This window comes from Streptomyces sp. NBC_00178 (assembly GCF_036206005.1).
Classification (GTDB): domain Bacteria; phylum Actinomycetota; class Actinomycetes; order Streptomycetales; family Streptomycetaceae; genus Streptomyces.
The window spans coordinates 1943172-2058270 of sequence record NZ_CP108143.1; the positions used below are offsets into that span (position 1 = coordinate 1943172).

Sequence of the window (115099 nt, forward strand, 5' to 3'; positions counted from 1 at the left end):
GTCGCGCGGTCCCGCGGCCGCCGGGTCCAGGGCGCCCGTCACCATGAGCAGGGCCGTGCCGCCGGCCGGGTCGGCGGCCCGCAGCAGGTCCCGGCCGACGAGGGCGGACGCCCCGAGTCCGACGACCACGATGCCCGCGCACAGCAGGGCGACCGGGGCCACGGCCCAGACGCCGGCCCGGCGCGCCGTCCGGGCGTCGCGGACCGGGTGGAGCCGCATCATGATGTGGGGCATGCAGGCCGCCCCGAGCACCAGGGTGATCTGGAAGCCGATCAGGTCGAGCCCGCCCGCGAGTCCGTGGCCGAACTGCAGTCCGGGGCGCGCGTAGTCGCCGCCGGCCTTGCTGCCCGCCCGGGCCGCGTCGAAGAGGGCGAACGGGGACCAGCCGAAGCGTGCGAGGACCAGTCCGGCGAGCAGGGTGACCGCGCCGAGGACGACGGCCACCTTGAGGATCTGGATGTAACCGGTGCCGCGCATGCCTCCGAAGGCCGAGTAGCAGACCATGAGCGCCCCACTGGCGACGGTGCAGCCGGTGAGCGCGCCGTCGGGCAGTCCGAACATGGCGGTCATGACGTGCCCGGCGGTGGTGAGCTGCACCAGCAGCAGGGGCGCGAGGACGACGAGGGTGGCAACCCCCAGGGCCCGGCGTACGGAACCGTCGCCGAGCCGGTCGGCGAGGAAGTCACCGAGCGTGAACACGCCTCTGCGGCGCAGGCGTTCGGCGAAGAGCCGCATGACCAGGGCCAGGGAGGCGACCGTCGCCAGGGCGAACAGCAGCCCGTCGAAGCCGGCGAGGGCGACGGAACCCGTGGTGGACAGGAGCGTGGCGGCGGAGACGTAGTCCCCGGCGATGGCCAGTCCCCCGCCGACGGGTCCGAGGGTGGACCCGCCGGCGTAGAAGTGGTCCGGGTCGTCCTGGTCCGCGGCGGCCAGCCCGCACAACAGCAGGGACACCGCGACGAATCCGAGGAAGATGACCACGGCCAGGGACCGCGCGTCGATCGCGCCGCTCACCGGTCTCGCTCCGCCGGCAGGGCTCTGTGTGCAGTGGAGGACATGCGCGCCATGGCAGCAGCCGGGTCACGCCCGGCACAGGGGGCGGGAGCGGGACGCGGCGCGGGTACAGCACCTGCGGTGGGGATCTGTGCGCCGGCACAGCCGGTGCGCGTACGGAACCGCCCTGCCTGCGGGTCGACTTGAGGCGTCACGACCTGGCGGCTCCGGGCGACGTGCCGGACCCGGGCCGCGCCCCGGTGCCGGACAGCGCGGCGGCCGCGCCCCCGTCGGGTGCGGCGCGACCGCCGCCCGCGGCGCCGCCCGGGGCGGGTTCAGTCCGCCAGCAGCCGCCGGGCGGCCAGCGCCAGCGAGACCTCGACCGCGTCCGTGGGCCGTGTCAGGCAACGCCCCGTCAGCTGCTCGAAGCGCCGGAGCCGGTTCAGCACGGTGTTGCGGTGGCAGTACAGCCGGGCACCCGCCCGCTGCGCGGATCCGTCCGCGTCGAGCCACGCCGTCAGCGTCTCGACGAGCACGTCGCGGTCCGCCGGGTCGAGCGCGTCCAGTTGCCCGAAGACGCGGTCGGCCAGGGCGGCTCCCAGGCCGGGGGACGACACGACGAGCGCGGTGGGCAGGTGCTCGTCCAGCAGGACGGTTCCGCCGGAGGCGGGGCAGGCCCGGAGCGCCGTCTCGGCGAGGGCCCGCGCGTCTCCGACGGACGCGAGTCCGTCGACGACGGAGCTTATGCCCACACGGGTTCCCGCGGGGGCCGCCAGTCCGGCGGCCAGCGAGGCGAGTTCGCCGTCGGCGTCGGAACGGGCGCGCACGCCGGGAGCGGCTGCCGGGGCGCAGCCCGCGGCCGCCGCCGCCCGGTCCACGCCGTCCTCGCCGCCCGGTGCGCCGGCGTCCGCGGCGGGCGCGCCCGTGCCGAGCGGGAGGACGGCCAGTTCCACGTCGCCCGCGGTGTGCCAGAGGGCCGGGACACCCTCGGCCAGCGTCAGCGGCGGGCGTCCCGCGCCGTGCGGGGTCCGGCGGGCGCCCGTCGCCGCGAGCACCGCGTACCGTCCCTGCACCGGCAGGCCCAGCATCGCCGCGGCGTCGGGCAGGTCGGCGATCCGGGCGGTGCCGTCCAGCAGGGCCGCCGTCATGAGGCGCTGCCGGTTCTCACGGCGCCAGGCCAGCCGCCGTTCGGCCTGCCGGTACGCCTCGGCGACGACCGCGCAGTGCTCGTCGACGAAGTTCCACACGTCCGCGGCGACATGGACGAGCAGGCGGGTGTCCTCGGGGTGACGCCGGGCGGTGTGGTCGACCAGGTCCTGCCAGACCATCGCTCCGCCCATCCGGAAGGCGTGCATGACCGCGTCGAGGGGTACGCCCTGCTCGGCCCGGCTCTCGCCGATCCACCGGGAGGTGCGGTGGGCGGCCTCCCTGAACTCCCGGGGCTGGACCAGGGAGGCGATGTTGTGGCGCAGTGAGTGGTGGACCTCCTGCCAGATCTCGGCGGGTTCGGTCTCCATCGCGGCGCGGTAGGCGGGCACCTGCTCCCGCAGCGCCTCGACCAGCCGGTCGGTGAGCTCCGGCAGCGCGTCCAGCAGCACGCGGGCCGCCCGGTGGAGCACCGCCACGGCCTCGCGGTCGGCCAGGGACCGGAAGCGGTGCGGCACGGGCGGGGCGGGGGGCGGTCCGTGCAGCGCCCTGATCCGTGAACGTACGACCTGCGGCATGGCGGCCTCCACCGGGAATCGGCCGGCTGCGGTTGGGCCGGCCCCGGTGTGTGCCCGGCCCCGGGCGGGCGGGCGCACACCGATCGATCCTGACGACCGCAGAATGGCATACCGCCCGGTCGGTACCTAGGGGTGTGCGCGGTTCTTCTCATCACGGTCCTGCAACCTCGCCCCGGACCCGCGGTCGAGCAGTCGCGCGAGCTCGGTCCGGGACCGTACCCCGAGCGCCGAGAACACGTTGCGGAGATGGTGGTCGACGGTCCTGGGGCTCACCGAGAGCCGCACGGCCACCTCGCGGTTGGTCGCCCCCTCGGCGACGCAGCGGGCGATCCGCTGCTGCTGCGGGGTCAGTCCGGCCAGCGGGCCCGGCCCGCCGCGGTCCGGGCCGTCCACCGCCTCCCCGGCGGCCCGCAGTTCACCGCTCGCGCGGTCCGCCCAGGCACGGGCCGAGCAGCGCTCGAAGCCCACCAGGGCATCGCGCAGGGGGCCGCGCGCCTCGCGGGTCCGGCGCAGCCGGCGCAGCAGCTGGCCGTGGAGCAGCCGGGTGCGGGCGCGCTCGAAGTCGCCGCCGGCCCGGTCGTGGTGGACCAGCGCCTCCTCGTAGCGCGCCGCGGCCTCCTCGGGGGGCGCCAGCAGGGCGCGGCAGCGCGCCAGCTGCGCCGGAACCTGCGGATCGGTGGTGCGGGCGGTCCACAGCGCGAACTCACCGACCGCCACGTCGAGCTCTCCGGCTCCCTCGTCCGCGCGCCCGGACAGCGCCATCGCTTCGACGTAGCACGGCACCGCGAGCATCCGGGTGGCGAAGTGCCCGGTCCCCGGGCCGGGTCTGACCAGTGGCCCGAGCCGGGCCGCCGCCTCGCCGGGCCGTCCGGCCGCGAGGTCCGCGCGGGCGACCGCCCAGGTGGCGAGCATGGCCGCCTGGGCGAGACCGTGCGGTCCCGCGCCGGCGAGGGCCGCGTCCGCGTGGGCGGCACACGCCTCGGCCGGTCCCTCCACGGAGGCCGCGAGCGCGAGCACGGCGTGCAGGTGGGTCGCGGCGTTGGGCTGCCCGGTGCGCCGGGCGGCGTGCAGCCCTTCCAGCGCGTGCGCCCGTGCCCTCGCGTGCCGGCCCATGCGCAGTTCGGCGTAGGCGAGCTGCTCCAGGGCGTGCGGGAGCAGGGATTCGGGTCCCCGGACGCGTACGGCGGCGAGCGCGCGGGCGCCCGCCCGGCAGGCGGCCTCGACCTCGCCGAGCACCAGCGCCGAGGCCGCGGCGCGCAGGAGTTCACCGGCGTCGTCGGTGCGGTCCGCCGAGTCGAGGCAGCACCGCAGCAGCGCGTGGCCGCGGCCCGGATGGCCGGCCAGCACGGCGCACATGCCGGCGCGGTACTGGGCCATGGGCCGGTCGGCGGCCGCCACGGGGACGCGGTTCATCGCGTCGAGGTAGGCGATGGCGTCCCCCATGGCCCAGGCCGCCTCCGCCGCGCCGAACAGCGCGTCCAGGGTGCGGCGCGGGTCGTGCGGGGCCAGCAGTCCGGCGGCGGTCAGGAGCGCCTCGCGGGCGTCGGCCACCGGTCCGTCGCGCAGGGCGAGCATGCCGCGGACGTACGGCGCGGCGCCCCCGGCCAGGTGCGGGCCGACGCGGGCCAGCATGGCGCGGGCCCGGCCGGTGTCACCGGCCAGCCGCGCCTGCTCGGCGGCGGCGGCGAAGCGCGCCGCGCGCAGGGAGTCGTCGGTGGAGAGCGCGGCGGCGCGGGCGAGCGCGGCGGAGCGTTCACCGTGCGGGTACGGGGCGACCGCGGCCGCCTCCAGCCCCTCCGCGAGAGCCGCGTCGGGGCCGGGTGCCGCACAGGCCCGCTGGACGAGGGCGGGCAGCGGTGGCGAGCCTGGCCGGGTGAGCAGGCCGGCGAGCAGTTCGTGCACCGCGCGGCGACGGGCGGGCGGCGCCCGGTGCAGCACCGCGCGGCGCAGCAGCGGATGACTGAAGTGCACCCGGCTGCCCGCGCGTTGCAGAGGCCCGGCCGTTCCGGCGGGCGCGAACAGCACCCGGTCCAGCTGAGCGGTGGCGAGCCCCGCGCGGGCCCCCGCCCGCAGCAGCAGGGCCGCGTCGGACCCGGCGCCGTCCGGTTCGTGCTCCTCCGCGGCGGCGGCGAGCAGCAGCAGGGTGTGGGTGTCCGCGGAGAGCGCGCCCAGGTGTTCGGCGTGGGCGTCGAGGACGCTCTCGGCGCCGGGCAGCGGATAGGGCAGCGCCGTGCGCCCCGCAAGCTGACCTGGCGTCAGGCGACCGGCGAGACCGGCCAGGAGTCTCGGGTTCCCGGCCGCCTCGCGCAGGAGTTCGCTGCGCACGACGGGGTCCACGTCGCCGGTGCCGGCGGTCAGCGAGTCGAGCAGCGCGGTGGCCGCGTCGTCGTCGAGCGGGGCCAGACGCAGTGCCGGCAGTCCGGCGAAGGCGGTCTCGTCGGCCGAGCCGATCACCACCGCGACGCGGCTGCCCGCGCCGAGTCTGCGGGCGGCGAATCCGAGGGCGGCGCGTGAGTCCGGGTCCCAGGCGTGCGCGTCGTCCACGCAGACCAGCAGGGGCTCCTCGGCCCCCAGGCCGCGCAGCACGGCGAGGAGCCCGCCCGGCGTGACGCCGGAGCGCAGGAGCGTGTCGGGCAGCGGGCGCGGCGCGGAGCACAGCAGGGCGTGCAGTCCGCTGTGGGGCAGCCGTCGCTCGGTGGGGGCGGCGGCCGCGTACAGCACGGTCCCGCCGTGCCGGCCCGCGTGCTCGGCTGCGGCGCGCCTCAGCAGGGCGGTGCGGCCCAGGCCGGGCGGGGAGGTCAGCACGAGCGCTCCGCCGTCACCTGCCCCGAGCCGTCCCAGCAGGGTGTCCAGGATGGCGAGTTCGCCGCTGCGGCCGTACAGCCGGGGCGGACTGTGCACGGTCGTCGATGGGGTCACCTCATCGACGTTACTTCCGCGTAAACAGCGTCGGAAGGTGCGCGTCCGCTCCTGGTTCCCGGGCGGGCCGGTGCGGTGCGGGCTCCCAACACGACGGCCGTGACGCTGTGCGCGGGCACAGGCGCGCGCCGTACCGGGGCGGCGCGCCCGTAGCGTCGCCGCATGACGGATGAACTGCGCACGCACGACGGCCTGACCCTGCGGTACCGGTCCTGGTCACGGGACCCGGACAGCGCCCTGCCCCCGGTCGTGCTGCTCCACGGCTTCGCCGTCCACGCCCGGCTGAACTGGGAGGGCCCCGGGGTCGTGGAGGCGCTGGTGGCACGGGGCCGCCGGGTCTACGCCCCGGACGCGCGCGGGCACGGCGATTCGGACGGGCCGCACACCGACGCGCACTACGGCGAGTCGCTGATGGCCCGTGACGTGCGGCTTCTCATCGACCGGATCGGCGCGGACCGGGTCCATGTTGCGGGGTACTCCATGGGCGCCGTGGTCGCGATCCTCGCCGCGGCACGGGACCCCCGGATCAGCCGTCTCGTCGTGGGCGGGATCGGCGCGGGGGCGGTGGAGGTGGGCGGGCTCGACACCCGGGTGATCCCGCCGGATCTGGTGTCGGCGGCGCTGACGGCCGAGGACGCGGCGGACGCCCCGGAGCGGACACGGGCGTTCCGCGTCCTGGCGGACACGGCGGGCGGCGACCGGCTGGCGCTGGCCGCGCAGATACGCGCCGTGCACCGCGACGCGCTGCCGCTGGACCGGATCACCGTCCCCACGCTGGTGCTGGCCGGTGCGGACGACCCTCTCGCGACCCGGCCCGGCGTGCTGGCCTCGGCGATCGCGGGTGCGGAGCTGACCGTGCTCCCGGGGGACCATCTGACGGCCGTACGCGATCCCGGATTCGCCGCGGGCATCGCGGCGTTCCTCTCCCGCGACGGAGCCTGACCGCGCACGCGGAGGGGCCGGACCGCGGTACGCGCGGTCCGGCCCCGGCCCCCGTGGTCAGGAGGTGTGCGGGCAGGTGCCCCGGTACTCCGCGATGGTCAGGCTCGCGGACGGGAGCGGGCAGAGGAACTGCTCGTAGCGGGTGTCGTTGTCGATGAACCGCTTCAGCCACGAGATGCTGTACTTCGCGATCGTCGTGTTGGAGGAGTTCGGGGTGAAGTGACTCGCCCCGCGCAGCTCCAGGTAGGCCTTGTCGAGCGAGCTCGGCAGCGAGGTGTAGAAGGGCTCCGAGTGCGTCGCCACCGGGGCGACCGTGTCACCGTCCGCGCCGATGACCAGGGTGGGCGTCCGCACCTCGGGCCAGGTCTTGTCCGTGTTCCAGCCGGTCAGCGGGATGGCTGCCTGGAGCGACGGCCGGTCCTTCGCGGCTTCGAGGGTGCCTCCGCCGCCCATGGAGTGGCCCATCACGCCGAGCCGTGACGCGTCGACGCGCGTGCGGACGGAGCTTCTCTGGGTGAGGTAGTCCAGGGCGGCCAGCAACTGGTCGCCCCTGCTGGCCGGCTGGTCCACGGTCGTGTTCGTGTCGATGGTGAAGACCACGAAGCCCTGGGAGGCCAGGCGCGGGCCGAGCCAGGCGATGCTCGACTGGTAGGCGGTGAAGCCGGGCGAGATGACGACCGCGCCGAAGGTGCCGTCCGAGGTCGACGTCGGGTAGTAGACCGTGCCGCCGCCGAACCCGCTGACGCTCAGCGAGGAGACGGTGGTCTGCGAGGTCGCGTAGGAGCCGCGGCTCGCCTCGATGCTGGAGTTGCTCGGGGCCGGGCCGCGCTCGTACGGGTTGTCCGCGGCCTGGGCGCCCGGGATCAGGGCGGTGACCAGGCCGGCGGTGGCCGCGGCGGCGGCCAGGGCGAGCCTGACCGTACGGGAGCGGCTCGGCATCCGGTGGCGCGGGGAGGTGTCGCCGGAGGGGAGGTGCTGCTGCACGAGGGGGGATCCTCTCGGTCGGGGCGGCACCGCACGCACCGGCCCCCGGCCCGTCGTCCGGGGCCCGGAGGGTGCACCGCGTGGGTGGCGCCGTCATTCGCTGACGCCGCCACTCTCGCGGTGCACCCCGGGCCCGGACATCGGCGAGATCGCCGGTCTTCGGCTCCCGGTCCGCTCCCGTTCCGGTCAGCGCACCGGGTGGCCGGCCTCCCGCAGCGCGTCCTTGACCTCGGAGATCCGCAGGTCACCGAAGTGGAAGACGGACGCGGCCAGGACCGCGTCGGCACCCGCGCCGACCGCCGGGGCGAAGTCCGCCAGCCGGCCCGCACCGCCCGAGGCGATGACGGGGACGGTGACGTGCGCCCGCACGGCCTCGATCATCTCGGTGTCGTAGCCGTCCTTCGTGCCGTCCGCGTCCATCGAGTTGAGGAGGATCTCCCCCGCGCCGAGCTCGGCGGCCCGGTGCGCCCACTCGACCGCGTCGATGCCGGTGCCCTTGCGGCCGCCGTGCGTGGTGACCTCGAAGGTGCCCGTGGGGGTGCGGCGGGCGTCGACGGAGAGCACGAGCACCTGCCGTCCGAAGCGCTCCGCGATCTCACGGACGAGGTCGGGGCGGGCGATGGCCGCGGTGTTGACGCCGACCTTGTCGGCCCCGGCCCGCAGGAGCTTGTCGACGTCGTCGGGGGTGCGGACGCCGCCGCCGACGGTCAGCGGGATGAAGACCTGCTCCGCGGTGCGGCGCACCACGTCGTACGTCGTCTCCCGGTCGCCGCTGGACGCCGTGATGTCGAGGAACGTCAGCTCGTCGGCGCCCTCGGCGTCGTACAGCTTGGCCATCTCGACGGGGTCGCCCGCGTCGCGCAGGTTCTGGAAGTTGACGCCCTTGACGACCCGGCCGTTGTCGACGTCCAGGCACGGGATGACGCGTACGGCCAGGCTCATCGCTCACCCGCCCGGTAGGCCTCGACCTCGACCTCGACGACGAGGGAAGGGTCCACCAGACCGGCCACGACGACCATCGAGGCGGCGGGGCGGACGTCGTCGAACAGCTCCTTGTGGGCGCGGCCGACCTCGTCCACGTCCCGGGCGTGCGTGAGGTACATCCGGGTACGGACGATGTCCTCGCGGCCCAGGCCCGCCTGCTTCAGCGCGTCGAAGGCGACCTTGAAGGAGGCGACGGCCTGCTCGTACGGACCGCCCTCGGAGATCTCGCCGTCCGCCACGGATGTGCATCCGGACACGAGGACCAGGCCGCCCGGCAGCTGCACCGCGCGGGAGTAGCCGAACTTCTCCTCCCACGGGGCGTCCGAGGAGAAACGGCGCACGGAGTCCGTCATGCGGAGACCGCCTTCAGTGCCTCCTCCAGCGTGAACGCCTTGGCGTACAGGGCCTTTCCGACGATCGCGCCCTCGACGCCCTCCGGGACGAGCAGGGAGATCGCGCGCAGGTCGGCCAGCGAGGAGACGCCGCCGGAGGCGACGACGGGCCGGTCGGTGGCCGCGCAGACGTCGCGCAGCAGGCCCAGGTTGGGACCCTCCAGCGTGCCGTCCTTGGCGATGTCGGTCACGACGTAGCGGGCGCACCCCTCGGAGTCGAGGCGGGCGAGCGTCTCGTAGAGGTCGCCGCCGTCGCGGGTCCAGCCGCGGCCGCGCAGGGTCGTGCCGCGGACGTCGAGGCCGACGGCGATCTTGTCGCCGTGCTCGGCGATGACCTTGGCGACCCACTCGGGGGTCTCCAGGGCGGCGGTGCCGAGGTTGACGCGGCGGCAGCCGGTGGCGAGCGCCGCCTCGAGCGAGGCGTCGTCGCGGATGCCGCCGGAGAGCTCCACCTTGATGTCCATCGCGCCGGCGACCTCGGCGATCAGGGCGCGGTTGTCACCGGTGCCGAACGCGGCGTCCAGGTCGACGAGGTGGAGCCACTCGGCGCCGGAGCTCTGCCAGGCGAGGGCCGCCTCGAGCGGGGAGCCGTAGGAGGTCTCGGAGCCGGATTCGCCGTGCACGAGGCGGACGGCCTGGCCGTCGCGCACGTCTACGGCGGGGAGCAGTTCAAGCTTCGGCATTACAGCGTCTCGATCCAGTTGGTCAGCAGCTGGGCGCCGGCATCGCCGGACTTCTCGGGGTGGAACTGGGTGGCCCACAGCGCGCCGTTCTCGACGGCCGCCACGAACCGCTCTCCGTGCGTCGCCCAGGTGACCTTGGGGGCACGGATCTTGGCGTTGGTCACTTCGAGGGACCAGTCGTGCGCCGCGTAGGAGTGCACGAAGTAGTAGCGCTCGTCGCGGTCGAGGCCGGCGAAGAGCCGGGAGTCCTCGGGGGCCTCGACGGTGTTCCAGCCCATGTGCGGGACGACGTCGGCCTTCAGCGGGCCGACGGTGCCGGGCCACTCGTCGAGGCCCTCCGTCTCCACGCCGTGCTCGATGCCGCGCTCGAACAGGATCTGCATGCCGACGCAGATGCCCATGACGGGCCGGCCGCCGGACAGCCTGCGTCCGATGATCCAGTCGCCGCGGGCCTCCTTCAGTCCCGCCATGCAGGCCGAGAAGGCGCCGACGCCGGGGACGAGCAGCCCGTCGGCGTTCATGGCGGTGTCGAAGTCGCGGGTGATCTCCACGTCCCCGCCGACGTGGGCGATGGCCCGCTCCGCGGAACGGACGTTGCCGAAGCCGTAGTCGAAGACGACGACCTTCTTCTTGTCGCTCACAGATTCCTCATTCCCGGAGTCACTGGATCCGCAGGAGGCCCGCTGCCAGGCACATCACGGAGCCGATTCCGAGGAGCACGACGACGCCCTTGGGCATGCCCTGCTTCCAGAAGGAGTAGACGCCGCCGGCCAGGAACAGGCCGACGACGATGAGAATGGTGTTGAGGCCGGTCACAGCGCGCCCTTCGTGGAGGGCAGGATGCCGGCGGCGCGCGGGTCGTGCTCGCTGGCGTAGCGGAGCGCGCGGGCCAGCGCCTTGAACTGGCACTCCACGATGTGGTGGGCGTTGCGGCCGTACGGGACGTGGACGTGCAGCGCGATCTGCGCCTGGGCGACGAAGGACTCCAGGATGTGCCGGGTCATCGTCGTGTCGTACTCGCCGATCATCGGCGCCATCTTCTCCGGCTCGGTGTGCACCAGGTAGGGGCGGCCGGAGAGGTCGACGGTGACCTGGGCGAGCGACTCGTCCAGCGGCACGGTGCAGTTGCCGAAGCGGTAGATGCCGACCTTGTCGCCCAGCGCCTGCTTGAAGGCCGCGCCGAGTGCGAGGGCGGTGTCCTCGATGGTGTGGTGCGAGTCGATGTGGAGGTCGCCCTCGGTCTTGACCGTGAGGTCGAAGAGCCCGTGCCGGCCGAGCTGGTCGAGCATGTGGTCGTAGAAGCCGACCCCGGTCGCGACGTCGACCTTGCCGGTGCCGTCGAGGTCGATCTCGACGAGCACGGAGGTCTCCTTGGTGGTCCGCTCCACCCTGCCTACGCGGCTCATGCGTCGTGCTCCTTCTTCAGTTCGCGCACCGCATCGAGGAACGCGTCGTTCTCTGCCGGGGTTCCCGCGGAGACCCGCAGCCACCCCGGCACACCGTTGTCCCGGACCAGGACGCCCCGGTCGAGGATCTCCTGCCAGGCGGCGTGGCTGTCGGCGAAGCGGCCGAACTGGACGAAGTTGGCGTCCGAGTCGGTCACGGCGAAGCCGAGCTCCCGCAGCCCGCCGACCAGCCGGTCGCGCTCGCTCTTGAGCTGCGCGACGTACCCGAGCAGCGTATCGGTGTGCTCCAGGGCCGCGAGCGCGGTGGCCTGGGTGACGGAGGACAGGTGGTACGGCAGGCGCACCAGCTGTACGGCGTCGACGACGGCCGGGGCCGCGGCGAGGTAGCCGAGGCGCAGGCCCGCGGCGCCGAAGGCCTTGGACATGGTGCGCGAGAGCACCAGGTGGGGGCGGCCCTCGATGAGCGGGAGCAGCGAGGGGTGGTGGCTGAACTCGCCGTACGCCTCGTCGACGACGACCATCGAGGGCCGGGCGGCCTGGGCCGCGTCGTACAGCGCGACGACCGTGTCCGCGTCGACGGCGGTGCCGGTGGGGTTGTTGGGCGACGTGATGAAGACGACTTCCGGCCGGTGCTCGGCGATGGCCTTCTTCGCGGCCTCCACGTCGATGGTGAAGTCCTCGTCGCGCGGTCCGGAGATCCAGCCGGTGCCGGTGCCGCGCGCGATGAGGGCGTGCATGGAGTACGAGGGTTCGAAGCCGATCGCGGTGCGCCCGGGCCCGCCGAAGGTCTGCAGGAGCTGCTGGAGGACCTCGTTGGAGCCGTTGGCCGCCCAGACGCCCGCGGTGGTGACCTCGTGACCCGCGGTGCGGGTGAGGTAGCGGGCGAGCTCGGTGCGGAGCTCGACGGCGTCGCGGTCGGGGTAGCGGTTGAGGTCGCGGGCGGCCTCGCGGACCCGTTCGGCGATGCGGTCGACGAGCGCGTCGGGCAGCGGGTAGGGGTTCTCGTTGGTGTTCAGCCGGACGGGGACGTCGAGCTGGGGCGCGCCGTACGGGGACTGCCCGCGGAGTTCGTCGCGGATCGGGAGCGCGTCCCAGGCATTGGTGCTGTTCGTCACGCTTGCGGAACCTTCCAGCCGAACCTGGCCTTGAGCGCGGCGCCGTGGGCGGGGAGGTCCTCCGCCTCGGCCAGGGTCACCACGTGGTGGGTGACCTCGGCGAGGGCGTCGCGGGTGTAGTCGACGATGTGGATGCCGCGCAGGAAGGACTGCACGGACAGGCCCGAGGAGTGGCAGGCGCAGCCGCCGGTGGGCAGGACGTGGTTGGAGCCGGCGCAGTAGTCGCCGAGGGAGACGGGCGACCAGGGTCCGACGAAGACGGCCCCGGCGTTGCGGACCCGGTCGGCGACGGCGGCGGCGTTCTCCGTCTGGATCTCCAGGTGTTCGGCCGCGTAGGCGTCGACGACCCTGAGCCCGTCCTCGATGTCGCGGACGAGGACGATCGCGGACTGGCGGCCGGCGAGCGCGGGTTCGATGCGGTCGGTGACGTGCCGGGTCGCGGCGACCTGGGGCTTCAGCTCGGCCTCGGTGGCGGCGGCGAGTTCCTCGGAGTCGGTGACGAGGACCGCGGCGGCCATCGGGTCGTGCTCGGCCTGGCTGATCAGGTCGGCGGCGACGTGCACGGGGTCGGCGCTCGCGTCGGCGAGGATCGCGATCTCGGTGGGACCGGCCTCGGCGTCGATGCCGACGCGGCCCTTGAGGAGCCGCTTGGCGGCGGCGACGTAGATGTTGCCGGGCCCGGTGACGAGGTTCACCGCGGGGCAGTCCCCGGTGCCGTACGCGAACATCGCGACGGCCTGGGCGCCGCCGGCGGCGTACACCTCGTCGACGTCGAGGAGGGCGCACGCCGCGAGGATCGTGGGGTGCGGCAGGCCGCCGAACTCCTTCTGGGGCGGTGACGCGACGGCGATGCCCTCGACGCCCGCCTCCTGTGCGGGGACCACGTTCATGACGACGGACGAGGGGTAGACCGAGCGGCCGCCGGGGACGTAGAGCCCGACACGCTCGACGGGCACCCACTTCTCGGTGACGGTGCCGCCGGGGACGACCTGGGTGGTGTGCGTGGCGCGGCGCTGCTCGTGGTGGACGAGGCGGGCGCGGCGGATCGACTCCTCCAGTGCGGCGCGCACGGCGGGGTCGAGGGCTTCCAGGGCCGCGACGATGGCCTCGGCGGGGACCCGGACCGAGTCCAGCCGCACGCCGTCGAACTTCTCTCCCCAGTCGATCACTGCCGCCGAGCCACGATGGCGTACGTCCTCGCAGATGGGCCGCACCGTCTCCAGGGCGGCTTCCACGTCGAACTCGGCACGGGGCAGCAGGTCGCGCAGGGCGCCGCCCTCGGGGAGGGCGGTACCGCGCAGATCGATTCGAGAGATCACAGCCCAATTCTCTCAGACCGGTAACGGCGCCCGGTCGCCCGTATCACTGGCTGATACATGCCCCGGCTGTCACTGCTGACCGTTAGCGTTCACGTCGTCACACAGCGGGAAGAACGGCTGCACGAAGCGCGGGCGATCCGCGCGGGCGGGAGGTGGGGCGGTGACCGAGCCGCACGACGGCGAGATCCCGGACGGGCTCAGCGCGGCGGAGCTGGGCATGTGGCAGTCGTTCCGGAACGGCACGACCTACGATCTGCGGTCCCACGACCCGGTGCGCGACGATCCGTTCTCGCCGCACATCTGGGGGCCGGAGCGGAGCGTCGGCGCGAGGACCGTGGCGAGGCTGCTGCTCAGCGGGCCGGCGGCGCGGCCGGGACGGGTGGCCGCGCTGAAGCTCCGGGGCGTGCGCATCACGGGGAAGCTGGACCTGGCGGGCGGCCGCGTCTCGCCGTACGTCGAGTTGACGGGCTGCCGCTTCGAGCAGGAGGTGGTCCTGCCGGAGTGCCATTTCACGACCCTGCGGATGGTGGGCTGCGCGGTGCCGCGCCTGGACGCGGCGCGGCTGCACACGGAGGGCGACCTGCATCTGCCGCGCTGCCGCGTCGAGCGCGGCATCCGGCTGACGGACGCCCAGATCGGTACGGATCTGCTGATCAACCAGTTGTTCGCCGGTCCCGACCGGCGCGGTCGCGCCTTCGTCGGCGACGGTATGTCGGTGGCGCAGGACCTGCAGGCCGAGATGATCGACACGCGCGGGGAGCTGAGCCTGCGCGGGGCGAAGGTCGGCGGTTCGCTGAGCCTGCGCGGCAGCAGGCTGCGCGCCTCGGACGGGCGGCGGGCGCTGAACGCCCCGCAGCTGAGCGTGGAGCGGACGCTGTACATGACGGAGGCGTGGGTCAGCATCGAGACGGGGAACCAGGGCACCACACCGCCGTACGGCATCGCGCGCGGCGGCGGCCCGGCCCGCGGGACACGGGCGCAGGTCTTCACCTGCCGGGGGGCGGTGCGGCTGGACGACGGCCGGTTCGGGGACGCGGTGGACCTGCACAAGGCGCGCTTCGTCCTCACCGGCCGCGAGGAGCTCTCGCTGCGCCGGATCGTCACCCCCGAGCTGCGCTTCAACGCGGAGCGCCCCCGCGAGGGCCGGGTCGTGCTGAACGGCGCGCGGGTGGTGACGCTGATCGACGTGTCGACCAGCTGGCCGGGCCCGGGCGGGCTCGCGATGGGCGGCTTCGTCTACGAGAACCTCGTGCCGTACGGCCACTTCCCGCTGTCGAGGCGCCTGGAGTGGGTGCTGGCCGCGACCCCGGAGTACGTCCCGGAGCCGTACGAGCGCCTCGCGACGGTGCTGCGCAACTGCGGCGAGGACGCCGACGCCCGCGAGGTGCTGCTGGCCAAGCAGCGGCGCAGGCGCGAGACGCTCCCGCTCGCGGGCAGGATCTGGGGCTACCTGCAGGACTGGACGGTGGCCTACGGCTACCGTCCGGGCCGCGCCCTGGTGTGGATGGCCGTGCTGTGGGCCGCGGGGGCGGTGGCCTTCTCGGCGTACAGCCCGGAGTCGATCAAGGGGAGCGAGCATCCGCAGTGGAATCCCGCGCTCTACTCGCTGGACCTGCTGGTCCCGGTGATCGATCTCGGGCAGGACGGCTACTGGCTGCTGGAGGGCGGCTGGCAGTGGACGGCGGCGGCGCTGGTGCTGCTGGGGTGGATACTGGCCACGACGGTGGCGGCGGGGGCCTCCCGGCTCCTGCGGCGCGGCTGACCGCCGGCCCCCTGCCGGACCGGGCGGTTCCCTGTCCGCGCGGGGGTCGAAAGACCTTTCGGCGCCCGGCGGGATGTGCGGTGCGCGACCACCGTACGGTCGGGAACACGCCGAAGTGGAACGTTTCCTTTGCTTTTTCTTGACCTGGCGCGGGGCAACCCTCCCACTCGCCACAGAAGCTTCACAACGGCCCTCTGGCGCCGCCCCGACCTGCGCTTTTCAATGGTCTGCACCATGGTCTCCCTCCGTGCACTGCTGAGTTCCGCGCGCACGTTCCGGCACGGCCCCGGGCACGCGGCCGGGCTGCCCCCCGACGACGCGGTGCTGCTCGACGCCCCCGACGAACAGCTCTCGCCGGCGCTGGTCGCCGCGGCCCTGGGCGACTTCGGCCCCGCGGCCAAGCTCCTGGCCACGACCAGGGACGCCGCCGACTGGGAGACCCGCGACCGCCGCCTGTCCCGGCTCACCGCCTTCGCCCACGGACGTGACGGCTGGCTGACCGGCTGGCTGGCCGCCTCCCCGCGCGACCCGGACGCCCTGCTCGTCAAGGCCGAACTGGCGGTCCGCCGCGCCTGGGCCTCCCCCGCGCACGCCGAGCTGCTGCGCGAGGTCGGTCCGCTGATCACCGCGGCCGCCGAGGCCGACCCCAGGGACCCCGTGCCGTGGCGGCTCGCGCTCGACCACGCCCGCGGCACGCACGCCCCGCACACGGTCTTCGAGTCGCTGTGGGAACAGGCCGTGCGCCGTTCCCCGCACCACTACGGCAGCCATGTCGCGGCCCTGCGCTACCTCTCGGCCGCCTGGTACGGCTCGCACCGCGAGTGCTTCGACTTCGCCGAGCGGGCCGCCGAGGACGCCGCCGCCGACTCCCTGGTGCAGGCGCTCCCGGTGCGGGCCGCGTTCGCGCTGCTGCGGGACGAGAGGGCCGCCGCGCGGGCGACCTCGGTGCAGCGGGACAGGATCGACGCCGCCGCCGACCTCGCGATCGGGCTGTCCGCCGCGTTCCCGGCCGGTGACCCCTGGCCCGCCGAGGTCCGCAACCTCCTCGCGTACGTCCTGGTGGCCCGGGGCCGTACGACGGAGGCCCTGGAGCAGTTCCGGCTGATCGGGCCGTACGCGACGTCGTTCCCCTGGGCCTCGGTGGCCGGCGAGGCGCTCGGCGGGTTCCTCGACGCCCGGGCGGACGTCCGGCTCCGGGCGGCGTCTTCGGGGTACTCGCGGCGCAGGCCGGAACACAGCGGGCGCCGCGGCCATTAGGCTTGCCCGTTGTGACCACCGCTCGCCTGCCACTGTTCCCGCTGAACGCGGTGCTGTTCCCCGGCCTCGTGCTGCCGCTCAACGTCTTCGAGGAGCGTTATCGCGCCATGATGCGCGAACTGCTCGCGATCGACGAGGACGAACCGCGCCGGTTCGTGGTGGTCGCCATCCGCGACGGCCGCGAGATCGCGCCGACGGCCACCGGGATGCCGGACACCGTGTCCGCCGCGCCCCCCGCGGAACGCGCGCCGGCCGACGGTTTCGGACCCGATCCCCTCCAGACCTTCCACCGGGTCGGCTGCGTCGCCGACGCGGCGAAGATCCGCGAGCGCTCCGACGGCAGCTACGAGGTCCTGGCGACCGGCACCACGCGGGTCAGGCTGCTGTCCGTCGACACGAGCGGCCCGTTCCTGACGGCCGAGGTCGAGGAACTGCCCGAGGACCCGGGGCCCGCCGAGGGGGACGACGAGGCCGCGGACGAGGCCGGAGCCCTCGCCGAGGGGGTCCTGCGGGCCTTCCTCAGCTACCAGAAGCGGCTCGCGGGAGCGAGCGAGCGGTCCCTGACGACCGGCGCGGACCTGCCCGACGACCCGTCCGTGGTGTCCTACCTCGTGGCCGCCGCCGCCGTCCTGGACGTGCCGTCGAAGCAGCGGCTCCTCCAGGCGCCGGACACCGCGACCCGGCTGCGCGAGGAGCTGGCGCTGCTGCGCAAGGAGACGGCGGTCATCCGGCACCTGCCGTCGCTGCCCGCGATCGACCTGACCCGCGCCCCCACGCACCCCAACTGACCCGAGGACCGGCCCGGTGGCGAAGAAGTCCAGGAAGCAGCAGTCCGGCGGAACCCCGGCCACGGTCGCCCTGACCTCGGCCGGCACCGCCTTCACGGTCCACTCCTACGACCACGACCCGTCGTCGCCGTCCTACGGCGAGGAGGCGGCCGAGGCCCTCGGGGTCGCGCCCGACCGGGTGTTCAAGACCCTGGTCGCCGACGTGGACGGTGAGCTGGTCGTCGCCGTCGTCCCGGTCGCCGGCTCCCTGGACCTCAAGGCCCTGGCCTCGGCGGTGGGCGGCAAGCGGGCGGCCATGGCCGACCCCGCCGCGGCGGAACGCACGACGGGCTACGTACGGGGCGGGATCTCCCCGCTGGGCCAGCGCAAGCGGCTGCGGACGGTGCTCGACGCGTCGGCCGGGGCGCACCCGACCATCTGCGTCTCGGCGGGCCGCCGAGGCCTGGAGGTCGAGCTGTCGCCGTCGGACCTGGCGGCCCTGACGGGCGCCGCCCTGGCCCCGATCGGCCGCGGCTGACCCGCGCGGACGTCCGTCAGGAGCGCTCGGGCCACTGTCCCGGCGTACCGCCGTGGTCGGGATCGGGGCTCACAGGGCCCGGACCGAAGGCCGACGCGGGCCCGGCGGCGGTCGATGCCGAAGGGTCCTGCGCGGCCGGTGACGGCTCACCGTGGGGCACGCCCCATTCGGGCTCGGGGTCCCTGGGGCCGAACAGTGCCGTCAGCCCGAGGTGCACGATCATCGCCGCGATGGGCCAGGCGAGTACCGCCGCCCCCACCGCGTGCAGTTCGAGGGGAGCGTCGAAGGTGACGCCCTTGCCGACCTCCTTGGCGTGGGCGACCACGTCCGACGTCGGCCCGAACCAGGTGCCGATCCCCCACGCGAGCAGGGAGCCGAGCAGGCCGCCCAGGGCAAGCCCCACCACCAGCGGGATCCCTCCGCGCCGGCGGAAGAGGAAGACGGCGACGGCCGACACCAGGCCGAAGGCCAGGGCCAGCAGGACGAACGTGCCGTCGGCACCGATGGCCTGCTCGCCCTCGCTGTTCTTCAGGAACACCGCCGTCTCGTCGGAGACCAGGGGCACCCGGGGCGCCAGCAGCAGCCACAGCAGCCCGAGGGCGACACCGGCGGCCGTCAGCACCACGGCGATCACGGCCCCCTGCCGCAGCTCGCCGCGCCGCTCGGACGCCTCCGGCTTCTCGCCGGGCACGGCGTGGGACCCCGACGGCGGATCCTGCCACGGGTCGTGGGGCTGGGGCTGGTGCGGCGGCGTCAACGGTGCTGTCACGGTGCCATCGTGCCAGGCCGCCTCGCGTACCGCCTCACCGGACCGGCCGCTGGAAGGTCCCCGCCGCCGCGCGCGGTGCCGCACCCCCGGCGGGCGGGGCGGAACGGGTCAGCGCACGGCCGCCCTGCGGTACGCCCAGGTGGCGACGGCCAGGGACAGCACGCCGACGGCCGCGCACACCGCGAGGTCCAGGCCGACGACGGCCCAGTCGGGGTGGGCGTCGAAGGAGCGGGACAGCGCCTCGACGCCGTACGTCGACGGCAGCAGGTCCCGCGCCCAGCCGACGGGGCCGGGCAGCCGCTCGGCCGGCAGCACGCCCAGCAGCAGCGCGGCGGACATGCCCAGCTGTCCGAGGAGCGTCGCCAGCTCCTGCCTCGGGGCCAGCAGGCCCAGCGCCGCGCCCAGCCCCGAGAGGGCGGCGCCCGAGAGCGGGATGACCAGGACGAGGACCCAGAGGTGGGTCATGGGCAAGCCGAACAGCGCGCTTCCCGCCACCGCCGTGACGATGGTGCCGGGCACCGTGAACGAGGCGTACGCGCCCGCCGCCCCCAGCACGACCGCGGCGGGCGGCACCGGCAGGGTGGCGTAGTGGTCGAGGCCGCCGTCGGCCCGGAGCCGGCCGAAGTACTGGGCGAGCAGGTTCAGCGCGACGAAGGCCACGACCAGGACGCTCGATCCCGCGACCACGGCCCGCGCCTCGGAACCGCCGTCGACGACCCCGCGCATCAGCACCATGATCCCGATGGACTGGAACGTCGCGACGAACAGCAGCGGGATCCGGGCGACCCGCGCCCGCGAGAGCTGCGCGCGGTAGACGGCCGCGAGCGAGGGCAGCAGCCTGGCCCTCGGCGCGAGGGCGGCGGGCGCGGTGCGGGCGGCGCCGCCGGTCCGTACGCCGGGGGTCCGCACCTTCGGCGCCGCCGACGCCGGTCCCTTCGTCTTCGGTCCCGTCGTCTTCGGTCCCGTCGTCTTCGCGGACTCCGTGGGAACGATGCTCGTCACCTGGCGCTGCTCCCGTTCGACTCCGGCTCGTATCCCGACACGCTGACGGTCATGTTCACGCCTTCACCAGTCCCTCGGTGGCCCTGGCCGCGTCGCCGCCGAGCGCCAGATAGACGTCCTCCAGGCTGGGTGTGGCCAGGGTGAAGTCGTCCAGCGAGGAGAACGCGGCCCCGCCGGTCACCGCGGCCACCGCGGCCCGTGCCTCGTCCGGCCCCAGCCTCAGCACCCAGCGGCGCCCGGACTCCTGAGCCGAGGCGCGCAGCGCGGCGACCTCGGGGACCTCCAGCGGCGCGCGCTCGCGCCACACGAGTTCGACCCGGACCTCTCCGGCGACCCGCTCCTTGAGCCCGGCCGGGGTGTCGCAGGCGATGACCTTGCCGCGTTCCATGACGGCGACCCGGTCCAGGACCGTCTCCGCCTCGATGACGTTGTGGGTGACGAGCAGCACCGTCGTGCCGTTCTCCGCCCGGCGCCGGTCCACGGCGGACCAGACGGCGCGACGGGCCACGGGGTCCATCCCGGTCGTCGGCTCGTCCAGCACCAGGACGGGCCGCTCGCCGACCAGCGCCGCGGCGAAGCAGGCGAGCCGCCGCTGGCCGCCGGACAGCTTGTTCAGCGGGCGCCCGGCGAGCGCGGTCAGCCCCAGCTCCTCCAGCACGCCGTCGCGCGCGGCCCGCGCCTCACGCGCCGGAAGGCCCCTGAGCCGCCCCGTGGTCTCGGCGGCGAGCGACACGGTCAGCTCGTCGAGGGCGGTGGACTCCTGTCCGAGGTAGCCGATGAGCCGTGACGCACGCTCGGGGTGGCGCACGAGGTCGTGACCCAGCACCTCGACGCTCCCGGAGTCCGGTCGCATCAGCCCGGTGAGCTGGCGTACGAGCGTGGTCTTGCCCGCGCCGTTGGGCCCGAGCAGGCCGAAGATCTCGCCGCGCCGGACGTCGAGACCGACGCCGTCGGTGGCGCGCACCTCGGGGGTGGCGGCGCGGCCCCGCCGGGCGCGGACGGCGGGATAGGTCTTCACCAGATCACGCACCGCGCACACGGTCCCGGTCCCGGTCTGTGCCTGTGCTGTGCCCGTACTCACGAGGAACGAGCCTACGGGGTCGGATGCCCCGGATTGCGCCCGGGGCCGGGCAGTGCCGCCCTTTCGGCGCCCGGGTCAGTCCGCCGCGGGAGCGTGTTCGGCCGCCGCCCGCACGTCGATCTCCCGCCAGAACCCGGCCCGGATGGCGTAGCGGTCGTGCTCGTCGATCTGGTCGTCCTTGTGCGCGAGGAGCCCGAAGCGTGCCGCGTACCGCAGGAGCTCGCCGTCGATGCGGTGCGGGATGCGCGGGTACATGGTGGAGAGTTTCTGCAGGTGGACCGTCTCCGGGAGGCGTTCCATCCAGCGCCGGGCGAAGACCTGGCCGACCTCGAAGGGGTCCCCGCCGACGGTGGTGATGTCCTCCTCGCGGTCCGCCCAGCGCTGCTCGGCGCTGGTGACCTGGGCCAGGGTCGGCAGGGACGCGGTCTCGGACGGCTCCCCCAGAGGGCCTCCGCGCTCCACCCAGCCCCTGTCCGACGACCAGCGCAGGGTGGCGTTGCCGACGGGCGACTGGACGGAGTGGTGCGTGGCCTGCGGCACGGGCGCGCGCAGGCTCGCGAGGTCCTTGGGGGTCGGGACGCCTTTGTGGCCGGGCGGGGGCTGGGTGTGGGGTGCGGCCGTCCCGTCCGCCGCGGCGGCGCCGTTGCGGGCCGCGGCCTGTGCCTCCGACGCGCGCTCGGCCGAGGCGGCGAGCGCGGCCTCGGGCAGCGGCGCGGAGAGGATCGCCGCGATCTCGGGACGGGGTGCCGGCGGTGGCGCGCAGATTCCGCCCGTCTCCTTGGCGCGTACGGCCTTGGTGATCCAGGCGCGGTCGAGCACCCGCCGCTCGTCGGCCTCCGCGACCAGGTCCTCCGACTGGTTGTAGTCGCCGTCGGCCGCCTGGACGGCCCACAGGTGGACGGCGACACCGTGTTCCTTCGCGGACATGAGCCCCGGCAGCAGGTCTCCGTCGCCGGTCACGAGCACCACGTCGGAGCAGGCGCGGTTTCTGGCCAGCTCGGTGAGCTCGGCGTGCATCGCCGCGTCGACGCCCTTCTGCGCCCATCGTCCGTCACTCCGGGTGAGGGCCCCGAGCCGGACCGTGACCCGGGGCATGACGCGCAGCCGGCGGTGTTCGGGCTGCGGCACGCGGTCGGGGGCGCCGTCGAACCAGTAGATGCGCAGCAGCGGCTGTTCCGTGTCGGCCTCGGCCCGCTCACGCAGGCCCTGGATCAGCGCCGTGTGGTCCACGGTGATGCGGGAACGGGCGGGTTCTCCGGCCAGCAGACTCGCGGCTGCGCCCAGCAGGTAGCCGGCGTCCACCAGGACGACGCAACGGTCCACGCGTTCCACCCTCTTCCGGGAATTCGTGAGCGGATCAGCGTGGCCCGGGTGCGGGGGTCGGTGTGCTCACCCGGGGTTCGCTCACTCAGGGTTTCCTTCGAGTCTGCCCGACGGCGAGGGGGTTGAGGTCCGGAACTCGATCATCGGCGTGGCGGATCGGCAAAACGGCGCATGATACCTCCCGAATCACGTTGAGTGATGATCCAACATGCGGCTTATACGGTGCTATGTGAGTCTGACAGCGGTTCTGGACCCCCCGGATCCCTCTCCCTCACAGGAGGCATCAGCACCATGGCCAAGAACAAGAACCGCAAGCAGGGCAGCCAGCACGACCGCGCGTCCGCCGCCGAACGCGGCGCGGAGGACGCCAAGTCGACGGCGTACGAGTCGCAGACCCAGCCGCAGTCGCAGGCGCAGGGCAGCCCGTCCGACGTCGCCCGCAAGCACCAGAAGCGCTTCGGCCACAACTGACGGCCCGCAGGGCCTGATGGCCGAGAGGGGCGCCCCGCCGGTCGGCGGGGCGCCCCTCTCGCGGGTGTTACGGGACGGCTGTCAGCCGGCCAGGCAGGACGGGCCGAGGAGCACCTTGAGGTCGCCGAAGAGGGCCGGGTCGGGCTTGACCCGGTGCCGGTCGAGCCGGAGCACGGTGGTCTTGCGCGGGCCCTGGAGCCTGATGCGCACCTCGGTGTCGCCCCGGTGGTTGCTGAGGACCTCGCCGAGCCGGCTGACCATGGGCGGGGTGACCCTGACCGTGGGGATGGTCAGCACGACGGGTGCGTTGGACCCGGCGTTGGAGATGTCGGGGACCTGCATCTCCATCGCGACGAGGCGCGGCACGTCCTCGCGCTTGTCCAGGCGGCCCTTGACGAAGACGACGGTGTCCTCGACGAGCTGGGTGGAGACCAGCTGGTAGGTGGCGGGGAAGAACATGCACTCGATGGAGCCCGCGAGGTCCTCGACCGTGGCGATGGCCCAGGCGTTGCCCTGCTTGGTCATCTTGCGCTGGAGGCCGGAGATGATGCCGCCCACGGTGACGATCGCGCCGTCGGAGTGCTCCCCGCCGGTGAGCTGCGAGATCGCCGCGTCCGACTTGTCGGACAGGACGTGCTCCAGCCCGAAGAGCGGGTGGTCGGAGACGTAGAGGCCGAGCATCTCGCGTTCCTGCGCGAGCAGGTAGGACTTCTCCCACTCGATGTCGGAGAACTCGACGTCGAGGCCGAAGCCCGGCTCGTCGCTCGTCTCGTCCCCCATGCCGCCGAAGAGGTCGAACTGCCCCTCGGCCTCCTTGCGCTTGACCTGCACCACGTTGTCGATCATCGGTTCGTGGTGGGCGACGAGCCCCTTGCGGGTGTGCCCCATCTCGTCGAAGGCGCCGGCCTTGATGAGCGACTCGACGGTCCGCTTGTTGCAGACGACCGCCTCGACCTTGTCGAGGAAGTCCGGGAACGTGGAGTACTTCCCCTTCGCCTTGCGGCACCTGATGATCGAGTCCACCACGTTCTGCCCGACGTTGCGGACCGCGGTCAGCCCGAAGAGGATCACGTCGTCACCCTGGGCGGCGAAGTTCGACTCGGACTCGTTGACGTTGGGCGGGAGCACCTTGATGCCCATGCGCCGGCACTCGTTGAGGTAGACCGCCGACTTGTCCTTGTCGTCCTTCACGGACGTGAGCAGGGCCGCCATGTACTCGGCGGGGTAGTTCGCCTTGAGGTAGGCGGTCCAGTAGGTGACCAGGCCGTACGCCGAGGAGTGGGCCTTGTTGAACGCGTATCCGGCGAACGGCACCAGGACGTCCCACAGCGCCTTGATGGCCGCGTCGGAGAAGCCGTTCTTCTTGGCACCGGCCTCGAAGAGGACGAAGTTCTTCGCCAGCTCGTCGGCCTTCTTCTTGCCCATCACGCGGCGCAGGATGTCGGCCTCGCCGAGCGAGTAGCCGGCGACGATCTGGGCGGCCTTCTGCACCTGCTCCTGGTACACGATCAGGCCGTAGGTGAGCCCGAGGACCTCCTTGAGCGGCTCCTCCAGCTCCGGGTGGATCGGGGTGATCTCCTGCCGGGCGTTCTTGCGCTCGGCGTAGTTCGTGTGCGAGTTCATGCCCATCGGGCCCGGCCGGTAGAGGGCCGAGACGGCGGAGATGTCCTCGAAGTTGTCAGGCTGCATCTGGCGCAGCAGCGAGCGCATGGGCCCGCCGTCGAACTGGAACACCCCGAGCGTGTCGCCGCGGCAGAGCAGCTCGTAGGTCTTCGGGTCGTCCAGCGGCAGGGCGAGCATCTCCAGCTCGACGCCCTTGTTGGCCTTCACCATCTTGATGGCGTCGTCCATGATCGTCAGGTTGCGCAGGCCGAGGAAGTCCATCTTCAGCAGGCCGAGCGACTCGCACTGCGGGTAGTCCCACTGCGTGATGGTGACGCCGTCGGTGTGCCGGACCCAGACCGGGGCGTGGTCGACGATCGGCTCGCTGGACATGATCACGCCGGCCGCGTGCACACCCATCTGCCGGACGAGGCCCTCGACGCCCTTGGCGGTGTCGATGACCTTCTGGACGTCCGGCTCGTTCTCGTACATCCCCCGGATCTCGCCCGCCTCGCTGTAGCGCGGGTGCTTCGGGTCGGTGATGCCGCTGAGGTCGATGCCCTTGCCGAGGACGTCGGCGGGCATGGCCTTGGTGAGCCGGTCGCCCATCGCGTACGGGTAGCCGAGGACGCGCGCGGAGTCCTTGATCGCGTTCTTGGCCTTGATCTTGCCGTAGGTGCCGATCATGGCGACCTTGTCGGCGCCGTACTTCTCGGTCACGTAGCGGATGACCTCGACGCGCCTGCGCTCGTCGAAGTCGATGTCGACGTCGGGCATGGACACGCGCTCGGGGTTGAGGAACCGCTCGAAGATCAGTCCGTGCGTGATCGGGTCGAGGTCGGTGATCCCCATGGCGTACGCGACGATCGAGCCGGCGGCGGAGCCTCGGCCGGGGCCGACCGCGATGCCGTTGTTCTTGGCCCACATGATGAAGTCGGCGACGACGAGGAAGTACCCCGGGAACCCCATCTGGATGATGATGTCCATCTCGTACTCGGCCTGCTTCTGCCGGTCCTCGGGGACACCGCCCGGGTAGCGGCGGCCCATGCCGACCCGGACCTCCTCCTGGAACCAGGTGACCTCGGTGAAGCCCTCGGGGATCTCGAACTTCGGCATGAGGTCGCGCTTCTCGAACATGCCCGCGGTGTCGATCTGCTGCGCGACCAGCAGGGTGTTGGCGCAGCCCTCCTGCCAGGCGTCCGAGGAGTCGACGCCGTACATCTCGTCCGTCGTCTTGAGGTAGTAGCCCGTGCCGTCGAAGCGGAAACGGTCCGGGTCGGAGAGGTTCTTGCCGGTCTGGATGCAGAGAAGGGCGTCGTGCGCGGTCGCCTCGTTCGCGTAGGTGTAGTGCGAGTCGTTCGTCACGAGCGGCGGGATGCCGAGCTTCCTGCCGATCTCCAGGAGCCCGTCGCGGACGCGGCGCTCGATCTCGATGCCGTGGTCCATCAGCTCCAGGAAGTACCGGCCCTCGCCGAAGATGTCCTTGTAGTCGGACGCGGCCTGGACCGCCTCGTCGAACTGCCCGAGCCGCAGCCGCGTCTGCACCTCGCCGGAGGGGCACCCCGTGGACGCGATGAGGCCCTCGGACCACTGCGAGATGGTCTCCTTGTCCATGCGGGGCCACTTCTGCAGCCAGCCCTCGGCGTACGCGTCCGAGGAGAGCTTGAAGAGGTTGTGCAGGCCGGTGCTGTTCGCCGCCCAGATCGTCTTGTGGGTGTAGCCGCCGGAACCCGAGACGTCATCGCGCTTCTGGTGCGGCTGGCCCCACTGGATCTTGCGCTTGTGCTTGCGCGACTCGGGCGCGACGTAGGCCTCGATCCCGATGATCGGCGTCACCCCGGCCTTCTTCGCCGAGTGGAAGAAGTCGTACGCCCCGTGGAGATTGCCGTGGTCGGTCATGGCGATGTGCGACATGCCCATGTCGTTGCACGCCTCGAACATGTCCTTGAGCCGCGCGGCACCGTCCAGCAGCGAGTACTGGGTGTGGACGTGCAGGTGCGTGAAGGGCGGCTTGCTCACGGCGCTGTGCCTCCGGAATTCGGGAACGGGTGGGGCGCGGAGCGCCTCTGCGACGAGTGGTGATCGGGCGACGGCCGGGAGATGACGGCTTGGGGGGACAGCGTGGAAGTCTACGTCTCCGAGGTGACAAGCGGCGGGCACTCCGGGGTACGGTCGCGCGTTGGTAGAGCGGGACGCCCGTCCCATTTGTCATGAACGCCATGTACCCAGGAGGCACCCAGCGATGTCGGACACGCAGACCGGCGCAGAGCAGCGCGGGGAGCAGATTCTCGCCGTTTTCGACACCGCTTTCGGCGAGCTCCTCGCCGCCGACCCCGCGGCCTTCCGGGTCAAGTTCCGCAAGATGGCGGGCTCCGCCTTCGCGTTCTACCGGGGCTCGGCCGGCCTGTTCTACTCCGACCTGGACCGCGAGCAGCACGGCGGCCCGTACCTGGACGAGCGGACCAGCCGGGTCTGGATCCACGGCGATCTGCACGCCGAGAACTTCGGCACGTACATGGACGCCAACGGCCGCCTCGTGTTCAACGTCAACGACTTCGACGAGGCCTACGTGGGCCCGTTCACCTGGGACCTCAAGCGCTTCGCCGCCTCCGTCGCCCTGATCGGCTATGCGAAGGCGCTGGGCGACGACCAGATCTCCGAGCTCGTCCGGGTCTTCGCCGCGGCCTACCGCGAGCGGATCCGCGCGCTGGCGACGGGTGCCAAGAACGACGAGGTGCCCCCCTTCACCCTGGACACCGCGGACGGCCCGTTGCTGGGTGCCCTCCGTGTGGCCCGTTCCCTCACCCGGTTCGGGCTGCTGGACTCGATGACGGAGATCCGGGACTTCGAGCGCCGCTTCGGGGCCGGCGGCGGCGCGATCGACCTGGACGCCGCGACGCGCTACAAGGTCCTCGCCGCGTTCGACGGCTACCTGGAGACGCTGCCGGAGTCGAGCCTGACCCGGCCCGACTCCTACCGGGTCAAGGACGTCGTCGGGCGGCGCGGCATCGGCATCGGATCGGCCGGCCTGCCGTCGTACAACATCCTCCTGGAGGGCAACAGCGACGCCCTGGAGAACGACGTGGTGATCTACATCAAGCAGGCGCAGACCCCCGCGGTCTCGCGGCACATCACGGACGCGGCCGTGCGGGAGTACTTCCAGCACGAGGGGCACCGCACGGTGATCTCGCAGCGCGCGCTCCAGGCGCACGCCGACCCGTGGCTGGGCTGGACGGAGCTGGACGGCGCCGGTCAGCTGGTCGCCGAGGTCTCCCCGTACGCGGTGGACCTGGACTGGTCCGACATCGACGAGCCCGAGGAGATCGCCGCGGTGGTCGCCGACCTCGGCCGCGCCACGGCGACGATGCACTCGGCGGCCGACGACGAGAGCGGCCACTCGCTGGTGCCGTTCTCCACCGAGCGCGCCATCGACGCGGCCATCGCGGCGGACGAGGAGGGCTTCGCGGAGCTGCTGGTCGACTTCGCGCACAGCTACGGCGCGCGGGCCCGCGGCGACCACCAGATCTTCGTGGACCTCTTCCGCAACGGCCGCATCCCCGGCCTGTAGGCAGGTCCTTCCGGGTCCTTAGGGCTCGCTTACAGGAACGCATGGCACACTCTCCGGCGATGGACGTATCAGGGACGCAGATCAGAGCGGTACGCGCGGCGCTGTTCACCGCGCTCGTCGTCACGCTCTCCTCCGCGTCCCACGTGCTGCTCTCCCGGGTCCCCCTGCCGGTGACGGCGGTCGCCCTGCTGGCCGCCGCCGTCTTCGCCGCCGCCTTCGCGCTGGCGGGCCGGGAGCGCGGTTTCGGGGCGATCGCCGGACTGCTGGTCCCTCTGGAGCTGGCGGCCGACACGCTCTTCACCACCGGCCAGCACCTCTGCTACGGCGCCGCGGGCGGCCCGATCGCGGGTCCGCTGCGCTCCGTGGGCGTCGACGTCCTCTGCGGCGGCGAGGCGGGGCCGGGCCCCGACGGGCTCTCCGGTGTCGCCTCCGTCGGGACACCGCTGGCCGGGGTGGCCTCCGCCGGCGCGGTCGGTCACACGGCGCTGCTGGCATCGCCCGGTCCGGCCGTGCCATGGCTGCTGCTGGCCGCGCACGTCTCGGTCGGGCTGCTGGCCGCGGCCTGGCTGCGCCGGGGCGAGTCGGCGCTCGCCGCGCTCCTGCGCTCCGCGGCCGACTTCGCCTTCCGGCCGCTGCTGACCGCCACCGGCGCGACCGGCGCGACGGGCCGGCGCACCCGGCCGGGCCTTCCCCGCGCCGCCCGCCCGCACCCGCTCGCCCCGGCCCGCTTCCTCGTGCACTCCGTGGGCCGAAGGGGTCCTCCGCGCCCGGCCGGCACCGTCGCCTGAGTACGCGGAAAGACCCCCTGAGCCACTTCCACACCCACGGAGCACCCCCATGAGCAACCGCAACAGCCACGCCAACAAGTCCGCCGCCCGTGAGCGGCTGCGCGTGGAGCGCGAGCGCCAGGTCAAGAAGGACAAGACCCGCAAGCAGATCCTCGTCGGCGTCTCCGTCGTCGCCGTGCTGGCGGTCGCCGGCGGCGTCAGCTACGGCGTGATGCAGCTGAACAAGCCCTCCGCGTGGGAGGCGGCCGCCGACGCCAAGAACGTCACCGCGCCGAAGAACACCTCGGGCGCCGACGGCACGACCGTCGTCATCGGCAAGTCCAGTGCCAAGAAGACCCTGGAGCTGTACGAGGACTCGCGCTGCCCGATCTGCGCCACGTTCGAGCAGACGGTCGGCAAGACGGTGACCGACGACGTCGACGCCGGCAAATACAAGATCAAGTACGTCGGTGCGACCTTCATCGACAACTCGGACAGCGGCGAGGGTTCGAAGAACGCCCTGAGCGCGCTGGGCGCGGCGCTCGACGTGAGCCCCGAGGCCTTCCTGGAGTACAAGGCGGCGCTCTACTCCGCGAAGTACCACCCCGAGGAGACCAGCGACAAGTTCGCCAAGGACGGCTACCTCATCGAGGTGGCGGACACGGTGGACGCGCTGAAGGGCAACGCGGCGTTCAAGAAGGCCGTCGAGGACGGCACGTACGACGCCTGGGCGATCAAGATGTCCAAGGCGTTCGACAAGAGCGGCGTCCAGGGCACCCCGACCCTGAAGATGGACGGCAAGACGCTCACCGCGGAGGGCAGCAAGAACGCCCCCATGACGGTGGCCGACTTCGACAAGGCGATCACCGCGGCCCTGAAGGCCTGACGGGAGGACCGGCGCCCGCAGGGGGCGGCGGGAACAATTCCAGGCGTCATCCGGCCAACAGGCGGGCGAACTCATCCGGTTCGCCCGCCTGTTCGCTCTACTCGCCAGTAGGGTCATCGTCCGTGACCAGACACCTCTCAGCAGCACCCAGCCGCCGCACGGTCGTCAAGGCCGCAGCCGCCACCGCCGTCGCCGTTCCCGTCCTCACGGCAGCCACCGTCGCACGGGCCGCCGACGGGCCGGCCTTCCTGCACGGCGTCGCCTCCGGGGACCCTCTGCCCGACGGGATACTCGTGTGGACCCGCGTCACCCCCACCCCCGACGCCGTGCCCGGTTCGGGCATCGGCGCCGACACCGCGGTGGACTGGGAGATCGCGGAGGACAGGGAGTTCTCCCGGATCGCCGCCCGGGGCACGACCGTCGCGCGTTCGGGCTCCGACCACACCGTCAAGGCCGACGTCCGCGGTCTGCGCCCGGCCACGGCCTACTGGTTCAGGTTCTCGGCGGGCGGCGCCGGGCGGACGGTCCTCTCCCCCGTCGGGCGCACCCGTACGGCGCCCGCCAGGGACGCGGCCGTCCCCGGAGTCCGCTTCGGCGTCGTGTCCTGCGCCAACTGGGAGGCGGGCTGGTTCTCGCCGTACCGGCACCTGGCGGCCCGTGCGGACCTGGACGCGGTCCTGCACCTCGGCGACTACATCTACGAGTACGCGTCCGGTAGTTATCCGACCCAGGACACCGTCGTGCGCCCGCACGCCCCGGCGCACGAGATCCTCACCCTGGCCGACTACCGCACGCGGCACGCCACGTACAAGACGGACACCGACCTCCAGTCCCTGCACGCCGCCCATCCGGTGATCGCGATATGGGACGACCACGAGTTCGCCAACGACGCCTGGTCGGGCGGGGCGGAGAACCACACCCCCGCCGCCGAGGGCGCGTGGACCGCCCGGGTGGCCGCGGCGAAGCAGGCGTACTTCGAGTGGATGCCGGTCCGCGCCTCCACCGAGGGGACCGTCTACCGGCGCCTGACCTTCGGCAGCCTGGCCGAGCTGCACCTGCTCGACCTGCGCAGCTTCCGGTCCGAACAGGCGTCGGTCGGCAACGGCGCCGTCGACGACCCGGAGCGCTCGATCACCGGGCGCGCGCAACTGGACTGGCTGAAGGCGGGGCTCGCCGGATCGGACGCCCGGTGGAAGCTGGTCGGCACCTCCGTGATGATCTCCCCGGTCGCCTTCGGCGCCCTCCCGGCCCACCTGCTGGCCCCCCTCGCGGAGCTGCTGGGACTGCCGGCGGAGGGTCTGGCCGTCAACGTCGACCAGTGGGACGGCTATACGGACGACCGCAGGGAACTCATCTCCCACCTGCGGGACAACGGGATCCGCGACACGGTCTTCCTGACCGGCGACATCCACATGGCGTGGGCCAACGACGTCCCCGTGAAGGCGGCGACGTATCCGCTGTCCCCCTCGGCGGCGACCGAGTTCGTCGTGACCTCGGTGACCTCGGACAACCTGGACGACATCCTGCGGGTGGCCCCCCAGACCGTGTCGCTCGTCGCGGCGGCGGCCGTGAAGGCGGCCAACCGCCATGTGAAGTGGGTCGATCTGGACTCGCACGGCTACGGCGTCCTCGACGTGACGGCCGAGCGCTCCCAGATGGACTACTACGCCGTGTCCGACAAGACCGCCGAGGACGCGACCTCGTCGTGGCTCAGGTCCTACCGCACGCTCAGCGGCAGCCAGCGGATCGAGCGGGTGAGCGCCCCCGTGCGCTGACCACCGCACTCCGGCCGGTGCCTCCGCACCCAGGCGGGTACCGCCGCGCTCCGGCGGGGGCCGCGCGCCGAGAGGTGCGCGGCCCCCGCAGCCGGGCTACAGCGTGGCGAGGAAGCCGATCGAGACCTTCCAGGTCAGGTCTGCGGCGGCCTGGTCGAAGTCGGGCAGGTCCGGGTCCGTGTAGAGGTGTCCAGCCCCGGGGTAGCGGTAGACCTCGACGTCGGCCCCGGTCCGCTGCATCTGGAGGTACCAGCTGTTCAGCCAGTCCGGCGACTCGAAGGCGTCGGGGTCGGCGACGTGCAGCTGGACGGGCAGCTCGTCGACCGTGGCGTTCTCCGCGATGTCGGACGTCCCGTGGAGCAGCAGCAGGCCGCGGGCCTTCGCGTCACCGAGCGCGAGGGTCTGCGCCACCGACGCCCCGAACGAGAATCCCGCGTACACGAGGCCCTGGTCGGAGTAGGGCGCGGCGGCCAGCACGGCCCGCCTGAGCAGCTCGTCCTTGCCCACCTGCTCCTTGAAGGCCATTCCCTCCTCGACCGTCCCGAAGGTGTGCCCCTCGAAGAGATCGGGCACGCGCACCTCGTGCCCGGCTGCGCGCAGCCGGTCGGCAGACGCGTGCACGGCCGGCCTCAGACCGTAGGTCGAGTGGAAAAGCATGATGTTCATGCGGTCCATGGTGCCAGGCGTGCCCCCGACTCTTGGAGGACGACGGAATGGAGAACGTACTGCGGCCGCTGCTCGTGGTGGGCGGGTCGCTGGTGATCACCCTGCTGGTGGGCTGGCTGGTGGACCTGCTGCTCCGGCGGGCCGACGACCGGCACCACGAGACGCCCGTCTGGGGCCTGCTGAGGCGCTGCAGGCCACCCCTGCAGCTGGTGCTGTGCACAGCGCTGCTCAGGGCCAGCTACGGCCAGATCCGGCTCGAGACCGTGCGGGAGCACCGGCCGGGGATCAGCCAGGTGCTGACCCTCGTGCTGATCGCGGCGTCGGCCTGGCTGGTCGTCCGCGTCGCCGCCACCGTGGTGCAGTCCTCCTACGCGCGCTATGCGACGGGCACCCGCGACCCCGCCCGCGTCCGCCGGGTCCGTACCCAGGTCACGCTGATCCAGCGCGTGGTGACCGCCGTGGTGGCGACGGTGGCCGTCGCGGCGATGCTGCTCACCTTCCCGGCGATGCGCACCGTCGGCACGTCGATGCTGGCGTCCGCCGGTGTCCTCGGCATCGTCGCCGGTGTCGCCGCCCAGTCGACGCTCGGCAACCTCTTCGCGGGGTTCCAGATCGCCTTCGGCGACATGGTGCGGATCGGCGACACCGTGGTGGTGGACGGCGAGTGGGGCACCGTGGAGGAGATCACCCTGACCTTCCTCGCGGTGCGGACCTGGGACGAACGGCGCATCACCATGCCCGTGTCGTACTTCACGAGCAAGCCGTTCGAGAACTGGTCGCGCGGCGGGGCGCAGATGACCGGCACGGTCTTCCTCCAGCTGGACCACTCCGCCCCGGTCTCCGCGATGCGCGACAAGCTCCGCGACATCCTCGGCGAGTGCGCCGCCTGGGACGGCCGCGACTGGTCCCTGGCCGTGACGGACACCACCCCCTCGACGATCCAGGTGCGGGCCGTGGTCACGGCGAAGGACGCGGACGACATCTGGACGGTGCGCTGCGCCGTGCGGGAACAGCTGATCGGCTGGCTGCGCGACCACCACCCGTACGCGCTCCCCCGGATCGTGACGTCGCCCGCGGCTCTTCCGCCCGGGGACCACTGGCGCGAGCTGACCGGCGCCGAGCCGGTCCGCCCGTCGGCCGACGCCTGGTCGGCGGATCTGGACAAGGCGCCCCGCACCGGGCGCGGCTGACGGCGTCAGCGCAGGCTGCGCACGTCCAGGTACCGCAGCACCCGGTCCACGACCTCCGGGTCCGAGCCGGGCTCGCTGCGGGCCGAGAGCACCTCGTGGCGGGCGGCGGAGAGCAGTTCGCGCTGCACCCGGCCCACGGCCCTGATCCGCTCGGTGCGCCGCGCGTAGGTCTCCCGCCGCTCCTCGTCGATCATGTCGGGGCTGATCCGGGCGCCGATGTCGTACGCGACGCGCTGCAGCCGTTCCAGGACCTCGTCGGGGAAGTCCTCGGCGTCCTCGATCTCCTTGAGGCGCCGCTTGGCCGCCTTCGCCGCCCGGATCGCCAGTTCGCGCTCCAGGGCCTGTTCCGCCGTCGTGTCGGCCTTGACGCCGAGCTTGCGCACGAGCCACGGCAGGGTCAGGCCCTGGAAGACGAGGGTGGCGATGATGACGGCGAAGGCGATGAAGACGATCTCGTCCCGGCCGGGGAACGGCTTCCCGTCGTCCGTCTCCAGCGGGATCGCCAGCGCCAGGGCCACCGAGGCCACGCCGCGCATCCCGGCCCACCACATGACGACGGTCTCGCGCCAGCTGGTGGGGATCTCCTCGCTGTAGTCGCGGCGGTTGTGCAGCCGCTTGGCGAGCCAGGTCGCCGGGAGCAGCCACAGGAGGCGTACGCCGATGACGACGGCGACGACCGCAAGCCCCCAGCCGGCGAACTGCGGTTCGCGGCCGTCGGCGGTGCCGAAGACGCTGTGCAGTTCGAGCCCGATGAGGCCGAAGGCGACGCCGGTCACGAGGGTGTCGACGATCTGCCAGAAGGACCGGCCGGCGAGCCTCCCGAGGACGTCGTCGGCGTCGGCGGTGTGCTCGGCGAGATAGAGCGCCGTGGTGAGGACCGCGAGCACACCGGAGCCCATCAGCTCCTCGGCGAGGACATAGCCGGCGAAGGGCACCAGCAGCGTCAGGCCCACCTGGAGGGTGGCGTCGCCCAGCAGCCCCATCAGCCTGATGGTCAGCCAGCCGAGGACGAGGCCGACCACGACGGCGACGACCGCGGAGAGGACGAGGAGCCCGAACGCCTCGGGGAGCGAGAAGGTCCCGCTGACGGCCGCCGCGATCGCCACGTGGTAGAGGACGATGGCCGTGACGTCGTTGAACAGTCCCTCCCCCTCCAGGATCGAGACGAGCCTGCGCGGCAGGCCGACCGAACCGGCCACGGCCGTGGCGGCGACGGGGTCGGGCGGGGCGACGAGCGCGCCCAGGGCCACGGCCGCGGCGATGGGCAGCCCGGGCACGATCGCGTCGGCGACCGCGGCGACGGCCGCCGTCGTGACGAAGACGAGGGCGACGGCCAGCAGGAAGATGGGCCGCCTGTTGGCCGCGAACTGCCGCCAGGACGTGCGCTGGACGGACGCGTAGAGCAGCGGGGGCAGCAGGGCGGGCAGGATGATGTCCGGCGGGATGTCCACGTCGGGGACGAAGCTGACGAAGGCCAGGGCGATCCCGGCGAGCGTCATCAGCACCGGCGCGGGCAGCCGGAGCCGCTCCCCCAGGGGCACCGTGACCACCGCTCCGAGCAGAAGCAGGAGCAGGAGTGCCATCTGGTCCACGTCGCGCCTTCCGCAGGGCCCCGGGCCCCGGGCCCGTCGGTCAGCCGGTCAGGCGCCCAGCCTGTCACGCCGGACCGGTGGACCCGCGGCAGCCCCGGCGGGGCGCGCGGTCAGAGCGGGCGGCGCATCGCCCGGTGCGGCATCCCCGCGTCGTCGAACTCGGGGCCGTACGCGCGGTAGCCGAGCCGCTCGTAGAAACCGAGGGCGTGCGTCTGGGCGTGCAGGTCCACGGAGGCCAGGCCCAGCGCGCGGGCCTCCTCCTCGATGGCGCGGACGAGCGCCGCTCCGACCCCGAGGCCGCGGGCGGCGCGGGTCACCGCGAGCCGGCCGAGCGCCCCGGCCGTGGGGTCGCCGCCGGTGCGGCCGGCCGCGGCCTCGCCGTGCAGCAGCCGTCCCGTGCCGAGGGCGGAACCGTCGGCGGCGACGGCGAGGACGTGCACCGCCGTGGCGTCGTGGGCGTCGTACTCGATGTCCTCGGGCACGTGCTGCTCAGCGACGAAGACTTCCTTGCGCACCTGGAAACAGGCCGCGAGGTCGCTCTCCTCCAGTGCCCTGCGGGTGGTGTACGCGACGGGATCCGAGCTCATTCGCTCTCCGCCGCGATGGTGTCGAGGGCCTGGCGCAGGTCGTCCGGATAGCTGCTGGAGAACTCGACCCAGCTGCCGTCGGCGGGGTGCTCGAAGCCGAGCCGGACCGCGTGCAGCCACTGCCGGGTGAGGCCCAGGCGCTTGGCAAGCGTGGGGTCGGCGCCGTAGGTCAGGTCGCCGACGCAGGGGTGCCGGTGCGCCGACATGTGCACCCGGATCTGGTGGGTGCGCCCGGTCTCCAGCTTGATGTCGAGCAGGCTCGCCGCGCGGTAGGCCTCGATGAGGTCGTAGTGGGTCACGGAGGGCTTGCCCTCGGCGGTGACGGCCCACTTGTAGTCGTGCTGCGGGTGACGGCCGATGGGGGCGTCGATCGTGCCGCTCATCGGGTCGGGGTGTCCCTGGACGAGCGCGTGGTACTTCTTCTCGACGACGCGGTCGCGGAACTGCGCCTTGAGCAGGGTGTACGCCCGCTCGGACTTGGCGACGACCATCAGCCCCGAGGTGCCGACGTCCAGCCGGTGCACGATGCCCTGGCGCTCGGCGGCGCCCGACGTCGAGATCCGGTAGCCGGCCGCCGCGAGGCCGCCGATGACCGTGGTGCCGGTCCAGCCGGGGCTGGGGTGCGCGGCGACGCCGACGGGCTTCATGATGACGACGATGTCGTCGTCGTCGTGGACGATCTCCATGCCCTCGACGGGCTCGGCCACGATCTGGACCGGGGCCGCCGCCTGAGGCATCTCGACCTCCATCCAGGCGCCCCCGTGCACGCGCTCGGACTTCCCGGCCACCGCACCGTCCACCTGCACCTTCCCGGCGGCGGCCAGCTCTGCGGCCTTCGTGCGGGAGAAACCGAACATACGGGAGATGGCGGCGTCGACGCGCTCGCCCTCCAGACCGTCGGGTACGGGCAGGGTGCGGACCTCGGGATACGTACTCACCTGTCGAGTATGCCTTGCGCCCGCTAGTCCTTGTGCACGGTGCCGTCGGGGTCGAGGCCCCTGAAGGAGAGGATCACGATGAGGATGCCACCGCACACGATCGCGGAGTCCGCGAGGTTGAAGACCGCGAAGTGGGCGGGGGCGATGAAGTCGACCACAGCGCCCTTGAAGACCCCCGGCGCACGGAAGATGCGGTCGGTGAGGTTGCCGAGCGCCCCGCCGAGCAGCAGGCCCAGCGCGATCGCCCAGGGCAGGCTGTACAGCTTGCGGGCCAGCCGGATGATGACGACGATCACGACGGCGGCGATGACCGTGAAGATCACGGTGAATGCCTCGCCGATGCCGAAGGCGGCGCCCGCGTTGCGGATCGCGTCGAACTTGAGCCAGTCGCCGAAGATCTCGACGGGCTCCTCGTGCTCGAGCTTCGCGACCACGATCATCTTGCTGATCAGGTCCAGCAGGTAGGCGAGGACCGCCACCCCGAGGAGCGCCAGGATCTTCTTCCTGCCGCGCCCGCCGGCCGTGCCTTCGCTCCCGGCCGCGGCCGGGTCCTCGGTGGGCTTGTGGGGCTTGTGGGGCTTGTGGGGCTCAGCCCCGTCGGCCCCTTCGGCATCGGGGATGTCCGGCGTACCGATGATGCGCTCCGCCTCTGCCACGTGAGTCCCTCAACCTAGGTGCCTGACTGAGGACGAGGGTACGACACACCCGGGCCGTCCGGGGCCTCAGGCCCCGGACGCCGGGCGTCCGGGTCACTGGCCGCGCCGCTCCTGCTTCTGCTTGTCCTCGACGCAGAGCGTGGCCCGGGGGAACGCCTGCATCCGGGCCTTCCCGATGGGGTTGCCGCAGACCTCGCAGAGGCCGTACGTCCCGGCGTCCAGCCGGGCGAGGGCGCGCTCCGTCTGGTCGAGGGTCTCCTGGGCGTGGGCGGCCAGGGACAGTTCGTGCTCCCGGGTGATGTTCTTGGTACCGGTGTCGGCGTCGTCGTCGCCGGCCCCGTCCCCGGAGTCGCGCATCAGGCCCGCCAGGGCCGCTCCCGAGGCCTCCAGTTCGCTGCGCAGCCGCGCGGCCTCGCCGGTCAGCTCCGACCGGGCCGCCTCGACCTCCTCCGGCGTCCAGGGGTCCTCCCCGGGCCGCACCGCGAGTTCCCCGGGAGCCGTCGCGGCGGCGCGTGCCGGGGGCACCGCCGTCGCGGCGCCCTTTCCGACAGCCGTGGTCCGGCCGGCGCTCTTCTTGGCTACCACCGTGTGGGCTCCTGTCTGCTCTGCGGCATGCGCCGCCCCCGTTGCCTTCTCCGAAGCCTTTTCGGCTGCGCTTTTCCTGGCCGTGCTCTTCTTCGCCGTGCTCTTCTTCGCGGTGCTCTTCTTCGCCGGCCCGTGGTGCGCCGCTTCCCCGCCCGGCTCGCCGGACGGACGTTCCGCGGCCTTCTTCGCCGTCCTCCCGACCGCCTTCCCGGCCGTCTTCTTCGCCGGCTTCCTCGCCGGCTTGTCCCGGTCCGCCTCGGGGGCGGTCCTCTCGCCGCTGCCCCCCGGGCCGCTCTCCCCGGCAGCCGCGGCCGTGGATGTCTCGGACGCCGATCTCGATCCGGCGGTCTTCTTCGCCACCATGGCCGCGGCCCCTTCACATAGTGTGATCTTGCACGCGAATCGTGCTGGGACGATAAATCGACCCCAGCTCCGCGGCAACGGGGCACGCCGCCGGTTCGCCCCTCCCCGCGTCCGGGCGGTGACGCACCTCCAAGCGTTGTGCCCAGCTCCCCGCGGGGTAATCCGCCCGGGCCCGCCCTCCCGCGACCGCTTCCGGGCTTCCGCCGTGCCGCCTGGCCATTCGGGTTACGCCCCGCCCCGCGCGTAAACCGGTCGGCCGTCGCCCGTACGGGCCCGTACACTGGCCGCAGCGAGAGGCATGGACGGGACGAGTAGCGTCGTACGCAGCCGGCAGCGACCCGGGGACGGTGGAAGCCCGGGGGCGAGCGCGTCGTGAAGATCACCCCGGAGCCGCCGGAAGAACGCCGCGAGGCAAGTAGAACCGGCATCGCACCCCAATGAGGGGGCCACGGGCGCACGCCCGGGGCCAAGGAGGGTGGTACCGCGGGAGCTGATCCGGCTCTCGTCCCTCCGACGGAAGTGGAAGACGTCCGCCGGAGGAAGCCCGCACATGACATCGCCGCAGTACCGCCAGGTACCCGCCCAGGTCGACCTGCCCGCCCTCGAGCACGCCGTGCTCGACTTCTGGCGCGACGGCAAGGTCTTCGCCAAGAGCCTCGAACGGTCCGAGGGCCGCCCCGAGTGGGTCTTCTACGAGGGCCCGCCGACCGCCAACGGCATGCCCGGCGCCCACCACATCGAGGCCCGCGTCTTCAAGGACGTCTTCCCGCGCTTCCGCACCATGCAGGGCTACCACGTCGGCCGGAAGGCCGGCTGGGACTGCCACGGCCTCCCGGTCGAGCTCGCGGTGGAGAAGGAGCTGGGCTTCAACGGCAAGAAGGACATCGAGGCGTACGGCATCGCCGAGTTCAACGCCAGGTGCCGCGAGTCCGTGACGCGCCACACCGACGCCTTCGCCGAGCTCACGACCCGCATGGGCTACTGGGTCGACCTGGACGACGCGTACCGCACCATGGACCCGGAGTACGTCGACTCCGTGTGGTGGTCGCTGAAGGAGATCTTCAACAAGGACCTGCTGGTCCAGGACCACCGCGTCGCCCCCTGGTGCCCCCGCTGCGGCACCGGCCTCTCCGACCACGAGCTCGCCCAGGGCTACGAGACGGTCGTCGACCCCTCGGTCTTCGTGCGCTTCCCGCTGACGAGCGGACCGCTGGCCGGCGAGGCCGCGCTGCTGGTCTGGACGACGACCCCGTGGACCCTGGTATCCAACACCGCCGTCGCCGCGCACCCGGACGTCACCTACGTCGTCGCGACGGACGGCGCGGAGAAGCTGGTCGTCGCCCAGCCGCTGGTCGAGAAGGCGCTGGGCGAGGGCTGGGAGCTCACCGGGCAGACGTTCACCGGCCGGGAGATGGAGCGCTGGACCTACGAGCGCCCGTTCGAGCTGGTGGAGTTCCCGGCCGAGGCGCACTTCGTCGTCAACGCCGAGTACGTGACGACCGAGGACGGTACGGGTCTGGTCCACCAGTCCCCCGCGTTCGGCGCCGACGACCTCGTCGTCTGCCGCTCGTACGGCCTGCCGGTCGTGAACCCGGTCCGCCCCGACGGCACGTTCGAGGAGGATGTCCCGCTGGTCGGCGGCGTCTTCTTCAAGAAGGCCGACGAGGCGCTCACCGAGGACCTGGCGGCGCGCGGCAAGCTCTTCCGCCACGTCCCGTACGAGCACAGCTACCCGCACTGCTGGCGCTGCCACACGGCCCTGCTCTACTACGCGCAGCCGTCCTGGTACATCCGCACGACCGCGGTCAAGGACCGGCTGCTCCAGGAGAACGAGAAGACCAACTGGTACCCGGACTCCGTCAAGAACGGCCGCTTCGGCGACTGGCTGGACAACAACGTCGACTGGGCGCTGTCGCGCAACCGCTACTGGGGCACGCCGCTGCCGATCTGGCGCTGCGAGGACGACCACCTCACCTGCGTGGGCTCGCGCGCGGAGCTCACCGAGCTGACCGGCACGGACCAGTCGGACCTGGACCCGCACCGCCCGTTCATCGACGAGGTCACGTTCACGTGCACGCACGCGGACTGCCAGTTGGAGGCGTACCGCGTCCCCGAGGTCATCGACGCCTGGTACGACTCGGGTTCGATGCCGTTCGCGCAGTGGGGATACCCGTACAAGAACAAGGAGGTCTTCGAGAGCCGTTACCCGGCGCAGTTCATCTCGGAGGCCATCGACCAGACGCGCGGCTGGTTCTACACGCTGATGGCGGTCGGCACCCTCGTCTTCGACAAGTCGAGTTACGAGAACGTCGTCTGCCTGGGCCACATCCTCGCCGAGGACGGCCGCAAGATGTCCAAGCACCTGGGCAACATCCTCCAGCCGATCCCGCTCATGGACCAGCACGGCGCCGACGCCGTCCGCTGGTTCATGGCGGCCGGCGGCTCCCCCTGGGCCGCGCGCCGGGTGGGCCACGGCACCATCCAGGAGGTCGTCCGCAAGACGCTCCTGACCTACTGGAACACCGTGGCCTTCCAGGCCCTGTACGCCCGTACGTCGAAGTGGGCGCCCTCGGCGGCCGACCCGGCGCCCGCCGACCGCAGCGTCCTGGACCGCTGGCTGCTGAGCGAGCTCGGCACCCTGGTCGACGAGGTCACCAAGGCACTGGAGGCGTACGACACCCAGCGTGCCGGCAAGCTGCTCTCCGCGTTCGTCGACGACCTGTCCAACTGGTACGTCCGCCGCTCGCGCCGCCGCTTCTGGCAGGGCGACAAGGCGGCCCTGCGGACGCTGCACGAGGTCGTGGAGACGGTCACCAGGCTGATGGCCCCGCTGACCCCGTTCATCACGGAGCGGGTCTGGCAGGACCTGATCGTCCCGGTCGCCCCGGACGCCCCGGAGTCGGTGCACCTGTCGACCTGGCCGAAGGCCGACCCGGCCTCGATCGACCCGGTGCTCTCCTCGCAGATGGCCCTCGTACGCCGCCTGGTGGAGCTGGGCCGGGCCACGCGCGCCGAGTCGGGGGTCAAGACCCGGCAGCCGCTGTCGAGGGCTCTCGTCGCGGCCTCGGGCTTCGACGCCCTCACGCCCGAGCTGCGCGCCCAGATCACCGAGGAGCTGAACGTCTCCTCCCTGGCCTCCCTGTCCGAGGTCGGCGGCTCGCTGGTCGACACCACCGCCAAGGCCAACTTCCGCGCGCTGGGCAAGCGCTTCGGCAAGGGCGTACAGGCCGTGGCCAAGGCCGTCGCGAACGCCGACGCCGCGGCGCTGAGCCTGGCCCTGCGCGAGGGAACGGCCTCGGTCGAGGTGGACGGCGAGCGGGTCGCCCTGGCCCCCGACGAGGTCATCATCACGGAGACCCCGCGCGAGGGCTGGTCGGTGGCCTCCGACTCGGGCGCGACGGTCGCCCTGGACCTGGAGATCACCCCGGAGCTGCGGGCCGCCGGACTGGCCCGTGACGCGATCCGGCTGATCCAGGAGGCCCGCAAGAACAGCGGCCTGGACGTGGCCGACCGCATCGCGGTGCGCTGGACCTCCACGTCCGCCGGGACGGCGGAGGCACTGGCCGCCCACGCGACCCTGATCGCCGACGAGGTGCTGGCCGTGGACTACGCGCAGGGCGAGGCGGACGACACGTACGGCACGCCGTTCGAGGACGAGGGCCTGGGGCTGGTCTTCCGCCTCCGCAAGGCCCAGCACTGACCGCACCTCCCGAAGGGGCCCGGCCGGAGGACATCCGGCCGGGCCCCTTCCCGTTGCCCCGCCACCTCACGCCTCCGCGGCCTTGCGGGGAGGGGGACCGGCTCCGGCGGCTCCGGGCGGCCGCACGGCAAAGGGCCGGGCCCCGGGGAAACCCCGGGGCCCGGCCCTTTGCCTGCCGACGGCTACGCGCTCAGCGAGCGCGTACCGCTCAGTTGTCGTCCTCGTCGATGAGGAACCCGCGCATCGGCGACGGGGCCTGCTGCATCGGCTGCGGCGCCTGCGGCCGCACCGGTGCCATCGGCTGCGTCATCGCGGGCGACATCTGCTGCTGGCCGCCCCCGTACGACGGGCCGCCGCCCATCGACTGCTGGCCGCCGCCCATCTGCTGGCTGCCGTGACCGCCGTGGTTGCCGCCCATGGTGTGTCCCATCGCTCCCGCGCCGGCCGGGGCCAGCGAGGGCGACGGCGGCAGGGAGGCGGCGGCGGGCGTACGCGGCGGAGCCAGCGAGTCGTCGGCCTGGGTCTCCAGCTGGCGCAGCTGGCTCTCCAGGTAGGACTTCAGGCGGGTCCGGTACTCGCGCTCGAAGCCGCGCAGGTCCTCGACCTTGCGCTCCAGCGTCGCGCGGGCGGACTCCAGCGAGCCCATCGCCACGCGGTGCTTCTCCTGCGCGTCCCGCTCCAGGGCGTCCGCCTTGGCACGGGCGTCACGCTCGAGGCCCTCGGCACGGCTGCGCGCCTCGCCGACGATCTTGTTGGCCTCGGAGCGGGCCTCCGCGATCGCCTGGTCCGCGGTCTGCTGGGCGAGGGAGAGGACTCGGGCGGCGCTGTCGCCGCCGGGGCCCTGACCGGGCTGCTGCATCTGCTGCTGCTGCTGCATCTGCTGCATCTGCTGCTGCTGGTGACCGCCCATGGGGCCGCCCATCGGGCCACCCATGGGACCGCCCTGCATCGGGCCGGGGCCGTGCGGGCCCTGCGGACCCGGGCCGTGACCGCCCTGGGGGCCGTGGCCGCTGGGACCGGCAGGCAGCTGCGGAGCTCCACCGGGCAGCTGGGGGGGACCCATCTGCGGGGGCTGCTGCTGCTGTACCGGCGGACCAGATATGGCGGCGGGCACGGGTGCGCCGGGCCGCTCCTGCTGCTCCGGGGGTTTGCGCATCCCCTGCTGCTGCTGGTTCTGCTGGTTCTGCGCGGCCGCGCGCGTGGCGGCGGCCAGCTTGGCGCGCAGGTCCTCGTTCTCACGAAGCAGACGGGTCAGCTCCGACTCGACCTCGTCGAGGAAGGCATCGACCTCGTCCTCGTCATAGCCTTCTCGGAGGCGGACGGTCGTGAACTGCTTGTTCCGCACGTCCTCGGGGGTCAGCGGCATCTCTTCTTCACCTCTACGTAGTCGTCGGCAGTCGGCAAGACCGTATCGTTCACACGCTGCTCGCAACCTTGCCCACGATGCTGAGCAGAATGTAGACGATGATCATCAGAACGAAGAAGGACAGGTCAAGTGCCACGCCCCCGAGACGCAACGGCGGTATGACCCGCCGCAGGAGCTTCAGCGGTGGGTCGGTGACAGTGTAAGTGCCCTCGAGAACGACCACCATCGGCTTGCCTGGCTGCCATGACCTTGCGAACTGGAAGACGTAGTCCATGACCAGCCGGAAGATCAGCACGATGAGGAAACACATCAGCGCGATATAGACCACATCCAGTGCGACGCCCATGTCCCGCGGTTCCCTCTCCCCTGGCTCTCGTAGCCCCGGCCATCCGGCCGGTGTGTGTTGCCTGTGTTCTCAGCTCTGGTTGAAGAACCCGCCCTCTGCGATGCGGGCCTTGTCCTCCGCCGTGACATCGACGTTAGCAGGCGACAACAGGAACACCTTCTGCGTCACTCGTTCAATGCTCCCATGGAGACCGAAGACGAGTCCTGCGGCAAAGTCGACAAGTCGCTTCGCGTCCGTGTCGTCCATCTCCGTGAGATTCATGATCACCGGAGTGCCCTCGCGGAAGTGTTCCCCGATGGTACGGGCCTCGTTGTAGGTCCTGGGGTGCAGCGTGGTGATCCGGTAGGGCTCACGCTCGGACACGACCTTGGGCATGATCACCGGTGCGTTCTTCTCCAGGTTCGGGCGTTCAGGTGTGATGGATGCCACGGGTGCGATTCGGGCGGGTCGTCCGCTTTCCGCCGGGAGCTGAACCGGCTCCCGGGGTGCGGGTGGCTGCACCGCTCGTACCGGTTCGTCCCGTTCCCGCTCCACCTGATGCGCGGGCTGGTGCCGCCGCCGGTCCCGCTCGGGCTCCGGCTCGGGTTCGAATTCGTCGTCGGGGTCGAACCCCGGACCGTCGTACCCATCGTCCTCCACGAGGCCGAGGTAGACCGCCATCTTGCGCATCGCGCCGGCCATGCTCCGAGTCCTCCGCTCTGTGGTGGATCGGCATTCGTGTCACCAAGTGCCCGAGATCCACTCCGGCCTGCCCGCCAGGAGCGGGAATGACCATATTTTCTGCTGTGGTCCGACTTGCTTCGCGACGTTACCCGAGCCGGGGTCGGACTCCGAGCACCGCCGTACCGACGCGTACATGTGTCGCTCCGGCCGCGACGGCGTCCTCGAGGTCCGCACTCATACCGGCGGACACCATGTTCGCAGCCGGATGGTTCCCGCGCAGCCTTGATGAGAATTCCATCAGCCGGTCGAACGCGGCCCGTTGCCGGCCCGCGTACGGCCCGGCCAGCGGGGCCACGGTCATCAGGCCGTCGAGCCTGAGACCTCGCGCGGCCTCCACCGCCGCGGCCAACTCCTCGACCCCGTCCGGCGAGACGCCGCCCCGCTCTCCGCGTGCGCCGCTCCCGGCGTCCAGGGCGACCTGGATCAGGCAGCCGAGTTCGCGCCCGTCCCTCCCGGCGGCCGCCGAGAGCGCGGTGACGAGTCTCACCCGGTCCACCGACTGGACGACGTCGGCGTAACCGGCCACGGAACGGACCTTGTTGGTCTGGAGCTGCCCGACGAAATGCCAGGTGAGGTCCAGGTCCGCACACGCGGCCGCCTTCGGTGCCGCGTCCTGGTCACGGTTCTCGGCGACGTGGCGCACGCCGAGCCCGTGGAGGATGCGCACATCGCTCGCGGGGTACGTCTTGGTGACCACGATGAGGGTCACTTCCTCCCGGGCCCGGCCGGCCGAGGCACAGGCGGAGGCAATACGTTCCTCCACCTGCTCCAGGTTCGCCGCGAGTTGGGCCCTGCGATCCGTCACGTCCATCAGTCCAACCAGACATATCCGGCGAGCCGACCCGTGGTGCGGTCGCGGCGGTACGAGAAGTGGTCCCCGGACTCCAGGGTGCAGAACGGCGAGGCGTGCCGGTCGCCGACGCCGAGTCCGTCGAGCTGGGCGTGGACTCCGGCCGTCACGTCGACCGCGGGTGTTCCCCAGCTGGTCGTGGACCACGCCGCCGGGACGCTCCCGGCGACATCGGCGCGCATCTGCTCCGGCACCTCGTAGCACCGCCCGCAGACGGCCGGTCCGGTGTGCGCCACGATGCGGGCCGGTTCCGCGCCGAGCGCGGTCATCGCCTCCACCACGGCCGGGACGACTCCCGCCACGAGGCCGGGCCGTCCCGCGTGGGCGGCCGCGACCACACCGGCCGCGGCGTCGGCGAGCAGGACGGGCGTGCAGTCGGCGGTGAGCACCGCGAGCGCGAGTCCGCGCCGCTTCGTCACCACCGCGTCCACGGCGGGGATCTCCGGGGCGTCGCCCCAGGGGCCGTCGACGACGGCGACGTCCCGCCCGTGCACCTGGTTCATCCAGACGACACCGGCCGGGTCGAGTCCCAGGGAGCGGGCCGCGCGTTCACGGTTCGTGCGGACAGCGGCGGGGTCGTCACCGACCGCGCCGCCGAGGTTGAGCTCCGCGTACGGAGCGGCGCTCACTCCGCCCCACCTGTCGGTGAAGGCGAAATGGGCGCCGCCCGTCGAGGACTCCGCGGTCTGCACCGCGTCGTGCGGACCTATCACTTCAAGAAGTCCGGTACGTCCAGCTCTTCGGCCTGGCTGTCCTGGTAGGGACGGGCCGTGGGCACGTGCGGCGGGGAGGCCGGCGGGACCGAGCTCTCGTTCGCCACCGGTACCGGCTCGACCGGAGCCTTGGGCTCCTCGCGCGGAGGCACCGACCCCAGGCCGCCCGCCGGACGGGCCGGCTCGGCGGTCCGGGCCGGCGGCGCCGGCTCCTCGCGCTTCCCGGCACCCGCGCCGAGCACGGTCTCCCGGCGGGCCGGCGGCTGTCCGCCGTCGAAGCCCGCCGCGATGACGGTGACGCGCACCTCGTCGCCCAGCGCGTCGTCGATGACCGCGCCGAAGATGATGTTCGCCTCCGGGTGTGCCGCCTCGCTCACCAGCTGGGCGGCCTCGTTGATCTCGAAGAGACCGAGGTCGCTGCCGCCGGAGATGGAGAGCAGGACACCGCGGGCGCCGTCGATGGACGCCTCCAGGAGCGGCGAGGAGATCGCCATCTCCGCCGCGGCCACCGCGCGGTCGTCGCCGCGCGCCGATCCGATGCCCATGAGTGCCGATCCGGCCTCGGACATGACCGACTTGACGTCGGCGAAGTCGAGGTTGATCAGACCCGGGGTCGTGATCAGGTCGGTGATGCCCTGGACGCCCGAGAGCAGCACCTGGTCGGCCGACTTGAAGGCGTCGAGCACGCTGACCTGGCGGTCCGAGATGGACAGCAGCCGGTCGTTGGGGATGACGATGAGGGTGTCGACCTCTTCGCGGAGCTCGGCGATGCCGTCCTCCGCCTGGTTCGCGCGCCGCCGGCCCTCGAAGGTGAACGGGCGCGTGACCACGCCGATCGTCAGGGCGCCCAGCGAGCGGGCGATGTTGGCGACGACGGGTGCGCCGCCGGTGCCGGTGCCGCCGCCTTCTCCGGCGGTGACGAAGACCATGTCGGCCCCCTTGAGGACCTCCTCGATCTCCTCACGGTGGTCCTCTGCCGCCTTACGACCGACGGCCGGGTTCGCCCCGGCGCCGAGGCCGCGGGTGAGTTCACGGCCGACGTCGAGCTTGACGTCGGCGTCGCTCATCAACAGTGCTTGCGCATCGGTGTTGATCGCGATGAACTCGACGCCCTTGAGACCGACCTCGATCATTCGGTTGATGGCATTGACACCACCGCCGCCGACACCGATGACCTTGATGACTGCGAGGTAGTTCTGCGGTGCTGCCACGTCGAAGGCCTCTCGCCTCGAGTTACGTGTCGTCGCTTGGCGGTAGTCCCGCCGCGACGACGGATGCCGATTGGGTCGGTCCGAACGCCGACCCAAACCCTAACGCTGAAGTTTAGGGTTACCAGTGTGTCTGCTTCTTGGACTCTTCCGAACAGGACACTAAGTCGACAAGTGGCGCACGTTCAACGAACACGCCGAACCTCCCGTTTTTCTTTTCACCCTATGTGATCACCCGTAGCGCTGACCAACCAGGGGGCTGGCCAGGCCAAACGTGCGTCAACTCTTGGACGCGGCAGGCGCGGTGGGAGCACTCACGTCGAAGTGCCCCGCTTTGGGGGACGCTTTCATGAGAGCGGTGAGCACCCGCGCCTTGGCGGGCCCCTTCTCACTACTGCCCCACATCACCGTGCGTTCACGGGTCAGTTTGAGGACGGCCGAGTCGTACGAGGTGATCGTGACGGACTCGGTCTCCCCGGCCACCCGTTCCGGGATGTGCCCCGCCACGCGCACCGCCTCCCGCAGGAGCCGGCCGGCGCCGAACCGGCGCAGGCCGGCCGAGTCCCCGGGCGCCAGCTCCAGCAGGGGCACGTGCCGGGGCCTCTCGTCCACGGTGGCGAACCGCACGCCCTTCGCGTCCACTTCGATGAACTTCTCGCCCTTTTCCACCAGTAGGACCGGCTTCCGTTCGGTCACTTTAAGGGCAATTCCGTGCGGCCATGACCGCACGACATCCACCGAGTCGATACGGGGCAGCTTCTGGCGCAAGCGGGCCGCGATGGCGCCCGTGTCGACGGAGACCAGGGGGTCCCCGACCGGGGCCCTCGCGGCGGCCTCCACCTCGGCCCGGGTGAGGACCTCGGTTCCGGTGGTCGTCACCCGCTCCAGGCGCAGCCAGGACGATCCGTAGAGGACCCAGAGGGTGCCCGCCGCGGTCAGCAGTACGCCGGCCGCCGCCAGGATCAGTCGCGTACGGCCTGTCAGCCGGCGCCCCTCGGGGCTGATGTGGGGCGGGCGGGCCGGGGTGTCGGCCCGCTCGGCCTCGCCGCGCTGTGCGGTCGTCGGTCCGGCCACGCTCGCTCCTTCGCCGGGCCCGGGGCGCACACCCCGGGCCCGCACCGCCTCACGCCTGGCGGCGTGAGGCAATCGCCTCGTACACCATGCCGACGAGGAGGTCGTCGGCGTCCCGTCGCCCGAACTCCGCGGCCGCACGGGACATCTCGTACAGCCGGTGCGGGTCCGAGAGCACCGGCAGGACGTTGCCCTGCACCCACTCGGGGCTCAGTGCCGCGTCGTCAACCAGCAGACCGCCGCCGGCGTTGACCACCGGCTGGGCGTTGAGCCGCTGCTCGCCGTTGCCGATCGGCAACGGGACGTAGGCGGCCGGCAGCCCGACGGCGGTGAGTTCGGCGACGGTCATCGCGCCCGCGCGGCAGAGCATCATGTCGGCCGCGGCGTACGCGAGATCCATCCGGTCCACGTACGGTACCGGGATGTAGGGCGGCATACCGGGCATGTTGTCGATGCGCGGCAGTTCGTTCTTCGGGCCGACCACGTGCAGGATCTGGATTCCCGACCGCTGGAGCAGGGGCGCGATGCGCTGGACGACCTCGTTGAGGTGGCGCGCGCCCTGGGACCCCCCGGAGACCAGCAGGGTCGGCAGGTTGGGGTCGAGCCCGAAGGCCGCCCGCGCCTCGGGACGTACCCGGGCCCGGTCCAGGGTGGCGATGGTGCGCCGCAGCGGGATGCCGATGTAGCGGGCGGCGCGCAGCTTGCTGTCAGGGGTGGAGACGGCGACGCCGTGGGCGTAGCGGGAACCGATCTTGTTCGCCAGACCCGGCCTGGCGTTCGCCTCGTGGACGACGATCGGGACACCCGCGCGCTTGGCCGCGAGGTACCCGGGCAGGGCCACGTAGCCGCCGAAGCCGACCACGCAGTCGGCCTTGGTGCGCTCCAGGACCTGCTCGGCCGCCTTGATGGTGCCGCGCAGCCGCCCCGGGACGGTGATCAGTTCGGCCGTGGGCTTGCGCGGCAGCGGGACTGCGGGGATCAGTGCCAGGTCGTACCCCCGCTCGGGTACGAGCCTGGTCTCGAGTCCGCGTTCCGTGCCGAGGGCAGTGATTCCCACGGTCGGGTCCTGCCTGCGCAGGGCGTCTGCGAGGGCAAGCGCGGGCTCGATGTGCCCGGCGGTCCCCCCGCCGGCGAGTACGACATGCACCGAAATTCACCGCTCTCCGGACGGACGCTTCGTGACGCGCCGTCTCATCGTCTTCCATCTGACCCCGGGCCTCCGCATGGCCAGGGCCGCTCTCGCCGAGGGATCCTCCCGCGCGAAGGCGATCATGAGCCCCACCGCGAACATGGTCGGCAGCAGGGCCGAGCCCCCGTAGGAGAACAGCGGGAGCGGGACACCGGCGATCGGCAACAGACCGAGCACCGCACCGATGTTGATCACGGCCTGCGCCGTGATCCAGGTGGTCACGCCTCCCGCTGCGTACCTCACGAAGGGGTCCTCCGTGCGTCCGGCCACGCGGATACCCGCATAGCCTAGAGCCGCGAAGAGGGCCAGCACCGACAGCGTCCCCGCCAGACCCAGTTCCTCCCCGGTGATGGCGAAGATGAAGTCGGTGTGGGGTTCGGGGAGTTGCCCCCATTTTTCCACACTCGCGCCGAGCCCCGAACCGAACCATCCGCCGGACGCGAGCGCGTAGATCCCGTGCACCGCCTGCCAGCAGGAGTCCCCGGGGCCGGGCTCGGAGGCGCCGATGCAGCCGAGCCGGGACATGCGGTTCGGGCTGGTCTTGATGAGCACGAAGCCGATGAGCACGGCGAAGGCCAGCACGCCGCCGAAGAGCCGCGTGGGGGCTCCGGCCAGCCAGAGGAGACCGAAGAGGATCGCGGTGAGGATGATCGCGGTCCCCATGTCCCCGCCGAGCATGATCAGCCCGAGGAGCATGAAGGCGACGGGGACGAGCGGCACGAGCATGTGCTTCCACTGCGCCAGCAGCCGCTTGTCCTGCTTGCGGGCGAGCAGGTCGGCCCCCCACAGGATGAGGGCGAGCTTGCCGAACTCGCTGGGCTGGAGCTGGAAGGGACCGCCGAGGTAGATCCAGTTCTGGTTGCCGTTGACCGACATCCCTATCCCCGGCACCTGGACCAGGATCATCAGGAAGACCGTGCCCATGAGCAGCGGATAGGCCAGCGCGCGGTGGAGCTTGACGGGCATCCTGGAGGCCAGCAGCATCAGCCCGGCCCCGATCACGGCGGCGAGGAACTGCTTGCGGAAGAAGTACGTGCTGGGCCTGGACAGCTCCAGCGCCTTGATGCTCGACGCGGAGTAGACCATGACGAGGCCGAGGACGGTGATCAGCATCCCGGCGCCGAGGATGAGGTAGTACGCCGTCAGAGGGCGGTCCCAGGCCCTGCGCGCCCGCTCGAACATCCGCCGCACGCCGTGGTCGCCGCGCGCCCGGGGCGGTGTGGCACCGCCACGCGCCCCGCCACGGGGCGTCGGGGCCCTGCGGGGGCCGGCGGCGGGCCGGCTCCGCAGAGCGACCCCTGGGGGCAGTCCCGGGCCCGCGGGCAGCGGCGCGGCGGCTGCGGGCGGGGTCGGTCCCCGGCCGCTCGCCGCGTTCGTCCGTGAGCGGTCGCCTCGGCGCGCGGCTGGGCTCTCGTCGGCCGGCATAGTCGCTGTCCCCTCCACTGCTCGTGCCCGGGGCCGCGGCCGGGGCGCCCGTGCCCGCCGCCGTGCCGCCCGTGCCCGGGTTCTCCGGGAGGTTACGGCGCGGCGGCCGGGCCCGTCAGGCGCTCTCGTCGGCGAGTTGGCGGACCGCGTCCGCGAACGCCTCGCCCCGCTTGTTGTAGTTGACGAACATGTCCATCGAGGCGCAGGCCGGCGCCAGCAGCACGGTGTCACCCGGCACCGCCAGCCGTGCCGCTTCACGGACCGCCGCGGACATCGCCCCAGTGTCGGTCCGGTCGAGGTCGACCACCGGTACCTCGGGGGCGTGTCGCGCCAGGGCTTCGCGGATCAGCGCCCGGTCGGCGCCCATCAGCACGACGCCCCTCAGCCGCTTGGCCGCCCCGGTGACCAGGTCGTCGAAGGCGGCACCCTTGGCGAGACCGCCGGCGATCCAGACGATCGGTTCGTAGGCGGCGAGGGACGCCTCGGCCGCGTGGGTGTTGGTGGCCTTGGAGTCGTCGACGTACGCGACACCGGCCACGTCGGCCACGTGCTCGATGCGGTGGGCGTCCGGGCGGAAGGCCCGCAGCCCGTCCCGTACGGCGGCGGGTTCCACGCCGAAGGCGCGGGCGAGCGCGGCGGCCGCCAGGGCGTTGGCGATGTTGTGCGGGGCCGGCGGGTTCACGTCGCCGACCTCGGCGAGCTCCTGGGCCTGCTTCTGCCGGTTGGCGACGAAGGCGCGGTCGACGAGGATGCCGTCGACCACACCGAGCTGGGAGGGCCCGGGCGTGCCGAGGGTGAAGCCGATCGCCCGGCAGCCCTCCTCGACGTCGGCCTCGCGCACGAGGTCCTCCGTCGCCGCGTCCTGCACGTTGTAGACGCAGGCGACGGCGTTGCCCTCGTAGACACGGCCCTTGTCCGCGGCGTAGGCCTCCATGGAGCCGTGCCAGTCCAGGTGGTCCGGGGCGAGGTTCAGGACCGCCGCCGAGTGGGCGCGCAGGGAGGGCGCCCAGTGCAGCTGGTAGCTGGAGAGCTCGACGGCGAGTACGTCGTACTCCTCGTCGCCGAGCACCGCGTCCAGCAGCGATACGCCGATGTTGCCGACCGCGGCGGTGCGCAGGCCGGCCGCCTGAAGGATCGAGGCGAGCATCCGCACGGTCGTGGTCTTGCCGTTGGTCCCGGTGACCGCCAGCCACGGCGCGGCGCCGGGGCCGCGCAGCCGCCAGGCGAGCTCGACGTCGCCCCAGACCGGGACGCCCGCGCCGGCGGCCGCCAGGAAGAGCGGCTTGCCCGGCTTCCAGCCGGGGGCCGTGACGACGAGCTCGGTGGACTCGGGCAGGGTGTCGCCGTCCCCGAGGCGCACGGTGATGCCGAGCGTCTCCAGTTCGGCGGCCTGGGCGCGCGAGCGCTCGTCGTCGCCGTCGTTCACGACGGTGACGAGGGCGCCCCGCTCGTGCAGGGCGCGGGCGGCGGGGACACCGCTGACCCCGAGCCCGGCGACCGTGACGCGCTTGCCCCGCCAGTCCACATCGCTCACTTCTTTGCTGCCCATCCCGCGTAGAAGAGGCCGAGTCCGACGATCACGCACATGCCCTGGATGATCCAGAAGCGGACCACCACAAGGACTTCGGACCACCCCTTGAGTTCGAAGTGGTGCTGGAGGGGGGCCATCCGGAAGACGCGCTTGCCGGTCATCTTGAACGAGCCGACCTGGATGACCACGGACATGGTGATCATCACGAAGAGGCCGCCGAGGAGGGCCAGCAGGAACTCCGTGCGGGAGCAGATGGCCAGACCGGCGAGGGCGCCGCCGAGGGCGAGGGAACCGGTGTCACCCATGAAGATCTTGGCGGGCGAGGTGTTCCACCACAGGAAGCCGAAGCAGGCGCCCATCAGGGCCGAGGCGACGACGGCGAGGTCGAGTGGGTCTCTGACCTCGAAACACGCCTGGGGGTTGGTCAGGGTCGTCGCGTTGGCGCAGGACTCCTGGAACTGCCACAGGCCGATGAAGGTGTACGCGCCGAAGACCATCACGGAGGCACCGGTGGCGAGGCCGTCCAGACCGTCCGTCAGGTTCACGCCGTTGGACATCGCGAGGATCATGAACAGGGCCCAGACGCAGAACAGCACCGGGCCGATCGACCAGCCGAAGTCCTCGACGAATGAGAGCCGGGTCGAGGCCGGGGTGTTCCCGCGGGCGTCGGCGAACTGGAGCGAGAGCACCGCGAAGGCGATGCCGACGATCAGCTGGCCGGCCATCTTGGCCTTCGCCCGCAGACCCAGCGAGCGCTGCTTCACGATCTTGATGTAGTCGTCGAGGAAGCCGACGAGGCCCATCCCGGCCATCAGGAACAGCACGAGGACACCGGAGAAGCGCATCTCCTCGCCGGTGATCACCTTCGCCAGGACGTACGCGATGATCGTCGCCAGGATGAAGGCGATGCCACCCATGGTGGGCGTGCCCTTTTTGCTGCCGTGGGTACGCGGGCCGTCGTCCCGGATGAACTGCCCGTAGCCCTTGCGGGCCAGAAGTTTGATCAGCAGCGGTGTGCCGACCAGCGTCAGGAAGAGCCCTATGGCCCCTGCGAAGAGGATCTGTCTCATCGGACGGCGACCTCGCCCTCGGTCGTCTCGAGCAGAGCCATGGCGACCTTCTCCAGGCCGACCGACCGGGACGCCTTCACCAGCACGACGTCTCCCGGGCGCAGTTCACTGCGCAACAGGTCGACGGCCGCCTGTGCGTCGGACACGTGCACCGACTCCTCACCCCACGAACCCTCGTTATATGCGCCCAGTTGCAGCCAGGAGGCTTCTGTCCCCCCGACAGCGACGAGCTTGCTGACGTTGAGCCGGACGGCGAGCCGTCCGACCGCGTCGTGCTCGGCGAGCGACGCGTCACCGAGCTCGGCCATCTGACCGAGCACCGCCCACGTGCGCCCCCCTCCCGCCCGTCGGGCCTTGCCCATGGCGGCCAGCGCACGCAGTGCGGCTTTCATGGATTCGGGGTTCGCGTTGTAGGCGTCATTGACGACCGTCACACCGTCCGGACGCTCGGTGACCTCCATGCGCCAGCGGGAGAGGGTGCCCGCTCCGGAGAGCGCATCGGCGATCTCAGTCACGGACATGCCCAACTCATGGGCGACGGCGGCCGCGGCGAGCGCGTTCGACACGTGGTGCTCACCGTACAGGCGCAAGGTCACGTCGCTGCACCCGGTGGGTGTGTGGAGGGCGAAAGCGGGGCGCCCGTCGTCCGTGAGCCGCACGTTCTCTCCCCGTACGTCCGCTTCCGGGGCCTCTCCGAAGAGGATCACCCGGGCTTTTGTGCGGGAGGCCATGGCCCGTACCAGGGGGTCGTCGGCGTTGAGCACGGCGACGCCGTCCTCCGGGAGGACCTCGACGAGCTCGCCCTTGGCCTGCGCGATCGCCTCGCGACTGCCGAACTCCCCGATGTGGGCGCTGCCCACGTTGAGCACCAGGCCGATCCGGGGTGGCGTCAGAGCGGCGAGGTACTGGATGTGGCCGATGCCCCGCGCGCCCATCTCGAGCACGAGGTGACGCGTCTCGGCGGTCGCGCGCAGAGCGGTGAGCGGCAGGCCGATCTCGTTGTTGAGGGACCCCGGGGTCCACACCGTGGGGGCCTTGCGCTCCAGCAGCTGGGCGATGAGGTCCTTCGTGGACGTCTTGCCCGCCGAACCCGTGAGCGCGACGACGGCGGTGCCCAGACGCTCCACGACGGCGCCGGCGAGCGCGCCCAGCGCCGTCACGACGTCGTCGACGACGATCGCCGGGACACCGACGGGGCGGGCGGCGAGCACGGCTGCCGCACCCGCTTCGACGGCCCGTTGCGCGTAGTCGTGGCCGTCGACGCGCTCGCCGGCGAACGCGGCGAAGAGGGAGCCCTGCCGCACCTCCCGGGAGTCGATGACGACGGGGCCGGTGACGGTGACGGACGGGTCCGGGACGTCGTGCGGCTGCCCGCCGACGATTCCGGCGATCTCGGCGAGGGAGAGGGCGATCACTTGGTCATCCCTGACTGTTGTTCTCGTGGGTGTGTGCGCGGGCTTCAGGGGCGGGCGTGCGCCCCAGGGAACGCTCGATGGCCTCGCGCAGGATCTTGCGGTCGTCGAAGGGGCGTACCACTCCGTGGATGTCCTGGCCCTGCTCGTGGCCCTTTCCGGCCACCAGCACGGTGTCTCCGGGCTCGGCGCGGGCGACCGCCGCGGCGATGGCCGCGGCCCGGTCGGCGTCGACGAGCACGTCGCCGCGCTCGTGGACGGGCACCTCGGCGGCGCCGGAGAGCATCGCGGCGAGGATCGCGAGCGGGTCCTCGGAGCGGGGGTTGTCGGAGGTCAGTACGGCGGTGTCGGCGAGGCGTGCCGCGGCGGCGCCCATCGGGCCCCTCTTGGTCGTGTCCCGGTCACCGCCGCAGCCCAGCACGATGTGCACCCGGCCCTCGGTGACCTTCCGCAGGGAGCGCAGGACGGACTCGACGGCGTCGGTCTTGTGCGCGTAGTCCACGACCGCGAGGTACGGCTGACCGGCGTCGACGCGCTCCAGTCGGCCCGGGACACCCGGGACGGCGGCGACGCCGTCGGCGGCGATCTGCGGGTCGACGCCCGCGGCGGCCAGCGTCACGATCGCGGCCAGGGTGTTGGCCACGTTGAACGGTCCGGGCAGCGGCGCCCTGGCCGTGATGCGCTCGCCCTTGGGGCCGATCACGGTCAAGGTGCTGTCCTGGGGGCCGACTTCGACGTCCTCGGCGCGCCAGTCGGCGTCCGGGTGGCCCTCCGCGGAGAAGGTGACGACCGGGATGGACGCCTCGTCGACCAGCCTGCGGCCGTACTCGTCGTCGAAGTTGACCACACCGAGCCTGCTGCGCTCCGGGGTGAACAGCTGGGCCTTGGCCTGGAAGTAGTCCTCCATGCCGGAGTGGAACTCCATGTGCTCCGGGCTGAGGTTGTTGAACACGGCGACGTCGAAGACGCAGCCGTCGACCCGGCCCAGGACCAGGGCGTGGCTGGAGACCTCCATGGCGACCGCCTCCACGCCTCGTTCGCGCATGACGGCGAAGAGGGCCTGGAGGTCGGTGGCCTCGGGGGTGGTGCGCTCGGACTTGATCCGCTCGTCGCCGATCCGCATCTCCACGGTGCCGATCAGCCCGGTGCTGCGGCCGGCTCCCCGCAGCCCGCCCTCGACGAGGTAGGCCGTGGTGGTCTTGCCGGACGTGCCGGTGATGCCGATCTGGAGCAGTCCGGCCCCGGGCCTCCCGTAGATCTCCGCCGCGAGGTCGCCCATCCGGCCGCGCGGGTTCTCGGTGACGAGGACCGGGAGGCCGGTGGCGGCGGCGCGCTCGGCGCCCGACGGGTCGGTGAGGATCGCGGCCGCTCCGAGGCCCGCGGCCTGGGCCGCGAAGTCGGCGCCGTGGAGGCGGGCACCGGGCAGGGCCGCGTACACGTCCCCCGGGCGGACCGCCCGGGAGTCGTGGGTGATGCCGGTGACCTCTCCGGCGTCCTGCGGTCCGGCACCGAGCCGGGCTGCCAGCTCTCCGAGGGACGTCGGCCGCAGCCGGTCCGGTCGGGGCGCTCCCGGGTAGTTCACAGGCGCGTCCTTCTGAGTGGTTTGGAACTGATCAGCGTGAGGCACGGCGGTGAGCGTACCGGGCGGACCCGGCCTCTCGCGAAGTGAGGGGCCGGGGTTGCGGAACTTCTCGTTCCGGTTCCCGGGATCGGGGGTGATGGTCGTCACTGAGGGTTCCCCCGAGTCACTCGCCGGGATTGAAGGAGACCGGAAGCCGGGCGGGATCGCTGCCGGACGGCGCGGTCTGGAGGGTCTTGAGGGCGAACTCCATGACCTTCTTGTAGATCGGGCCGCAGATCTGGCCGCCGAAGTAGCTGCCCCGGGTGGGGTTCTGGATGGCGCAGTAGACCGCGATCTGCGGGTCGTCGGCGGGGGCGAAGCCCGCGAAGGAGGCGGTGTAACCCTTGTAGACGCCGCGTACGGGATCCACACGGTTGGCCGTGCCCGTCTTGCCCGCGACGCGGTACCCCTGGATGTGCGCCTTGACGCCGGTGCCCTCGCGGTCGTCCACCACGGACTCCAGCATCTTCGCCAGGGTCCTGGCGGTCTTCTCGCTGACCACCCGGGTGCGCTCGGGCGCCTCGGACGCCGTGTAGCGGCCTTCGCCGTCCTTGGTCCCGCGCACCAGCGTCGGCGCGATCCGGACCCCGCCGTTGGCGATGGTCTGGTAGACGGACGCGGCCTGCATGGCGTTGAGCGAGAGGCCCTGGCCGAAGGGGATCGTGAACTGCTGGGACGTCGACCAGTCCTGCGGCTTGGCGAGGATGCCCGGCGACTCGCCCGGGTAGTCGAGGCCCGTGACGCTGCCGATGCCGAATTTGCGCAGGTAGGAGTACAGGACCTTGTTGGCCTCGCCCTGGGTCTTCCCGAGCTGGCCGGTGGCCAGGATGGTGCCGATATTGCTCGATTTCGCCAGTACGCCGTTGAGCGTGAGGTACCAGGTGGGGTGGTCGATGTCGTCCCTGAAGAGCCGGTCGCCCCGGTGCAGCCGGTTGGGCACCGTCACGTGCGTACCGGGTGTGGCGGCTCCCTCCTCCAGCACCGCGGCCATGGACATGACCTTGCTGGTGGAGCCGGGCTCGTAGACGTCCTGGAGTGCCGCGTTGCCCAGGGCCGTGGAGTCGCTCCGGGTGAGGTCGTTCGGGTCGTAGCCGGGGGCGTTGGCCATGGCCAGGACCTCGCCGGTCCTCGTGTTCTGGACGATCACGTAGCCGCGGTCCGCCTTCGACTTCTCGACCTGGTCCGCCATGGCCCGCTGGGCGGCCCACTGGATGTCGCGGTCGATCGTCAGCTCGACGTCGGTGCCCGCGACGGCGGGGATCTCCTTGGATCCCGCGGTCGGTACGGGGCGGCCGCCGGCCTGGGCGTACCGGATCTTGCCGTCCTCGCCCTGGAGACGCCCGTTCAGCTGCGCCTCCAGGCCGCCGCCGCCCTTGCCCTCGGCGTTGACGAAGCCCAGTATCCCGGCGGCGAGGTCCCCGTTCGGGTAGACCCGCCTGGTGGTCGGCTCCTGGAGGACCCCGGCCAGGACGTTCGCGCCGGGACCGCCCTTCGCCAGGTCCTCGGCGGCCTTCTCCGCGAAGGACGCCTTGAGGTCCTTGATCTGCTTCCAGACCTGCGGGGTCTGCCGCCGTGCCAGCACGGTGTAGCGGCTTCGGGGGGTCGACAGCTTCTTCGTCAGCTCCGCCGCGTCCTCGTCGAGGATCGGGGCGAGCAGGGCCGCGGCCTGCTGGGGCGCGTCCGGGGCCTTGCTCTCCTCGGGCGTGAAGAGCTTCGGGTCGGCGGTGATGTCGTGCGCGTCGACGCTGGTGGCCAGGGCGATACCGCTGCGGTCGGTGATCTCGCCGCGCTCGGCGGCGATCGTGTACTCGAGGTAGCGGTTCTTCTCGGCCATGGCCGAGTACGCTCCGGCGTCCACGGCCTGCACCTGGAGCAGCCGCACGACGAACGCCAGCATGACGAGGGTGAGGCAGAGGCTGATCAGGCGCAGCCGGGGCCGCGGGCTGCCGAGGCGGATGGACTGCGGGGAGCCGCCCCGCCGCTTCGTGGCGGCCGGACGCCGCGTGCGCCGCGCCTCGGGCCGGACGGCCGGGCGCGGACGGCCGGATCCGAACGCGTTACGGGAGCGCGCGGGGCCGGGCACGCGACGGCGCGGCGGTTCCTTGGACGGCACTGCGTCACCTGCCGGAGCTGATCGTGGGCGAAGTCGTCGGTGTCTGCGTGGTCGGCGTTGTCGGCGTCTGCGGCGTCGGGACCGCCGCGGGCGGGGTGCCGGCCACGGTCGGCACGGCCGTCGGCGCGGGCTCGCTCCTCGTCGGCGCCGGTGCCGGGACGCTGACGGGCGAGGGGTCCGCTGTGGCCCGCTCGCGCACTCCGCGCACGGTGCCGTCCGGGTTCAGGAAGGCGGGGCTGCCGCCCGGGACCATGCCGAGCTCCCTGGCCCTGCGCTCCAGGGCGTCCGGCTCGGAGTAGCTGTCGACGCCGCGCTGCAGCGCCTGCTGCTCGTCGGTGAGCTCGGTGGTCTCCCGCTTCAGCTTGCTCAGCCTGAACGATCCCTCGTTGAGCGCCGAGTTGAGCAGCAGGAGCGAGATCAGGCCACCGGCGAGCAGCAGCACGACCAGGAGGACGAAGGGGGTGCGGGCGGCGGTGCTCGGCCCCGACGGCATGAGCCGGGCGAGCCGGCCCGCCCGCCCCTTCGCCTGCCCGGCCGTCCTGGTCACCGCTGCGCCACCGGTCCTCCCGGCGCACGGCCCGCCGTACGGGGATCGCTCATCGCTCCTCCTCACGGATCCGCTGGGCGCCTCGCAGCCGGGCGGGGGCGGCGCGCCTGTTCTCGGCGACCTCCTCCTCGGTGGGCAGTTCGGCTCCGCGGGTCAGCAGCTTCAGGCGGGGCTGGTAACGCTCGGGGACGACCGGCAGTCCGGGCGGCGCCGTGTTCGCGGCACCGGCCGCGAAGACCTGCTTCACCAGCCTGTCCTCCAGGGAGTGGTAGGACAGGACGGCGATACGGCCGCCGACGGCGAGGGCGTCGACCGCCGCCGGAACGGCCCGCTCCAGCACGGTGAGTTCGCCGTTGACCTCGATCCGCAGCGCCTGGAAGGTGCGCTTGGCCGGGTTGCCGCCGGTGCGCTTGGCGGCCTGCGGCAGGGAGTCCCGGATCAGCTCCACGAGGCGGGCGCTGTTGGTGAAGGGCTCCCTCCCGCGTTCGCGCACGACTGCCGAGACGATTCTCTTGGCCTGCTTCTCCTCGCCGTACGCGCGCAGGATCCTGACCAGTTCGCCCGGCGGGTAGGTGTTGAGCACCTCGGCCGCGCCGATGCCGGTCGTCTGGTCCATGCGCATGTCGAGCGGGGCGTCCTGCGCGTAGGCGAAACCGCGGTCGGCCTCGTCCAGCTGCATCGAGGAGACGCCCAGGTCGAACAGGACGCCCTGGACCTTGGGGATCCCCAGCCGGTCGAGCACGTCGGGGAGTTCGTCGTAGACGGCGTGCACCAGGGTGGCCCGGTCGCCGTAGGGGGCGAGGCGCTCGCCGGAGAGCCGCAGCGCCTCCTTGTCCCGGTCCAGGGCGATCAGCCGGACGTCCGGGAAGGCGGCGAGCAGCGCTTCGCTGTGCCCGCCGAGTCCGAGGGTGCAGTCCACGACGACCGGGGGCGGCGCTCCCGGGCTCGTCGCCTCCAGAGCCGGGGCCAACAGGTCCAGGCATCGCTGGAGCATCACCGGGACGTGGCGGGTCTGGCTCAAAGCGCCCTCTCAGGCTCTGTCCCGTGACGGCCGCACGTGCGGTCTGGTCCCCGCCCGCTCGGAAGGGGAGGTCCGCCGGCGCCGGGGAAGGTGGCGTCGGCCGACCGCGAGCGGGCAAGGGCCGGGCCGCATGTACGCCGCACATGACGGGAACGCGAAACATGTAAAAATATGCAGAATGTGCAGGCGTGTCGGTAACTTCGCGTCACTTTAGTCCACCCTGCCATTCGATCCATTCCCGATCAACGAACCGCGCAGTGCGTGGCGGCACCGTGACGTGACGGGGAACCTCACCCGGGCGGGTGTGGGGCGTGAGTCCTGTGGGTTACCTCACAACAAACGTCGTTGACGTTCTTTGTCCCGACCCGCAGCACGCAACGAGCGATTGTGACGGCTAACGTCATAGCCATGTCGACTTCTGCGCAGTCTTCCGCCGAGACCGATTCCTCCGCCGCCCGCTCCGGAGGGACGGTGACCGACCGGCTGGTCGAACTGAACGGCCGTTACTCCGAGGCCTTCAGCGACCCGGGCATGGACGCACGGCCGGTTCTGCACGTGGCCGTGGTCGCGTGCATGGACGCCCGTCTCGACCTCCACTCCGCGCTCGGCCTCGAGCTCGGCGACTGCCACACCATCCGCAACGCGGGCGGCGTGGTGACCGACGACGTCATCCGCTCACTGACCATCAGCCAGCGGGCGCTCGGCACCCGCAGCGTCATCCTGATCCACCACACCAACTGCGGTCTCGAATCCCTGACCGAGGGCTTCCGGCAGGAGCTGGAGCTCGAGGTGGGCCAGCGTCCGGTCTGGGCGGTGGAGGCCTACTCCGACGCCGACCAGGACGTACGCCAGTCGATGCAGCGGGTCCGCACGTCGCCGTTCCTCCTGCACACGGATGACATCCGCGGGTTCGTCTTCGACGTCACCACGGGCAAGCTGCGCGAGATCCTCCCCGCCTCCTGACCCGCCCCTCGGCACACCGGCCCCGACATACGGACTACATCCGGCATATCGCTCCCACTTGTCCACAGGCGAGTGACACGAAGCGGTAACGGCAACAAGAATGCGGGTGTGACATCTCTCCGGGTCCTCCGGAGGGTGTCCGTATTTCGGGGCGGGGCCGGGCAGTCCTGTGCCGCCGTCCGTGCACAAGGGCCGAGGAGGGCCGGGTGACGACCTATGACGATCGAGCGAGCCTCACAGATCTGACGACCACCGTGGAGCGGGTGCGCAGGTCGGTCGAAGGTGTGATCGAGGGCAAGCCTGAGGTCGTACGGCTTTCCCTGACCGTGCTGCTGGCCGAGGGACACCTGCTGATCGAGGACGTGCCCGGGGTCGGCAAGACGATGCTGGCCAAGGCGCTCGCCCGGTCCATCGACTGCTCGGTGCGCCGCATCCAGTTCACCCCCGACCTGCTGCCCTCGGACATCACCGGGGTGTCGATCTTCGACCAGCAGCGGCGGGACTTCGAGTTCAAGCCGGGTGCGATCTTCGCCCAGATCGTGATCGGCGACGAGATCAACCGCGCCTCGCCGAAGACGCAGTCCGCCCTCCTGGAGTCGATGGAGGAGCGTCAGGTCACCATCGACGGCCACACCTACGAACTGCCCGACCCCTTCATGGTCGTGGCCACCCAGAACCCGGTGGAGATGGAGGGCACCTATCCGCTGCCCGAGGCCCAGCGCGACCGGTTCATGGCCCGGGTGTCGATGGGCTACCCCAGCGCGGAGGCCGAACTGCGGATGCTGGACGTCCACGGCGGGTCCTCACCGCTGGACGACCTTCAGCCGGTGGCCCACGCGCACGAGATCGTGAAGCTGATCGACGCGGTGCGCACGGTCCACGTCGCGGAGTCCGTCCGGCGGTACGCCGTGCAACTGGTGGCGGCCACGCGGCAGCACGCGGACCTCAGACTCGGGGCATCGCCGCGAGCCACCCTGCACCTGCTGCGCGCGGCCAAGGCCTCGGCCGCCCTGGCCGGGCGGGACTACGCCCTGCCGGACGACGTCCAGGCGCTCGCCGTCGCCGTACTGGCCCACCGTCTGCTGCCCACGGCGCAGGCCCAGCTCAACCGCCGTACCGCCGAGCAGGTCGTCCTGGACATCCTGCAGCGCACACCGGTGCCGACGTCGGGCGGCGTGGCCGCGCCGGCACAGCCGCAGCACGGGCCCGGCGGCCCGGTGTTCGGCGGGCAGCCCGGCGCGCGGCGGCTGTGATGGCGGCCGGGATTCCCGGTCCGGTGGAGAACGGCGACGCCAAGGGCGGCCTGCGAGCGTCCCTGGGCGGACTGACGACCCGGGGCCGGTCCTTCCTGGCAGCCGGTGTGGCGGCGGCCGTCTGCGCCTACGCGCTGGGCCAGGGCGACCTGCTGCGGGTCGGCCTGCTGCTGGCCGTGCTGCCGCTGATCTGCGTCACGGTGCTCCACCGCACCCGGTACCAGGTGTCGGGCAGCCGGTGGCTGTCCCCGTCCCGGGTGCCGGTCGGCTCGGAGGCACGGGTCCATCTGCGGATGGACAACGTGTCACGGCTGCCGACCGACCTGCTGATGCTCCAGGACAGCGTTCCGTACGTCCTCGGCCCCCGGCCCCGGTTCGTGCTGGACCGGGTGGAGGCGGGCGGCGTGCGCGAGGTGTCCTACCGGGTCCGGTCCGACCTGCGCGGGCGCTACCCGCTGGGTCCGCTGCAGCTGCGGCTGAGCGACCCGTTCGGGATGTGCGAACTGACCCGTTCCTTCAGCGCGTACGACACCCTAGTGGTCATCCCCCGCACCGTGCCCCTCCCCCCGCTCCGGCTGACCGGGGAGGCCTCCGGCTACGGCGACGGGAGGCAGAGGTCGTTGGCGCTGGCGGGCGAGGACGACATCATCCCGCGGGGCTACCGGCACGGGGACGACCTGCGCCGGGTCCACTGGCGTTCCACCGCGCGCTACGGCGAGCTGATGGTGCGTCGCGAGGAGCAGCCGCAGCGTGCCAGGTGCACGGTGCTGCTGGACACCCGGCGGATCGCCTACCAGGACGCCGGTCCGGACTCCGCCTTCGAGTGGGCGGTGTCCGGGGCCGCGTCCGCGCTGGTGCACATGCTGGAGCGCGGCTTCGCCGTGCGTCTGCTGACCGACGAGGGGAACGCGGTGCCGGACGGGAGCGCCGAGGGCTTCGCCGGACCGACGCAGGAATCCGCCGACTCCGCGGGCCTGATGATGGACACCCTCGCGGTCGTCGACCACTCCGACGGGGGCGGGCTCTCCCGGGCGCACGACGTGCTGCGGGGCACGAACGAGGGACTTCTGGTGGCGTTCTTCGGTGATCTCGACGAGGAGCAGGCGGCCGTGGCGGCCAGGATGCGTCAACGCAGCCGCGGTGCCGTCGCCTTCGTCCTGGACAGCGACGGCTGGGCGCACGGCCGGCCTCCCGTCCCCCACGCCTCGGACTCCGGCCGCCTGCGGCTGCTGCGTGAGGCGGGATGGACGGTGGTGCCGGTGCCGCCCGGGGCCGAGATCGCCCGGCTGTGGCAGCAGGCGGGCCGGGAGCGCTCCGACGCGCACCCGGCAGCCGCCGGTCCGGCGGCGGGCTTCCAGGGGGGCCGGTCATGAGCGGGCGCACCCGCCTGGCGCTGTGCGCCTTCGCGGCGACGATGATGGCGGCGGGGGCCCTGCAGCCCCTGGTCGAGCCCTCGAAGTGGATCCTGCAGGCCGCTTTCCTGCTGGCGCTACAGAGCGGCGTGGGCGCGCTCGCCCGCCGGGTGCCGCTCGCCCGGATCCTGACGGTCTCGCTCCAGGTGCTCGTCACCCTGGTGTCGCTCACCGTGGCCTTCGCGCGGGACCATGCCCTGTTCGGTGTGCTGCCCGGCCCCGAGGCGGTCCGCCGGCTCGCCGAACTGCTGACCGCGGGCGGGGACGACGTCGGCCGGTACGCGATTCCCGCCCCGGCGACGGACGGCATCCGGCTGATGCTGATCGGCGGGGTGCTGCTGATCGGCCTGGCCGTGGACGTCCTCGCGGTGACCTTCCGTTCCGCCGCCCCGGCCGGACTGCCGCTGCTCGCGCTCTACTCGGTCGCGGCGGGGCTGTCCGACGGCGGGGCGGGGTGGCTCTGGTTCCTGCTGGCCGCGTGCGGCTATCTGCTCCTCCTGCTCGCCGAGGGCCGGGACCGGCTGTCCCGGTGGGGGCGCGTCTTCGGTGGTGTGTCCCGTACGTCCGGGGGCCTGGCCGCGGGTCTGGAGGGACCGGGAAGGGCCATGGCCCCGGTCCGGACCGGCCGGCGCATCGGCGCCGTGGCCCTGGGGGTCGCGCTGGCCGTGCCCGCGGCGCTGCCTGCACTGGACGGCGGTCTTCTGAGCGGCACGGGCGGGGCGTCGGGACGGGGCAGCGGCGGCGGCACGATCTCCGCGGTCAACCCTCTGGTGTCCCTGCAGAACAACCTGAACCAGCCGGAGAACCGGGAGGTGATCTCCTATCGGTCCAACGCGGCCGATCCGCAGGACTTCTACCTCCGCATCCTGGCTCTGGACCAGTTCAGCGGGGGCGAGTGGCGGCCGTCGACCCGCAGGCTGAAGGACGTCCCCGACCGGCTTCCGCAGCCGGCCGGGCTGGCGCAGGACGTCACGGTCACCGAGGTCAGGACCAACCTGGCCGCGTCCCGGTCCTACGCGCAGACGTATCTGCCGCTCCCCTACCCGGCGAGCGAGGTGGACGTCCGGGGCCGCTGGAGGTTCGAACCGGAGGGGCGCACCCTCGTCGGTGACGACGGCCAGACGACGCGCGGCGCCCGGTACGAGGTGAGCAGCCTGGTCGTCGAGCCGACGGCCGCGCAGCTCGCCGGTGCCCTGGCGCCGCCCTCGGAGCTGCTGGGCGAGTACACCCGGGTGCCCCGTTCACTGCCGGACGTGGTCGCGAGCACGGCGAAGCGGGTGACGAAGGGGGCCTCGAGCGACTACGAGGCGGCCGTGAAACTCCAGGACTGGTTCGCCTCGGAGGGCGGTTTCCGTTACGACACGACGGTGACGTCGGGCACCGGCACCGCGGCCATCGAGCGCTTCCTGAAGGACAAGGAGGGCTTCTGCGTCCACTTCTCCTCCACGATGGCCGCGATGGCGAGGAGTCTCGGCATCCCGGCACGGGTCGCGGTGGGCTTCACCCCCGGCACCGTCCAGGCGGACGGGTCGGTGTCGGTGGGGCTGCGGGACGCGCACGCCTGGCCCGAGCTGTATTTCCAGGGGGTGGGGTGGACCCGCTTCGAGCCGACTCCGTCGCGGGGGAGCACCCCGTCCTACACCCGGCCCGACGCTCCCACGCAGGACCCGAGCGATCCGACGGCTCCGACGGAGGGCGCGTCCGTGGCGCCGACGGCGGCGCCGACGGCCTCGGAATCCTGCCCGGTGCAGTTGCGCCGCGAGGGTGAGTGCGGAGCGTCGGCGGCGGCCGGTGCGGTGGAGTCCGGCGGTTCGGGCGCCGGGGGCGGAGCAGCGGTGCTGTGGGGGCTCGGCATTCTTCTGCTGCTCACGGTCCCGTTCCTGCCGATGGTCTGGCGGGTGCGGCTCCGCGCCCGGCGGCTCGGCCGCTCGCAGGGGCGTGCACCGGCGGATGCCGCCGCCCGGGTCATGGCTGTGTGGCGCGAGATGACCGACACGGCCTGGGATCACGGCATCGCTCCGGATGATGCGCAGACGCCCCGGAAGACCGCGGCACGGCTCGTGCGGCTGGCCGGTCTCGACGGCACGGCGGCCGCGGCGGCCCATCGGGTGGCCGGGGCGGTGGAGCAGGTGCTGTACGCGCCCGCGCCACGTCCGGTGGACGGATCGGCCGAGGACGTCCGGGCGGTACGGGCAGCGCTGTGGGCCACGGCCGGGCGGTGGGACCGGCTGCGGGCGACGCTGGCACCGCGTTCGGCCGTTCGGGTGATGTGGGCCCTGTCCGAACGCAGGGCGGATCTCGGCCGCCGCTGGTCCGACCGGGTGGGACGCGGCAGCTGGGCGGCCCGGCTGCGCCGCCCGTCACGTCAGCAGGGCTGACGTCCGGAGGGCCGGCCCGGCCCTCGGCCCCGGGGCCCGATGAGGGCTCTTGCCCCTCGGGTCCCGGGGAGGGGCCTGCTCCGGCCCGGAGGCCGAGGAGCGGCTTTCCCCGCTCGGGTCACCCGGGCGGGGACCCGGGGCCCGGGGCGGGGGCAGAACCACTCCGCGGACCGTGGGTGGGGGCGCGGGGCCGCTGCGGACCGAGGCCGCCTGCGCGATCCCCCGCTCGGGCGGCGCCGGAGGTCCGTCGAGGCGGCCGGGTGACAAGAGCCCGTCGCGGTGCGCCCGGGTCCCCGGGCATCCGCCGTGCCGGGCTCGCACACGCGTGAGGGGCGGCCGCGGTGAAGCGGCCGCCCCTCACGTGTGAGGTCGGACGTTACGTTCTCGTCGTGTGCGCATCCGCGTCCGGGCAGGATGAACGGAGCCACCGGCCTGGGAGCGGAGAGCTCACTGGCCCTGTTCGTCGCGGCGGCGCTGCCACCGCTGTTCGATCCGGTTCATCATGGACCGGCGCTGCCTGGGGTGTCGGCTCTCGCCTCCACCCCCGCTCGCGTTCCCGGCCGGCTGCTGCTCACCGGGCTTGGGCGCTTTGCGCCACCCGGTGACCGCCAGCACGGCGCAGCCCAGCATGACGAGGAATCCCGCCACGCTGACCCAGGTCTGCTGGAAGACGACTCCGGCCATGAGGAGCGCGATACCCACCAGAAAACCGGCCACCGCCTGGTAGACCCGTCGCCGGGTGTACCTGCGCAGCCCGCTTCCCTCAAGCGCTGTAGCGAACTTGGGATCTTCGGCGTACAGCGCTCGCTCCATCTGCTCGAGCATTCGCTGCTCGTGCTCCGAGAGCGGCACGGGATCCTCCTCGTCGTCGGCCGCGGGGGCGACCGGTATGCGGCCCTTCCAGGATAGGCAGGGATTCGCCCCCGTGAAACCCGCCCTCTAGCCATAGCCAGTCCGGACCGCCATGTCGGCTCGGCTGCTGAGGCGTAGATTCCCCGACCTCCGATCCGTCATGCCGGATGGTGTCACCCGATCATACGGGGCCCGCGCCCCGATCGGGGGTTCTGAGCGGTACTCCGTCTGCAGCTGCGTTGCTGATCAGCCGTGCTCCAGCCGCTCCGCGGTCCCGTCCGGGCGGGGCCCCTGTCGGGCTCAGGCGCGCTTCTCCCCCAGAACGTGCAGCTGGGTCGCCACGGAGTGGAAGGCCGGCAGCTCCGCGACGGCCGCCTCCAGCCGAAGCAGCTCCTCCATCGCGCCCGGCTCGGTGTCCACGAGAACCCCCGGAACGAGGTCGGCGAAGACGCGCACGCCGTGGACGGGGCCGACCTCCATGCCGGCGTCGGCGACGAGTCCGGCCAGCTGGTCGGCGGTGAACCTGCGGGGCACGGGGTCGCCGTCGCCCCAGCGGCCGGCGGGGTCGGTCAGCGCCGTGCGGGCCTCGGCGAAGTGTCCGGCGAGGGCCCTGGCCAGCACGGCTCCGCCGAGGCCGGCGCCGAGCAGGCTGAGCGCGCCGGACGGGCGGAGTGCCTCCACCGCGTTCCGCACCCCTTCGGCGGGGTCGTCGACGTACTCCAGGACGCCGTGGCACAGCACCGCGTCGTAGCCCGCGCGGTCGACGACCTCGAACAGGCCGAGGATGTCCCCCTGGACACCGCGGACCCGGTCGGCGACCCCGGCCTCGTCCGCCCGGCGCTCCAGGGCGAACAGCGCGTTGGGGCTGGGGTCGACGACCGTCACCCGGTGGCCGAGCCGGGCGACGGGCACCGCGAAGTTGCCGGTGCCCCCGCCGGTGTCCAGTACGTCCAGGACTTCCCTGCCGGTCGCCTTGGCCCGGCGCTCCAGGGCGTCCTTGAGGACGTCCCAGACCACGGCGGTACGGAGGGAGGCGCGGGGGCGCAGCTGGTCCGACACGGCAGTTGACTCCTCGGCGCGGTGCCGCCGCGGACGGCGGGGCGTGAACGGTGCAGGTGGTACGGGGCTTCCACCCTATTGCCTCGCGCCGCCCGCCCGGCCCCCCTCATCGCGCCGGGCGCCCGGCTACTGCCGGAGCTGGTCGGTCCGGGGCTGGGGAAGGACCGGCTGGAGGACGAGGAGCCGCTCGACGAGGCGCAGGAACATGGCCGCGTCGCGCAGCAGGTCGTCGGCGTCGCGGCCGGTGGCCGCGCCGGGTATGCCGGCCTCCGCGCGGGCCCTGCGCCGGGCCCCGGAGGCGAACAGGGCGCTCCATTCGCCGAGTTCGGGCGCGATCTCCGGGAGCACCTCCCAGGCGCTGCGGATCCGCTCCCGGCGGCGCCCGCTCGTCTCGGGCCTCCCCCGGGCGGCGAGGACAGCGGCCGCCGTACGGAGTGCGGCGAGGTGTGCGGTGGCGTACCGCTCGTTCGGGACGTCGAGGACGGCGGCCTCGTCCAGGCCGGTGTGGGCCTGGGCGAGCAGATCGAGTGCGGCGGGCGGGGCCGTGGTGCGTCGCAGCACGGGGTGGACGTCGGTTGCCGGACCGGTCAGTGAGGGGGCAGGGCTGCCTGTGCGGCGCCGCGGTGCGGCTGCTGCGGACGAGCTGGCCATGACGAACCTCCTGTCGTCGTGTGACGGCTCCGTAGCCGTATGTACCCATTCTGCGTATACCCACTGACAATCCATCAGGGCGCGTCCCTGACCAGCGACTTTGCTTCGAGCGCGAGTTCGGGTTAGTTTTTTTGCACTGACCAGTCAGTCTAAAGTGGGGGGTGGGGTCGTGGAGAGCCCGCACGGAGCGGCGTTGAGCGCCGAGGGCTTCGGACTCGAGGGGCCGCGCGGCTGGGCGTTCCACGGCGTGGAGTTCAGCGCCGGGCCCGGATCCCTGGTCGCGGTCACGGGCCCGTCCGGCTCGGGCCGGACCTGTCTGCTGCTCGCGCTGACCGGCCGGATGCGCTCCACCGCAGGCCGTGCGGAGGTGGGCGGCGAGCGCCTGCCCGGACGGCTCGCCGCCGTGCGCGGGTTCAGCGCGCTCGGCCCGGTCCCCGGCGTCAGCGAACTGGACCCCGCACTGACGGTCGCCGAGCACCTGCGGGAACGCGCCCTGCTGCGGCGCCGCTTCGGCGGATCCCCGCGCTCGCTGCTGCGGCCCCGCGCCGAGCGCGCGGCCGCCTCCCGGGCGGTGGTCGAGACGGCCCTCGAAGCGGCGGGGCTGGACCTCGCGGACCTGCCCAAGGCCGAACGCACCTCCGTGCGCGACCTGGAGCGCCTGGAGGCGCTCCGCCTGTCCGTCGCGCTCGCGCTGATGGGCGGTCCGAGGCTCATCGCCGTCGACGACACCGATCTCAAACTGTCCGCCCCGGACCGCGCTCTCGCGTGGCACATGCTGCGCCGCGTCGCGGACGGCGGGACGACGGTGCTGGCGGTGTGCAGCGAGGCCCCGGACGACGCGCTCGTCGTGCACACGCGGCCGGCCGGGGACCAGGCGGCACCTCCCACGGCGGCCGGCGGCGGTACGCCGGAGGACCCCCCGCCCGGACCGGACCCCGGGACCGCGCGCCCCACGGCCGGGGAAACGGCGACCGCGGCCGCCGACGACACCACGAACCGGAAGGACACGGCAGATGCGATCGCCGAGGCTGGCCGCGCTTGAACTGCGGAGGTTCGGCAGGGGCCGGATGCCGCGCGCCGCGCTGGTGGCCCTCCTCCTGCTGCCCCTGCTGTACGGGGCCCTCTACCTCTGGTCCTTCTGGGACCCGTACGGGCGGCTCGACCGCATCCCCGTCGCCCTCGTCAACGACGACGAGGGAGCGGGCACCGGTGGCGAACGCCTCGCCGCAGGCGACGAGATCACCGCCAAGCTGCTGGACAGCAAGGTCTTCGACTGGCACGAGGTCGGTTCCGCCGAGGCCGCCCGGGGCGTCGAGGACGGGACGTACTACCTCTCGCTGACCATGCCGTCGGACTTCAGCGAGCGCATCGCGTCGAGTGCGGGGGACTCCCCCGGGACCGGCGCCCTCCAGGTGCGGACGAACGACGCCAACAACTACATCGTCGGGCAGATCTCCAGGACGGTGTTCGCCGAGGTCCGCAGCGCCGCGTCGGCCAAGGCGTCACGCGGCTTCCTGGACAGGATCTTCATCAACTTCTCGGGTCTGCACGACGCGACCGCGAAGGCCGCCAAGGGGGCCGACGACCTCGAGAGCGGTCTGACCAAGGCGAAGAAGGGCTCGAAGGACCTCGCCGACGGCCTCAGGACCGCCGAGTCGGGCAGCGGGACACTCTCCTCCGGCCTTGTCAGGCTGAACAAGGGAGCGGGCGACCTCGAAACGGGTTCCCGGCAGGTCGCCGACGGCACCCAGTCGCTCGCCGACAAGGTGAACAAGGTGGCCGGTGACGTACGGCCGTTCCTCAAGGACAACGGAAAGGCCATCGGGGACACGGCCCGGCTGGTGTCCGACTCCTCGAAGGCCGTGCGGGACAACCTCGATCTGCTGGTGGAGACCGCACCCACGGCCTCGGCCGCCGCGCACAAGGCCTCCGACGACCTGGCCGAGGTCTACCGCCTGCGCTGCGAGGAGCAGCCGCTGCCCGACCCTGGGGTGTGCCCGCAGCTGAAGCGCGCCAGGACCGCCGCGGCCGACGTCGCCCGGGTCTCCGACGACGTGAACGCCCTGGTCACGAACCAGAAGGGCGACCTGACGAAGCTGCGCGGCCAGTTGACCACCCTGCAGAAGCAGGCCGACGCGCTGGCGAGGCGCTCACCGCACCTCGATTCGGACCTGGAGTCCGCGGTGGCCCGGATCAACGCGCTCAACACCGGGGCGCACAAGGTGGCCAAGGGCGCCGGCACCCTCCACACCGGACTCGGCACCGCCAAGTCCGGTGCCGGAAACCTGGACAAGGGGGTCAAGAAGCTCGGGACGGGTGCCAGGAGTCTGGACAGCGGTCTGCACCGGCTCGGTGACGGCTCGGCGACGCTCGCCCAGGGCCTGAACGACGGCGTCGGCAGGATCCCGGACTACGACCGGGCCGACCGTGACGCGCGTACCGGGGTCATGGCCGACCCCGTGAAGCTCGCCTCCTCCTCGCTGCACGCCGCTCCCAACTACGGGACGGGTTTCGCCCCGTACTTCATCCCGCTCTCGCTGTGGGTGGGCGCGATGGTGGCCTACATGCTCATCCAGCCGCTCAACCGGCGGGCCCTGTCGGCGGGCGCACCCGCCTGGCGCATCGCCTTCGCGGGCTGGCTGCCGGTGGCGGCGATCGGCCTGCTCCAGGTCGTCGCCCTGATGTCCGTCCTGCACTGGCGGCTCGGGCTGCAGATGGCCCATGCCGCCGGGACGATCGGCTTCCTGGCACTGGTGACGTGCTGCTTCGCCGCGATCGTGCAGTGGCTGAACGCACGGTTCGGCGCGGCGGGCCGGATCCTCGTGCTCGCGGTGCTGATGCTCCAGCTGACCTCGGCCGGGGGCACCTATCCCGTCCAGACCAGCCCCGGCTTCTTCGGCGCGATCCACCCGTACCTGCCGATGACCTACGTGGTGGACGGGCTGCGCCGGCTCATCACGGGCGGCGGGCTCGGCCCGGTCTGGCAGGGCTGCGCCGTGCTCCTGGCCTTCACCGCGGGGGCGCTGGCACTGACCGCGCTGTCGGCCCGCCGCAAGCAGGTGTGGACCCTGGACAGGCTGCACCCGGAGCTGAGTCTGTGACTGATCAAATACCTGTGACAATCATGGGCATGGACAGCAGCAGCACGACGCGCCGCCAGGCCACCCGGCAGAAGCTCTACGAAGCGGCGGTCACACTCATCGCGGAGAAAGGCTTCTCCGCGACGACGGTGGACGAGATCGCGGAACGGGCCGGGGTGGCGAAGGGCACCGTCTACTACAACTTCAAGAGCAAGACCGAACTCTTCGAGGAACTGCTGCGCCACGGAGTGGGGCTGCTGACGCAGTCGCTGCGGTCAGCCGCCGAATCCACCGATGCCCATGGCGGCACCCGCGTGGAGGCGCTGGACGCGATGATCCGGGCCGGCCTGGTCTTCATCGACCGCTACCCCGCCTTCACCCAGCTCTACGTCGCCGAGCTCTGGCGGACCAACCGCGCCTGGCAGTCCACCCTCCTGGTACTGCGCCAGGAGGTCGTGGCGGTCGTCGAGGGAGTGCTCAGGGAGGGGGTGGCCGGCGGCGAGCTCAGCGAGGAGATCGACATCCAGCTCACGGCCGCGGCCCTGGTCGGGATGGTGCTCGTCGCGGCACTGGACTGGCAGGCGTTCCAGCCGGAGCGGACGATCGACGACGTGCACTCCGCGCTGTCCCTGCTCCTGCACGGCCGCGTCAGCGGGCGCTGAGCACCTGCCGGGACCCCGCACGCACAGCGCCGGTCCGGTGGAATCCGATCCCCCCGGATTCCGCCGGACCGGCGTTCGTGCCGCCGCGAAGCCCTCCCCCGTGACCCTGGTTCCCCCGTGGTCCCGGGGCTCCGCGCCGTGCGCCCCCGTTGTGTCCGGGGCGCGGTGACCGTTCCGCCGCCCCGTGCCGGCGGTCGTGGCGCCGCGCCCCTTCCGTGGTCCCCACTCTTCCCCCCGCGCGGGTGGGAGCCCATCCGCGCCCCTACTCATCTCCCGTCCTGAGTAGGGGTACTCAGGACTGCGTACAAGCCCCTCCACGCGACGCCCGCACTGGCTACGATCGCGACGTGTCCGTACTCCCCCTGGTGTTCACGAGTGGCTGGGCGAGCGGGATCAACGCCTACGCCGTGGTCCTCCTCCTCGGTCTCTTCGGTGCGACCGGGCTCACCGACGAGGTGCCCGGGTCCCTCCAGCGCACGGACGTGCTCGTGGCCGCCGCCGTGCTCTTCCTGTGCGAGGCGGTGGCCGACAAGATCCCGTACGTGGACTCCGCCTGGGACTCCGTGCACACGGTGATCAGGCCCGTGGCCGGGGCGGTCGTGGCCGCGCTGCTCGCCGGTGGGGACGGGTCGCTGCCCGAGCTCGCCGCCGGTGCGGTGGGCGGCTCGGCCGCGCTGCTGAGCCACCTGGTCAAGGCCGGCACCAGGATGGCGGTCAACACGTCCCCCGAACCGTTCAGCAACATCGGTGTCAGCGTCGCGGAGGATCTGGGTGTCGCCGGGATCATCACCTTCGCGATGTTCCACCCGGTGGCCGCCGCCGTGATCGCGGGGGCCCTGCTGCTCCTCGGTCTGGTGATACTGGTCTTCCTCGCCTCCCGTATCCGCCGCTTCCTGCGCCGCGGGGCCCAGCGGCGCGCGGAGAGGCGGATGGCCGGGGCGGGGGGCCACGGGCCTCCCGGGTGAGCTGTCGGCGGCACCCTCTAAAGTCATCGACATGGCACGAATTGCGGTGATCGGCGCCGGGACGGGCGCGATGACGGCGGCCGCCCGGCTCGCCGTGGCAGGCCACCGGGTGACGGTGTACGAGCGCTCCGGGACCTACGGCGGCTCGGTCGGCCGCCATGCCCGCGACGGCTTCGTCTTCGACACCGGACCCGGGCTCCTCCACCTCCCCGCCGTCTACCGCGACCTCTTCGTGAAGACGGGCAAGGAACCCCTGGAGCAGTGCGTCACGCTCCGCCAGGTCGACCCGGCGAGCCGTCACATCTTCGCGGACGGCACGTCGGTGTCGCTCCCCAACGCCTCCAGGGCCGGTGTCGTCGGGGCGCTCGACCGCGCGCTCGGCGAGGGGGCCGGTGCCCGCTGGGGTGACTTCCTGGACCGTGCGGGCACGGCATGGAACCGCTCGCGCCGGCCCTTGCTGGAGGAGCCGCTGCCCGAGGACCCCCGGGTGCTGGAGCGCGACCCCTATCCCTCGGTGCGCCGGCGCAGGATGCTCCGCCCGGCCCTGGAGGCGGCCACGGTGTCGGAGGTCGGTGAGTGGGAGCTGGGCGAGCCCCGGCTCGCGGCCCTGCTCGACGGGTACGCCCTGTCGTACGGCCTGGACCCGCGCCGGGCCCCGGCCGCGGCGGCCCTCCTGCCCTACATGGAGGAGACGTTCGGCAGTTGGTACGTCGCCGGGGGCATGCGGGCGCTGGCCGAAGCGGTGTACGAGCGGTGCCTGGCGCGGAGGGTGGAGTTCGTCTTCGGCGCCGAGGCGGTCCGGGTGACCGAGAAGGACGGCCGGGCCTCGGGCGTCGAACTGGCGGACGGTACGCGGGTGGAAGCCGACCACGTCGTCCTGGGTGCGTGGCCGGGCCGCGGTCTGCTCCCGGCGGGGGCCGGGGGGTGGGACACGGCACGGGAGCCGGCCGTGCCGGGCCGCTTCGTCGTGATGCTGTCACTGCGCGGAGCGCGCGAACCGGACGCCGTGCACCGGACCGTGGTGCACGGCGGGGACCCCGGTGCTGAGCGGGACGCCGTGTTCGGCGGGCGGACGGCCGAGCGGCCCACGGTGACGGTGCTGCGTCCCGACGACCCGGCCACCCGCCCGGACGAGGAGCACGAGGCGGTCACGCTGATGGTGACGGTGGCCCCGCACGGCCCGGTCGACTGGACGGACCCGGCGCTGCGCGAACGCTTCGCCCGGACGGTGACCGACCGGGCGGCCCTCGCCGTCCCGGGCCTGCGCGAGCGGATACTCGACACCGAGGTGCGCACCCCCGCCGAGACCGCGGCCGACACCGGCGCCGAGGGCGGCTCCGTACCGGCCCCGGCTCTGGCGGGGGCCGGGGGGGCGTACCTGCACGCCGGGAACCGCACCCCGCTGCCGGGTCTGTATCTGGCGGGCGGCTGGTCGCACCCGGGCGGAGGGCTGGCCCACGCCGGGATGTCGGGCACCCTGGTCGCCGGACTCGTGGTGGAGGGCGACGGCTTCCGCGGCTCCCGGTGAGGCGGTGCCCGGGAGTCCCCGAGGGCGGACGCCGGGCCCCGTCGGGGCGGCGTCCGCCGTGCGGTCAGTAGCGGTACTGCTCGTTCTGGCCGGTGTCGTAGCCGTTGCCGTAGCTCCCGGGCTGGACGGGTTCCTCCGGCGGCAGCGGCAGGTGCTGACCGCTCTCGCGCTGCTGCGGGACCCATACCCCGCCGGGCGGGGTGTCGGTGGAGTACTGGCCCGCGTACGGGTCGGCGGACTGGTGCGCGCCCCCCTGGGACGGGTCGTAGCCCTGCCCCTGGCCGCCGTACCCGGAGGTGTCGTAGCCGTTGTCGTACGCGGGGTACTGCCCGGTTCCGTCGGTGCCCGCCGCGGCGTACGGGTCGGCGTACGCGGGGTATCCCGTCGCGTCGGGTGCGTAGTCGTAGTGCCCCGTGTAGGTGCCCTGCGCCTGGAAGGTCTCCTGCGGCTGATAGGTGTGCTGGCCGGGATGGATGCCCTGGTCCTGGTAGGCGTCCTGGCCCGGGTAGCCGCCGCTGCCGTCGCCGTAGGAGCCCTGGGGCGCCTGCTGCTGCCCGTAGCCGTCGTAGGCGTCGTACCCGGCGTACTGCGGCTGCTGTTCGCCGCCGGCCGGGGCGGGGTCGGTGTAGACGCCGTACTGCCCGGTGTCGTCCGGCATCGGCTGCGGTTCGTAGACCGCTGCGGGCTGGTCGTGCTCCGGCGGCATGGACGGGGACGGGGCGGCCCCCTCGTACTCCAGGTCGGACACCTCGAGCACGGGCTGCTGGGGGGCGGACGCTCCGGCACCGCGCCGCCGGCGGCTCTCACCCGGACTGCCGCCGAGGGCCCAGCCGGTGGAGAAACCGCGTCTGAAGGAGAGCGTCACGTACGTCTGCCCCGTCGCGAAGGCGATCGCTCCGAGCGCGATCACCAGCACGGACGGGATCAGCACGCCGAGGACGACGCCGAGGAAGCCGCAGAAGGCCAGCAACCGCCAGCGGAGCCGCGCCTTGTACTGCAGCAGCACCTCGCCCAGCAGCCACAGCGCCACTATGCCGAATGCGATGTAGAGGACCGTCCAGCCCACGCCCGCCCCCTCCTACGGCCACCGCCCCGGTCGGTGGCGGGTACGGCCGGTCACGACTGCTTGTGCAGTCCGAGATTCTCGTAGATCTCAAGTGTCGCCGTCGAGTTGTTGAGCGTGATGAAGTGCAGCCCCGGGACACCCTCGGAGAGCAGTTTCGCGCAGAACTCCGTGGCGAACTCGATGCCAATGGAGCGTACAGCGGCCGGGTCGTCCTTCGCGGCGAGGATCCGCTCTTTCAGCGGGGCCGGCAGGGACGCGTTGCTGAGCTGGGCGAATCGTTCGAGCTGCCGGACGCTGGTGAGGGGCATCACCTCGGGGATGACCGGGGTGTCGCAACCCGCGGCGACCACCCGGTCACGCATCTGGAGATAGCTCTCCGGATGGAAGAACATCTGGGTGATCGCGTAGTCGGCACCGGCGCGGCACTTGTCCACGAAATGACCGATGTCGGTGTCCCAGTCGGCCGACCGCGGATGCATCTCGGGAAACGCGGCCACGCCGACGCAGAAGTCACCGGCCTCCTTGATGAGGCGGACCAGGTCGGCGGCGTACCGGACGCCCTGCGGATGTTCGACCCACTCACCCATGGGGTCGCCCGGCGGGTCACCGCGCACGGCGAGGATGTTCCTGATGCCGGCGTCGGCGTACTGCCCGACCATGTTGCGCAGTTCGGCGACGGAGTGGTCGACGGCGGTGAGGTGGGCGACCGGGGTGAGCGTGGAGTCCGCGGCGATCTGCTGGGTGGCCCGCACCGTCCCGGCGCGCGTCGACCCTCCGGCCCCGTACGTCACGGAGACGAAGCTCGGCCCCACGGCCTCGACGCGCCGCAGCGCGTTCCAGAGATTCCGCTCGCCCTTCTCGGTCTTGGGCGCCCAGAACTCGAACGAGTACGACGTCTCACCGGACGCGAGCAGCTCACGCACGGTGCGCGCGTGATCTGTCCTGGTGGAAGGTGTGCCAAGGGCCATACTGGGAGGTTAACCAGGGCCGGGCGCTCCCCCAACCGGACTGAGCGAATTGACCGGAATGAGGTGGCTGTTGTCCACCACTCGGACACCGCCCGCCGGAGACGACCCGGGGACGACCAGCACCGGACCGGCCCCGGCCGCCGGGGCGCCGTCCACGGCACGCCGGCGCGCCTCGCACCGAGGCACGGACCCGGCGCGCCCGCTCAGAGGGCGCGGGCCCGGACGCGCCGGGCCAGGGCCTCGGCGGCCGCCGCCGGATCCTCGGCCTCGGTGATCGCGCGTACGACGACGACGCGGCGGGCGCCCGCGTCCAGGACCTCGTCGAGGTTGCCCGCGTCGATCCCGCCGATGGCGAACCACGGCCGGGCCGTGCCGAGCGAGGCCGCGTAGCGCACCAGGCCGAGACCCGGGGCGTGGCGGCCGGGCTTGGTGGGGGTGGGCCAGCACGGCCCGGTGCAGAAGTAGTCGACGCCGGCCTCGGCGACGGCTGCGTCGACCTCGGACTCGGCGTGGGTGGAGCGGCCGATCACGGCGTCGTCGCCGATCACGGCGCGGGCCGCGGGCACCGGGAGGTCGCCCTGCCCGAGGTGCAGCACGTCGGAGCCGATGGCGTGGGCGACGTCGGCGCGGTCGTTCACCGCGAGGAGCGCGCCGTGGCGCTTGCACGCGTCGGCGAACACCGCGAGGTGTTCGAGCTCCTCGGCCGCCTCCATGCCCTTGTCGCGCAGCTGGACGACGTCGACACCGGAGGCCAGCACCGCGTCGAGGAATTCGGGCAGGTCGCCCTGTCGCTTGCGGGCGTCCGTGCACAGGTAGAGACGGGCGTCCGAGAGCCTGTCGCGGAGCGTGGACATGATGAGTTCCCCCCGGGTGGTGCGTCGATGGATCACGGGTGAGCCGGCGGACCGCCGCACGGGAGGCCCGGGTGCGGGCCGCGTGTGCCACGGTCCGCACCCGGCTCACGGTCGTCCGGTCAGACGGCGAGCGCCTGGGCCCGGCGCTTCACCTCCGTACCGCGATTCTCGCTCAGGGCCTGCGCGGGAGTCCCGGGCAGGGTCGGGTCGGGGGTGAAGAGCCAGTCCAGCATCTCTTCGTCGTTGTAGCCGTCGTCCCTCAGGAGCGTCAGGGTCCCCGCGAGGCCCTTGACCACCTTGTCGCCGTCGATGAAGGCGGCAGGCACCTGGAGCGCCCGGTTCTCACCACGGCGTACGGCGATGAGCTGGCCCTCCTTGACCAGCTGCCGTACCCGCGTCACCTGCACATCGAGCATTTCCGCGATGTCAGGAAGGTGGAGCCAGGCGGGGACGAGTGCATCGATCTTTGCGTCAATCTCGGTCACAAGGACAAGCGTGCCATCCCGGACCGACAGTCGGTACCCGGGCCGACCGTACGGGGCCGTCAGTGCTCCGGGAGGACCGTCGATTTCAGCGGTACGGAGGAGTCGGCCGCGCGGGCCGGATCGATCCGGGCCCCCGCTTCGACCAGTCTGCGGCCCTGGGCCAGGTCGCGCGGCCGGTCGACGGCCAGCACGGCGACCAGGACCCCGTCCCGCAACCAGCAGACCGTCCAGGAGCGCTGTGCGGGGTCTCCGCGCCACAGCAGCGTCTCGGCGCGGGTGTGGTGGCCGGCGTACTGCACGAAGCGCCCGAACTGCTCGGACCAGAAGTAGGGCACGGGGTCGTACGCCTCGCTCACCCCGCCGGCGAGGGCCGCGGCGACGGTCCGGGGGCCCTGGAGGGCGTTGTCCCAGTGGTGGACCAGCAGGCGTTCGCCGTAGCGGGCGGAGGGGAAGGACGCGCAGTCGCCCACCGCGTACACGTCGGGCAGCGAGGTGCGCAGGGCGCTGTCGGTCGTGACCGAGCCGTCCGGGCCGAGCGCGATGCCCGAACCGGCGAGCCACGCGGTCGCCGGCCGGGCCCCGATCCCGACGACCACGGCCCCGGCGGGGACCGTCCGGCCGTCCGTGAGGCGGACGGTGCCCGGTTCGACGTGGGCGACCCGGGCTCCCGTGAGGAGCCGGGCTCCGCTCTCGGCGTACCAGGCGGCCATGGGGGCCGCCACTTCGGCGGGCATCGTGCCGGCCAGGGGCCGGTCGGCGGCCTCGACGACGGTCACCTCGCAGCCGGCGGCGCGGGCCGCGGTGGTGAACTCGGCCCCGATCCAGCCCGCTCCGACGACGACCACGTCGTGCTGCCGCTCCAGGACGGGCCTCAGCCGTGCGGCGTCGTCGAGGGTGCGCAGCAGATGGACGCCGGGTACGCCCTCGGAGCCGGGCAGCACGACGGGTTCCGCGCCGGTGGCGACGACCAGTACGTCGTAGCCGACGGGTCCCTCCGCGGTGTCCAGTTCGTGGGCCCCCGCGCGCAGACCGGTCACGTCGAGCCCGAGGCGCAGGGTGATGTCCAGCTCCTCGAAGTCGACGTCGAAGGCGGAGTCCTCGGCCTTGCCGAGCAGGACCGCCTTGGACAGCGGCGGCCGGTCGTACGGCTGGTGCGGTTCGGCCCCGACCAGGGTGACCGGGCCGGCGTAGCCCTGTTCGCGCAGGGCCACGGCGGTCTGTACGCCTGCCATGCCCGCGCCCACGACCACGACCCCGTGCGGCCGGGGTCCTCCTGCCGGTTCCTGCGTCAGATCGCTCACGTGTCCACCCTAATCACGTGACGTGACGTCAGCTCAAGGCCTCTTCCACCACGCTCGTCCCGCTGCCCTCACGCGACTCCCACTCCCACTCCTCGTCCAGCCGGACGCGGCCGTCGGGCAGGTCCGTGACCGTCGAGACGCAGTGGCCGGAGGCGGTCGCGCCGTCCCGCGTCAACTGGACGTAGCGGAAGTCCAGGACGTCGGCCTCGCGGGTGCCGACGAGGTGGCCGTGGACGATGCCGCCGCCCGCGTAGTCGGCCCAGATCCGGCCGTCCAGCTCACGGTAGGCGAAGCGGGTTCCGGTACCGACCTGGCCGGGAGCCTGGTCGGCGACGGGTGACAGGACGAGTCCGTCGAGTGAACGGGCCACGGGCGGTGCTCCCTTACTGCGCGGAGGGGGCGGGGTCTAGGCTGGCCACCGTAAGACACTCGCGGGAGTCCGGGCGCACCGGGCTGAGAGGGAGGCTGACCGGCCTCCGACCGTACGAACCTGATCCGGGTCATGCCGGCGAAGGGAGGGGCTGGACGCCCATGCGCATCTCCGCAGACGGTTCCGACGTCCTGGTCGTCGGAGGCGGCGTCATCGGTCTGGTGACCGCCTGGCGGGCCGCCCAGCGCGGTCTGGGCGTCACGCTCGTGGACCCCGAACCGGGTGGCGGTGCGGCCCGGGTCGCGGCCGGGATGCTGGCGGCCGTCACCGAACTGCACTACGGCGAGCAGATGCTGCTCGGCCTCAACCTGGCCTCCGCGGCGCGTTATCCGGAGTTCGTGGCCGAGCTGGAGGAGGCGAGCGGCCGGAGGACCGGCTTCCGCGCCTGCGGCACCCTGTCCGTCGCGCTGGACTCCGACGACCGGGCCCACCTGCGGGACCTGCACGCGCTGCAGCAGCGCTCGGGTCTGGATTCCGAGTGGCTCAGCGGACGCGAGTGCCGGCGGCTGGAGCCGATGCTCGCCCCGGGTGTGCGGGGCGGGCTGCGGGTCGACGGCGATCATCAGGTGGATCCGAGGCGCCTCGCGTCCGCCCTGGTCACGGCGTGCGAGCGGGCTGGGGTGTCCTTCCGGCGCTCCTGGGCCGAGCGGCTGCGCGTCACGCACGGCCGCGCCACGGGGGTGGCGCTCCGGGACGGGTCGGAGCTGCCGGCTGATCAGGTGGTCCTGGCCGGGGGAAGCCTCAGCGGCCGCCTCGCCGGGATACCCGAGGCGGTCCTGCCGCCCGTGCGCCCGGTCAAGGGGCAGGTGCTGCGGCTGACCGTCCCGGCCGCGTACGCCCCCTTCCTCAGCAGGACCGTCCGTGCCGTCGTGCGCGGCAGCCACGTCTATCTCGTCCCGCGCGCCGACGGCGAGCTGGTGGTCGGGGCGACCACCGAGGAGCTGGGCTGGGACACCACCGTCACCGCCGGCGGGGTCTACGAACTCCTGCGCGACGCCCACGAGCTGGTCCCCGGCATCACCGAACTTCCGCTGACCGAGACGCGTGCGGGTCTGCGGCCGGCCTCGCCGGACAACGCCCCGCTGCTCGGCCCGACCGCCCTGCCCGGCCTGCAGCTCGCGACCGGACACCACCGCAACGGGGTGCTGCTGACCCCCGTCACGGGCGAGGTGATGGCCCACGCACTGACGACCGGCGAGCTGCCCGAGGTGGCCCGCCCCTTCGCACCGTCCCGCTTCACCCCGGCTCCCCGTCCCCTCCCGCCGACGGCTGCGGAGGCCTCCCCCCGTCCAGGCACCACCCCCGTGCAGCAGGAGCAGTCCCTATGACACAGTCCGTGCCCGCCGGCGTCCCCGTGTCCGTTTCCGTGTCCGTGAACGGGGAGGACCGCGCGCTTCCCGCCGGCACCGCCCTGGACACCCTCGTCGCCGAGCTCACCGCGGCCCCCTCGGGAGTGGCCGCCGCCGTCAACGAGGCCGTCGTCCCGCGCGGCCAGTGGTCCGCCACCGCGCTCGCCGACGGCGACCGCGTCGAGATCCTCACCGCGGTCCAGGGAGGCTGACCATGTCCGACGACCTCTTCACCCTCGGCTCGGCCTCCTTCACCTCACGGCTGATCATGGGGACGGGCGGGGCGCCCAGCCTCGACGTGCTGGAGCGCTCACTGACCGCCTCCGGCACCGAGCTCACCACCGTGGCGATGCGACGGCTCGACCCGACCGTGCGGGGTTCGGTGCTCTCGGTCCTGGAGCGTCTCGCCGTGCGGGTCCTGCCGAACACCGCCGGCTGCTTCACCGCCGGCGAGGCCGTCCTGACCGCGCGGCTGGCCCGGGAGGCGCTCGGCACCGACTGGATCAAGCTGGAGGTCGTGGCGGACGAGCGCACGCTGCTGCCCGACCCGGTGGAGCTGCTGGACGCCGCCGAGACCCTGGTCGACGACGGCTTCACGGTCCTGCCCTACACGAACGACGACCCGGTGCTGGCCCGCCGGCTGGAGGACGTGGGGTGTGCGGCGGTCATGCCGCTCGGCTCCCCGATCGGCTCCGGCCTCGGCATCCGCAACCCGCACAACTTCCAGCTGATCGTCGAGCGGGCCGGGGTGCCGGTGATCCTGGACGCCGGGGCCGGGACCGCCTCGGACGCGGCGCTGGCGATGGAGCTGGGCTGCTCCGCCGTGATGCTCGCCTCGGCGGTGACCCGGGCGCAGGAGCCGGAGCTGATGGCCGCCGCGATGCGGCACGCGGTGGAGGGCGGTCGCCTGGCGTACCGGGCGGGTCGCATCCCCCGCCGCCATTTCGCCGAGGCTTCGTCACCCGCGGAGGGCAGGGCGGCGCTGGATCCGGAGCGCCCCGCCTTCTGACCGGGGGCACCGGCGGCGGCCTCCTGGTCACAGCACGTGCATGCGCCTGTCACGGCTCGGCACCGGAACGGCCCCGGGGGTCCCCGGGGCCGCCCGTCGTGTCCGTCGCAGCTCGTAGACTCGCTCCGTGGACACGACCCTCCAGGACCCTCTCGTCGGGCAGCTGCTCGACGGCCGCTACCGCATCGACGCGCGTATCGCCGTCGGCGGCATGGCCACGGTCTACCGGGCCGTGGACACCCGGCTCGACCGCGTGCTCGCGCTCAAGGTGATGCATCCGGCGCTGGCGACGGACGTCGCCTTCGTCGAGCGCTTCATCCGCGAGGCGAAGTCCGTCGCCCTGCTCGCGCACCCCAACGTCGTGGCCGTCTTCGACCAGGGCGCCCAGGGCGCGTACGTCTACCTGGCCATGGAGTACGTCGCCGGGTGCACCCTGCGCGACGTGCTGCGCGAGCGCGGCGCCCTGCAGCCCCGGGCCGCACTGGACATCCTGGAGCCGGTCCTGGCCGCGCTCGGCGCCGCGCACCGCGCGGGCTTCGTGCACCGGGACATGAAGCCGGAGAACGTCCTGATAGGCGACGACGGCCGGGTCAAGGTGGCGGACTTCGGGCTCGTCCGCGCGGTCGGCACCGCCACGGACACCACCGGCTCGCTGCTGGGCACGGTCTCCTACCTCGCCCCCGAGCAGATCGAGCAGGGCACCGCCGACACCCGTTCCGACGTGTACGCCTGCGGTGTGGTGCTCTACGAGATGCTGACCGGCGGCAAGCCCCACGCCGGGGACACCGCGGCCCAGGTCATCTACCAGCACCTCAACCAGGACGTCCCGGCCCCGTCCGCCGTCGTCCCCGGCCTCGCCGCCGGACTGGACCGGCTGGTCGCGGCGGCCACCGCCCGCAGCCCCGAGCTGCGCCCCCACGACGCCGTGGCGATGCTCGCGGAGTCCCGGGCGGAGCGGAGCGCGCTGACCGAGGAGCAGCTGGACGCCGTACCGCCGCAGGCCCTCGCGGAGGGCCGTGACGGCGCCGAGGACCGTACGAGCGTGATCCCGCGGGTGATCCCCGCGGACCAGGGCACCGCGCACCACACCAGCCGGCTGGAGATGCCGCCCCCGCTGCCCCCGGAGCGGACGGGCCGGCGCTCCCGCCTCGCCGGGCGCGGACGGCGCGGCGCGGTGGCCGTGCTCGTCGCCGTGCTGGTGTTCCTGGGGGCCGGTGCCGGTGTCTGGTACATCAACTCGGGGCAGTTCACCCGGGTCCCCTCCCTCCTGGGGCAGACCCAGAGCGCGGCGGAGCGGCGGCTCTCGGACGAGGGCCTCGACGTGAAGGGTGTCGAGCGCGCCTACAGCGACACGGTGGAGCGCGGGACGGTGATCAGCAGCGATCCCGGCTCGGGCGAGCGCATCCGGGGCAACGACGCGGTGCGGCTGGTGATCTCGCGCGGCCCGGAGATCGTGAAGGTTCCGGACGTCGGGGGCATGACGCTCGCCGACGCCCGGCGGGAGCTGAAGAAGTCGGGGCTCGCGCCCGGCATGGTGACCCGGGAGTTCAGCGCGGAGACCGGCCGGGGCGAGGTGGTCCGCACGGACCCGGAGACCGGTGCCGAGCGCCATCCCGACTCGGCGGTCGCCCTGGTCGTGAGCAAGGGGAGCCCGGTCGACGTACCCGGTGTGACGGGTATGGGCGTCGACGAGGCGAGGGCCGCGCTGGAGGAGGCGGGGCTGAAGGCCGAGGTGCTGCCCGTGCGGGTCCACTCCCCCGAGGACGAGGGCGGGGTCGCCAGGCAGTCACCCGCGAGCGGCGCCGAGGCCGCCGAGGGCGACACCGTGGAGCTGACCGTCTCCAAGGGCCCGCGGATGATCGACGTCCCCGACGTCACGGGGAAGGACGTCGACGAGGCCAGGAGCACACTGGAGGAGGCGGGCTTCGAGGTGGAGGTGGACCGCCCCTTCCTGTCGTTCAGCGACAAGGTGGCCCGTCAGTCGACGGAGGGCGGGGACCAGGCGCCCGAGGGCTCCACCATCACCATCAGGACCAAGGGTCTGTAGAACCGCGAAGGACCGGCAGCACATGCGCAACCCGATAGGCGGCCACGTCCCCGTGGCCGGAGGACTGGCCAAGGCGGGGCTCGGCTACGCCCGCGAGCTGGCGGCCGAGACCGTGCAGGTCTTCGTCGCCAATCCGCGAGGCTGGGCGACGCCGCCCGGGAACCCCGCGCAGGACGACCTGTTCCGCGCGCAGTGCGAGGCGGAGTCGGTCCCCGCCTACGTCCACGCCCCGTACCTGATCAACTTCGGCTCCCACACCGAGGCCACCGTCGAACGGTCGGTCGTGTCCCTGCGGCACTCGCTGCGCCGGGCCCGGGACATCGGCGCACTGGGTGTGGTGGTGCACACCGGGTCCGCGACCGGTGGCCGCCCGCGCGCCGAGGCCCTGGCCCAGGTGCGTACGCACATGCTTCCGCTGCTGGACGAACTGACCCACGACGACGACCCGTTCCTGCTGCTGGAGTCGACGGCCGGCCAGGGTTTCTCGCTGTGCTCGCGCACGTGGGACTTCGGCCCGTACTTCGAGGCCCTGGACTCCCACCCGAAGCTCGGCGTCTGCCTGGACACCTGCCACATCTACGCGGCGGGACACGACCTGACCGGGCCGTCCGGCATGCGGCAGACCCTGGACCTGCTGGTGGACACGGTCGGCGAGGGGCGGCTGAAGCTGATCCACGCCAACGACTCCAAGGACGTGGTGGGCGCCCACAAGGACCGGCACGAGAACATCGGCTCCGGCCACATCGGCGCCGGGCCGTTCCGCGAGCTGTTCTCCCACCCGGCGACCGAGGGCGTTCCGCTGATCATCGAGACGCCGGGCGGCAAGGAGGGGCATGCCGCGGACGTCGCGCGGCTGAAGGAACTCCGGAGTTCCGCGGCGGCGTAGGCCCGCGGGGCCCGCCGGGGGCTCAGAGCTCGGGGCCGTCCCCGGGCTCCTCCTGGTAGGAGTAGCGCTGCTCGCTCCAGGGGTCGCCGATGTTGTGGTAGCCGCGCTCCTCCCAGAATCCCCGGCGGTCGGCCGTCATGTACTCGATGCCCCGGACCCATTTGGGGCCCTTCCAGGCGTACAGGTGCGGCACCACCAGCCGCAGCGGGAAACCGTGTTCGGCGGTGAGCAGTTCGCCGTCCTTGTGCGTGGCGAAGAGCGTCCCCTCCGACGTGAAGTCCGACAGCCGCAGATTCGAGCTGAATCCGTATTCGGCCCAGACCATCACATGCGAGACATGCGGGGCGGGCGGTGCGAGTCGTACGATCTCCTGCGCGAGGATTCCGCCCCATTCGGCTCCGAGCATGCTGAATTTCGTCACGCAGTGGAGGTCCGCCTCGACGGACGAGAATGGCAGAGCCGAGAATTCCCGGTGATTCCAGCAATGCTTGTCGCCGTCGGCCGTGGCCCCGAAGACCCGGAACTCCCAGCGGTCGGGCTTGAACTTCGGCACGGGCCCGTAATGGGTGACCGGCCAGCCGCGCTGCAGCCTCTGCCCCGGTGGAAGCCCGGCTTGCTCTGCTGTGCCGCGTTCCCGGCTTTCCGGCTGACCCATGCCTCCATGGTGACAGACAGGCAGGGGTGGTCATGACCAGGGGAGAGTTGATCACGGGCAACTCGCACTAAGCATGCACTTACTGGACGGCCGCATGGCGCGATGCGAGGATCGGCCGGACATGCCAGGTTCACCGGTTGGAAGGAGCCTCTGCGATGCAGGGCGACCCCGAGGTCCTCGAGTTCCTGAACGAACAGCTGACCGCCGAATTGACTGCCATCAATCAGTACTTCCTGCACGCGAAGATGCAGGAGAACTTCGGCTGGACGAAGCTCGCGAAGTACACGCGGTCGGAATCGTTCGACGAGATGAAGCACGCCGAGATCCTCACGGACCGGATCCTCTTCCTCGACGGCCTGCCCAACTATCAGCGGCTCTTCCACGTCAGGGTCGGCCAGACGGTCACCGAGATGTTCCAGGCCGACCGCCAGGTCGAGGTCGAGGCGATCGACCGGCTCCGGCGCGGCATCGAGATCATGCGGGCCAAGGGCGACATCACCTCGGCGAACATCTTCGAGTCCATCCTGGAGGACGAGGAGCACCACATCGACTACCTCGACACCCAGCTGGAACTGGTGGAGAAGCTCGGTGAGCCGCTCTACATCGCCCAGCTGATCGAGCAGCCGGAGAGCTGACCCGGACGCGGCCCGGGGGTGCACGGCCGCGCGGGGGCCGACAGGTCAGGCTGCGTCGGAGAGCGTGACGTCGGCCGTGGTGCCGAACACGACCGGTTCAGCGGTCGTGGCGCCCGCCGGTGCCGTGCGGCCTTCGGCGAGGTCGCGGCGGGGGCAGTCCCCGCGGCCCAGCAGCGCCTGGATCCTGCGGACGCAACCGCCGCAGTCCGTACCCGCCTTGCAGGCGGAAGCGATCTGGCGGGGGGTGCAGGCTCCGCCGTCCGCATGCTTCTTGACCTGCTCCTCGGTGATGCCGAAGCACGAGCAGACGTACATGCGGTTCACCTCCCGACGGGTCGTCGATCACTGCGCCGTCCCGATTCCCGGTGAGGCTAACCTAACCTTACCCGCCACCTCCCGCACGCAAAAGCCCGGGTACGACCGTGGGGCACGGATCACATCGATCCGTGCCCCACGGGTGTCACCGGGAGTGATCCCTACTGGTCGCGGTACATCTCGGCGACCAGGAAGGCCAGGTCCAGGGACTGGCTGCGGTTGAGGCGCGGGTCGCAGGCCGTCTCGTAGCGCTGGTGCAGGTCGTCCACGAAGATCTCGTGGCCGCCGCCCACGCACTCGGTGACGTCGTCACCGGTGAGCTCGACGTGGATGCCGCCGGGGTGCGTCCCCAGCTGCTTGTGCACCTCGAAGAAGCCCTTGACCTCGTCCAGGACGTCGTCGAAGCGGCGCGTCTTGTGGCCGGACGCGGCCTCGAAGGTGTTGCCGTGCATCGGGTCGGTCACCCAGGCGACGGTGGCGCCCGAGGCGGTGACCTTCTCGACCAGGTCGGGCAGTTTGTCGCGGACCTTGTCGGCGCCCATGCGGACGATGAAGGTCAGCCGGCCGGGCTCGCGCTCGGGGTCGAGGCGGTCGACGTAGGCGAGCGCCTCGTCGACCGTGGTCGTCGGGCCGAGCTTGATGCCGATGGGGTTGCGGACCTTCGAGGCGAACTCGATGTGCGCGCCGTCCATCTGGCGGGTGCGCTCACCGATCCAGACCATGTGGCCCGAGGTGTCGTAGAGCTGCCCGGTCCGCGAGTCGGTCCGGGTCAGCGACGACTCGTAGTCCAGCAGCAGGGCCTCGTGCGAGGCGTAGAACTCGACGGCCTTGAACTCGGCCGGGTCCGTGCCGCACGCCTTCATGAAGTTCAGCGCGTTGTCGATCTCGCGGGCCAGGGCCTCGTAACGCTGGCCCGACGGCGAGGACTTGACGAAGTCCTGGTTCCAGGCGTGCACCTGGCGCAGGTCGGCGTACCCGCCGGTGGTGAAGGCACGGACCAGGTTCAGGGTGGAAGCGGACGCGTGGTACATCTGCTTCAGCCGCTGGGGGTCCGGGATGCGGGCGGCCTCGGTGAACTCGAAGCCGTTGACGGAGTCGCCCCGGTAGGTCGGCAGCGTCACGCCGTCGCGGGTCTCGGTGGGCTTCGAGCGCGGCTTGGAGTACTGGCCGGCGATCCGGCCGATCTTCACGACCGGCACGGAGGCGGCGTAGGTGAGGACGGCGCTCATCTGGAGCAGCGTCTTCAGCTTGGCCCGGATGTCCTCGGCGCCGACGCCGTCGAAGGCCTCGGCGCAGTCACCGCCCTGCAGCAGGAACGCCTCGCCCTTGGCGACGGCTCCCAGGCGGGCACGCAGCTGGTCGCACTCGCCGGCGAAGACGAGCGGGGGATACGACTCGAGGTCGGCGATCACGTCGCGCAGAGCCTCGGCATCGGGGTACTCGGGCTGCTGCGCCGCGGGAAGGTCTCGCCAGGTGTGGCCACCGGCGACGGAGGTATTGGCGTTCACGGTCACCTTGACAACACTACGGGGTCGAGGAGGCGGTCCAGCCGACCCGCTCACCAAATGAGACGTGCGCTCGTCTGTACAGCGCATCCGATAAGGTTCGTGGCATGTTCGCGCAGACGACCCAGAACTGGTGGTGGACCGCTCATCCGGCGGCCCGCTGATCATCGCGCGTACTGACTTCGCGAAGGCCGCCCCGAGGGGCGGCCTTCTCTGCTCGCTGGAGCCGGGAGCCGTTCCTCCGTCCGGAAGGAACGCCCATGTCCCACCGCTCCCCCGACCTCCGTGACCTCCTGCGGGACGACTCCCCGCCGTTCGCGCTGCTGCGCAGGCGCACGCCCGGACGGGACCACGACACCGTGGAGATCCTGACCGGCGCGGTGCACGAGGTGGACCGTCTCGCCGACCTTCCGGTGGGTGAGCTGCCCTCACTCGCGCTGGTCCCCTTCCGCCAGATCGCCGAGCGCGGGTTCGGGGTCCGCGACGACGGCACCCCGCTGGCCGTGCTGGTCGCCGACGAGGTGCGCGAGCTGCCGCTGGCCGAGGTCCTCGCGCAGCTGCCCGGCCACGGCGTGCGGGTGGAGGCCGGCGGCTTCGACGTCCCCGACGACGCGTACGAGGACATCGTCCGGCGGGTCGTCGAGGACGAGATCGGGCAGGGCGAGGGGGCGAACTTCGTCATCCGGCGCACCTTCGGCGGCGAGATCCCCGGCTTCGGGCGCAGGGACGCCCTGGCGCTGTTCCGGCGGCTGTTGGAGGGCGAGCGCGGGGCGTACTGGACGTTCGTCGTGCACACGGGGAACACCGGGCGGCCGGGGCTGCGCGGCCGGACGCTGGTCGGCGCCAGCCCGGAGGTGCACGTGCGGATGTCCGGCGGGACGGTGGTGATGAACCCCATCAGCGGGACCTACCGCTACCCGGACGAGGGGCCGGCCGCCGAGAGCCTGCTCGCCTTCCTCGGCGACCGCAAGGAGACCGAGGAGCTGTCGATGGTGGTCGACGAGGAACTCAAGATGATGTGCACCGTCGGCGACATGGGCGGGGTGGTGGTCGGGCCGCGGCTCAAGGAGATGGCCCATCTCGCCCACACCGAGTACGAGCTGCGCGGGCGTTCCTCGCTGGACGTCCGCGAGGTCCTGAAGGAGACCATGTTCGCGGCGACGGTCACAGGGTCGCCCGTCCAGAACGCCTGCCGAGTCATCGAGCGGTACGAGCCCGGGGGCCGCGGGTACTACGCGGGCGCCCTGGCCCTGCTGAGCCGGGAGCCGGGAGGCGCGCAGACCCTCGACTCGCCGATCCTGATCCGCACGGCCGACGTCTCGGAGACCGGCCGGCTGAGCGTGCCGGTGGGCGCGACCCTCGTCCGCCACTCCGATCCGGCGGCGGAGGTCGCCGAGACCCGTGCGAAGGCGGCGGGGGTGCTCGCGGCCCTGGGGGCCGGGCCCGCCCGGCCCGGGGCGGAGGCGGACCGGCCGCGGCTGGCCTCCGACCCCCGGGTCCAGGCCGCGCTGGACGGGCGGCGCGGCGCTCTCGCCCCGTTCTGGCTCCGGATGCAGGAGCGCACGTCCGAGCTGTCCGGCCATGCCCTGGTGGTGGACGGCGAGGACACCTTCACGGCGATGCTCGCCCACCTGCTGCGGTCGTCGGGCCTCACGGTGTCCGTGCACCGCTTCGACGAGCCCGGGCTGCGGGAGGCCGTGCGGGCGCACGAGGGACCGGTCGTGCTGGGGCCCGGCCCGGGCGACCCCGGGGACACGGCCGGCCCGAAGATGCGGCTGCTGCGGGAGCTGGCCGCCGGCCTGGTGCGGGACCATCGGCACGGGCTGCTGGGTGTCTGCCTCGGGCACGAGCTGATCGCGGCGGAGCTCGGCCTGGAGATCGTGCGCAAGAACGTGCCCCACCAGGGGGCGCAGACCAGGATCGAACTCTTCGGCAGGCCCGAGACCGTCGGCTTCTACAACAGCTTCACCGCGCGCTGCGACGAAGCCGCGGCGGCGGAGCTGGGCGCCCACGGCATCGAGGTGAGCCGGGACCCGGCCACCGGTGAGCTGCACGCGCTGCGGGGCAGGGGCTTCGCGTCGGTGCAGTTCCACCCGGAGTCGGTGCTCACCCTGCGCGGCGCGACGATCGTGACCGAGCTGCTGGCGGCGCTGCCGGTGCCCGGCTGAGGGAGCGGGCCGTGCCGGGACGAGGAGTCCGGGCACGGCCTACCTCGTGGGCACCAGGAAGTTCTCGCTGCCGCGGCCGGCGAGGTAGTCGGCGACGTTGCGCACGGTGGCCTCGATGATCTGGCCCACGGCGTCGCTCGTGTAGTAGGCCTGGTGCGAGGTCACGATGACGTTCGGGAAGGTGACGAGCCTGGCCAGGGTGTCGTCGTCGACGCCTTCCAGGGACTTGTCGACGTAGAAGAGCCCCGCCTCGGCCTCGTACACGTCGAGTCCCACGCCGGTGAAGCGGCCCGCCCGCAGCTCGGTGACGAGGGCGCGGGTGTCGACCAGGCCTCCGCGGCTGGAGTTGACCAGGATCGCGTCGTCCTTCATGGCCGCCAGGGCCGGGGCGCCGATGAGGTGGTGCGTCGCGGGGAGCAGCGGCACGTGGAGGCTGATCAGGTCGGCCTCGGCGAGCAGCCGCTCCTTGTCGACGTACGTCATGCCGAGGGCGGTGCAGGCGGGGTTCTCCTCGACGTCCCAGCCCAGCAGGTTCATGCCGAACCCGTGGGCGATCCGGGTGAACGCCTCCCCGATCTTCCCGGTCCCGACGACGCCGGCGGTACGTCCGTGCATGTCCCGGCCGAGGAGTCCGTCGAGCCTGAAGTCGAAGTCCCGGGTGCGGCCGACCGCGCGGACGATGCGGCGGTTGACGGCCATGGCCAGCGTCCACGCGAACTCGGCGACCGAGTGGGGTGAGTAGTGGGAGACGCGGGCCACCCGCAGGGAGAGCCGCTCGGCGACCTCCAGGTCGATGTTGTTGAAGCCGGTGGACCGCTGGGCGATCATCCGCGTTCCTCCGGCCGCCAGCGTCCGCAGGACACCACTGCTGAGGTCGGCGTTGACGCTCGTGGAGACGACCTCGTAGCCGGCCGCGATCGGGGCGGTGTCCTCGGTGAGGAAGACGTCGAGGCAGCGGACGTCGTGCTGCCCGGCGAAGGCCGCCTCGATGAGCGGCTTCTCGTCGGACTGGACACCGAAGGCCAGGATCTCCACGACGTCTCCCGGGTGGGCTGGGGCCAGGTCTCCGCGAATATACGGCGCCCCGCCCCGGCACGCCGCCGGAGCGGAGGGCAGGGCGCGGGCGGCTCGCGCCCCTCAGCCGAAGAAGACCCCCGCCTCCGCGTAGAGGGCGGGGTCGACCGTCTTGAGCCGGGCCGTGGCGTCCGCGATCGGCACCCGCACGATGTCCGTGCCCCGCAGGGCGACCATGACGCCGAACGCTCCGTCGTGCACCGCGTCGACGGCGTGGAGACCGAAGCGCGTGGCGAGCCAGCGGTCGAAGGAGCTCGGGGTGCCGCCGCGCTGCACGTGGCCGAGGACGGTGGTCCTCGCTTCCTTGCCGGTGCGGCGCTCGATCTCCTTGGCGAGCCACTCGCCGACGCCGGAGAGCCGTACGTGCCCGAAGGAGTCGTGGGTGTCGTCCTTGAGGATCATCCGCCCGTGTGCGGGCGCCGCGCCCTCGGCGACGACCACGATCGGCGCGTAGCTGGCCCTGAAGCGCGAGTCGACCCAGGCGCAGACCTGCTCGATGTCGAAGCGCTGCTCGGGGATGAGGATGACGTTGGCCCCGCCGGCCAGCCCGGAGTGCAGCGCGATCCAGCCGGCGTGCCGGCCCATCACCTCGACGACGAGGACGCGCATGTGGGACTCGGCCGTGGTGTGGAGGCGGTCGATGGCCTCGGTGGCGATGCCGACGGCGGTGTCGAAGCCGAAGGTGTAGTCGGTGGCCGAGAGGTCGTTGTCGATGGTCTTGGGTACGCCGACGCGCTTGACGCCGTACTCGTCGGACAGCCTCGCCGCCACCCCCAGGGTGTCCTCGCCGCCGATGACGATCAGCGAGTCGACCTCGTGCTTGTCGAGGTTCTCCTTGATCCGGCGCACCCCCTGCCCGGCGTGCTCGGCGTCGAACGGGTTCGTCCGCGAGGAGCCGATGATGGTGCCGCCCCGCGGCAGGATGCCCCGCACCGCGGGTACGGACAGCGGGACGGTCCTGTCCTCCAGCGGTCCGCGCCAGCCGTCCCGGAAGCCGGTGAAGTCGTAGGCGTACTCCTGCACGCCCTTGCGGACGATGGCGCGGATGACCGCGTTGAGGCCGGGGCAGTCGCCGCCCCCGGTCAGTACTCCGACCCGCATGGCAGCGTCCCTTCGCCGAAGTGAGCCCGACACGGGGCCCGTCACGGACCACGCTAAGGGTGACCCAGGTCACTTCGGGATGGGTGGGACGGTCAATTCCTCGGCATCACAAGGTCGTTGTCGCTCATACGTCGTCGAGGCCGGCCTCGATCGCGTAGCGCACCAGCTCCACCCGGTTGTGCAGCTGGAGCTTGCCCAGGGTGTTCTGGACGTGGTTCTGCACCGTGCGGTGGGAGATGACCAGGCGTTCGGCGATCTGCTTGTACGAGAGGCCCTTGGCGACCAGCCGCAGGACCTCGGTCTCCCGCTCGGTGAGCTGCGGGATCTTCGGGGCGTCGGCCGCGACGGGCGCGGGGTCGGAGGCCAGCCTGCGGTACTCGCCGAGCACGAGTCCGGCCAGGCCCGGCGTGAACACCGGGTCGCCCGCGGCGGTGGCCCGCACGGCATCCGTCAGCTCCTGGGTGCTGGCCGACTTGAGCAGGTAGCCGGTCGCCCCGGACTTGACCGCCTCCAGCACGTCGGCGTGTTCGCCGCTGGCCGACAGCACCAGGACGCGCAGCCCGGGACGGGAGCCGACGAGCTCCTTGCAGACCTGGGCGCCGGGCATCCCCGGCAGGTTCAGGTCGAGCACCAGGACGTCCGGGTTCGCGGCCCCGGCCCGGCGCACGGCGCTCGGGCCGTCGCCGGCGGTCGCGACCACGTCGAAACCGGACTCGGTCAGATCGCGGGCGACGGCGTCGCGCCACATGGGATGGTCGTCGACGACCATCACCTTGATGGGCCGCTCTCCGGACGCCTGTGTGTCGGTCGTGCTCATCGGGCCGATCCTGCCTTCCCCCGTGGGATCTTCGGAACCTTCAACTCGACCTCGGTGCCCTGGCCGGGTACCGAGATCAGCTCTGCTGTGCCGCCCAGGTCGCGCAGCCGTCCGCGGATGGACAGCGCGACACCGAGCCGCCCCTCCCCCTCCGCCTGGTCGAGCCGGCCCTCGGGGATGCCGGGGCCGTCGTCCCGGACCGTGACGATCACCTCGCCGGGCTCGTCCTCGACCAGGATCCAGGCGCGGGCGGCCGGGCCCGCGTGGGCCCTGACGTTGTCCAGCGCGGCGCTCACGGCGGCGGCGAGTTCGCGGGCCGCGGCGACGGGGAGCAGCACCGGGGCGCCGGGCTCCGCGAAGGTGACCCTGGAACCGGCGTGCGCGGCGAGGAGTGCGCGCAGGTCGCCGTCGGCCGCCTCGGGCCCGGCGCCGTCGTGGTCCGCGTCCACCCGGCGGACCACCGCTCCTTCGGCGCTGTCCTCGGAGACCCGGGTCGTGGGCACGAGGCCGCTGGACACGAGCGTCCGCAGGGCGACCTCCTGCTCCCCCGCCATCCGGCCGAGTTCCGCCGCCTCACCGCCCAGCGCCGTGCCACGGCGCTGGACCATGGCCAGGACCTGGAGGACGCTGTCGTGGATGTCGCGGGCGAGGCGCTCCCGTTCCCGGGTCGCGGCCTCGATCTCCAGGGCGCGGGCGAGGGTCCGCTCGCTGGCGCGGGCGACCTCGACGACGTAGCCGATGGCGATGGAGGCGACCCACACGAGCAGGACGTTGTGGAACGTGTCCTCGCTGGGCTCCCCGCGCTCGACGATGTTGGCGGCGGCGACGAGGGTGGACGCGAAGGCGGCCCACCGCCAGCCGCCCTTGAGGGCGAAGGCGAGGACCGAACCGGCGGTCCAGATCGACGGGAGCGTCGGGCCGTCCGTGTGCTGGGCGTCGGCGTCGGCCAGGGGGGTCAGCAGGATGCCGGCCAGCGCGACGACCAGGTCCAGGCCGAGGAAGCGCTTGGTGCAGCTCGCCGCGTTGGCGACCCTGGGGAGGGTGGCCGCGGTCCACAGGGCGAGGAACACCAGGAAGGCGAGGGCGACCCAGGGGCGCTCGTACTTCTCGCGGCCGAAGCCGGCGAGGAGCACGGCGTAGACCAGCGTCAGCACGCGGTAGGCGGTGAGCGCCCGCCACAGCGGCTGCTCGACCGACATCCGTACGACCCGTTCACGACCGGCCATGTCCCCCGTGTCCCCTCACCCGGTTCCCCGCCCCGCCCATGCTGCCCGCTGCGGGCGGCCGGCGGTGTCCCGCCGGCCGGACCGTCACCCGCTCTTCTTCTTCGACTCCTCGGCGATCTGCCGCTTCGCCGCGGTCGCGTAGATGTCGACGTACTCCTGGCCGGACAGCTTCATGATCTCGTACATGACCTCGTCGGTCACCGACCGGAGGATGAAGCGGTCGCCGTCCATGCCCTGGTAGCGCGTGAAGTCGAGGGGCTCACCGATCCTGATCCCGGGCCGCATGAGCCTGGGCACCACCTGGCCGGGCGGCTGGATCTTCTCCGTGTCGATCATCGCCACGGGGATGACGGGGGCACCGGTGGCGAGCGCCACCCTGGCGAGGCCGCCGGGCTTGCCGCGGTAGAGCCGTCCGTCGGGTGACCGGGTGCCCTCCGGGTAGATGCCGAAGAGGCCGCCGCTCTCGATGACCTGGATACCCGCCCTGATCGCCGCCTCACCGGCGCCGCGTCCGCCGGAGCGGTCGACGGGGAGCTGTCCCACGCCCTTGAAGAAGGCGGCGGTGAGCTTGCCCTTCACACCGGGCGCGGTGAAGTACTCGGCCTTCGCGATGAACGTCACCTTGCGGTCGAGCACGGCGGGCAGGAAGAAGGAGTCGGAGAAGGACAGGTGGTTGCTCGCGAGGATCGCCGGCCCCCGGACGGGGATGTTCTCGAGGCCCTCCACCCACGGCCTGAAACCGAGCTTCAGGGAGCCGCCGATGGCGAACTTCATCGCGCCGTAGATCAACTCGTGTTCCTCCCGTGTGCCGTCGTTGAGACCTTAACCCGTGGGGCCCCCGCCGCCCCCGCCCGGACCTTGCGGCGCACCTCACAGCCGCGGCGGCGTGGTCCGGCGCCCGGGAGCACCGCTCGCGCGGTGACGGCCCTGGTCGGTGTCGGTCCGGTCGCGTACGGTGAAGTAATCCTTTCGCACACCCCCCGCACCCCGCCCCTCTTCACGAACAGGAGACCCCGGTGCCGGTCCTCCCTGGAGCCGAGCCGTTCCGCCACGAGGGCGGAGAGGTCGGCGTCCTCCTCTGCCACGGATTCACGGGCTCGCCGCAGTCGCTCCGTCCCTGGGCGGACCATCTCGCCGAGCGCGGGCTGACCGTGTCGCTCCCCCTGCTGCCGGGACACGGCACGCGCTGGGAGGACATGGCGGTCACGGGCTGGCAGGACTGGTACGCCGAGGTCGACCGGGAGCTGCGGTCCCTGCGGGAGCGGTGCGAGCGCGTCTTCGTCTTCGGCCTCTCGATGGGCGGCGCCCTCGCGCTGCGCCTCGCGGCGAAGCACGGCGACGCGGTCGCCGGCCTGGTGCTGGTGAACCCGGCGAACAAGGTGCACGGCCTGTCGGCGTACGCCCTGCCGGTCGCCCGGCACCTGGTGCGTACGACGAAGGGGCTGGCCGGCGACATCGCGCTGGAGGGCGCCGAGGAGATCGGCTACGACCGGGTGCCGCTGCACGCCGCCCACTCGCTGCGGGCCTTCTTCCGGCTGGTCGACGCCGGCCTGCCCCAGGTCACCCAGCCGCTGGTGCTGCTGCACAGCCCGCAGGACCACGTCGTGCCGCCCGCGGACTCGGCCCGGATCCTCAGCAGGGTGTCGTCGAGGGACGTCGAGGAGATCCTGCTGGAACAGAGCTACCACGTCGCGACGTTGGACCACGATGCGGAGCGGATCTTCGACGAGAGCTACCGGTTCATCGGCCGCCTCGCATCCGTCGCAGGCGAGAAGGGAAGCACGTCCGGTGGCTGAGCACGACGCGGAGCGCGCGGGCAGTGACGAGGAGCGCGAACCGCGCCCCTCGGAGGGGACGGCCGTCCCCGAGGGCACGGAGGAGGTCCGGCCCCTCGACGAGGCGGCGGCCTGGGAGGCGATCGTCGCGGGTTACGGCGAGGAGCCGCCGGATCCGCCCGGGGCCAAGCCCTTCAAATCGGTCGAGGACCTGGCCCTGCTGGACGACGGGCAGCTCAACGTCCTGGACGGCGGTCCGGAGAACGGCGAGGACGTCGACAAGGGCACCGGCGGGAAGGCTTCCGCGGGCCCTTCGGAGAAGAGGCCGCTCGGGGGTTCCGTCGTCTTCGCCCCCGGGGTCGCGGGACCGCGTGACTACGAGGTGGCGGAACCGTCGAGCGGTGACACCGACGACGCGGACGGCGACGGCGAGGGTCACTTCGTCCCTCCGGAGCCGCCGCCCCTGCCCGAGGCGGACGTGACGGCGAAGTTCGCCTGGCTCGCGGTCGTCGGCGGGCCGGTGCTGCTGCTGCTCGCGGTGCTGATGCAGTGGGAGATGACGTGGTGGCTGACCACGCTCTGCATCGGCGGGTTCCTGGGCGGCTTCGCCACCCTGGTGGCGCGCATGCCGCACGACGACGAGGAGGACGACGACCCGGGGCGCGGCGCGGTGGTCTGACGCGCGGGCTCGCCCACGCGGCCGCGCCCGGGGCGGCGGCGCCCCGGGCTCATCGGCCCGCGGGCACCCGGAGGGCGGCCAGTACGGGCAGGTGGTCCGTGGCCGCCCGCAGGTCGGCGGCGGTCACACCGGGGAGGCCGGCGGGGACGCCGCAGCCCAGCACCTCGATGCCCTCGGTCGCGAACACGGCGTCGATCCGCTTGCGCGGCGCGTCCGGCGGGAAGGTCAGATCGTCGCCCCACGGCCGTACGGCGCGGCAGTCCTGGAGCCGCCCGGCCAGCCGGCGGAACGCCTTGCCCTCGGGTACGTCGTTGAGGTCACCGGCCACGATCGCGTGCGGGACCCCCATCGCGTCGATCCGGTCCAGCACCATGCCCGCCTGGGCGTGCCGCTCGTCGCTCCGCAGGCTCAGGTGGCAGCTCACGACGCCGAACCGGGTGCCGGCGACGCGCACCACCGCCGTGGCCAGCCCGCGCCGGTGCTGCCCGGGGGTGAGCGGCAGCAGGATGTCCTCGGTGCGCTCCACCGTGGCGCGCAGCGAGCAGAACAGCATCGGTCCGGCCGCGGTGGCCCCGCCGCCGAGGATCACCAGGTCCGTCATGGCCGCGAGCCGGGCGGCGGCCTTGCGCCAGCGGAAGAAGCGCGGCGCCTCCTGGACGCACACCAGGTCGGGGGCGCAGGCGCGGATGACGCGGGCCAGGGCCTCGGTGTCGTCGCGCAGGGAGCGGACGTTGTAGCTGAGCACCCGGACGACGGCCGAACCGTCCGGCTCGGTACGGGAGTCGGGCAGGGACGTGGGCATCGTGACCATGGGAGGCACCCTACGACGGACGCCCGCCGCTCCCCGGAGGGCGCGACGGGCGTCGGACGTGCCGTGGCGGGTGGTCAGCCCTGGCGGGCCAGGTCGGCCGCGCCCACCAGTCCTGCCTTGCCGCCCAGTTGGGCCGCGAGGACCTGCGCGTGCGGACGCCATTCGCCGCCGATCAGCCAGCGCCGGAACGACTTGCGGATCGGGTCGAGGACGAGTTCGCCCTCGTCCGAGACGCCCCCGCCGACGATGAACGCCGACGGGTCGAACAGCGAGGCGAGGTCGGCCAGTCCGGCTCCGGCCCAGCGGGCCAGCTCGCGGAAGGAGTCGACGGCCACCGGGCAGCCCTGCCGGGCCGCCTCGCTGATGTGCTTGCCCTCGATGCCCTCGACGGAGCCGTCCCCCAGCCCCAGCAGGATCTGGGCGTTCTCCGGGGTGGCGTTGGCGCGCTGCTTCGCGTAGCGCACGAGGGCCCGCCCCGAGGCGTACTGCTCCCAGCAGCCCTGGCTGCCGCAGCCGCAGAGGAGTCCGTCCGGGACGACCCGGATATGACCGAATTCCGCCGCCACGCCGAAGCGTCCCCGGCGCAGCTTGTTGCCGATGATGATGCCGCCGCCCAGGCCGGTGCCGAGCGTGATGCAGATGACGTCGTCGTGCCCCTGGCCGGCACCGAAGCGGTATTCGCCCCAGGCCGCCGCGTTGGCGTCGTTCTCGACGACGACGGGCAGGCCGACGCGCTGCTCGACCTTGTCCTTGAGCGGCTCGTGACGCCAGTTGATGTTCGGAGCGAACAGCACGGTGGCGCGCTTGTCGTCGACGTATCCGGCCGCGCCGATGCCGACGGCCTCGACGTCGTGCCCCTCGCTCGCCCCGGACACCGCGGCGCTGATCGCGTCCACGATGCCTTCGGCCGTCGGCGGGGTCGATACCTTGAACGTCGAGAGGATCCGGCCCTCTTCGTCGACCACTCCAGCCGCGATCTTCGTGCCGCCGATATCGACGCCGATGGTGAGTCCCATGAATCCCTCAGTTTCGGTCGAGCCCCGCTACGGCCAACCGTACCCGAGCCGGGGACGGGTATTTCCTGTTCAGGGTCAGACCGACCGGCACATGGGGGTGGAAGAAGGAGCGGGGATGGGTGCGTGCAGCTGCAAGGCGGAGGATTGAGGCATGGCGGAGCCATGGTGATTGACGACGACGCCGCAGATGTGCGTGCTCACCCCCGCGACGCCGCCGCCCATGTGCCGGTCGGTCTCAGTCCAGGTCGATCTGTTCGCTGCCGCCGGTGCCCTCGTCGCGCGGGTCGGAGGGGTCGTCGGACGCCTTCTTCGCCGGGCCGGGGGTGTTTCCGGTGCCGCCCGGCCTCCCGCCGGCGCCTTCGGTGCCCTTCGTCCAGCGGGCCTCCTGGCCCTCGACGGCCGAGCGGTAGGCGGCCATGAGCTCGCTCCCGGCCGCTGCGAGGTGGTCGAAGAGCTCCGGGTTGCGCTCGATGACCGGCTCGACCGCGGACTTGGCCTGCCGGATCACCTGCTGGACCGTGCCCTGGGCGGCCATGCCGAGCAGCGGCGACTGGAGCGAGGAGACCTTGTCGGCCACCGCGTCCATCAGCTTGCGGAGCTCCTCGGCGGCGGAACCGGGCTGCTGTCCGTACTGTGCCCGGCGACGGGCCTTCTCCGCTTCGAAGTCCTCGGCGCAGGCCTCCGCCCACGCGTCGTCGTCGACGGGACGATCGGTGGCTTCACTCATGGCGGGCTCCTGCGACGCGGTTGCTTCGTGACCGTGGGGGCCACGTACTACCGACGGTACCCGAACGGTGGTATTCCGTTCATCGTGTACGCGGCCACAGGTCCGGGTCCGGTGTGAACCGGACACGCAGGACGCCGTCGGTCAGGGCCGCCCCGGAGACGGTGCAGCGGCGCAGGGCGGACTCCAGGCCGACGATCCGGTGGAACGGGCCCGCCGTGAGCAGGAGTTCGTCGCCGCGGCGGACGAGCTTGAGGTCCTGCTTGACGGCTCCGGGCAGCGGCAGGCACCAGGAGATGACCCCGTCGTCGGAGTTCTCCGTCCACCAGGGGTCCCCGGCGTGTCCGGGTGTCCGCTCGTCCGGCGCGCAGGTCCGGGCGAGGACAGCCAGGTCGTCGGCGGTGCGCGGCTCGTGGCCGAGGTGGGGGGTCTCGCGCACGGGCGTCGCGGGCTCCCACTCCTGCTGCCAGTGGTCCAGCGTCTTCTCCTGGAGCGCGGCGAGATCGGCGAACCAGGGGTCGCTGGAGTGGCGGGGCAGGACCCGTGCGGCGACGAGCGCGTCGACGCGCAGTCCGTGCAGCGCGAGTCCGGTGCGGGCGGTGCGCAGCGCTTCCGCGGCGGCCGGACCGGGCTCGGCGACCAGCCGCACGGTGGTCGCCTGGTCCTCGAACAGGGCCTGCACGGAAGCCAGTTCGGCGTCCTTGCGGGTGGCGGCCTCGTACAGCCACTGTGCGGGCATGGGGACCCCGGCGAGCTGGGCCAGCACCGGTCGCAGGGCGCGAGCGGCCTGGCGTTCGCGGGGCAGGAGACGGCGCAGGTAGCGGCGGAGCTGCCCGGGCAGGGCGAGCAGGGCGAGGGCCTCGGTCAGCGGGGGCAGGTCGACGACGAGTACGTCGTAGCCGCGTCCTGCCCAGTCGCCCTCGGTGACGCGGCGCAGCGTGTGCAGGACGGCGAGCTGCGCGCTGCCGGGCAGCTCGGTCAGTTCCTCGCCGTCGAGCCGGTTGGCGCCGAGCAGGTCGAGGACCCCCGACGCGCGCTCCTGGATGTCGAGGAGTTCGGCGCGGAAGTGTGCTGCCGAGTCGACGCGGACGCAGTCGAGCCGTTCGGCGGCCTCGGTGGGAGCGGCGCCCGCGGGCAGGGCGGGCACGGCGTCGGCGGACACGAGGAGCGTGCGGCGGCCGTCGCGGGCCGAGGCCAGCGCGGTCGCCGCGGCGACGGTGGTACGGCCTGCGCCGCCGGGGCCGGTGACGAGGACCGTACGCACGTGATCAGGCCTTGGAGACGGACTCGACGCGCTTCTTGAGCCCGGCGAGGGCGCGGTCGATGATGACCTTCTCGGCCTTGCGCTTGATCATGCCGAGGAGCGGGATCTTGACGTCGACGGCGAGGCGGTAGGTCACCTCGGTGCGGTCGCCGTCCCCGAGGGGCGCCAGGGCGTAGCTGCCGTCGAGGGCGCGCAGCATCTGGGACTTCACGAGGGTCCAGCCGACCTCGTACTCGCTGTTCCAGGTGTAGGCGAGGACGTGGTCGTCCTTGATCGCACCGGCGTCGAGGACGAGCCTGACCTGTTCGGCGCGGCCCTGGTCGTCGGCGGCCAGGATCTCGGCCTCCTTGACCTCTCCGGTCCATTCCGGATAGCGGTCGAAGTCGGCGATCACGCCCATGACGTCGGCCGGTGCCGCCTCGATCGTGATGCTCGAGCTGGTGTGTTCAGCCATCGCCGTGGCCCTCCAGTGCGGTGTACCGGTCGCGTTCGGCAGAGGCCTGCCGTGTGCAGGCTATCGCGTACGCGCTGCCGCTCCGTCCGCGCCCCGGCCCCTGGCCGGTGCCCGTGTCGCTCACCATTCCAGGGCCCAGGGGCGGCCGGTCGACGCGAAGTGGCCGACGTTGACGCACTCGGTGGCGCCGATCCGCATCCGCCGCACGAGCGGCTGGTGGACGTGGCCGAAGAGGGCGTAGCGGGGACGGGTCCGGTGGATGGCGTCCAGGAGGGCGGTACTGCCGCGCTCGAAGCGCCGGGCCACGGTGTCGTACGTCAGCTCGGGGACCTCCGGCGGGATGTGCGAGCACAGGACGTCCACCTCCCCGAGCGCCTCGACCTTGGCGGCGTACTCCTCGTCGCCGATCTCGTACGGGGTGTTCATCGGGGTCTTCAGGCCGCCGCCTACGAAGCCGAAGACCAGGCCGCCGATCTCGGCCCGTTCGCCGTCCAGCACGGTGGTACCGGGCCCGGCGTACTCGGGCCAGAGCGTGGGGACGTCGACGTTGCCGTAGGTGGCGTAGGTCGGGGTGGGCATGACGGCGAACATCTCCGCGTACTGCTTGCGTACGGCGGACAGGATCGCCGCGTTGCGGTCCCGCCCGGCCCACAGCTCGCGGCCGAAGGCGCGTGCCTCGTCGAAGCGCCGCGCGGTGCGCAGCTCGACGATCCTGTCCGCGTTCTCCGTGCCGAACAGGTCGGGGAAGATGCCGCGTGAGTGGTCGGCGTAGTCGAGGAAGAGGACCAGGTCGCCGAGGCAGATCAGGGCGTCCGCGCCGTCCCCGGCGCGGGCGAGTGCCTCGGTGTTGCCGTGGACGTCGCTGACGACGTGCACACGTGTTGGCCGCGTGGTGGTTGTGTGTCGGTTCAGGGGTGCGCCGGCTCGCATGGAGATCAGCCTAGGTCTCCACCCGCCGCTGTGGGTAGAACCCGCCGGACCTGCGGTTACTTCCGGATGGGGACACGGGTGGACTAATGTGCGCCGAAGGACCCCCGATATGTGTGATGCATAAGACATCTGGCCGGAACCCCCTTTCCGGAACCGCCTACCGGTGGGTAACGTCCGGCCAGTCCAGTCGTGCTCACCCCACTGAGCATCTGCCAGTCTTGGACCGCATCCGGTGCGTCGCACGGAGCCGTGTAACCGGAGCCCGATGAGGAGCAGCAGTCTTGCGCGAGTTCAGCCTTCCGGCCCTGTACGAGGTCCCCACGGACGGCAACCTGACGGATCTCATCCGCCGCAACGCCGCTCAGCATCCCGATGTCGCGGTGATGAGCCGCAAGGTCGCGGGCGCCTGGACGGACGTCACCGCCACGCAGTTCCTCGCCGAGGTCAAGGACACCGCCAAGGGCCTGATCGCGTCGGGCATCCGGCCCGGCGACCGGGTCGCCCTCATGTCCCGCACCCGCTTCGAGTGGGTCCTGCTCGACTTCGCCATCTGGAGCGCGGGCGCGGTCACCGTGCCGGTCTACGAGACGAGCTCCGCCGAACAGGTCCAGTGGATACTCGGCGACTCGGGCGCGGTCGCCGTCCTCGTGGAGAGCGACGCCCACGCGCGGTCGGTCGCCTCGGTGCGCGACCGGCTCCCCGGGCTGGAGCACGTCTGGGAGATCGAGCGGGGCGCGGTCGCGGAGCTCGCGGCGTCGGGCGCCTCCGTCTCCGAGGAGACCCTGGACCTGCGCATGGTCAGCGCCAAGGCCGACGACCCGGCGACGATCGTCTACACCTCGGGCACCACTGGCCGCCCGAAGGGCTGTGTGCTGACGCACCGCAGCTTCTTCGCGGAGTGCGGCAACATCGTGGAGCGGCTCAAGCCCCTCTTCCGTACCGGTGAGTGCTCCGTCCTGCTCTTCCTCCCCACCGCCCACGTCTTCGGCCGGCTGGTCGAGATCGCCTCGGTGATGGCACCGATCAAGCTCGGCTGCGTCCCGGACATCAAGAACCTCACCGATGAGCTGGCCTCCTTCCGGCCGACGCTCATCCTCGGGGTGCCCCGCGTCTTCGAGAAGGTCTACAACTCGGCGCGCGCCAAGGCCCAGGCCGACGGGAAGGGCAGGATCTTCGACCGGGCGGCCGACACCGCGATCGCGTACAGCCGCGCGCTGGGCACACCGCAGGGCCCCACGGTGGGACTGAAGCTCAAGCACAAGGTTTTCGACAAGCTGGTGTTCGGCAAGCTGCGCACCGTGCTCGGCGGACGCGGCGAGTACGCCATCTCCGGCGGCGCCCCGCTCGGCGAGCGGCTGGGCCACTTCTTCCGCGGCATCGGCTTCACGGTGCTGGAGGGCTACGGCCTGACCGAGACCTGCGCGGCGACGGCCTTCAACCCGTGGGACCGGCAGAAGATCGGCACGGTCGGCCAGCCCCTGCCCGGGTCCGTCGTCCGGATCGCCGACGACGGCGAGGTCCTGCTGCACGGCGAGCACCTGTTCACCGGGTACTGGAAGAACGACGCGGCCACGGCCGAGGCACTGGCCGACGGCTGGTTCCACACGGGTGACATCGGGACGCTCGACGAGGACGGCTACCTCGCGATCACCGGCCGCAAGAAGGAGATCATCGTGACGGCGGGCGGCAAGAACGTCGCCCCCGCGGTGATCGAGGACCGCATCCGGGCGCACGCGCTGGTCGCGGAGTGCATGGTGGTCGGCGACGGCCGGCCGTTCGTCGGCGCGCTGCTCACCCTCGACGAGGAGTTCCTCTCGCGCTGGGCCGAGGAGAACGGCAAGCCCGCCGGGTCGACGGCCGTGTCGCTGCGCGAGGACCCCGAACTGCTGGCGGAGGTGCAGCGGGCCGTGGACGACGGCAACGCGGCGGTCTCCAAGGCGGAGTCCGTGCGCAAGTTCCGCGTGCTGGCCGCGCAGTTCACCGAGGAGGCGGGCCACATCACTCCGTCGCTGAAGCTGAAGCGCAACGTCGTCGCGAAGGACTTCGCGGACGAGGTCGAGTCGATCTACCGCGCCTGAGCCGCGTCCGTACGAGGAGGGGCCCCGCACCGGTGTTGAACCGGTGCGGGGCCCCTCCTCGTACAACGCGCCGGGTACGGCGTTCGGAGTACGGCGCCCGGGGTGCGGGACTCAGAGCAGCGTCCTCAGCTTCTCGGCCAGCAGGTCCCAGCGCCATTTCTCCTCGACCCAGGCCCGGCCCCGCTCCCCCATGCGGCGGCGCAGCTCCGCGTCCCCGAGCAGGGTGACGATCCGGTCGGCGGACTCCTCCGCGGAGCCGCCCCGCACGACCCAGCCGGTCTCCCCGTCGAGCACGGCGTCCGGGGCGCCGCCCGAGTCGCCGGCCACCACGGGCAGCCCCGTCGCGGACGCCTCCAGGTAGACGATGCCGAGGCCCTCGACGTCGAGACCGCCGCGCCGTGTGCGGCAGGGCATCGCGAAGACGTCACCGGCGCCGTAGTGCGCGGGCAGCTCCTCCCAGGGCACCGGTCCGGTGAAGCGCACGGAGTCCTCGACTCCGGTCTCCGCCGCCAGCTTCCTTAGCTGCCCGGCGTACGGGCCGCCGCCGACGACGAGGAGGACGGCGTCCGGCACCTTCGCCAGGATCGCGGGCATGGCGAGGATGAGGGTGTCCTGGCCCTTGCGCGGCACAAGCCGCGACACGCACACGACGACGGGCCGGTCGGTGAGCCCGAGACGGGCCCTGACCCGGTCGCCGCCCGAGGCCGGATGGAAGGTCTTCTCGTCGACCCCCGGCGGGAGCTGCACCATGCGGCCCGCCGCCTCCGGGGTGAGCGCGGCGGCGATCCTGGAGCGGGTGTACTCGCCGAGGTAGGTGATCGTGTCGGTGCCCTCGCCGATACGGCGCAGCAGCTGCCGGGAGGCCGGCAGCTGGGCCCAGCCCGCCTCGTGTCCGTGCGTGGTGGCCACCAGGCGGCGCGCTCCGGCCCGGCGCAGCGCCGGAGCCATCAGTCCGAGGGGCGCGGCCGCGCCGAACCAGACCGACGTGCACGCGTGCTCGCGCAGCAGCCGGCCGGCCGTGCGCGTCACCCTCGGGGTGGGCAGCAGCATCGTGGTGCGGTCGCGCACGACGGTGAAGGGCTGCTCGGCGTCGAAGGCGGCGGTCGCCGCGGCCCCCTCCTCGCCCCGCTTCCAGGTGGAGGCGTAGACGACGATCCGGTCCGGATCCATGCGCAGCGCCATGTTGTGCAGGAAGGCCTGGATGCCGCCGGGGCGGGGCGGGAAGTCGTTCGTCACGATCAAGGTCTTGTCCATCGCCGCCGACAGTACCGGGCGCCCCGACGGCCCTGCCTCACGGCTCCCGCCCGGCCCGGGCCTGCATCATGGCGTGCATGACGGTCAGGACAGGTACGAGTGACCGGGTGGGCCGGGGTCTGTCCCTCGCCGTGTGGGGCCTCACCCGGGCGGTGCTGCTGCTCTGCGTGTTCAAGGTGTTCACGGTGCCCGGCCCGGACGTGACGAGCGACGTCTCGGTGATCTACCGGGGCTGGTACGAGGTGTTCCACGCCGGTTCGTATCCGCTGGACGACGTCACCTGGCAGTACCCGCCCGCCGCGGCGCTCGCCGTGCTCTCGCCGGACCTGCTCCCCTTCCTCGACTACGCCTCCGCGTTCTTCGTGCTCGTGCTGCTCTGCGACGCGCTGGTCCTGGGGCTGCTGCTCCGGGCGGCGGGCCGTCCGGAGGGCGGGAGCGCCGGGGTGTGGCTGTGGGTGCTGGGGGTGCCGCTGCTGGGGCCGACCGTCTACGCCCGCTACGACCTGATGGTGACGGCGGTGGCGGTGGCGGCGCTGCTGGCGGGGGTGCGCCACCCACGGGCCATGGGCGCCCTGGCCGCCTTCGGGGCGCTGCTGAAGGTGTGGCCGGTGCTGCTGCTGGTGGGCACGGCCCCGGGACGGGCGACACGGCGGTCGTGGTCCGCCGCCGCGGTGACGGCCGGCGTGCTGCTCGTCGTGGCGGCCGTGGCCGTGCCGGGGGCGTTCGCCTTCCTGGCGTTCCAGCGGGACCGGGGACTGGAGATCGAGTCGCTCGGGGCGCTGTTCTTCCAGGTCGCCCGGCAGTTCGGCTGGAGCGGCCGGGTGGAGCTGCGGTACGGCTCGATGGAGTTCGCCGGTCCGCACGTCGCCCTGGTGAGCACCCTGGCCCTGGCGCTGAGCGTGTCCGCCCTCGGCTGGCTGCTGGTGTGGCGGCTGCGCGCCCGTACGTTCGCGGTGCACACCCCGGCGGACGCGGCCTTCGCGGCGGTGCTGCTGTTCACCGTGACCAGCCGGGTGATCAGCCCGCAGTACATGGTCTGGCCGCTCGGGGTCGCCGCCGTGTGCCTGGTGTTCCGGGGCAGTCGCATGGGTCCGCCGGCCTGGCTCGTCCTGGCGGCCACGGGTGTCACGCTGCTGGAGTTCCCGCTGGGCTTCGCCCATGTGGTCGCCGGTGACGCGGAGGGCGTGGCCCTCATGGCCGTACGCAACGGCCTGCTGGTCGTGGCCACGTTCAGTGCCGGGCGCCGGCTGTGGCGCGGGACCGTGCCGGACGGGCGCCGGGGCGCCGGGGTGGAGCGGGTCAGCCCAGCCGGTCGCGAAGATAGTCCCGCCAGCGCACCGTGAAGTCCTCGGGTGTCGTGCCGAGGACCGACTGCATGGCGTGCTCCACCGCCCCGTCCCGCCCGGAACGGCTGCCCACGGCCTTGTAGAAGGCGATCAGCTCGTCCTCGCCCCAGTCCCGCGCGATGAGTTCGCAGGCCAGCCAGCCGCCCTCGTAGGCCCGGGAGAGCGTCGTGGGGTCCTCGTCGAAACCGAAGTCCTCGTCCGCCGGGAGCCGCGCGGGCAGGTCGCCGGCGCGGACGGCCTCGGTGAGTTCCGGCGCGAGCTCCGGGGCGGTGCGGGTCTCGTGGCGGTAGGCGGTCCGGTCCGCGAAGCCCTCGGAGAGCCAGACGGGGGTGGCGGCGGAGGTGTGGGCGCGGGTGGCGACGTGGGTGGTCTCGTGCGTGAGGACGACCCGCTGCCCGAAGTCGCCGAGCATGCCGTACGCCTGCGGGTTGACGACCACCCGGTCCGCCGGTGCCCTGCCGTTGCCGCCGACCTCGCCGGTGGTGACCGCGGCTATGCCCCGGTAGCTGGCCACCGGCGACCCCAGGAGCCCGGCCATGTCCTCGACGGTCCTCGGGACGAGTATCACCACCCCCTCCGCCCAGGACGCGGGCCACGCCTCGGCGACCGACGGGACGGCGGTGTCCGCGGTGTCCGCGACGCGCCGCAGTTCCGCCTCCCGCCGCCCGACCCCCAGGACGAGGCTGCGCGTGCCCCGTACGGCCTGGACGTCACCCTGCTCCCAGAGCTGTCCGGGGCTGCCCTCCGATGCCCGGTCGGCCGCGATGTACCAGGTCCGCCCGCCGTCCCGGCGGACCAGCCGCACCGTGCGGGAGGACGACATGGGCGCCTTGTCGTAGTCCTTGATCCGGTAGCGCAGCTCGACCTCGGCGGTGACCCGGTCCGCGCCGTCGCCGGTGATGCCCTTCACCTCGTACGCCCACGATTCCAGGGGCACGTCGGCGAGGTTGCGCAGTTCGGTCCGCTGGGACGAGCGGAAGGACGCGGCGCGCGGGTCGAGCCCGGCCAGGTAGGCGGCCTCGTCGTGGTGCAGGACCGCCGCGGCACGCCGGCCGAGGGCGGCGGAGACCTGCCGGGCGGTGGGGCCGGCCGCGGTGTCGGGAGGGGCTGCGCAGGCGGGCGCGAGCAGCAGGACGGCGAGCACGGCCCCTGCCGTGCCCCGTCCGCGGAACCGTGTCCGCCGCCCGTCCTGCGTCCGAACAGCCATCCAGCCGATCGTACGGTCAGACGCGGGTGACCGAGGAGACGGGCATCATGCCGACGGGGTCGTAGCGGACCGGGGCGCCCGGATACGGGGCGTGGATGACCTGGCCCCCGCCCGCGTACATCCCGATGTGACTGGCGTCCGCGCGGTAGGCGACCAGGTCGCCGGGCCGGGCCTGCGAGAGCGGCACCATGCGGCCCGCGTACCGCTGCGCCTGCGACGTCCGGGGCAGGCCCACCCCGGCCTGGGCGTAGGCCCACTGCATGAGGCCCGAGCAGTCGAACCCGGCGGGACCGTTGGCACCCCACACGTACGGGCGCCCTAGGGCCTGCCGTGCCGCCATGAGGGCGGCTGCGCCGCGGGCGGACGCCGCGACGGCGGAGAGGTCGCCGTGCGCACCGGAGCGCGAGGAACGGCCCAGTTCGTCGCGGTCCGCGGCGGGCATCGCCCTCAGCAGCTGCCGGGCGCGGGCCAGCTTGCCCTCCACCGTGCGCTTGTGGCGGGCCACGGCCGCGCGGTCGCGCTCCATGGCGGCCAGGGCTCCGGCGGCCTCCGCGCGGCTCTGTTCGATCCTGCGCTGGGCGTGGCGGAGCTTGTGCAGGGTGACGGCACTGCGCTCACCGGCCCGGTCGAGGGCCGCCGCCCGGTCGAGGAAGGTGTCGGGGTCCGAGGAGAGCAGCAGGGCGACCGACGGGTCGACGGCGCCCGACCGGTACTGCGCGCCCGCCATCGCGCCGAGGGAGTCCCGCAACCGGTTGATCTCCTCCTGGGTGCGGGCGGCGGAGTCCTGGGCCGCGTCGATCCGGCCGCGCAGCCGGCCGAGGTTCTCCCGGGCCGCGTTGAACCGCTCGGTGGCCCGCTCCGCCTCCCCGTACAGGCGGTCCACGGCGGCCTTCGCACTCTCGTGGGAGTCCTGCGGGTCCGCGCTCGCCGGGGCGGTGCCCAGGGTGGCGGCGGCGGTGGCCGCGGCGGCGGACAGGACGGTGGCCCGGACACCACGGTTCAGACCGGGCCGGGTGGGGCGGCGATGCGACACCACAGGAAGCCGCACTCCCTTCCGCTGTACGCAGACGTGCGCAGCCCCTGCCGCCCGGGCGGGCGGACCGACGCACGGGAGCTGCACGGCAGCGCAGACAGTAACCGGACGGCTACGGACTGACCAAAGGCCACGCCGGGGTGCCGGAGCGCGGGAACGACGGCGCCCCACCGGTGACCTGTGGTCTCCGGCGGGGCGGGGTGCCGGCGGGGGTGCCGCGATTCGCCCGTTCGGGCGTCAGACGCGGACGCCGAACTGGAAGGTGCCCATGTAGTCCATCGACTCGTAGCGGACGACGGCGCCGGGCTTCGGGGCGTGCAGGATCTGGTTGTTGCCGGCGTAGAGGCCGACGTGCGAGGTGTTGTTGAAGAAGACCAGGTCGCCCGGCTTGAGGGCGCTGCGGCCGATCCGGACACCGTCGTTGATCTGGGTGTACGTGGTGCGGGTGATCTGGACGCCGGCCCGGGCGTAGGCCCACTGGGTCAGACCCGAGCAGTCGAACGAGTTGGGGCCGGTGCCGCCGGAGACGTACGGCTTGCCCTGCTGCGTGGCGGCCGCGCTGAGGGCGGCGGCGCCGCGGGCGGACGCGGGGACCTCGTTGCCGAGGTCGACCCGGTCACCGGCGGCGCGGCTGGCGCGCTGCTCGTCGGCGGCCATCTTGGCCCGGTCGGCGGCGGTGAGGGTGTTGAGGAGCTTCTGGGCGTCGGCGAGCTTGCCCTGGTACTTCTTCTTGTTCGCGTTCAGCGAGGTGCGGACGTCGTCGAGGTCCGCGAGCTTGGCCTGCGCCTCCTTGCGCTGCTGCGCGAGGGTGCGCTGCTTCGCCTGGATCTTCTGCAGCGACTCGGCCTGCTTGGCGGTCAGCTGGTCGAGCGCGGAGGCCTGGTCGAGGAAGCTGTCCGGGTCCGAGGAGAGCAGCAGCTGGACCGACGGGTCGAGACCGCCGGAGCGGTACTGCGCCGTCGCCAGGGAACCGAGTTCACCCCGCAGGGTGTTGAGCTCGTCCTGGCCGCGGGCGACCTTGTCCTGGAGGGCCTCGGCCTGCTTCTTGAGCTTGTCCTGCTGCTCCTTGGCGCCGTTGGCCTTCTCCGTGGCCTCCTCGGCCTCGTGGTAGAGCTTGTCGACCTTCGCCTTGACCTCTTTCGTGGTCGGCTTGGGGTCGGCGTGCGCGGCCTGGGAGGTCAGCGCCACGGCCGCTGCGGCGGTCGCGGTGAGCACGGTCACGCGGGTGCGGCTCGGCTGCTTGGGACGACGGTGGGACGCCACGAAGGCGAGCTCCTTCTTCCTCGAGCCGCCTACCGGGCTGTGGGGGACAGGATCCCCGGCTCCGTGCACATCACGGAATCGGCGGTTCCTTCGCCGCCACCCCTGGTGGGCGATCAACCGTGCGAAGGTTCGAGGCCTGACCCTAGTGACCATCTTGTGATCAGTTCAAATCCTCACAAGCAAAATCTCGCCGCACCAGCCACTTCTTTACTTTCATCGCACTGCGTGTAGCGACGACTTGACGGTACGTTCCGTAAATTCCGGCAAGTCACCCAAGCCGCTCAATGCGCCCTAGACGCGCGAAAGGCGCTTCAGGAGCAAGGCGGACGCCACCGGTCTCGCACCGGCCTTCGCCACGCCGTCCGCCACCTCGCGGTCGGTGGAGACCACGACGACGGGTCTGCCCGGCGGTTCGGCGCGGGCCAGTTGCCTGATCAGCTCGTCCGCGGTCACCCCCGCCTTGCTGAACAGCACCCGCACGCCGCGTGGCGGAGCCAGCAGGACCGGGACGGCCAGTTCGGCGCCGTCGAAGACGCAGGTCATCTCGGCGCCGGTCTGGGCGGCGAGGACGGAGAGTCCGCCGAGGAGGCGCAACCGCTGCTTCTCCAGGGGCATCTGCGGATAGCCGGTCTTCGTGACGTTGTAACCGTCGACGATGAGATGCGCCTGGGGCAGGGCCAGCAACTGGTCGAGCAGGGCCGGATCCGTCTCCGAAAGCGCCCTGGCCGCGATGTCCTTGGGCGACATGCGGCCCGGCTCCACCGCCTCGACCCCGTCCGCGGGGCGGATCGAGGAAGGGGGCAGGGCCAGTTCGCGGCGCAGCCCCTGAGCGGCGTCCAGCACGGTGTCCAGGAGCAGCCGCAGCCGCATGTCCTCGACCGACCGGCCCTCCCTGGCGGCTCTGCGGCCCGCCTCGACCGAGGCCTCCGCCTCGGCGAGCCGCGCCTTGAGCCGACGGGTCTCACTCTCCGCCGCGGACACCTGGGCGGCGGTCTCGGCGCGCACGGTGTCCGTCTCCGCGCCGAGCTTGCGCAGGGCGGCCTCCCCGCGCTTCACCTCGCTGAGCGCGCTGCGGAGCTTTCGATGGAGGGAGTCGTTCTCCTTGCGTGACGCGTCCAGCTCCGTACGCAGCCGCTCGGTGTCGGCCCGGGTCTGGCCGCGGGCGCGGTCGAGTTCCTCGCGCAGCCGCTCCAGTTCCCGCCGGGTCTCCTCGTCGGCCCGCTCGGCGTGCGCCCGCTGGACCTCCTCGCCCGCGGCGGCGACGAGCTTGACCCAGCCGGCGGGCCGCAGCACGTACGCGGCGGCGGCCACGTCGACCGGGTCCGCCGCGGCGGGCGGCGCGCCGGACTTCAGCGCGTCGGCGAGTTCCGGCTGGGTCTGGCCGATCCGCTCGCCGATGCGCCGCCGGAAGGCCGGGTCGCTCTCCAGGGCGGCCGCCATCGCGTTACCCGCGAACTTGGCGCGCCTGCTCGGCGTGAAGCGGGCGTACTGTCGCAGCTGGGCGGGGAGTTCGCCGACCGTCAGACCGCCGAAGGCGTCCGAGACCAGCGCCACCACCCTGCGGCGTACGCCCTCGGGCAGCGGACGGTCGAGCGACTCCGCGGTGCCGTCGGCCGCGTCGGCCGGTCCGGCGCCGCCTGTCGGCTGCTCCACCATCCATCACCCCAATATGTAGGTCCGCACGGCTCCGTCAGGAGTCGGCGCCCGGCCTGTCGACCAGTTCGATCTGGTCCACCGCGTTGCACCAGCGGCAGCGCACGGACTCGATGGTCTCACTGACCACCTCCCGCTCCTCGACACTCGACTCCCCGGCCAGGTCGAGATGGACGTACTCCACGACCTTCGAGGAGCGCGTCACGTCGAAACGGGTGAGATTGCCGCAGAGTGTGCAGCGCCAGCGGGTCGCGTCCGTCGGCTGGGGAACCGTCGTCATCGTTGAGTCCTCTTTCGTCGAGTCTCTCGTGCGTGCCCAGGTCTTCGGTCTCGCGGTGCGCCGTCGAACTGCGGAAGTCCTGCGGCAACCCTACGGCCTCGCGCATCCCCGCCGGCACGGCGAGGCGGTCTGTCCCGTTCTCACCGTGTGCGTCATGCTCTGTACGTGATCGATCTGCGGGAAGGCGACTGGCGGAAGCGGGCCCGGGAGCTCGGCGCGGCGGCCGGCGCGGGCGGCGCCCCGGTCACGTACGGACTGATGGCGCTGTGCTGTGCGGTGTTCCTGATCAGCCCGCTCTCCGGGTTCAACCCCACCCACGGCGAGGGCGACGCGCTCCTCGCCGCGCAGGCGGGGTACTTCGAGCGGTGGGGCGTGATCCCCAGCGAACTCCTGGACGGCTCCGCCCACGCGGCCCTGACCCCGCTGACCGCGCTCTTCGTCCACGGCAGCTGGCTGCACCTGCTCGGCAACATGCTCTTCCTCTACGTGTTCGGCGCCATGGCCGAGGAACGCATGGGGCGCACCGAGTTCGTCTTCTTCTACGTCGCGTGCGGCTATTTCGCCCTGGTGGCCTACGCGGTCGTGCACGCGGGCTCGGACCAGACGCTGGTCGGGGCGTCGGGGGCGATCTCCGCCGTGCTGGGCGCCTTCCTCTACCTCTTCCCCCGGGCCCGCGTCACCAGCCTGTTCCCGTTCCTCTTCTTCCTGCCGCTGCGCTTCCCCGCGTGGATCGTGCTCGTGTTCTGGTTCGTGCTCCAGTGGCTCGCGGCCCAGGGCGCGGGAAGCGGGCCGGGGGTGGCCTACCTCGCCCATGTGGCGGGCTTCGCCGCCGGGTTCCTGTACGCCTGGGGGCGTTATCGGGGTGGTACTAGAGTGAAGCCACCAGCCACGGCCACCGAGGGAGAAAGCCAGCCGTGATCACCGCGATCGTTCTCATCAAGACCAGCGTGGACCGGATCCCCGAGATCGCCGAGGCCATCGCCTCGCTGGACAGCGTCAGCGAGGTCTTCTCGGTCACCGGCACGTACGACCTGATCGCCATGGTCCGGGTCGCCAGGCACGACGACCTCGCCGACGTCATCCCGGGCCGGATCAGCAAGATCCCGGGAGTCGAGGGGACCGACACCCACGTGGCCTTCCGCACCTACTCGCAGCACGACCTCGAGGCGGCTTTCGCCATCGGCCTCGACGCCTGAGGCGCGGCGGACGGCTCCGGCCGGGACGGGGAGACGCTCCCGTCCCGGCCGGTTCCGCCCACGGACGGATCAGACCTGGACAAAGGCGCCCCGGTCCGGGACGCAGCGGCCGTCCTCGGTCCGGTAGGCCCAGCGGGCGCCCGAGCTCACGAGCTCCCGGACCGCGCCCAGGAACCGCTCGATGTGCTCGTCCGGCGTCCCGGCCCCGAAACTCACCCGGATGGCGTTGAGCGACCTCTCCCCCGGAGCGGCCTCGGGGGCGCCGCACTCACCCGGGTCCTGCGGCTCGCTGCCCAGCAGGGTGCGCACCAGCGGGTGGGCGCAGAACAGTCCGTCGCGCACCCCGATGCCGTACTCCGCGGAGAGCGCGGCGGCGAAGTGCGAGCTGTTCCAGCCCTCGACCACGAAGGAGATGACGCCGACCCTCGGGGCGTCGTCGCCGAACAGCGAGAGCACCTTCACCTCGGGGACTCCGGCCAGCCCCTCCCGCACCCGGGTGACGAGCTGCTGCTCGCGCTCGACCAGCCGGTCGAAGCCCGCCTCGGTCAGGGCCTTGCAGGCGGCGGCGATGGAGTAGACGCCGATGACGTTGGGCGATCCGGCCTCGTGGCGGGCCGCGGTGGTGTGCCACTCGACGTCCACTCCCCCGTCGGTGCGCCGCGCCACCTTGCGGGAGGCGCCGCCCCCGGCGAGGTAGGGCTCGGCGTCCCGCAGCCAGTCGGCCCGGCCGGCGAGCACGCCCGAGCCGAACGGGGCGTACAGCTTGTGGCCCGAGAAGGCGACCCAGTCGACGTCCAGCTCCGCGATGTCCACCGGGTGATGGGGCGCCAGCTGCGCGGCGTCGAGGACGATCCGGGCCCCGTGGGCGTGGGCGGCAGCCGCCAGTTCCTTCACCGGCCACAGCTCGCCGGTGACGTTGGAGGCACCCGTGACGCAGACCAGGGCCGGGCCGTAGGGGTCGCGGGCGGCCAGGGCCCGCTCGAGCGTGGCGACGGCCTGGTCCGGGGTGCGCGGGGCGTCGAGGTAGGTCACCCGGGCGTCCCGCCAGGGCAGCAGCGAGGCGTGGTGCTCGGTCTCGAACACGAACACCTCGCAGCCGGCGGGCAGCGCGGCGGCCAGCAGGTTGAGCGAGTCGGTCGTCGAGCGGGTGAAGACCACCTGGTCGTCGGCGCGGCAGCCCAGGAACTCCGCGACGGTGGCCCGGCTCGTCTCGAACAGGTCGGTGGAGAGCTGCGAGAGGTATCCGGCACCGCGGTGGACGCTGCCGTAGTACGGGGCGTAGGCGGCCACGTCGTCCCACACCCGCTGGAGGGCGGGGGCGCTGGCGGCGTAGTCGAGGGCGGCGTACGTGACGTCCCCGCCGGTGACGAGCGGAACGGTGACATCCGCGCCCAGAACGGGCAGCGGGGCACAAATGGTCTGGTCGGCGGCAGCGGTGGGTACAGACATGGCGAACTCCCGTAAGAGGCAGGCGACATCCTCGCGCCGGCGGTACGCGGCAGCGCGGAGAGGAAGGAGGAAAAGGGTGTGCGGAGGAGGGCTTCGCGCCCTATCGCATTCGCTTGCTCACAGAAGGCTCCCTGGGACCAGGACCCCAAGGGGTGGCATCCAGCGATGCCGAGGGGTCCGCGCTTGCCGCAGACCTCGCTGACTGCGGCCTGGTCTTCACCCGGGGCACCCCGCCACGGACGGAGGGTTGCCGGACAGCGGGCCGGGGCCGTAGTCGCTGTCACTCATGACCTGCCCAGCATCTTGCCACACCCCTGGCGACGCGCAAGGGCGCAGTCCGCGATCCGGACTGCGCCCCGCTCTCACACCGTGCGCCTCTCAGGCGTTGCTGGCGGACACCCAGCGCTCCAGCGCGCGCTTGGCCCCGCCCGAGTCGATGGACTCCGCGGCGCGCGCGATCCCGGCCGCCAGCTGCTCCTGC

The 115099-nt window shown here is 72.5% G+C and carries 105 protein-coding genes and 2 riboswitches (2 of these 107 only partly in view); of the genes, 35 read left to right on the forward strand and 70 right to left on the reverse strand.

Going from position 1 to position 115099, the window contains the following annotated elements; all coding sequences use genetic code 11:
• From OHT61_RS08360 to OHT61_RS08370, 3 genes are all read right to left on the reverse strand, one after another.
• Nucleotides 1-1014, reverse strand: the 5' portion of a protein-coding gene (locus OHT61_RS08360) for a sodium/solute symporter (protein WP_329036429.1). The gene continues 591 nt to the left of window position 1, outside the view; only the first 1014 of its 1605 coding nucleotides appear in the window; it begins with the start codon at nt 1012-1014; the stop codon falls past the left edge of the window.
• 314 nt (nt 1015-1328) lie between these two features.
• A complete protein-coding gene (locus OHT61_RS08365; RefSeq protein WP_329036431.1) occupies nt 1329-2717 on the reverse strand; it encodes a PucR family transcriptional regulator in 1389 nt (462 codons plus the stop codon).
• Between the two features lie 126 nt (nt 2718-2843).
• Nucleotides 2844-5636 carry a helix-turn-helix transcriptional regulator gene (locus tag OHT61_RS08370; RefSeq protein WP_329036432.1) on the reverse strand — a complete coding sequence of 931 codons (2793 nt, stop codon included), beginning with the start codon at nt 5634-5636 and terminating at the stop codon, nt 2844-2846.
• Nucleotides 5637-5798: 162 nt separating this feature from the next.
• Here OHT61_RS08370 and OHT61_RS08375 point away from each other — a divergent pair, with 162 nt between their 5' ends.
• Nucleotides 5799-6578, forward strand: a complete 780-nt coding sequence (locus tag OHT61_RS08375) for an alpha/beta fold hydrolase (RefSeq protein ID WP_329036434.1) — start codon at nt 5799-5801, stop codon at nt 6576-6578.
• 57 nt (nt 6579-6635) lie between these two features.
• Here the strand turns inward: OHT61_RS08375 and bdeA are convergent, their stop codons facing one another.
• The 9 genes from bdeA to hisD all read right to left on the reverse strand — a co-directional run bounded on the left by bdeA (nt 6636) and on the right by hisD (nt 13461).
• On the reverse strand, nt 6636-7562 hold the full coding sequence (bdeA, locus tag OHT61_RS08380) for a bis(hydroxyethyl) terephthalate hydrolase (protein WP_329036436.1): 927 nt from the start codon (nt 7560-7562) through the stop codon (nt 6636-6638).
• 186 nt (nt 7563-7748) lie between these two features.
• Entirely contained in the window at nt 7749-8504 is a 756-nt protein-coding gene (gene hisF, locus OHT61_RS08385; RefSeq protein WP_329036437.1) for an imidazole glycerol phosphate synthase subunit HisF, read from the reverse strand.
• On the reverse strand, nt 8501-8899 hold the full coding sequence (locus OHT61_RS08390; protein WP_329036439.1) for a RidA family protein: 399 nt from the start codon (nt 8897-8899) through the stop codon (nt 8501-8503). The genes hisF and OHT61_RS08390 overlap by 4 nt, the downstream gene beginning before the upstream one ends.
• Nucleotides 8896-9621, reverse strand: coding sequence for a bifunctional 1-(5-phosphoribosyl)-5-((5-phosphoribosylamino)methylideneamino)imidazole-4-carboxamide isomerase/phosphoribosylanthranilate isomerase PriA (gene priA / locus OHT61_RS08395; protein ID WP_329036441.1), 726 nt, complete (start codon nt 9619-9621; stop codon nt 8896-8898). The genes OHT61_RS08390 and priA overlap by 4 nt, the downstream gene beginning before the upstream one ends.
• Nucleotides 9621-10262 carry an imidazole glycerol phosphate synthase subunit HisH gene (gene hisH / locus OHT61_RS08400; RefSeq protein ID WP_329036442.1) on the reverse strand — a complete coding sequence of 214 codons (642 nt, stop codon included), beginning with the start codon at nt 10260-10262 and terminating at the stop codon, nt 9621-9623. Before hisH ends, priA begins: the two co-directional genes overlap by 1 nt.
• 19 nt (nt 10263-10281) lie before the next feature.
• A complete protein-coding gene (locus OHT61_RS08405; RefSeq protein ID WP_329036444.1) occupies nt 10282-10437 on the reverse strand; it encodes a hypothetical protein in 156 nt (51 codons plus the stop codon).
• Nucleotides 10434-11027 carry an imidazoleglycerol-phosphate dehydratase HisB gene (gene hisB / locus OHT61_RS08410; protein WP_073747726.1) on the reverse strand — a complete coding sequence of 198 codons (594 nt, stop codon included), beginning with the start codon at nt 11025-11027 and terminating at the stop codon, nt 10434-10436. The genes OHT61_RS08405 and hisB overlap by 4 nt, the downstream gene beginning before the upstream one ends.
• Entirely contained in the window at nt 11024-12142 is a 1119-nt protein-coding gene (locus OHT61_RS08415) for a histidinol-phosphate transaminase (protein WP_329036448.1), read from the reverse strand. The genes hisB and OHT61_RS08415 overlap by 4 nt, the downstream gene beginning before the upstream one ends.
• Entirely contained in the window at nt 12139-13461 is a 1323-nt protein-coding gene (gene hisD / locus OHT61_RS08420; protein WP_329036450.1) for a histidinol dehydrogenase, read from the reverse strand. The genes OHT61_RS08415 and hisD overlap by 4 nt, the downstream gene beginning before the upstream one ends.
• Nucleotides 13462-13621: 160 nt before the next feature.
• On the opposite strand from hisD, the gene OHT61_RS08425 reads away from it, so the two are divergent.
• The 4 genes from OHT61_RS08425 (at nt 13622) to ybaK (ending at nt 17785) form a co-directional block, all read left to right on the forward strand.
• Nucleotides 13622-15223: an oxidoreductase gene (locus OHT61_RS08425; protein WP_329036452.1), complete on the forward strand. Its 1602-nt coding sequence runs from the start codon at nt 13622-13624 to the stop codon at nt 15221-15223.
• Between the two features lie 222 nt (nt 15224-15445).
• On the forward strand, nt 15446-16480 hold the full coding sequence (locus OHT61_RS08430) for a hypothetical protein (protein WP_329036454.1): 1035 nt from the start codon (nt 15446-15448) through the stop codon (nt 16478-16480).
• 11 nt (nt 16481-16491) lie between these two features.
• Nucleotides 16492-17268: an LON peptidase substrate-binding domain-containing protein gene (locus tag OHT61_RS08435; RefSeq protein WP_329036456.1), complete on the forward strand. Its 777-nt coding sequence runs from the start codon at nt 16492-16494 to the stop codon at nt 17266-17268.
• 16 nt (nt 17269-17284) lie between these two features.
• Complete coding sequence (gene ybaK / locus OHT61_RS08440; protein ID WP_329036458.1) at nt 17285-17785, forward strand: Cys-tRNA(Pro) deacylase; 501 nt, start codon at nt 17285-17287, stop codon at nt 17783-17785.
• Between the two features lie 16 nt (nt 17786-17801).
• Here ybaK and OHT61_RS08445 read toward each other — a convergent pair whose 3' ends face one another.
• The 4 genes from OHT61_RS08445 to OHT61_RS08460 all read right to left on the reverse strand — a co-directional run bounded on the left by OHT61_RS08445 (nt 17802) and on the right by OHT61_RS08460 (nt 21969).
• Nucleotides 17802-18554 (reverse strand): ABC transporter permease, encoded by a 753-nt coding sequence (locus OHT61_RS08445; RefSeq protein WP_329036460.1) that lies wholly within the window; start codon nt 18552-18554, stop codon nt 17802-17804.
• A gap of 108 nt (nt 18555-18662) precedes the next feature.
• Nucleotides 18663-19556: an ABC transporter permease gene (locus OHT61_RS08450; RefSeq protein ID WP_443049378.1), complete on the reverse strand. Its 894-nt coding sequence runs from the start codon at nt 19554-19556 to the stop codon at nt 18663-18665.
• A 55-nt stretch (nt 19557-19611) separates the two neighbouring features.
• Nucleotides 19612-20595 carry an ABC transporter ATP-binding protein gene (locus OHT61_RS08455; protein ID WP_329043155.1) on the reverse strand — a complete coding sequence of 328 codons (984 nt, stop codon included), beginning with the start codon at nt 20593-20595 and terminating at the stop codon, nt 19612-19614.
• A gap of 117 nt (nt 20596-20712) precedes the next feature.
• On the reverse strand, nt 20713-21969 hold the full coding sequence (locus tag OHT61_RS08460) for an NYN domain-containing protein (protein ID WP_329036462.1): 1257 nt from the start codon (nt 21967-21969) through the stop codon (nt 20713-20715).
• Between the two features lie 282 nt (nt 21970-22251).
• Between OHT61_RS08460 and OHT61_RS08465 the strand changes: the two genes are divergently transcribed.
• A complete protein-coding gene (locus tag OHT61_RS08465; RefSeq protein ID WP_329036464.1) occupies nt 22252-22431 on the forward strand; it encodes a hypothetical protein in 180 nt (59 codons plus the stop codon).
• A gap of 81 nt (nt 22432-22512) precedes the next feature.
• Here the strand turns inward: OHT61_RS08465 and dnaE are convergent, their stop codons facing one another.
• Nucleotides 22513-26052, reverse strand: coding sequence for a DNA polymerase III subunit alpha (gene dnaE / locus OHT61_RS08470; RefSeq protein WP_329036465.1), 3540 nt, complete (start codon nt 26050-26052; stop codon nt 22513-22515).
• 223 nt (nt 26053-26275) lie between these two features.
• Between dnaE and OHT61_RS08475 the strand changes: the two genes are divergently transcribed.
• From OHT61_RS08475 to OHT61_RS08490, 4 genes are all read left to right on the forward strand, one after another.
• Nucleotides 26276-27601 (forward strand): DUF2252 domain-containing protein, encoded by a 1326-nt coding sequence (locus OHT61_RS08475; RefSeq protein ID WP_329036466.1) that lies wholly within the window; start codon nt 26276-26278, stop codon nt 27599-27601.
• 59 nt (nt 27602-27660) lie between these two features.
• A complete protein-coding gene (locus tag OHT61_RS08480) occupies nt 27661-28389 on the forward strand; it encodes a hypothetical protein (protein WP_329036468.1) in 729 nt (242 codons plus the stop codon).
• A gap of 49 nt (nt 28390-28438) precedes the next feature.
• The gene (locus OHT61_RS08485; RefSeq protein ID WP_329036469.1) at nt 28439-29254 is read left to right on the forward strand and encodes a DsbA family protein; all 816 of its coding nucleotides are present in this window, start codon (nt 28439-28441) and stop codon (nt 29252-29254) included.
• Between the two features lie 122 nt (nt 29255-29376).
• Entirely contained in the window at nt 29377-31029 is a 1653-nt protein-coding gene (locus tag OHT61_RS08490; RefSeq protein ID WP_329036470.1) for an alkaline phosphatase D family protein, read from the forward strand.
• A gap of 96 nt (nt 31030-31125) precedes the next feature.
• Here OHT61_RS08490 and OHT61_RS08495 read toward each other — a convergent pair whose 3' ends face one another.
• Nucleotides 31126-31704 (reverse strand): dienelactone hydrolase family protein, encoded by a 579-nt coding sequence (locus OHT61_RS08495; RefSeq protein WP_329036471.1) that lies wholly within the window; start codon nt 31702-31704, stop codon nt 31126-31128.
• A gap of 38 nt (nt 31705-31742) precedes the next feature.
• On the opposite strand from OHT61_RS08495, the gene OHT61_RS08500 reads away from it, so the two are divergent.
• Complete coding sequence (locus OHT61_RS08500) at nt 31743-32885, forward strand: mechanosensitive ion channel family protein (protein WP_329036472.1); 1143 nt, start codon at nt 31743-31745, stop codon at nt 32883-32885.
• A gap of 5 nt (nt 32886-32890) precedes the next feature.
• On the opposite strand, the gene OHT61_RS08505 is transcribed toward OHT61_RS08500, so the two are convergent.
• The 5 genes from OHT61_RS08505 to OHT61_RS08525 all read right to left on the reverse strand — a co-directional run bounded on the left by OHT61_RS08505 (nt 32891) and on the right by OHT61_RS08525 (nt 37606).
• The gene (locus tag OHT61_RS08505) at nt 32891-34477 is read right to left on the reverse strand and encodes a Na+/H+ antiporter (RefSeq protein WP_329036473.1); all 1587 of its coding nucleotides are present in this window, start codon (nt 34475-34477) and stop codon (nt 32891-32893) included.
• A gap of 110 nt (nt 34478-34587) precedes the next feature.
• Nucleotides 34588-35064, reverse strand: a complete 477-nt coding sequence (locus OHT61_RS08510) for a GNAT family N-acetyltransferase (RefSeq protein WP_329036475.1) — start codon at nt 35062-35064, stop codon at nt 34588-34590.
• Nucleotides 35061-36002: an RluA family pseudouridine synthase gene (locus OHT61_RS08515; RefSeq protein WP_329036477.1), complete on the reverse strand. Its 942-nt coding sequence runs from the start codon at nt 36000-36002 to the stop codon at nt 35061-35063. The genes OHT61_RS08510 and OHT61_RS08515 overlap by 4 nt, the downstream gene beginning before the upstream one ends.
• 23 nt (nt 36003-36025) lie before the next feature.
• Nucleotides 36026-36658 (reverse strand): signal peptidase II, encoded by a 633-nt coding sequence (lspA, locus tag OHT61_RS08520; RefSeq protein WP_329036479.1) that lies wholly within the window; start codon nt 36656-36658, stop codon nt 36026-36028.
• Nucleotides 36659-36751: 93 nt separating this feature from the next.
• Nucleotides 36752-37606, reverse strand: a complete 855-nt coding sequence (locus OHT61_RS08525) for a TraR/DksA family transcriptional regulator (RefSeq protein WP_329036481.1) — start codon at nt 37604-37606, stop codon at nt 36752-36754.
• A gap of 550 nt (nt 37607-38156) precedes the next feature.
• Between OHT61_RS08525 and ileS the strand changes: the two genes are divergently transcribed.
• A complete protein-coding gene (gene ileS, locus OHT61_RS08530; protein ID WP_329036483.1) occupies nt 38157-41306 on the forward strand; it encodes an isoleucine--tRNA ligase in 3150 nt (1049 codons plus the stop codon).
• A gap of 208 nt (nt 41307-41514) precedes the next feature.
• On the opposite strand, the gene OHT61_RS08535 is transcribed toward ileS, so the two are convergent.
• The 16 genes from OHT61_RS08535 to rsmH form a co-directional block, all read right to left on the reverse strand.
• On the reverse strand, nt 41515-42672 hold the full coding sequence (locus tag OHT61_RS08535) for a DivIVA domain-containing protein (RefSeq protein WP_329036485.1): 1158 nt from the start codon (nt 42670-42672) through the stop codon (nt 41515-41517).
• 49 nt (nt 42673-42721) lie between these two features.
• On the reverse strand, nt 42722-43018 hold the full coding sequence (locus OHT61_RS08540) for a YggT family protein (protein ID WP_329036487.1): 297 nt from the start codon (nt 43016-43018) through the stop codon (nt 42722-42724).
• A 69-nt stretch (nt 43019-43087) separates the two neighbouring features.
• Nucleotides 43088-43699, reverse strand: coding sequence for a cell division protein SepF (locus OHT61_RS08545; RefSeq protein ID WP_329036489.1), 612 nt, complete (start codon nt 43697-43699; stop codon nt 43088-43090).
• Between the two features lie 127 nt (nt 43700-43826).
• Entirely contained in the window at nt 43827-44546 is a 720-nt protein-coding gene (locus OHT61_RS08550; protein ID WP_329036491.1) for a YggS family pyridoxal phosphate-dependent enzyme, read from the reverse strand.
• A 5-nt stretch (nt 44547-44551) separates the two neighbouring features.
• Nucleotides 44552-45304: a peptidoglycan editing factor PgeF gene (gene pgeF / locus OHT61_RS08555; protein WP_329036493.1), complete on the reverse strand. Its 753-nt coding sequence runs from the start codon at nt 45302-45304 to the stop codon at nt 44552-44554.
• Nucleotides 45301-46515 (reverse strand): cell division protein FtsZ, encoded by a 1215-nt coding sequence (gene ftsZ / locus OHT61_RS08560; RefSeq protein WP_329036494.1) that lies wholly within the window; start codon nt 46513-46515, stop codon nt 45301-45303. The genes pgeF and ftsZ overlap by 4 nt, the downstream gene beginning before the upstream one ends.
• A 276-nt stretch (nt 46516-46791) precedes the next feature.
• Nucleotides 46792-47586 (reverse strand): cell division protein FtsQ/DivIB, encoded by a 795-nt coding sequence (locus tag OHT61_RS08565; RefSeq protein WP_329036496.1) that lies wholly within the window; start codon nt 47584-47586, stop codon nt 46792-46794.
• Between the two features lie 49 nt (nt 47587-47635).
• Nucleotides 47636-48730, reverse strand: a complete 1095-nt coding sequence (gene murG / locus OHT61_RS08570; protein ID WP_329036497.1) for an undecaprenyldiphospho-muramoylpentapeptide beta-N-acetylglucosaminyltransferase — start codon at nt 48728-48730, stop codon at nt 47636-47638.
• Nucleotides 48731-48736: 6 nt separating this feature from the next.
• A complete protein-coding gene (gene ftsW / locus OHT61_RS08575; protein ID WP_329036499.1) occupies nt 48737-50197 on the reverse strand; it encodes a putative lipid II flippase FtsW in 1461 nt (486 codons plus the stop codon).
• 115 nt (nt 50198-50312) lie between these two features.
• Entirely contained in the window at nt 50313-51746 is a 1434-nt protein-coding gene (murD, locus tag OHT61_RS08580; protein WP_329036501.1) for a UDP-N-acetylmuramoyl-L-alanine--D-glutamate ligase, read from the reverse strand.
• Entirely contained in the window at nt 51728-52798 is a 1071-nt protein-coding gene (gene mraY, locus OHT61_RS08585) for a phospho-N-acetylmuramoyl-pentapeptide-transferase (protein ID WP_327119482.1), read from the reverse strand. Before mraY ends, murD begins: the two co-directional genes overlap by 19 nt.
• Nucleotides 52795-54213 (reverse strand): UDP-N-acetylmuramoyl-tripeptide--D-alanyl-D-alanine ligase, encoded by a 1419-nt coding sequence (locus tag OHT61_RS08590; RefSeq protein ID WP_329036504.1) that lies wholly within the window; start codon nt 54211-54213, stop codon nt 52795-52797. The genes mraY and OHT61_RS08590 overlap by 4 nt, the downstream gene beginning before the upstream one ends.
• 4 nt (nt 54214-54217) lie before the next feature.
• The gene (locus OHT61_RS08595; RefSeq protein WP_443049379.1) at nt 54218-55939 is read right to left on the reverse strand and encodes a UDP-N-acetylmuramoyl-L-alanyl-D-glutamate--2,6-diaminopimelate ligase; all 1722 of its coding nucleotides are present in this window, start codon (nt 55937-55939) and stop codon (nt 54218-54220) included.
• 16 nt (nt 55940-55955) lie between these two features.
• Nucleotides 55956-57944 (reverse strand): peptidoglycan D,D-transpeptidase FtsI family protein, encoded by a 1989-nt coding sequence (locus OHT61_RS08600; RefSeq protein WP_329036508.1) that lies wholly within the window; start codon nt 57942-57944, stop codon nt 55956-55958.
• A gap of 4 nt (nt 57945-57948) precedes the next feature.
• The gene (locus tag OHT61_RS08605) at nt 57949-58491 is read right to left on the reverse strand and encodes an FtsB family cell division protein (RefSeq protein ID WP_329036510.1); all 543 of its coding nucleotides are present in this window, start codon (nt 58489-58491) and stop codon (nt 57949-57951) included.
• Between the two features lie 49 nt (nt 58492-58540).
• A complete protein-coding gene (gene rsmH / locus OHT61_RS08610; RefSeq protein WP_329036512.1) occupies nt 58541-59512 on the reverse strand; it encodes a 16S rRNA (cytosine(1402)-N(4))-methyltransferase RsmH in 972 nt (323 codons plus the stop codon).
• A 408-nt stretch (nt 59513-59920) separates the two neighbouring features.
• Here rsmH and OHT61_RS08615 point away from each other — a divergent pair, with 408 nt between their 5' ends.
• The 4 genes from OHT61_RS08615 to OHT61_RS08630 all read left to right on the forward strand — a co-directional run bounded on the left by OHT61_RS08615 (nt 59921) and on the right by OHT61_RS08630 (nt 65518).
• Nucleotides 59921-60475 carry a beta-class carbonic anhydrase gene (locus OHT61_RS08615; protein ID WP_329036514.1) on the forward strand — a complete coding sequence of 185 codons (555 nt, stop codon included), beginning with the start codon at nt 59921-59923 and terminating at the stop codon, nt 60473-60475.
• A gap of 206 nt (nt 60476-60681) precedes the next feature.
• Nucleotides 60682-61728, forward strand: coding sequence for an AAA family ATPase (locus tag OHT61_RS08620; protein ID WP_329036516.1), 1047 nt, complete (start codon nt 60682-60684; stop codon nt 61726-61728).
• Nucleotides 61728-63101, forward strand: a complete 1374-nt coding sequence (locus OHT61_RS08625; RefSeq protein ID WP_329036518.1) for a DUF58 domain-containing protein — start codon at nt 61728-61730, stop codon at nt 63099-63101. Before OHT61_RS08620 ends, OHT61_RS08625 begins: the two co-directional genes overlap by 1 nt.
• Nucleotides 63098-65518, forward strand: a complete 2421-nt coding sequence (locus tag OHT61_RS08630) for a transglutaminase family protein (RefSeq protein ID WP_329036520.1) — start codon at nt 63098-63100, stop codon at nt 65516-65518. Before OHT61_RS08625 ends, OHT61_RS08630 begins: the two co-directional genes overlap by 4 nt.
• Nucleotides 65519-65965: 447 nt before the next feature.
• On the opposite strand, the gene OHT61_RS08635 is transcribed toward OHT61_RS08630, so the two are convergent.
• The 3 genes from OHT61_RS08635 to OHT61_RS08645 form a co-directional block, all read right to left on the reverse strand.
• Nucleotides 65966-66370: a DUF3040 domain-containing protein gene (locus OHT61_RS08635; RefSeq protein ID WP_329036522.1), complete on the reverse strand. Its 405-nt coding sequence runs from the start codon at nt 66368-66370 to the stop codon at nt 65966-65968.
• 300 nt (nt 66371-66670) lie between these two features.
• Nucleotides 66671-67429: a class I SAM-dependent methyltransferase gene (locus OHT61_RS08640; RefSeq protein WP_329036524.1), complete on the reverse strand. Its 759-nt coding sequence runs from the start codon at nt 67427-67429 to the stop codon at nt 66671-66673.
• A gap of 126 nt (nt 67430-67555) precedes the next feature.
• Nucleotides 67556-68080 carry an SAV_6107 family HEPN domain-containing protein gene (locus tag OHT61_RS08645; protein WP_329036526.1) on the reverse strand — a complete coding sequence of 175 codons (525 nt, stop codon included), beginning with the start codon at nt 68078-68080 and terminating at the stop codon, nt 67556-67558.
• Between the two features lie 169 nt (nt 68081-68249).
• Here OHT61_RS08645 and OHT61_RS08650 point away from each other — a divergent pair, with 169 nt between their 5' ends.
• The 5 genes from OHT61_RS08650 to OHT61_RS08670 all read left to right on the forward strand — a co-directional run bounded on the left by OHT61_RS08650 (nt 68250) and on the right by OHT61_RS08670 (nt 74315).
• Entirely contained in the window at nt 68250-69122 is an 873-nt protein-coding gene (locus OHT61_RS08650; protein ID WP_329036528.1) for an ATP-binding cassette domain-containing protein, read from the forward strand.
• Complete coding sequence (locus tag OHT61_RS08655) at nt 69094-71181, forward strand: YhgE/Pip domain-containing protein (protein WP_329036530.1); 2088 nt, start codon at nt 69094-69096, stop codon at nt 71179-71181. Before OHT61_RS08650 ends, OHT61_RS08655 begins: the two co-directional genes overlap by 29 nt.
• A gap of 29 nt (nt 71182-71210) precedes the next feature.
• On the forward strand, nt 71211-71822 hold the full coding sequence (locus OHT61_RS08660) for a TetR/AcrR family transcriptional regulator (RefSeq protein WP_329036532.1): 612 nt from the start codon (nt 71211-71213) through the stop codon (nt 71820-71822).
• A gap of 347 nt (nt 71823-72169) precedes the next feature.
• Entirely contained in the window at nt 72170-72787 is a 618-nt protein-coding gene (locus OHT61_RS08665; protein ID WP_329036533.1) for a DUF4126 domain-containing protein, read from the forward strand.
• A 31-nt stretch (nt 72788-72818) separates the two neighbouring features.
• Nucleotides 72819-74315 (forward strand): phytoene desaturase family protein, encoded by a 1497-nt coding sequence (locus OHT61_RS08670; RefSeq protein WP_329036535.1) that lies wholly within the window; start codon nt 72819-72821, stop codon nt 74313-74315.
• Between the two features lie 64 nt (nt 74316-74379).
• Here OHT61_RS08670 and OHT61_RS08675 read toward each other — a convergent pair whose 3' ends face one another.
• The 6 genes from OHT61_RS08675 to OHT61_RS08700 all read right to left on the reverse strand — a co-directional run bounded on the left by OHT61_RS08675 (nt 74380) and on the right by OHT61_RS08700 (nt 79359).
• On the reverse strand, nt 74380-75381 hold the full coding sequence (locus tag OHT61_RS08675) for a hypothetical protein (RefSeq protein ID WP_329036537.1): 1002 nt from the start codon (nt 75379-75381) through the stop codon (nt 74380-74382).
• A gap of 50 nt (nt 75382-75431) precedes the next feature.
• Nucleotides 75432-76349 (reverse strand): methylenetetrahydrofolate reductase [NAD(P)H], encoded by a 918-nt coding sequence (gene metF / locus OHT61_RS08680; protein WP_329036539.1) that lies wholly within the window; start codon nt 76347-76349, stop codon nt 75432-75434.
• Between the two features lie 203 nt (nt 76350-76552).
• Entirely contained in the window at nt 76553-77203 is a 651-nt protein-coding gene (gene thiE / locus OHT61_RS08685; protein ID WP_329036541.1) for a thiamine phosphate synthase, read from the reverse strand.
• Between the two features lie 119 nt (nt 77204-77322).
• Nucleotides 77323-77688 carry an Rv2175c family DNA-binding protein gene (locus OHT61_RS08690; RefSeq protein ID WP_329036543.1) on the reverse strand — a complete coding sequence of 122 codons (366 nt, stop codon included), beginning with the start codon at nt 77686-77688 and terminating at the stop codon, nt 77323-77325.
• A gap of 59 nt (nt 77689-77747) precedes the next feature.
• A complete protein-coding gene (locus tag OHT61_RS08695; RefSeq protein ID WP_329043157.1) occupies nt 77748-78920 on the reverse strand; it encodes an NAD(P)/FAD-dependent oxidoreductase in 1173 nt (390 codons plus the stop codon).
• A 97-nt stretch (nt 78921-79017) separates the two neighbouring features.
• Entirely contained in the window at nt 79018-79359 is a 342-nt protein-coding gene (locus OHT61_RS08700; RefSeq protein ID WP_329036546.1) for a hypothetical protein, read from the reverse strand.
• Between the two features lie 51 nt (nt 79360-79410).
• Nucleotides 79411-79523, forward strand: a riboswitch (TPP riboswitch).
• Between OHT61_RS08700 and thiO the strand changes: the two genes are divergently transcribed.
• From thiO to OHT61_RS08725, 5 genes are all read left to right on the forward strand, one after another.
• Nucleotides 79521-80747 carry a glycine oxidase ThiO gene (thiO, locus tag OHT61_RS08705; protein WP_329036548.1) on the forward strand — a complete coding sequence of 409 codons (1227 nt, stop codon included), beginning with the start codon at nt 79521-79523 and terminating at the stop codon, nt 80745-80747. It overlaps the preceding riboswitch by 3 nt.
• A complete protein-coding gene (thiS, locus tag OHT61_RS08710) occupies nt 80744-80980 on the forward strand; it encodes a sulfur carrier protein ThiS (RefSeq protein WP_329036549.1) in 237 nt (78 codons plus the stop codon). The genes thiO and thiS overlap by 4 nt, the downstream gene beginning before the upstream one ends.
• 2 nt (nt 80981-80982) lie before the next feature.
• Entirely contained in the window at nt 80983-81777 is a 795-nt protein-coding gene (locus OHT61_RS08715; RefSeq protein WP_329036550.1) for a thiazole synthase, read from the forward strand.
• Between the two features lie 127 nt (nt 81778-81904).
• A complete protein-coding gene (gene pknB, locus OHT61_RS08720) occupies nt 81905-83824 on the forward strand; it encodes a Stk1 family PASTA domain-containing Ser/Thr kinase (protein WP_329036551.1) in 1920 nt (639 codons plus the stop codon).
• A gap of 22 nt (nt 83825-83846) precedes the next feature.
• A complete protein-coding gene (locus tag OHT61_RS08725) occupies nt 83847-84710 on the forward strand; it encodes a deoxyribonuclease IV (RefSeq protein WP_329036552.1) in 864 nt (287 codons plus the stop codon).
• Nucleotides 84711-84732: 22 nt separating this feature from the next.
• Here the strand turns inward: OHT61_RS08725 and OHT61_RS08730 are convergent, their stop codons facing one another.
• The gene (locus OHT61_RS08730; RefSeq protein WP_329036553.1) at nt 84733-85365 is read right to left on the reverse strand and encodes a sulfite oxidase-like oxidoreductase; all 633 of its coding nucleotides are present in this window, start codon (nt 85363-85365) and stop codon (nt 84733-84735) included.
• Nucleotides 85366-85520: 155 nt separating this feature from the next.
• Between OHT61_RS08730 and bfr the strand changes: the two genes are divergently transcribed.
• Nucleotides 85521-86000, forward strand: a complete 480-nt coding sequence (gene bfr, locus OHT61_RS08735) for a bacterioferritin (RefSeq protein ID WP_329036554.1) — start codon at nt 85521-85523, stop codon at nt 85998-86000.
• A 45-nt stretch (nt 86001-86045) separates the two neighbouring features.
• Here bfr and OHT61_RS08740 read toward each other — a convergent pair whose 3' ends face one another.
• Both OHT61_RS08740 and OHT61_RS08745 read right to left on the reverse strand, forming a co-directional pair.
• Nucleotides 86046-86315 (reverse strand): (2Fe-2S)-binding protein, encoded by a 270-nt coding sequence (locus OHT61_RS08740; RefSeq protein ID WP_329036555.1) that lies wholly within the window; start codon nt 86313-86315, stop codon nt 86046-86048.
• A 161-nt stretch (nt 86316-86476) separates the two neighbouring features.
• Nucleotides 86477-87823, reverse strand: a complete 1347-nt coding sequence (locus tag OHT61_RS08745; protein WP_329036557.1) for a class II 3-deoxy-7-phosphoheptulonate synthase — start codon at nt 87821-87823, stop codon at nt 86477-86479.
• A 104-nt stretch (nt 87824-87927) separates the two neighbouring features.
• Between OHT61_RS08745 and OHT61_RS32490 the strand changes: the two genes are divergently transcribed.
• Both OHT61_RS32490 and OHT61_RS08750 read left to right on the forward strand, forming a co-directional pair.
• Nucleotides 87928-87984, forward strand: a complete 57-nt coding sequence (locus OHT61_RS32490) for a trp operon leader peptide (RefSeq protein ID WP_124277238.1) — start codon at nt 87928-87930, stop codon at nt 87982-87984.
• Between the two features lie 96 nt (nt 87985-88080).
• The gene (locus tag OHT61_RS08750) at nt 88081-89988 is read left to right on the forward strand and encodes an anthranilate synthase family protein (RefSeq protein WP_329036559.1); all 1908 of its coding nucleotides are present in this window, start codon (nt 88081-88083) and stop codon (nt 89986-89988) included.
• A gap of 39 nt (nt 89989-90027) precedes the next feature.
• On the opposite strand, the gene OHT61_RS08755 is transcribed toward OHT61_RS08750, so the two are convergent.
• From OHT61_RS08755 to OHT61_RS08775, 5 genes are all read right to left on the reverse strand, one after another.
• Nucleotides 90028-91023 (reverse strand): 2-hydroxyacid dehydrogenase, encoded by a 996-nt coding sequence (locus OHT61_RS08755; RefSeq protein WP_329036561.1) that lies wholly within the window; start codon nt 91021-91023, stop codon nt 90028-90030.
• Between the two features lie 102 nt (nt 91024-91125).
• Nucleotides 91126-92163, reverse strand: coding sequence for a 6-phosphofructokinase (locus OHT61_RS08760; protein WP_329036563.1), 1038 nt, complete (start codon nt 92161-92163; stop codon nt 91126-91128).
• Nucleotides 92164-92287: 124 nt separating this feature from the next.
• A complete protein-coding gene (locus OHT61_RS08765; RefSeq protein ID WP_329036565.1) occupies nt 92288-92980 on the reverse strand; it encodes a response regulator transcription factor in 693 nt (230 codons plus the stop codon).
• On the reverse strand, nt 92977-94206 hold the full coding sequence (gene macS / locus OHT61_RS08770; protein WP_329036567.1) for a MacS family sensor histidine kinase: 1230 nt from the start codon (nt 94204-94206) through the stop codon (nt 92977-92979). Before macS ends, OHT61_RS08765 begins: the two co-directional genes overlap by 4 nt.
• Nucleotides 94207-94290: 84 nt before the next feature.
• Nucleotides 94291-94995 (reverse strand): lysophospholipid acyltransferase family protein, encoded by a 705-nt coding sequence (locus tag OHT61_RS08775; protein WP_329036569.1) that lies wholly within the window; start codon nt 94993-94995, stop codon nt 94291-94293.
• A gap of 227 nt (nt 94996-95222) precedes the next feature.
• Here OHT61_RS08775 and OHT61_RS08780 point away from each other — a divergent pair, with 227 nt between their 5' ends.
• Nucleotides 95223-96002 carry an alpha/beta hydrolase gene (locus tag OHT61_RS08780; RefSeq protein ID WP_329036571.1) on the forward strand — a complete coding sequence of 260 codons (780 nt, stop codon included), beginning with the start codon at nt 95223-95225 and terminating at the stop codon, nt 96000-96002.
• Nucleotides 95995-96660 (forward strand): hypothetical protein, encoded by a 666-nt coding sequence (locus OHT61_RS08785; protein ID WP_329036573.1) that lies wholly within the window; start codon nt 95995-95997, stop codon nt 96658-96660. Before OHT61_RS08780 ends, OHT61_RS08785 begins: the two co-directional genes overlap by 8 nt.
• Before the next feature lie 49 nt (nt 96661-96709).
• On the opposite strand, the gene OHT61_RS08790 is transcribed toward OHT61_RS08785, so the two are convergent.
• From OHT61_RS08790 to OHT61_RS08815, 6 genes are all read right to left on the reverse strand, one after another.
• Entirely contained in the window at nt 96710-97471 is a 762-nt protein-coding gene (locus OHT61_RS08790; RefSeq protein WP_329036575.1) for an endonuclease/exonuclease/phosphatase family protein, read from the reverse strand.
• A 74-nt stretch (nt 97472-97545) separates the two neighbouring features.
• Nucleotides 97546-98487: an ROK family glucokinase gene (locus tag OHT61_RS08795; RefSeq protein WP_329036577.1), complete on the reverse strand. Its 942-nt coding sequence runs from the start codon at nt 98485-98487 to the stop codon at nt 97546-97548.
• Nucleotides 98488-98722: 235 nt separating this feature from the next.
• On the reverse strand, nt 98723-99214 hold the full coding sequence (locus OHT61_RS08800) for a DUF5304 domain-containing protein (RefSeq protein ID WP_329036579.1): 492 nt from the start codon (nt 99212-99214) through the stop codon (nt 98723-98725).
• A 79-nt stretch (nt 99215-99293) separates the two neighbouring features.
• Nucleotides 99294-100475, reverse strand: coding sequence for an ArsA family ATPase (locus OHT61_RS08805; protein WP_329036581.1), 1182 nt, complete (start codon nt 100473-100475; stop codon nt 99294-99296).
• A gap of 4 nt (nt 100476-100479) precedes the next feature.
• On the reverse strand, nt 100480-100929 hold the full coding sequence (locus tag OHT61_RS08810) for an SRPBCC family protein (RefSeq protein WP_329036583.1): 450 nt from the start codon (nt 100927-100929) through the stop codon (nt 100480-100482).
• 120 nt (nt 100930-101049) lie between these two features.
• Entirely contained in the window at nt 101050-101859 is an 810-nt protein-coding gene (locus OHT61_RS08815) for a metallophosphoesterase family protein (protein ID WP_329036586.1), read from the reverse strand.
• 281 nt (nt 101860-102140) lie between these two features.
• On the opposite strand from OHT61_RS08815, the gene OHT61_RS08820 reads away from it, so the two are divergent.
• A complete protein-coding gene (locus OHT61_RS08820) occupies nt 102141-103937 on the forward strand; it encodes an AMP-dependent synthetase/ligase (protein WP_329036588.1) in 1797 nt (598 codons plus the stop codon).
• 111 nt (nt 103938-104048) lie between these two features.
• On the opposite strand, the gene OHT61_RS08825 is transcribed toward OHT61_RS08820, so the two are convergent.
• Nucleotides 104049-105191 (reverse strand): glycosyltransferase family 4 protein, encoded by a 1143-nt coding sequence (locus OHT61_RS08825; RefSeq protein ID WP_329036590.1) that lies wholly within the window; start codon nt 105189-105191, stop codon nt 104049-104051.
• A 77-nt stretch (nt 105192-105268) separates the two neighbouring features.
• On the opposite strand from OHT61_RS08825, the gene OHT61_RS08830 reads away from it, so the two are divergent.
• Nucleotides 105269-106534, forward strand: coding sequence for a glycosyltransferase family 87 protein (locus OHT61_RS08830; RefSeq protein WP_329036592.1), 1266 nt, complete (start codon nt 105269-105271; stop codon nt 106532-106534).
• On the opposite strand, the gene OHT61_RS08835 is transcribed toward OHT61_RS08830, so the two are convergent.
• The 5 genes from OHT61_RS08835 to OHT61_RS08855 all read right to left on the reverse strand — a co-directional run bounded on the left by OHT61_RS08835 (nt 106491) and on the right by OHT61_RS08855 (nt 111973).
• Entirely contained in the window at nt 106491-107744 is a 1254-nt protein-coding gene (locus OHT61_RS08835; RefSeq protein WP_329036594.1) for a hypothetical protein, read from the reverse strand. The genes OHT61_RS08830 and OHT61_RS08835 overlap by 44 nt on opposite strands.
• 16 nt (nt 107745-107760) lie before the next feature.
• Nucleotides 107761-108780, reverse strand: a complete 1020-nt coding sequence (locus tag OHT61_RS08840; protein ID WP_329036596.1) for a C40 family peptidase — start codon at nt 108778-108780, stop codon at nt 107761-107763.
• 234 nt (nt 108781-109014) lie between these two features.
• Nucleotides 109015-110040 (reverse strand): C40 family peptidase, encoded by a 1026-nt coding sequence (locus OHT61_RS08845; protein ID WP_329036598.1) that lies wholly within the window; start codon nt 110038-110040, stop codon nt 109015-109017.
• Between the two features lie 291 nt (nt 110041-110331).
• Complete coding sequence (locus tag OHT61_RS08850; RefSeq protein ID WP_329043158.1) at nt 110332-111693, reverse strand: NYN domain-containing protein; 1362 nt, start codon at nt 111691-111693, stop codon at nt 110332-110334.
• A gap of 37 nt (nt 111694-111730) precedes the next feature.
• Nucleotides 111731-111973: a hypothetical protein gene (locus OHT61_RS08855; protein ID WP_018555472.1), complete on the reverse strand. Its 243-nt coding sequence runs from the start codon at nt 111971-111973 to the stop codon at nt 111731-111733.
• A 165-nt stretch (nt 111974-112138) separates the two neighbouring features.
• Here OHT61_RS08855 and OHT61_RS08860 point away from each other — a divergent pair, with 165 nt between their 5' ends.
• Entirely contained in the window at nt 112139-112891 is a 753-nt protein-coding gene (locus OHT61_RS08860) for a rhomboid family intramembrane serine protease (protein ID WP_327119373.1), read from the forward strand.
• On the forward strand, nt 112888-113169 hold the full coding sequence (locus OHT61_RS08865) for an Lrp/AsnC family transcriptional regulator (RefSeq protein WP_329036605.1): 282 nt from the start codon (nt 112888-112890) through the stop codon (nt 113167-113169). The genes OHT61_RS08860 and OHT61_RS08865 overlap by 4 nt, the downstream gene beginning before the upstream one ends.
• Nucleotides 113170-113238: 69 nt before the next feature.
• Here OHT61_RS08865 and OHT61_RS08870 read toward each other — a convergent pair whose 3' ends face one another.
• Entirely contained in the window at nt 113239-114618 is a 1380-nt protein-coding gene (locus tag OHT61_RS08870; RefSeq protein ID WP_329036606.1) for an aminotransferase class V-fold PLP-dependent enzyme, read from the reverse strand.
• A gap of 174 nt (nt 114619-114792) precedes the next feature.
• Nucleotides 114793-114910, reverse strand: a riboswitch (SAM riboswitch).
• Nucleotides 114911-114996: 86 nt separating this feature from the next.
• Nucleotides 114997-115099 carry the 3' portion of an anthranilate phosphoribosyltransferase gene (gene trpD / locus OHT61_RS08875; RefSeq protein ID WP_329036608.1) on the reverse strand. 962 nt of this gene lie beyond the right edge of the window, so the window shows 103 of its 1065 coding nt (coding positions 963-1065); its start codon lies off the right edge, out of view; its stop codon occupies nt 114997-114999.

Bases quoted from the DNA above. Each gene is read 5' to 3' on its own strand.
- priA (WP_329036441.1), bottom strand. From the start codon at position 9,621: ATGCCGAAGCTTGAACTGCTCCCCGCCGTAGACGTGCGCGACGGCCAG.
- OHT61_RS08390 (WP_329036439.1), bottom strand. From the start codon at position 8,899: ATGACGGACTCCGTGCGCCGTTTCTCCTCGGACGCCCCGTGGGAGGAG.
- OHT61_RS08525 (WP_329036481.1), bottom strand. From the start codon at position 37,606: ATGGTGGCGAAGAAGACCGCCGGATCGAGATCGGCGTCCGAGACATCC.
- OHT61_RS08750 (WP_329036559.1), top strand. From the start codon at position 88,081: ATGTCCCACCGCTCCCCCGACCTCCGTGACCTCCTGCGGGACGACTCC.
- OHT61_RS08365 (WP_329036431.1), bottom strand. From the start codon at position 2,717: ATGCCGCAGGTCGTACGTTCACGGATCAGGGCGCTGCACGGACCGCCC.
- OHT61_RS08810 (WP_329036583.1), bottom strand. From the start codon at position 100,929: ATGGCTGAACACACCAGCTCGAGCATCACGATCGAGGCGGCACCGGCC.
- OHT61_RS08480 (WP_329036468.1), top strand. From the start codon at position 27,661: ATGGACGTATCAGGGACGCAGATCAGAGCGGTACGCGCGGCGCTGTTC.
- OHT61_RS08715 (WP_329036550.1), top strand. From the start codon at position 80,983: ATGTCCGACGACCTCTTCACCCTCGGCTCGGCCTCCTTCACCTCACGG.
- OHT61_RS08740 (WP_329036555.1), bottom strand. From the start codon at position 86,315: ATGTACGTCTGCTCGTGCTTCGGCATCACCGAGGAGCAGGTCAAGAAG.
- ileS (WP_329036483.1), top strand. From the start codon at position 38,157: ATGACATCGCCGCAGTACCGCCAGGTACCCGCCCAGGTCGACCTGCCC.
- OHT61_RS08725 (WP_329036552.1), top strand. From the start codon at position 83,847: ATGCGCAACCCGATAGGCGGCCACGTCCCCGTGGCCGGAGGACTGGCC.
- OHT61_RS08765 (WP_329036565.1), bottom strand. From the start codon at position 92,980: ATGAGCACGACCGACACACAGGCGTCCGGAGAGCGGCCCATCAAGGTG.
- OHT61_RS08815 (WP_329036586.1), bottom strand. From the start codon at position 101,859: ATGCGAGCCGGCGCACCCCTGAACCGACACACAACCACCACGCGGCCA.
- OHT61_RS08645 (WP_329036526.1), bottom strand. From the start codon at position 68,080: ATGGCCAGCTCGTCCGCAGCAGCCGCACCGCGGCGCCGCACAGGCAGC.
- OHT61_RS08375 (WP_329036434.1), top strand. From the start codon at position 5,799: ATGACGGATGAACTGCGCACGCACGACGGCCTGACCCTGCGGTACCGG.
- hisF (WP_329036437.1), bottom strand. From the start codon at position 8,504: ATGAGCCTGGCCGTACGCGTCATCCCGTGCCTGGACGTCGACAACGGC.
- thiS (WP_329036549.1), top strand. From the start codon at position 80,744: ATGACACAGTCCGTGCCCGCCGGCGTCCCCGTGTCCGTTTCCGTGTCC.
- OHT61_RS08790 (WP_329036575.1), bottom strand. From the start codon at position 97,471: ATGGTCACGATGCCCACGTCCCTGCCCGACTCCCGTACCGAGCCGGAC.
- OHT61_RS08825 (WP_329036590.1), bottom strand. From the start codon at position 105,191: ATGGACAAGACCTTGATCGTGACGAACGACTTCCCGCCCCGCCCCGGC.
- OHT61_RS08835 (WP_329036594.1), bottom strand. From the start codon at position 107,744: ATGGCTGTTCGGACGCAGGACGGGCGGCGGACACGGTTCCGCGGACGG.
- OHT61_RS08495 (WP_329036471.1), bottom strand. From the start codon at position 31,704: ATGGACCGCATGAACATCATGCTTTTCCACTCGACCTACGGTCTGAGG.
- ftsW (WP_329036499.1), bottom strand. From the start codon at position 50,197: ATGCCGGCCGACGAGAGCCCAGCCGCGCGCCGAGGCGACCGCTCACGG.
- OHT61_RS08870 (WP_329036606.1), bottom strand. From the start codon at position 114,618: ATGTCTGTACCCACCGCTGCCGCCGACCAGACCATTTGTGCCCCGCTG.
- OHT61_RS08510 (WP_329036475.1), bottom strand. From the start codon at position 35,064: ATGAGCTCGGATCCCGTCGCGTACACCACCCGCAGGGCACTGGAGGAG.
- OHT61_RS08500 (WP_329036472.1), top strand. From the start codon at position 31,743: ATGGAGAACGTACTGCGGCCGCTGCTCGTGGTGGGCGGGTCGCTGGTG.
- thiO (WP_329036548.1), top strand. From the start codon at position 79,521: ATGCGCATCTCCGCAGACGGTTCCGACGTCCTGGTCGTCGGAGGCGGC.
- OHT61_RS08660 (WP_329036532.1), top strand. From the start codon at position 71,211: ATGGACAGCAGCAGCACGACGCGCCGCCAGGCCACCCGGCAGAAGCTC.
- macS (WP_329036567.1), bottom strand. From the start codon at position 94,206: ATGGCCGGTCGTGAACGGGTCGTACGGATGTCGGTCGAGCAGCCGCTG.
- OHT61_RS08855 (WP_018555472.1), bottom strand. From the start codon at position 111,973: ATGACGACGGTTCCCCAGCCGACGGACGCGACCCGCTGGCGCTGCACA.
- OHT61_RS08430 (WP_329036454.1), top strand. From the start codon at position 15,446: ATGGTCTGCACCATGGTCTCCCTCCGTGCACTGCTGAGTTCCGCGCGC.
- mraY (WP_327119482.1), bottom strand. From the start codon at position 52,798: ATGAGACAGATCCTCTTCGCAGGGGCCATAGGGCTCTTCCTGACGCTG.
- OHT61_RS08485 (WP_329036469.1), top strand. From the start codon at position 28,439: ATGAGCAACCGCAACAGCCACGCCAACAAGTCCGCCGCCCGTGAGCGG.
- hisB (WP_073747726.1), bottom strand. From the start codon at position 11,027: ATGAGCCGCGTAGGCAGGGTGGAGCGGACCACCAAGGAGACCTCCGTG.
- OHT61_RS08615 (WP_329036514.1), top strand. From the start codon at position 59,921: ATGTCGACTTCTGCGCAGTCTTCCGCCGAGACCGATTCCTCCGCCGCC.
- murD (WP_329036501.1), bottom strand. From the start codon at position 51,746: ATGGGCAGCAAAGAAGTGAGCGATGTGGACTGGCGGGGCAAGCGCGTC.
- OHT61_RS08695 (WP_329043157.1), bottom strand. From the start codon at position 78,920: ATGGCAGGCGTACAGACCGCCGTGGCCCTGCGCGAACAGGGCTACGCC.
- thiE (WP_329036541.1), bottom strand. From the start codon at position 77,203: ATGTCCACGCTCCGCGACAGGCTCTCGGACGCCCGTCTCTACCTGTGC.
- OHT61_RS08465 (WP_329036464.1), top strand. From the start codon at position 22,252: ATGGCCAAGAACAAGAACCGCAAGCAGGGCAGCCAGCACGACCGCGCG.
- OHT61_RS08830 (WP_329036592.1), top strand. From the start codon at position 105,269: ATGACGGTCAGGACAGGTACGAGTGACCGGGTGGGCCGGGGTCTGTCC.
- OHT61_RS08545 (WP_329036489.1), bottom strand. From the start codon at position 43,699: ATGGCCGGCGCGATGCGCAAGATGGCGGTCTACCTCGGCCTCGTGGAG.
- OHT61_RS08540 (WP_329036487.1), bottom strand. From the start codon at position 43,018: ATGGGCGTCGCACTGGATGTGGTCTATATCGCGCTGATGTGTTTCCTC.
- OHT61_RS08670 (WP_329036535.1), top strand. From the start codon at position 72,819: ATGGCACGAATTGCGGTGATCGGCGCCGGGACGGGCGCGATGACGGCG.
- metF (WP_329036539.1), bottom strand. From the start codon at position 76,349: ATGGCCCTTGGCACACCTTCCACCAGGACAGATCACGCGCGCACCGTG.
- OHT61_RS08760 (WP_329036563.1), bottom strand. From the start codon at position 92,163: ATGCGGGTCGGAGTACTGACCGGGGGCGGCGACTGCCCCGGCCTCAAC.
- OHT61_RS08630 (WP_329036520.1), top strand. From the start codon at position 63,098: ATGAGCGGGCGCACCCGCCTGGCGCTGTGCGCCTTCGCGGCGACGATG.
- OHT61_RS08730 (WP_329036553.1), bottom strand. From the start codon at position 85,365: ATGGGTCAGCCGGAAAGCCGGGAACGCGGCACAGCAGAGCAAGCCGGG.
- OHT61_RS08475 (WP_329036466.1), top strand. From the start codon at position 26,276: ATGTCGGACACGCAGACCGGCGCAGAGCAGCGCGGGGAGCAGATTCTC.
- OHT61_RS08535 (WP_329036485.1), bottom strand. From the start codon at position 42,672: ATGCCGCTGACCCCCGAGGACGTGCGGAACAAGCAGTTCACGACCGTC.
- OHT61_RS08625 (WP_329036518.1), top strand. From the start codon at position 61,728: ATGGCGGCCGGGATTCCCGGTCCGGTGGAGAACGGCGACGCCAAGGGC.
- OHT61_RS08800 (WP_329036579.1), bottom strand. From the start codon at position 99,214: ATGAGTGAAGCCACCGATCGTCCCGTCGACGACGACGCGTGGGCGGAG.
- OHT61_RS08655 (WP_329036530.1), top strand. From the start codon at position 69,094: ATGCGATCGCCGAGGCTGGCCGCGCTTGAACTGCGGAGGTTCGGCAGG.
- bfr (WP_329036554.1), top strand. From the start codon at position 85,521: ATGCAGGGCGACCCCGAGGTCCTCGAGTTCCTGAACGAACAGCTGACC.
- OHT61_RS08795 (WP_329036577.1), bottom strand. From the start codon at position 98,487: ATGGGACTCACCATCGGCGTCGATATCGGCGGCACGAAGATCGCGGCT.